This is a genomic window from Bradyrhizobium sp. JR3.5 (assembly GCF_054057015.1).
Map to the genome: position 1 here is coordinate 1,547,377 of NZ_JBSRYV010000002.1, position 112,353 is coordinate 1,659,729.

At 64.7% G+C, this 112,353-nt stretch carries 104 protein-coding genes and 9 pseudogenes; 54 read left to right on the forward strand and 59 right to left on the reverse strand.

Translation table 11 applies throughout. From position 1 onward, the window contains the following. The first annotated feature begins 196 nt into the window (after nucleotides 1-196). From cycA to ACVWW1_RS24195, 3 genes and pseudogenes are all read left to right on the forward strand, one after another. Nucleotides 197-589: a cytochrome c-550 CycA gene (gene cycA, locus ACVWW1_RS24185; RefSeq protein WP_092124037.1), complete on the forward strand. Its 393-nt coding sequence runs from the start codon at nucleotides 197-199 to the stop codon at nucleotides 587-589. 94 nt (nucleotides 590-683) lie between these two features. Further along, a complete protein-coding gene (locus tag ACVWW1_RS24190; RefSeq protein WP_456657668.1) occupies nucleotides 684-980 on the forward strand; it encodes a type II toxin-antitoxin system RelE/ParE family toxin in 297 nt (98 codons plus the stop codon). 15 nt (nucleotides 981-995) lie between these two features. After that, nucleotides 996-1,305 (forward strand): annotated as a pseudogene (locus ACVWW1_RS24195) (HigA family addiction module antitoxin). A 19-nt stretch (nucleotides 1,306-1,324) separates the two neighbouring features. Here the strand turns inward: ACVWW1_RS24195 and poxB are convergent. Together poxB and ACVWW1_RS24205 are read right to left on the reverse strand one after the other, a co-directional pair. Next, nucleotides 1,325-3,061: a ubiquinone-dependent pyruvate dehydrogenase gene (gene poxB / locus ACVWW1_RS24200; protein WP_456657669.1), complete on the reverse strand. Its 1,737-nt coding sequence runs from the start codon at nucleotides 3,059-3,061 to the stop codon at nucleotides 1,325-1,327. Nucleotides 3,062-3,144: 83 nt separating this feature from the next. Continuing rightward, nucleotides 3,145-4,128, reverse strand: coding sequence for an alpha/beta fold hydrolase (locus ACVWW1_RS24205; protein ID WP_456657670.1), 984 nt, complete (start codon nucleotides 4,126-4,128; stop codon nucleotides 3,145-3,147). Between the two features lie 365 nt (nucleotides 4,129-4,493). On the opposite strand from ACVWW1_RS24205, the gene ACVWW1_RS24210 reads away from it, so the two are divergent. Next, entirely contained in the window at nucleotides 4,494-4,670 is a 177-nt protein-coding gene (locus ACVWW1_RS24210) for a hypothetical protein (RefSeq protein WP_167351865.1), read from the forward strand. A gap of 76 nt (nucleotides 4,671-4,746) precedes the next feature. On the opposite strand, the gene ACVWW1_RS24215 is transcribed toward ACVWW1_RS24210, so the two are convergent. Beyond that, nucleotides 4,747-5,418, reverse strand: a complete 672-nt coding sequence (locus tag ACVWW1_RS24215; RefSeq protein ID WP_371821749.1) for a tetratricopeptide repeat protein — start codon at nucleotides 5,416-5,418, stop codon at nucleotides 4,747-4,749. 105 nt (nucleotides 5,419-5,523) lie between these two features. Further along, a complete protein-coding gene (gene ykgO / locus ACVWW1_RS24220; protein WP_002718645.1) occupies nucleotides 5,524-5,649 on the reverse strand; it encodes a type B 50S ribosomal protein L36 in 126 nt (41 codons plus the stop codon). A gap of 459 nt (nucleotides 5,650-6,108) precedes the next feature. Between ykgO and ACVWW1_RS24225 the strand changes: the two genes are divergently transcribed. From ACVWW1_RS24225 to ACVWW1_RS24240, 4 genes and pseudogenes are all read left to right on the forward strand, one after another. Then, a complete protein-coding gene (locus ACVWW1_RS24225) occupies nucleotides 6,109-6,993 on the forward strand; it encodes an amidohydrolase family protein (protein ID WP_207832824.1) in 885 nt (294 codons plus the stop codon). Nucleotides 6,994-7,029: 36 nt separating this feature from the next. After that, entirely contained in the window at nucleotides 7,030-7,872 is an 843-nt protein-coding gene (locus ACVWW1_RS24230; RefSeq protein ID WP_456657671.1) for a dienelactone hydrolase family protein, read from the forward strand. Continuing rightward, nucleotides 7,869-8,614: pseudogene (locus tag ACVWW1_RS24235) on the forward strand (haloacid dehalogenase type II). Before ACVWW1_RS24230 ends, ACVWW1_RS24235 begins: the two are co-directional and overlap by 4 nt. 20 nt (nucleotides 8,615-8,634) lie before the next feature. After that, entirely contained in the window at nucleotides 8,635-9,120 is a 486-nt protein-coding gene (locus ACVWW1_RS24240) for a YbaK/EbsC family protein (protein ID WP_456657672.1), read from the forward strand. Between the two features lie 103 nt (nucleotides 9,121-9,223). Here ACVWW1_RS24240 and ACVWW1_RS24245 read toward each other — a convergent pair whose 3' ends face one another. From ACVWW1_RS24245 to ACVWW1_RS24260, 4 genes are all read right to left on the reverse strand, one after another. Continuing rightward, nucleotides 9,224-9,583 carry a hypothetical protein gene (locus ACVWW1_RS24245; RefSeq protein WP_456657673.1) on the reverse strand — a complete coding sequence of 120 codons (360 nt, stop codon included), beginning with the start codon at nucleotides 9,581-9,583 and terminating at the stop codon, nucleotides 9,224-9,226. A gap of 276 nt (nucleotides 9,584-9,859) precedes the next feature. Beyond that, the gene (locus tag ACVWW1_RS24250) at nucleotides 9,860-11,203 is read right to left on the reverse strand and encodes a hypothetical protein (protein ID WP_456657674.1); all 1,344 of its coding nucleotides are present in this window, start codon (nucleotides 11,201-11,203) and stop codon (nucleotides 9,860-9,862) included. Further along, nucleotides 11,143-12,291, reverse strand: coding sequence for a Nal1-like putative serine protease (locus ACVWW1_RS24255; protein WP_456657675.1), 1,149 nt, complete (start codon nucleotides 12,289-12,291; stop codon nucleotides 11,143-11,145). Before ACVWW1_RS24255 ends, ACVWW1_RS24250 begins: the two co-directional genes overlap by 61 nt. A gap of 189 nt (nucleotides 12,292-12,480) precedes the next feature. Next, the gene (locus tag ACVWW1_RS24260) at nucleotides 12,481-13,395 is read right to left on the reverse strand and encodes a LysR family transcriptional regulator (protein WP_456657676.1); all 915 of its coding nucleotides are present in this window, start codon (nucleotides 13,393-13,395) and stop codon (nucleotides 12,481-12,483) included. A 115-nt stretch (nucleotides 13,396-13,510) separates the two neighbouring features. Between ACVWW1_RS24260 and ACVWW1_RS24265 the strand changes: the two genes are divergently transcribed. The 4 genes from ACVWW1_RS24265 (at nucleotide 13,511) to ACVWW1_RS24280 (ending at nucleotide 16,910) form a co-directional block, all read left to right on the forward strand. Then, entirely contained in the window at nucleotides 13,511-14,263 is a 753-nt protein-coding gene (locus tag ACVWW1_RS24265; RefSeq protein WP_456657677.1) for an SDR family NAD(P)-dependent oxidoreductase, read from the forward strand. Nucleotides 14,264-14,328: 65 nt separating this feature from the next. Continuing rightward, nucleotides 14,329-15,027 carry a pirin family protein gene (locus ACVWW1_RS24270; RefSeq protein ID WP_342709370.1) on the forward strand — a complete coding sequence of 233 codons (699 nt, stop codon included), beginning with the start codon at nucleotides 14,329-14,331 and terminating at the stop codon, nucleotides 15,025-15,027. 176 nt (nucleotides 15,028-15,203) lie between these two features. Then, the gene (gene wrbA, locus ACVWW1_RS24275; protein ID WP_456657678.1) at nucleotides 15,204-15,803 is read left to right on the forward strand and encodes an NAD(P)H:quinone oxidoreductase; all 600 of its coding nucleotides are present in this window, start codon (nucleotides 15,204-15,206) and stop codon (nucleotides 15,801-15,803) included. 159 nt (nucleotides 15,804-15,962) lie between these two features. After that, nucleotides 15,963-16,910 (forward strand): DUF5996 family protein, encoded by a 948-nt coding sequence (locus ACVWW1_RS24280; RefSeq protein ID WP_456657679.1) that lies wholly within the window; start codon nucleotides 15,963-15,965, stop codon nucleotides 16,908-16,910. A gap of 23 nt (nucleotides 16,911-16,933) precedes the next feature. Here the strand turns inward: ACVWW1_RS24280 and ACVWW1_RS24285 are convergent, their stop codons facing one another. Continuing rightward, nucleotides 16,934-17,731, reverse strand: coding sequence for a hypothetical protein (locus ACVWW1_RS24285; protein ID WP_456657680.1), 798 nt, complete (start codon nucleotides 17,729-17,731; stop codon nucleotides 16,934-16,936). Nucleotides 17,732-17,921: 190 nt separating this feature from the next. On the opposite strand from ACVWW1_RS24285, the gene ACVWW1_RS24290 reads away from it, so the two are divergent. Together ACVWW1_RS24290 and ACVWW1_RS24295 are read left to right on the forward strand one after the other, a co-directional pair. Beyond that, nucleotides 17,922-19,472: a glycoside hydrolase family 5 protein gene (locus ACVWW1_RS24290; RefSeq protein ID WP_456657681.1), complete on the forward strand. Its 1,551-nt coding sequence runs from the start codon at nucleotides 17,922-17,924 to the stop codon at nucleotides 19,470-19,472. 92 nt (nucleotides 19,473-19,564) lie between these two features. Then, complete coding sequence (locus ACVWW1_RS24295) at nucleotides 19,565-21,067, forward strand: hypothetical protein (protein ID WP_456657682.1); 1,503 nt, start codon at nucleotides 19,565-19,567, stop codon at nucleotides 21,065-21,067. A 59-nt stretch (nucleotides 21,068-21,126) separates the two neighbouring features. Here the strand turns inward: ACVWW1_RS24295 and ACVWW1_RS24300 are convergent, their stop codons facing one another. After that, a complete protein-coding gene (locus ACVWW1_RS24300; RefSeq protein WP_456657683.1) occupies nucleotides 21,127-21,726 on the reverse strand; it encodes a 3-keto-disaccharide hydrolase in 600 nt (199 codons plus the stop codon). A 164-nt stretch (nucleotides 21,727-21,890) separates the two neighbouring features. Next, nucleotides 21,891-22,034 (reverse strand): hypothetical protein, encoded by a 144-nt coding sequence (locus ACVWW1_RS24305; protein WP_456657684.1) that lies wholly within the window; start codon nucleotides 22,032-22,034, stop codon nucleotides 21,891-21,893. 77 nt (nucleotides 22,035-22,111) lie between these two features. On the opposite strand from ACVWW1_RS24305, the gene ACVWW1_RS24310 reads away from it, so the two are divergent. Together ACVWW1_RS24310 and ACVWW1_RS24315 are read left to right on the forward strand one after the other, a co-directional pair. Next, entirely contained in the window at nucleotides 22,112-22,417 is a 306-nt protein-coding gene (locus ACVWW1_RS24310; RefSeq protein WP_456657685.1) for a cupin domain-containing protein, read from the forward strand. Nucleotides 22,418-22,473: 56 nt separating this feature from the next. After that, entirely contained in the window at nucleotides 22,474-22,815 is a 342-nt protein-coding gene (locus ACVWW1_RS24315; RefSeq protein WP_456657686.1) for a hypothetical protein, read from the forward strand. On the opposite strand, the gene ACVWW1_RS24320 is transcribed toward ACVWW1_RS24315, so the two are convergent. Next, entirely contained in the window at nucleotides 22,789-26,904 is a 4,116-nt protein-coding gene (locus ACVWW1_RS24320; RefSeq protein WP_456657687.1) for a bifunctional diguanylate cyclase/phosphodiesterase, read from the reverse strand. The genes ACVWW1_RS24315 and ACVWW1_RS24320 overlap by 27 nt on opposite strands. A 402-nt stretch (nucleotides 26,905-27,306) precedes the next feature. Here ACVWW1_RS24320 and ACVWW1_RS24325 point away from each other — a divergent pair. The 3 genes and pseudogenes from ACVWW1_RS24325 (at nucleotide 27,307) to ACVWW1_RS24335 (ending at nucleotide 30,547) form a co-directional block, all read left to right on the forward strand. Next, a pseudogene (locus ACVWW1_RS24325) lies at nucleotides 27,307-28,360 on the forward strand (Ldh family oxidoreductase). 24 nt (nucleotides 28,361-28,384) lie between these two features. Then, nucleotides 28,385-29,749, forward strand: a complete 1,365-nt coding sequence (locus ACVWW1_RS24330) for an LLM class flavin-dependent oxidoreductase (protein ID WP_456657688.1) — start codon at nucleotides 28,385-28,387, stop codon at nucleotides 29,747-29,749. A 12-nt stretch (nucleotides 29,750-29,761) separates the two neighbouring features. Beyond that, nucleotides 29,762-30,547 (forward strand): fumarylacetoacetate hydrolase family protein, encoded by a 786-nt coding sequence (locus tag ACVWW1_RS24335; protein ID WP_456657689.1) that lies wholly within the window; start codon nucleotides 29,762-29,764, stop codon nucleotides 30,545-30,547. Between the two features lie 437 nt (nucleotides 30,548-30,984). Here ACVWW1_RS24335 and ACVWW1_RS24340 read toward each other — a convergent pair whose 3' ends face one another. Further along, on the reverse strand, nucleotides 30,985-32,025 hold the full coding sequence (locus ACVWW1_RS24340) for an IS110 family RNA-guided transposase (RefSeq protein WP_456655417.1): 1,041 nt from the start codon (nucleotides 32,023-32,025) through the stop codon (nucleotides 30,985-30,987). A 337-nt stretch (nucleotides 32,026-32,362) separates the two neighbouring features. Between ACVWW1_RS24340 and ACVWW1_RS24345 the strand changes: the two genes are divergently transcribed. Next, nucleotides 32,363-33,547: a serine hydrolase domain-containing protein gene (locus ACVWW1_RS24345; RefSeq protein ID WP_456657690.1), complete on the forward strand. Its 1,185-nt coding sequence runs from the start codon at nucleotides 32,363-32,365 to the stop codon at nucleotides 33,545-33,547. 290 nt (nucleotides 33,548-33,837) lie between these two features. Here ACVWW1_RS24345 and ACVWW1_RS24350 read toward each other — a convergent pair whose 3' ends face one another. Then, nucleotides 33,838-34,758 carry a LysR family transcriptional regulator gene (locus tag ACVWW1_RS24350; RefSeq protein WP_456657691.1) on the reverse strand — a complete coding sequence of 307 codons (921 nt, stop codon included), beginning with the start codon at nucleotides 34,756-34,758 and terminating at the stop codon, nucleotides 33,838-33,840. 132 nt (nucleotides 34,759-34,890) lie between these two features. On the opposite strand from ACVWW1_RS24350, the gene ACVWW1_RS24355 reads away from it, so the two are divergent. Both ACVWW1_RS24355 and ACVWW1_RS24360 read left to right on the forward strand, forming a co-directional pair. Further along, nucleotides 34,891-35,316 carry a hypothetical protein gene (locus ACVWW1_RS24355; protein ID WP_456657692.1) on the forward strand — a complete coding sequence of 142 codons (426 nt, stop codon included), beginning with the start codon at nucleotides 34,891-34,893 and terminating at the stop codon, nucleotides 35,314-35,316. 85 nt (nucleotides 35,317-35,401) lie between these two features. Then, the gene (locus ACVWW1_RS24360; protein ID WP_456657693.1) at nucleotides 35,402-35,905 is read left to right on the forward strand and encodes a hypothetical protein; all 504 of its coding nucleotides are present in this window, start codon (nucleotides 35,402-35,404) and stop codon (nucleotides 35,903-35,905) included. 186 nt (nucleotides 35,906-36,091) lie between these two features. Here the strand turns inward: ACVWW1_RS24360 and ACVWW1_RS24365 are convergent, their stop codons facing one another. Next, complete coding sequence (locus ACVWW1_RS24365) at nucleotides 36,092-36,547, reverse strand: Lrp/AsnC family transcriptional regulator (protein WP_456660664.1); 456 nt, start codon at nucleotides 36,545-36,547, stop codon at nucleotides 36,092-36,094. A gap of 156 nt (nucleotides 36,548-36,703) precedes the next feature. Here ACVWW1_RS24365 and ACVWW1_RS24370 point away from each other — a divergent pair, with 156 nt between their 5' ends. Next, on the forward strand, nucleotides 36,704-40,345 hold the full coding sequence (locus ACVWW1_RS24370) for an indolepyruvate ferredoxin oxidoreductase family protein (protein ID WP_456657694.1): 3,642 nt from the start codon (nucleotides 36,704-36,706) through the stop codon (nucleotides 40,343-40,345). Here ACVWW1_RS24370 and mctP read toward each other — a convergent pair. From mctP to ACVWW1_RS24390, 4 genes and pseudogenes are all read right to left on the reverse strand, one after another. Continuing rightward, nucleotides 40,316-41,806 (reverse strand): monocarboxylate uptake permease MctP, encoded by a 1,491-nt coding sequence (gene mctP / locus ACVWW1_RS24375; protein ID WP_456657695.1) that lies wholly within the window; start codon nucleotides 41,804-41,806, stop codon nucleotides 40,316-40,318. The genes ACVWW1_RS24370 and mctP overlap by 30 nt on opposite strands. A 10-nt stretch (nucleotides 41,807-41,816) precedes the next feature. Continuing rightward, nucleotides 41,817-42,002 carry a DUF3311 domain-containing protein gene (locus ACVWW1_RS24380; protein WP_207832856.1) on the reverse strand — a complete coding sequence of 62 codons (186 nt, stop codon included), beginning with the start codon at nucleotides 42,000-42,002 and terminating at the stop codon, nucleotides 41,817-41,819. 145 nt (nucleotides 42,003-42,147) lie between these two features. Then, a pseudogene (locus tag ACVWW1_RS24385) lies at nucleotides 42,148-43,167 on the reverse strand (tripartite tricarboxylate transporter substrate binding protein). A 195-nt stretch (nucleotides 43,168-43,362) separates the two neighbouring features. After that, a complete protein-coding gene (locus ACVWW1_RS24390) occupies nucleotides 43,363-44,274 on the reverse strand; it encodes a LysR family transcriptional regulator (RefSeq protein WP_176529193.1) in 912 nt (303 codons plus the stop codon). Nucleotides 44,275-44,417: 143 nt separating this feature from the next. Between ACVWW1_RS24390 and ACVWW1_RS24395 the strand changes: the two genes are divergently transcribed. After that, nucleotides 44,418-45,566 carry an HlyD family secretion protein gene (locus ACVWW1_RS24395; protein WP_456657696.1) on the forward strand — a complete coding sequence of 383 codons (1,149 nt, stop codon included), beginning with the start codon at nucleotides 44,418-44,420 and terminating at the stop codon, nucleotides 45,564-45,566. A 550-nt stretch (nucleotides 45,567-46,116) separates the two neighbouring features. Here the strand turns inward: ACVWW1_RS24395 and ACVWW1_RS24400 are convergent. After that, nucleotides 46,117-46,593, reverse strand: a complete 477-nt coding sequence (locus ACVWW1_RS24400; protein ID WP_456657697.1) for a hypothetical protein — start codon at nucleotides 46,591-46,593, stop codon at nucleotides 46,117-46,119. Here ACVWW1_RS24400 and ACVWW1_RS24405 point away from each other — a divergent pair. The 3 genes and pseudogenes from ACVWW1_RS24405 to ACVWW1_RS24415 all read left to right on the forward strand — a co-directional run bounded on the left by ACVWW1_RS24405 (nucleotide 46,577) and on the right by ACVWW1_RS24415 (nucleotide 49,612). Then, entirely contained in the window at nucleotides 46,577-47,299 is a 723-nt protein-coding gene (locus tag ACVWW1_RS24405) for a transposase (RefSeq protein WP_456657698.1), read from the forward strand. The two genes, ACVWW1_RS24400 and ACVWW1_RS24405, sit on opposite strands and share 17 nt — an antisense overlap. A gap of 188 nt (nucleotides 47,300-47,487) precedes the next feature. Beyond that, nucleotides 47,488-49,117 (forward strand): annotated as a pseudogene (locus ACVWW1_RS24410) (MDR family MFS transporter). Between the two features lie 36 nt (nucleotides 49,118-49,153). Further along, complete coding sequence (locus tag ACVWW1_RS24415; protein ID WP_456657699.1) at nucleotides 49,154-49,612, forward strand: carboxymuconolactone decarboxylase family protein; 459 nt, start codon at nucleotides 49,154-49,156, stop codon at nucleotides 49,610-49,612. A gap of 217 nt (nucleotides 49,613-49,829) precedes the next feature. Here ACVWW1_RS24415 and ACVWW1_RS24420 read toward each other — a convergent pair. The 8 genes and pseudogenes from ACVWW1_RS24420 to ACVWW1_RS24455 form a co-directional block, all read right to left on the reverse strand. Continuing rightward, nucleotides 49,830-50,691, reverse strand: a pseudogene (locus tag ACVWW1_RS24420) (D-amino-acid transaminase). Between the two features lie 221 nt (nucleotides 50,692-50,912). Then, nucleotides 50,913-51,644, reverse strand: coding sequence for an amino acid ABC transporter ATP-binding protein (locus ACVWW1_RS24425; protein ID WP_173638638.1), 732 nt, complete (start codon nucleotides 51,642-51,644; stop codon nucleotides 50,913-50,915). 18 nt (nucleotides 51,645-51,662) lie between these two features. Continuing rightward, nucleotides 51,663-52,355 carry an amino acid ABC transporter permease gene (locus ACVWW1_RS24430; protein WP_176529188.1) on the reverse strand — a complete coding sequence of 231 codons (693 nt, stop codon included), beginning with the start codon at nucleotides 52,353-52,355 and terminating at the stop codon, nucleotides 51,663-51,665. 2 nt (nucleotides 52,356-52,357) lie between these two features. Next, nucleotides 52,358-53,089: an amino acid ABC transporter permease gene (locus ACVWW1_RS24435; RefSeq protein ID WP_176529187.1), complete on the reverse strand. Its 732-nt coding sequence runs from the start codon at nucleotides 53,087-53,089 to the stop codon at nucleotides 52,358-52,360. Between the two features lie 184 nt (nucleotides 53,090-53,273). Further along, nucleotides 53,274-54,185, reverse strand: coding sequence for an amino acid ABC transporter substrate-binding protein (locus ACVWW1_RS24440; RefSeq protein ID WP_207832867.1), 912 nt, complete (start codon nucleotides 54,183-54,185; stop codon nucleotides 53,274-53,276). A gap of 28 nt (nucleotides 54,186-54,213) precedes the next feature. Further along, a complete protein-coding gene (locus ACVWW1_RS24445) occupies nucleotides 54,214-55,077 on the reverse strand; it encodes an alpha/beta fold hydrolase (RefSeq protein ID WP_456657700.1) in 864 nt (287 codons plus the stop codon). After that, nucleotides 55,074-55,487 (reverse strand): hypothetical protein, encoded by a 414-nt coding sequence (locus ACVWW1_RS24450; RefSeq protein ID WP_456657701.1) that lies wholly within the window; start codon nucleotides 55,485-55,487, stop codon nucleotides 55,074-55,076. The genes ACVWW1_RS24445 and ACVWW1_RS24450 overlap by 4 nt, the downstream gene beginning before the upstream one ends. Continuing rightward, entirely contained in the window at nucleotides 55,484-55,855 is a 372-nt protein-coding gene (locus ACVWW1_RS24455; protein WP_456657702.1) for a hypothetical protein, read from the reverse strand. The genes ACVWW1_RS24450 and ACVWW1_RS24455 overlap by 4 nt, the downstream gene beginning before the upstream one ends. On the opposite strand from ACVWW1_RS24455, the gene ACVWW1_RS24460 reads away from it, so the two are divergent. Beyond that, complete coding sequence (locus ACVWW1_RS24460) at nucleotides 55,823-56,719, forward strand: glutathione S-transferase family protein (RefSeq protein ID WP_456657703.1); 897 nt, start codon at nucleotides 55,823-55,825, stop codon at nucleotides 56,717-56,719. The genes ACVWW1_RS24455 and ACVWW1_RS24460 overlap by 33 nt on opposite strands. A gap of 259 nt (nucleotides 56,720-56,978) precedes the next feature. Here the strand turns inward: ACVWW1_RS24460 and ACVWW1_RS24465 are convergent, their stop codons facing one another. From ACVWW1_RS24465 to ACVWW1_RS24475, 3 genes are all read right to left on the reverse strand, one after another. Then, nucleotides 56,979-57,824 carry an IclR family transcriptional regulator gene (locus ACVWW1_RS24465; RefSeq protein WP_456657704.1) on the reverse strand — a complete coding sequence of 282 codons (846 nt, stop codon included), beginning with the start codon at nucleotides 57,822-57,824 and terminating at the stop codon, nucleotides 56,979-56,981. 187 nt (nucleotides 57,825-58,011) lie between these two features. After that, a complete protein-coding gene (locus ACVWW1_RS24470) occupies nucleotides 58,012-59,301 on the reverse strand; it encodes an MFS transporter (protein WP_456657705.1) in 1,290 nt (429 codons plus the stop codon). A 233-nt stretch (nucleotides 59,302-59,534) separates the two neighbouring features. Next, nucleotides 59,535-60,914 carry a M20 family metallopeptidase gene (locus tag ACVWW1_RS24475; RefSeq protein ID WP_456657706.1) on the reverse strand — a complete coding sequence of 460 codons (1,380 nt, stop codon included), beginning with the start codon at nucleotides 60,912-60,914 and terminating at the stop codon, nucleotides 59,535-59,537. 239 nt (nucleotides 60,915-61,153) lie between these two features. Here ACVWW1_RS24475 and ACVWW1_RS24480 point away from each other — a divergent pair, with 239 nt between their 5' ends. Further along, nucleotides 61,154-62,542: an LLM class flavin-dependent oxidoreductase gene (locus tag ACVWW1_RS24480; protein WP_456657707.1), complete on the forward strand. Its 1,389-nt coding sequence runs from the start codon at nucleotides 61,154-61,156 to the stop codon at nucleotides 62,540-62,542. A gap of 524 nt (nucleotides 62,543-63,066) precedes the next feature. Here ACVWW1_RS24480 and ACVWW1_RS24485 read toward each other — a convergent pair. After that, a complete protein-coding gene (locus tag ACVWW1_RS24485) occupies nucleotides 63,067-64,224 on the reverse strand; it encodes an IS110 family RNA-guided transposase (RefSeq protein ID WP_456655413.1) in 1,158 nt (385 codons plus the stop codon). Between the two features lie 251 nt (nucleotides 64,225-64,475). After that, nucleotides 64,476-66,140, reverse strand: coding sequence for a thiamine pyrophosphate-binding protein (locus ACVWW1_RS24490; protein WP_456657708.1), 1,665 nt, complete (start codon nucleotides 66,138-66,140; stop codon nucleotides 64,476-64,478). A 329-nt stretch (nucleotides 66,141-66,469) separates the two neighbouring features. Between ACVWW1_RS24490 and ACVWW1_RS24495 the strand changes: the two genes are divergently transcribed. Beyond that, on the forward strand, nucleotides 66,470-67,954 hold the full coding sequence (locus ACVWW1_RS24495) for a hypothetical protein (RefSeq protein WP_456657709.1): 1,485 nt from the start codon (nucleotides 66,470-66,472) through the stop codon (nucleotides 67,952-67,954). A gap of 46 nt (nucleotides 67,955-68,000) precedes the next feature. On the opposite strand, the gene ACVWW1_RS24500 is transcribed toward ACVWW1_RS24495, so the two are convergent. Continuing rightward, nucleotides 68,001-68,516, reverse strand: coding sequence for a GFA family protein (locus tag ACVWW1_RS24500; protein WP_456657710.1), 516 nt, complete (start codon nucleotides 68,514-68,516; stop codon nucleotides 68,001-68,003). Between the two features lie 116 nt (nucleotides 68,517-68,632). Next, nucleotides 68,633-69,760 carry an alkene reductase gene (locus ACVWW1_RS24505; protein WP_456657711.1) on the reverse strand — a complete coding sequence of 376 codons (1,128 nt, stop codon included), beginning with the start codon at nucleotides 69,758-69,760 and terminating at the stop codon, nucleotides 68,633-68,635. Between the two features lie 162 nt (nucleotides 69,761-69,922). On the opposite strand from ACVWW1_RS24505, the gene ACVWW1_RS24510 reads away from it, so the two are divergent. Further along, on the forward strand, nucleotides 69,923-70,306 hold the full coding sequence (locus tag ACVWW1_RS24510; protein ID WP_173638651.1) for a winged helix-turn-helix domain-containing protein: 384 nt from the start codon (nucleotides 69,923-69,925) through the stop codon (nucleotides 70,304-70,306). 260 nt (nucleotides 70,307-70,566) lie between these two features. Here the strand turns inward: ACVWW1_RS24510 and ACVWW1_RS24515 are convergent, their stop codons facing one another. Beyond that, complete coding sequence (locus tag ACVWW1_RS24515) at nucleotides 70,567-71,106, reverse strand: transposase (RefSeq protein WP_456657712.1); 540 nt, start codon at nucleotides 71,104-71,106, stop codon at nucleotides 70,567-70,569. Between the two features lie 46 nt (nucleotides 71,107-71,152). Between ACVWW1_RS24515 and ACVWW1_RS24520 the strand changes: the two genes are divergently transcribed. Then, a complete protein-coding gene (locus tag ACVWW1_RS24520; protein ID WP_456657713.1) occupies nucleotides 71,153-71,749 on the forward strand; it encodes a hypothetical protein in 597 nt (198 codons plus the stop codon). 297 nt (nucleotides 71,750-72,046) lie between these two features. On the opposite strand, the gene ACVWW1_RS24525 is transcribed toward ACVWW1_RS24520, so the two are convergent. Next, complete coding sequence (locus ACVWW1_RS24525) at nucleotides 72,047-73,543, reverse strand: aldehyde dehydrogenase family protein (RefSeq protein WP_456657714.1); 1,497 nt, start codon at nucleotides 73,541-73,543, stop codon at nucleotides 72,047-72,049. A 300-nt stretch (nucleotides 73,544-73,843) separates the two neighbouring features. On the opposite strand from ACVWW1_RS24525, the gene ACVWW1_RS24530 reads away from it, so the two are divergent. The 3 genes from ACVWW1_RS24530 (at nucleotide 73,844) to ACVWW1_RS24540 (ending at nucleotide 75,969) form a co-directional block, all read left to right on the forward strand. After that, nucleotides 73,844-74,695: an SDR family NAD(P)-dependent oxidoreductase gene (locus ACVWW1_RS24530; RefSeq protein WP_456657715.1), complete on the forward strand. Its 852-nt coding sequence runs from the start codon at nucleotides 73,844-73,846 to the stop codon at nucleotides 74,693-74,695. 397 nt (nucleotides 74,696-75,092) lie between these two features. Next, entirely contained in the window at nucleotides 75,093-75,701 is a 609-nt protein-coding gene (locus ACVWW1_RS24535) for an IS110 family transposase (RefSeq protein WP_456657716.1), read from the forward strand. After that, complete coding sequence (locus tag ACVWW1_RS24540; protein ID WP_456660665.1) at nucleotides 75,583-75,969, forward strand: transposase; 387 nt, start codon at nucleotides 75,583-75,585, stop codon at nucleotides 75,967-75,969. Before ACVWW1_RS24535 ends, ACVWW1_RS24540 begins: the two co-directional genes overlap by 119 nt. A 221-nt stretch (nucleotides 75,970-76,190) precedes the next feature. Here ACVWW1_RS24540 and ACVWW1_RS24545 read toward each other — a convergent pair whose 3' ends face one another. Beyond that, entirely contained in the window at nucleotides 76,191-76,571 is a 381-nt protein-coding gene (locus ACVWW1_RS24545) for a hypothetical protein (protein ID WP_456657717.1), read from the reverse strand. Nucleotides 76,572-76,748: 177 nt separating this feature from the next. Between ACVWW1_RS24545 and ACVWW1_RS24550 the strand changes: the two are divergent. Then, nucleotides 76,749-78,160, forward strand: a pseudogene (locus ACVWW1_RS24550) (aldehyde dehydrogenase family protein). A 71-nt stretch (nucleotides 78,161-78,231) separates the two neighbouring features. Continuing rightward, a complete protein-coding gene (locus ACVWW1_RS24555; protein WP_456657718.1) occupies nucleotides 78,232-78,936 on the forward strand; it encodes a DUF2478 domain-containing protein in 705 nt (234 codons plus the stop codon). A 34-nt stretch (nucleotides 78,937-78,970) separates the two neighbouring features. On the opposite strand, the gene ACVWW1_RS24560 is transcribed toward ACVWW1_RS24555, so the two are convergent. The 9 genes and pseudogenes from ACVWW1_RS24560 to ACVWW1_RS24600 all read right to left on the reverse strand — a co-directional run bounded on the left by ACVWW1_RS24560 (nucleotide 78,971) and on the right by ACVWW1_RS24600 (nucleotide 87,762). Further along, the gene (locus ACVWW1_RS24560; protein ID WP_024581255.1) at nucleotides 78,971-79,177 is read right to left on the reverse strand and encodes a hypothetical protein; all 207 of its coding nucleotides are present in this window, start codon (nucleotides 79,175-79,177) and stop codon (nucleotides 78,971-78,973) included. Nucleotides 79,178-79,480: 303 nt separating this feature from the next. Continuing rightward, complete coding sequence (locus tag ACVWW1_RS24565; RefSeq protein ID WP_456657719.1) at nucleotides 79,481-80,476, reverse strand: hypothetical protein; 996 nt, start codon at nucleotides 80,474-80,476, stop codon at nucleotides 79,481-79,483. Then, entirely contained in the window at nucleotides 80,473-81,594 is a 1,122-nt protein-coding gene (locus ACVWW1_RS24570; protein WP_456657720.1) for a GNAT family N-acetyltransferase, read from the reverse strand. Before ACVWW1_RS24570 ends, ACVWW1_RS24565 begins: the two co-directional genes overlap by 4 nt. Then, a complete protein-coding gene (locus tag ACVWW1_RS24575) occupies nucleotides 81,591-82,790 on the reverse strand; it encodes a hypothetical protein (RefSeq protein ID WP_456657721.1) in 1,200 nt (399 codons plus the stop codon). The genes ACVWW1_RS24570 and ACVWW1_RS24575 overlap by 4 nt, the downstream gene beginning before the upstream one ends. Next, nucleotides 82,787-83,662, reverse strand: a complete 876-nt coding sequence (locus ACVWW1_RS24580) for a HesA/MoeB/ThiF family protein (RefSeq protein ID WP_456657722.1) — start codon at nucleotides 83,660-83,662, stop codon at nucleotides 82,787-82,789. Before ACVWW1_RS24580 ends, ACVWW1_RS24575 begins: the two co-directional genes overlap by 4 nt. Next, on the reverse strand, nucleotides 83,659-84,714 hold the full coding sequence (locus tag ACVWW1_RS24585) for a hypothetical protein (RefSeq protein WP_207832903.1): 1,056 nt from the start codon (nucleotides 84,712-84,714) through the stop codon (nucleotides 83,659-83,661). The genes ACVWW1_RS24580 and ACVWW1_RS24585 overlap by 4 nt, the downstream gene beginning before the upstream one ends. A 658-nt stretch (nucleotides 84,715-85,372) precedes the next feature. Next, entirely contained in the window at nucleotides 85,373-86,530 is a 1,158-nt protein-coding gene (locus ACVWW1_RS24590; RefSeq protein ID WP_456655413.1) for an IS110 family RNA-guided transposase, read from the reverse strand. Nucleotides 86,531-86,733: 203 nt separating this feature from the next. Further along, the gene (locus ACVWW1_RS24595; protein WP_456657723.1) at nucleotides 86,734-87,009 is read right to left on the reverse strand and encodes a YiaA/YiaB family inner membrane protein; all 276 of its coding nucleotides are present in this window, start codon (nucleotides 87,007-87,009) and stop codon (nucleotides 86,734-86,736) included. Between the two features lie 56 nt (nucleotides 87,010-87,065). Then, a pseudogene (locus ACVWW1_RS24600) lies at nucleotides 87,066-87,762 on the reverse strand (PspA/IM30 family protein). Nucleotides 87,763-87,874: 112 nt separating this feature from the next. On the opposite strand from ACVWW1_RS24600, the gene ACVWW1_RS24605 reads away from it, so the two are divergent. The 5 genes from ACVWW1_RS24605 to ACVWW1_RS24625 all read left to right on the forward strand — a co-directional run bounded on the left by ACVWW1_RS24605 (nucleotide 87,875) and on the right by ACVWW1_RS24625 (nucleotide 90,823). Next, complete coding sequence (locus ACVWW1_RS24605; RefSeq protein ID WP_456657724.1) at nucleotides 87,875-88,483, forward strand: TetR/AcrR family transcriptional regulator; 609 nt, start codon at nucleotides 87,875-87,877, stop codon at nucleotides 88,481-88,483. Between the two features lie 240 nt (nucleotides 88,484-88,723). Next, nucleotides 88,724-88,933, forward strand: coding sequence for a cold-shock protein (locus ACVWW1_RS24610; protein ID WP_092123914.1), 210 nt, complete (start codon nucleotides 88,724-88,726; stop codon nucleotides 88,931-88,933). Nucleotides 88,934-89,165: 232 nt separating this feature from the next. Further along, a complete protein-coding gene (locus ACVWW1_RS24615; protein ID WP_456660666.1) occupies nucleotides 89,166-90,284 on the forward strand; it encodes an acyl-CoA desaturase in 1,119 nt (372 codons plus the stop codon). Nucleotides 90,285-90,327: 43 nt separating this feature from the next. Then, the gene (locus ACVWW1_RS24620; protein ID WP_456657725.1) at nucleotides 90,328-90,495 is read left to right on the forward strand and encodes a hypothetical protein; all 168 of its coding nucleotides are present in this window, start codon (nucleotides 90,328-90,330) and stop codon (nucleotides 90,493-90,495) included. 91 nt (nucleotides 90,496-90,586) lie between these two features. Beyond that, nucleotides 90,587-90,823: a hypothetical protein gene (locus tag ACVWW1_RS24625; protein ID WP_456657726.1), complete on the forward strand. Its 237-nt coding sequence runs from the start codon at nucleotides 90,587-90,589 to the stop codon at nucleotides 90,821-90,823. Between the two features lie 24 nt (nucleotides 90,824-90,847). Here ACVWW1_RS24625 and ACVWW1_RS24630 read toward each other — a convergent pair whose 3' ends face one another. Then, complete coding sequence (locus ACVWW1_RS24630; RefSeq protein ID WP_456657727.1) at nucleotides 90,848-91,219, reverse strand: cupin domain-containing protein; 372 nt, start codon at nucleotides 91,217-91,219, stop codon at nucleotides 90,848-90,850. A 186-nt stretch (nucleotides 91,220-91,405) separates the two neighbouring features. Between ACVWW1_RS24630 and ACVWW1_RS24635 the strand changes: the two genes are divergently transcribed. Continuing rightward, nucleotides 91,406-91,786: a hypothetical protein gene (locus tag ACVWW1_RS24635; protein ID WP_456657728.1), complete on the forward strand. Its 381-nt coding sequence runs from the start codon at nucleotides 91,406-91,408 to the stop codon at nucleotides 91,784-91,786. Between the two features lie 247 nt (nucleotides 91,787-92,033). On the opposite strand, the gene ACVWW1_RS24640 is transcribed toward ACVWW1_RS24635, so the two are convergent. After that, a complete protein-coding gene (locus tag ACVWW1_RS24640; RefSeq protein ID WP_456657729.1) occupies nucleotides 92,034-93,338 on the reverse strand; it encodes an ATP-binding protein in 1,305 nt (434 codons plus the stop codon). After that, nucleotides 93,335-93,997, reverse strand: coding sequence for a response regulator transcription factor (locus tag ACVWW1_RS24645; protein WP_456657730.1), 663 nt, complete (start codon nucleotides 93,995-93,997; stop codon nucleotides 93,335-93,337). The genes ACVWW1_RS24640 and ACVWW1_RS24645 overlap by 4 nt, the downstream gene beginning before the upstream one ends. Nucleotides 93,998-94,244: 247 nt before the next feature. Here ACVWW1_RS24645 and ACVWW1_RS24650 point away from each other — a divergent pair, with 247 nt between their 5' ends. The 5 genes from ACVWW1_RS24650 to ACVWW1_RS24670 all read left to right on the forward strand — a co-directional run bounded on the left by ACVWW1_RS24650 (nucleotide 94,245) and on the right by ACVWW1_RS24670 (nucleotide 98,703). Next, a complete protein-coding gene (locus ACVWW1_RS24650) occupies nucleotides 94,245-95,021 on the forward strand; it encodes a COG4705 family protein (RefSeq protein ID WP_456660667.1) in 777 nt (258 codons plus the stop codon). A gap of 57 nt (nucleotides 95,022-95,078) precedes the next feature. Further along, nucleotides 95,079-95,477, forward strand: a complete 399-nt coding sequence (locus ACVWW1_RS24655; protein ID WP_456657731.1) for a hypothetical protein — start codon at nucleotides 95,079-95,081, stop codon at nucleotides 95,475-95,477. 77 nt (nucleotides 95,478-95,554) lie between these two features. After that, nucleotides 95,555-96,325 carry a COG4705 family protein gene (locus ACVWW1_RS24660; RefSeq protein ID WP_456657732.1) on the forward strand — a complete coding sequence of 257 codons (771 nt, stop codon included), beginning with the start codon at nucleotides 95,555-95,557 and terminating at the stop codon, nucleotides 96,323-96,325. Nucleotides 96,326-96,945: 620 nt separating this feature from the next. Beyond that, nucleotides 96,946-97,677, forward strand: a complete 732-nt coding sequence (locus ACVWW1_RS24665) for a hypothetical protein (protein WP_456657733.1) — start codon at nucleotides 96,946-96,948, stop codon at nucleotides 97,675-97,677. Nucleotides 97,678-97,740: 63 nt separating this feature from the next. Then, nucleotides 97,741-98,703: a hypothetical protein gene (locus tag ACVWW1_RS24670; RefSeq protein ID WP_456657734.1), complete on the forward strand. Its 963-nt coding sequence runs from the start codon at nucleotides 97,741-97,743 to the stop codon at nucleotides 98,701-98,703. 28 nt (nucleotides 98,704-98,731) lie between these two features. On the opposite strand, the gene ACVWW1_RS24675 is transcribed toward ACVWW1_RS24670, so the two are convergent. Then, nucleotides 98,732-99,709 (reverse strand): zinc-dependent alcohol dehydrogenase family protein, encoded by a 978-nt coding sequence (locus tag ACVWW1_RS24675; protein ID WP_456657735.1) that lies wholly within the window; start codon nucleotides 99,707-99,709, stop codon nucleotides 98,732-98,734. Nucleotides 99,710-99,834: 125 nt separating this feature from the next. Between ACVWW1_RS24675 and ACVWW1_RS24680 the strand changes: the two genes are divergently transcribed. Together ACVWW1_RS24680 and ACVWW1_RS24685 are read left to right on the forward strand one after the other, a co-directional pair. Further along, nucleotides 99,835-100,410: a TetR/AcrR family transcriptional regulator gene (locus ACVWW1_RS24680; RefSeq protein WP_456657736.1), complete on the forward strand. Its 576-nt coding sequence runs from the start codon at nucleotides 99,835-99,837 to the stop codon at nucleotides 100,408-100,410. Nucleotides 100,411-100,540: 130 nt separating this feature from the next. Next, nucleotides 100,541-100,894, forward strand: coding sequence for a hypothetical protein (locus tag ACVWW1_RS24685; protein ID WP_456657737.1), 354 nt, complete (start codon nucleotides 100,541-100,543; stop codon nucleotides 100,892-100,894). Between the two features lie 51 nt (nucleotides 100,895-100,945). On the opposite strand, the gene ACVWW1_RS24690 is transcribed toward ACVWW1_RS24685, so the two are convergent. From ACVWW1_RS24690 to ACVWW1_RS24710, 5 genes and pseudogenes are all read right to left on the reverse strand, one after another. Further along, nucleotides 100,946-103,021 carry an FAD-binding oxidoreductase gene (locus tag ACVWW1_RS24690; RefSeq protein ID WP_456657738.1) on the reverse strand — a complete coding sequence of 692 codons (2,076 nt, stop codon included), beginning with the start codon at nucleotides 103,019-103,021 and terminating at the stop codon, nucleotides 100,946-100,948. 60 nt (nucleotides 103,022-103,081) lie between these two features. Beyond that, the gene (locus tag ACVWW1_RS24695; RefSeq protein WP_456657739.1) at nucleotides 103,082-103,699 is read right to left on the reverse strand and encodes a glutathione S-transferase family protein; all 618 of its coding nucleotides are present in this window, start codon (nucleotides 103,697-103,699) and stop codon (nucleotides 103,082-103,084) included. Nucleotides 103,700-103,873: 174 nt separating this feature from the next. Beyond that, entirely contained in the window at nucleotides 103,874-104,287 is a 414-nt protein-coding gene (locus ACVWW1_RS24700) for a Rieske (2Fe-2S) protein (protein ID WP_456657740.1), read from the reverse strand. A 247-nt stretch (nucleotides 104,288-104,534) separates the two neighbouring features. Next, nucleotides 104,535-105,647 carry an amidohydrolase family protein gene (locus tag ACVWW1_RS24705; protein ID WP_456657741.1) on the reverse strand — a complete coding sequence of 371 codons (1,113 nt, stop codon included), beginning with the start codon at nucleotides 105,645-105,647 and terminating at the stop codon, nucleotides 104,535-104,537. Nucleotides 105,648-105,664: 17 nt separating this feature from the next. Next, nucleotides 105,665-106,730: pseudogene (locus tag ACVWW1_RS24710) on the reverse strand (amidohydrolase family protein). 251 nt (nucleotides 106,731-106,981) lie between these two features. Between ACVWW1_RS24710 and ACVWW1_RS24715 the strand changes: the two are divergent. After that, entirely contained in the window at nucleotides 106,982-107,473 is a 492-nt protein-coding gene (locus ACVWW1_RS24715) for a hypothetical protein (protein WP_456657742.1), read from the forward strand. Nucleotides 107,474-107,494: 21 nt separating this feature from the next. Here ACVWW1_RS24715 and ACVWW1_RS24720 read toward each other — a convergent pair whose 3' ends face one another. Then, a complete protein-coding gene (locus ACVWW1_RS24720; protein WP_456657743.1) occupies nucleotides 107,495-108,208 on the reverse strand; it encodes a DJ-1/PfpI family protein in 714 nt (237 codons plus the stop codon). 64 nt (nucleotides 108,209-108,272) lie between these two features. Here ACVWW1_RS24720 and ACVWW1_RS24725 point away from each other — a divergent pair, with 64 nt between their 5' ends. After that, nucleotides 108,273-109,268: a GlxA family transcriptional regulator gene (locus tag ACVWW1_RS24725; RefSeq protein WP_456657744.1), complete on the forward strand. Its 996-nt coding sequence runs from the start codon at nucleotides 108,273-108,275 to the stop codon at nucleotides 109,266-109,268. A 57-nt stretch (nucleotides 109,269-109,325) separates the two neighbouring features. On the opposite strand, the gene ACVWW1_RS24730 is transcribed toward ACVWW1_RS24725, so the two are convergent. Then, nucleotides 109,326-109,874, reverse strand: a complete 549-nt coding sequence (locus ACVWW1_RS24730; protein ID WP_456657745.1) for a carboxymuconolactone decarboxylase family protein — start codon at nucleotides 109,872-109,874, stop codon at nucleotides 109,326-109,328. Nucleotides 109,875-110,068: 194 nt separating this feature from the next. Beyond that, nucleotides 110,069-110,983, reverse strand: a complete 915-nt coding sequence (locus ACVWW1_RS24735) for a LysR family transcriptional regulator (protein WP_456660668.1) — start codon at nucleotides 110,981-110,983, stop codon at nucleotides 110,069-110,071. A 115-nt stretch (nucleotides 110,984-111,098) separates the two neighbouring features. On the opposite strand from ACVWW1_RS24735, the gene ACVWW1_RS24740 reads away from it, so the two are divergent. Further along, nucleotides 111,099-111,665: a chromate transporter gene (locus ACVWW1_RS24740; protein WP_176529149.1), complete on the forward strand. Its 567-nt coding sequence runs from the start codon at nucleotides 111,099-111,101 to the stop codon at nucleotides 111,663-111,665. Then, on the forward strand, nucleotides 111,662-112,192 hold the full coding sequence (locus tag ACVWW1_RS24745) for a chromate transporter (RefSeq protein WP_456657746.1): 531 nt from the start codon (nucleotides 111,662-111,664) through the stop codon (nucleotides 112,190-112,192). Before ACVWW1_RS24740 ends, ACVWW1_RS24745 begins: the two co-directional genes overlap by 4 nt. The last annotated feature ends 161 nt before the right edge of the window (nucleotides 112,193-112,353 follow it).

Genomic DNA, 112,353 nt, shown 5'->3' on the forward strand with positions numbered 1-112,353 from the left:
TCAGGTCTGCACCTGTTTCAGTCACCCTGTTTCAGCCACCCGGCCGAAGGTCGGATTGCCCCGCCCCGCAATGCCGAGTTCTCTCTCGGACAAGCGGACGGCCATGAAACCTGTCAAAGTTTCGTGGCTTGTCCTGTCCAAGCCGGACATGCCACAAATCAAACGCTACCCCCCGGGACGAAACGAAGAGAACCCCATGAACCTAAAGACCTTGAGCGCGCTGGCGGTCGTCACATCGCTGGCCACCGCATCCTCCGCGCTGGCGCAGGACGCCGCCGCCGGCAAGACCTCGTTCAACAAATGCCTCGCCTGCCACGCGATCGGTGAAGGCGCCAAGAACAAGGTCGGCCCCGAGCTCAACGGCCTCGACGGCCGCCACTCCGGCACCGCGCCGGACTACAGTTATTCCGATGCCAACAAGAATTCCGGCATCACCTGGAACAAGGAAACGTTCCTCGAATACATCAAGGATCCGAAGGCCAAGATCCCTGGCACCAAGATGGCCTTCGCCGGCATCAAGAACGAGACCGAGGCCAACAATCTGTGGGCCTACGTGTCGTCGTTCGACAAGGACGGCAAGCAGAAGTAAAGCCGCTCGACACTCCCTCACAACGCCCGCAATGCGGGCGTTGTGATTTTGTACCACCGTGTGGTACAATGGGTCATCGAGGGGGCTGCGTCCGATGATCCTGAGCTTCCGGGACGAATGGCTGCGTGCTTTCTTCACGGAGGACGCGAAATCGCGAAACATCCCGTCGGATCTTGAAGACCGTTTGTTTCGCAAGCTGCAGATGCTCGATGATGCGACGACTGATCAGGACCTGCGGGTGCCGCCGAGCAATCATTTTGAGAAACTCCGAGGCAATCTTGCGGGGCTTCATTCCTTTCGCGTCAACAAGCAATGGCGCCTTGTCTTTCGGTGGTCGGGCGCGCGAGGCGAAACACAAGGCGTCTACCTCGGCGACCACAGTTACAGATGACGGAGGAGCAGGGTCATGCTGACGACCAAGCGCAAGCCCGCCACGTTGGGCGAGATTCTCAGGGAAGAATTCATGGCACCGTTGGGGCTGACCCAAGGCGCCTTGGGCCGAGGCCATGGGAGTTCAGCGCAAGCATGTCAATGAATTGTGCAATGATCGCCGGAACGTCACCGCGGCAACCGCGCTGATTCTTGCCCGCGTATTCGGCAACAGCCCGGAGTTCTGGCTGAACGTCCAGCGACGCACTGACCTTTGGCAAGCCATGAACTCGCCGAGCGAGCGGAAGCGCATCGAACGCGCGAGGCCGCTTGGAAGGGCCGCTTGATTTTGTGCGTCCGCTGCGATCAGCGCGGCAACAGATTGGTCTTGGCGAGATCGACCACCTCGTCGCCGCGGCCGCTCATCACGGCGCGCAGCACCCACAGGCTGAAGCCCTTGACCTGCTCCAGCGTGATGGTCGGCGGCATCGACAATTCCTGCGTCGCGGTCACGACGTCGAGCACGGCCGGGCCGTCATGCGCGAGCACGCCGCGGATCGCGCCCTCGAGCTCGCCGGGATCCTCCACCCTGACGCCGTGAATGCCCATGGCGCGGGCCATCGCCGCGAAATCGGGATTCTTCAGATCGACGCCGGTCTCGATGAAGCCGGCGGCCTTCATCTCCAGCGCGACGAAGCCGAGTACGCTGTTATTGAAGATCACGACCTTCACCGGCAGCTTGGCCTGCGTCAGCGTGATCAAATCGCCCATCAGCATCGCAAAGCCGCCGTCGCCGGACATCGACACCACCTGACGCCCCGGCTGCGCCGCCTGTGCGCCGATCGCATGCGCCATCGCGTTGGCCATCGAGCCGTGCACCCAGGAGCCGACCAGACGGCGGCGGCCATTAATTTTCAAATAGCGCGCAGCCCAGATCGTCGGCGTGCCGACGTCGGCGGTGAACACCGCATCCTCGGTCGCCTGCTCGCTGAGCAGGCGCGCCAGATATTGCGGATGGATCGGCTTTTGCCCCGGCTTGCCGCGGGCAAGATCGTCGAGTCCGGCGCGGGCGTCCTTGTAGTGCGCAAGGCTGGCGTCGAGAAACTTGCGCTCGGTCTTGACCGTGAGCTTCGGCAACAGCGCGGCGATGGTCTCGCCGACGTCGCCGACGATGCCGAGATCGAGCTTGCAGCGGCGGCCGAGATTTTCCGGGCGGAGATCGACCTGGGCGATGCTGATGCCGGTCGGGAAGAACTGCTTGTAGGGAAAGTCGGTGCCCAGCATCAGCAGCACGTCGCAGCCGTGCATCGCGGCATAGCCCGAGGAGAAGCCGATGAAGCCGGTCATGCCGACATCGTAGGGATTGTCGTACTCGACATATTCCTTGCCGCCGAGCGCATGCACGATCGGGCTCTTCAGCGTCTCGGCGAGCTTGATCAGGCCGTCATGCGCGCCGGCGCAGCCGCGGCCGCAGAACAGCGTGACGCGCTTTGCGCCATTGAGCAGCGCGGCCAGCGCGTTCAATTCGGCCTCGGCCGGACGCACCACCGGCACGGGCGGCAGCAGGCCGGCATTCGGTGCGATGTCGCGCTTCGGCGCCGGCCGCATCGCAACGTCGCCCGGCAGCACCAAGACGGCCACGCCGCGCTTGCCGACCGCGGCGCGGATCGCATTCTCCAGCATGTAGGGCAGCTGCGCCGGATCCGATACCAGCTCGCAATAATGGCTGCATTCGCGGAACAGGTCCTGCGGATGGGTCTCCTGGAAATAGCCGCCGCCGATCTCGGCTGACGGAATCTGTGCTGCGATCGCCAGCACCGGCGTGCGGCTGCGATGCGCGTCGAACAGGCCGTTGATGAGATGGAGATTGCCCGGGCCGCAGGAGCCCGCGCACACCGCAAGGTCGCCCGTGATCTGGGATTCGGCCGCGGCGGCGAAGGCCGCCACCTCCTCGTGGCGCACATGCAGCCAGTCGATCGTGCCGCGCTTGCGCAGCGCCTCGGTCAAGCCGTTGAGACTGTCGCCGACGACACCGTAGATGCGCTTCACGCCGGCCTGGGCGAGGGTTTCAGCGATGAGGTCGGCGATGCTGTCGATCCGCATGGGGCTTGTCCTTTGGATGTTATCTGTCGAGCCACGCAGCCGCATGATGTTCGGCAGGCTGCAACCGCGCAAGCCTCACCGGATCACAGATTCGCGGGCGCAATCTTGTCCGCTGTTGCTGCCGGTTGGACCAACCGGTCGGCCATCGCCTCGATCTCGGACGCCACGAGATCGGACGCCGCATACTGCACCATGTGGCCGACACCCGGCAGCACGATGAGCCTGGCGTTCGGCGCTGACGCTGCAAGCGGCCGCGAATGGATTCCGGTCGAGACCGTCTTGTCGACATCGCCCGAAATGATGGACACCGGCGCCTTGATCTCCGCATAGCGCGGCGCCTGTTCGACCACGGCGGCCTTCAGCGTGACGAGGTCGCGCGCATTGGCGATGAATTCGCGCGGGCGCAGCAAGAGCAATGTCTCGCTGTCGCGGACGAAATCGGCCGGCATCGGCTGCGGCGCAAACACCCCGCGCGCGCCCGAATTGGCGACGAGGCAACCGAGCGGCAGCGTGACTGTGTGCGCCAGCAACGGTCCGATCAAAGGCGTCGAGATCACATCATTGTAGCGGCCGGCGCCGCCGCGCCAGGGATAGGCGACGGGCGCGAGCAGCGCGAGGCCCGCCACGCGATCCGGATGATCTAGTGCCATGCGCAGGGCAAGCGCGCCGGCCCAGGAATGCGCCACAACGATCGCCCGGTCGATAGCGAGCCTGGTCAGCACTTCCGCGAGCATCCGGCCCTGGATCGCCGGCGTCGAATCCGCGACGCGCGCGCGCGTGCTCCAGCCATGGCCCGGCCGGTCGATCAGGATCACCCGGCGCGTTTTGGCAATGCGGTCGCTGAGCGGCTGCATTGCCCGCAGGTTGGAGCTTGCGCCATGTAGCAGCACGACCGGCGCCCCCGCGGCATCGCGCGGGCCGAGCTCGACGACATGCAGCCGCGCGCCGGATACCTCGATCATTCGCCCCTGCGGCGGAAAGGCGCGCTGGATCAGCTGGACGCCGATTTGCGTCGCCAAGGCCAGTGCCAGCCCTGCGGCCGCCAGTGCGATGATCGCGATTAACATCGAGGGGGTCCGAAGGGTCTTGGGTAGTTGAAGCGTCTTGGGCACCCGAAAATTACGACGAAGGCGAAGCCAGGTTTCGCGTGGATTTGCCCGCAGCCCTGGGATGCCCTTGTTCGGAAAGCCAATTTTCGGTTGTCCGGTTCGCGCCTCGGGGCGCAGTTGTCCACAATCCGCCCAGCCTGTGGATAGCGGGTTCATCCCACCGTCATTAGTAATTCCATAGATTGCCGGTGGCAATTTCGCCATCAGAGGCGAGGCTTCATCGAAACCGGGACGCTACCGGGATCCTTCTTGGCTTGTGCACTGTATCCACAGGAACCTGCGTCCGCACGACGAGTTCAACGGGAAGTAATCGGAGGAGTACCATGATTTCCGACCCTAGCGATGCGGCCATCGATCAGATCGTGGCAAGCTGCAATGGTGACCTGCGTGGCGCCCTGAAGGCACTGTTGCTCGTGAATGAGCACCTGGAGGCGGAGCTTCAGCAATTCTATGCTGCTGTCGCCCAGGACAGCGCATCCCGCGGCAAGTTCCTGCACTAGTCTCCTGTACCGGACCGTATCGCGAGCAAGCATCAAGCTCGCGCGCAACGTGTCCCCTCGCGTCAATCGCACGCAATCAGATGTCGCGGCCTTCGACCTTCTCGGTCAGCTGCTTGACGATCTGCGGCACCTTCTCGAGATAGGGATCGACAGCCAGCGCCTTGCGGAAGGCGTCCAGCGCGCGCTTGTCGTCGCCCATGTCCTGCATGATCATGCCGACACCCGCCAGCGCGCCGAAATGGCGGGGCTCACGGGTCAACACCTGCTGCAGGTCTCCCAGCGAACGGACGTAGTCGTTCTTGAGATAATAGATCGTCGCGCGCCGGTTCCAGGCCTCGACATAGTCGGGCCGGAGCTTGATCACCGCGTCCAGAAGCTTCAGCGCCACATCGATATTCTGCGCATCGAGCGCAGCCTTGGCGCGCACCATCAATAGCGCCGCGGTATCGCTCGGGGTTTGCAGCCACAGCGCCCAGATCCGCGCCTCGACGTGGCGGGCGCTGTCCTCATCGGGCGCAGCCTTCAGCGCGCCGAACAGGAAATCCAGCCCGCGGGTACGGTCGGCCGGAACCTTCGGCAGCTTGGTCGGGGCTTCGGGCAGTTTCTTCTGGGCCTTCGGCGGCGGGACCACCCGCGGGTCGTCCTGCGCGGCGGCGGCGACAGGCATGGCCAAGACCGGCACGGCAAGCAGCGCGGCGATCAGGATCGCCAGCCGGCGGTTGCCAGGTCCAAGGAAGTTGAATCCCATGGCCCGAAGTCTAGACGCACAACGCCGCGCTGCAAAGCAGCACGGCGTCAAAGACCTGTGAAAGAGATGTGTTGGGATCGGCGCAATCGGCCGACCCGCGCCGGATCAACCCTGGCGCGCCTTGAAGCGGCGCTGGACCTTGTTGATCACATAGACGCGGCCCTTGCGGCGGACCAGACGGTTGTTGCGATGGCGGCCGCGCAGCGACTTCAGCGAGTTACGGACCTTCATGGGACAATCCTGTTACTTCGAAAGGCCCGTGTTGGAGGCCGTACCTGATTAATGCCAATGGATGGCAAAATGGGATTATCCCGACAAGCGGCCGACCGCGCGGGACGGCCGGGTTCTAAGCCATCGGACCGTTGAATGTCAACCGAGATGGGCCGATTTTCGGCCATACCGCGGCCTGGAACCGGTGTCGGTCACCCTGCCACGCCATTGAGATCACATCAGAAACGGCGACCGTCGCGATATCCGACGCCAAGCCCCGATCCCGTCGCGGCGCCCTGACGGTGGATTCATGGCCAGCGAATCGTGCTCGCACGCCGCGCTCGCGCCCACCCAAGGACCACTCGCGGCCGAACCGAGCCCGCTTCGCCATCGCGTCCCATCAACTCAGACCGCTTGCGGAAATTGTTATATCATATAATTATTTTCCATCACCAACAAACACGCCGCCGGGGAAGCCGAATGTCCAAGCTCAAACTGCCCGACATCGAAAAGGTCACAGCAATCGATATCCACACCCATGCCGAGGAGCCGTGCGGCATGCATGGCGACGACGGCTATGACGATTTCCAGGCGCAGATGGCCGACTATTTCAAGTCGCCGCACAAGCATCCGCCGACCGTGCCGGAGACCGCGGCCTATTACCGCGCCAAGAACATCGCCGCGGTGATCTTCCCGGTGGACGCCGAGCGCGAGACCGGTTTCCGCCGCTACAAGAATGAGGAGATGCTGGAGATCGCCTCCGACCATCTCGACGTTCTGATCCCGTTCGTCTCGATCGACCCGCACAAGGGCAAGCTCGGCGTCCGTGAGGCGCGCAAGCTGATCGAGGACTACGGCGTGCGCGGCTTCAAATTCCATCCGACCATGCAGGGCTTCTACGCCAACGACCGCATGGCCTATCCGCTCTATGAGGCGATCAACGAGGGCGGCGCGATCGCGCTGTTCCATACCGGCCAGACCGGCGTCGGCTCGGGCATGCCGGGCGGCATGGGGATGCGGCTGAAATACTCCAACCCGATGTACATGGACGATGTCGCGGCCGATTTTCCCGACCTCAAGATCATCCTCGCGCATCCCTCCTTCCCCTGGCAGGAAGAGGCGCTGTCGGTCGCGACCCACAAGCCGAATGTCTATATCGACCTGTCCGGCTGGTCGCCGAAATATTTCCCGCCGATCCTGGTGCGCTACATCAACTCGATTTTGCAGGACAAGATGCTGTTCGGCTCGGACTGGCCGGTCATCACGCCGGACCGCTGGCTCGCCGACTTCGCCAAGCTCGATATCCGCGAGGAGATCCGGCCCAAAGTCCTGAAGGCCAACGCGCGCAAGATTTTGGGGATCTAAGGGAGTATCGTCGGCCGCACGCTTGCGGGGCGGCCGATGACGAACCGGGCCGGACTTGCCACCCTCCTCGCCGTGCTCCTGGTCGGGAGCGCGGACGGCAAGCCTGCGGCAGCAGCCGAAGCGCCCTCTGTGCTGGTCGAGTTCGAAAGCCCGCTCAACAACGCGCAGCCACTGCAGGGCCTGTTGCGGCGGCCGGAGCGACCGGGTCTCTTGCCCGCCGTGGTGTTGCTGCATGGCTGCAGCGGGCAGTGGCGAGAACTCGACGAGCGCTGGGGCAAACGGCTCGCGGCCTGGGGCTATGTCACGCTCACCGTGGACCGGTTCGGCCCGCGTGGCATCAGCAACACCTGCACCGGCGATGTCCCTGCCGCAACGGTTCACGACGCCTACCGCGCGCTGAGCTTCCTGAGCCGACAATCCATGGTCGATCCGACACGCATTGCGGTGATCGGCTTTTCGCAAGGCGGATGGCTCGCATTGTTCTCTGTCGAGCATGGCGCGATCGAGGTCAACGCGACGGAAAAGTTTCGCGCCGCCGTCGCCTTCTATCCGCGCTGCCTCGGCATCAAGGGCAACATGACCGTGCCGACCCTGATCATCGTCGGCGAACTCGACGACTGGACGCCGGCGCAAGAGTGCCGGAACCTCGCGGAAGGCCGCGACGATGACGGCATCTCGCGGCAGCAGGGCCTTGGTTATCCGATCGAGCTGATCGTCTATCCCGGCGCCCATCACGATTTTGACGTGCCGCAATATCGCACACCGGGGCGGCTGCTCAGTCATCACCTCGAATTCAACGAGCAGGCTCGGGATCAGTCCATCGACGCACTCAGGAAATTCCTGTATGCGACGATCGGCGGGCAAGAGAGACCACAATGACAATCAAAGCGATCGTCTTCGACGCCTACGGCACGCTCTACGATGTCCAGTCAGTGGCCGAAATCACCGAGGATGCATTCCCCGGTTATGGCGACATCATCACCCAGGTCTGGCGCATCAAGCAGCTCGAATACTCCTGGCTGCGCACGCTGATGCGGCGCTACCAGGATTTCGCCACAGCGACCCGCGATTCCCTCGCCTACACGCTGCGCGCTGCCTTGGCCTGCAATATGACGAAGCGACCTTTGGGCGCATCATCGACAAGTATCAGCATCTTGCGCTGTATCCGGATGCCGTCGCCGCGCTCGAGGCGATGAAAGACAAGAAGCTCGCGATCCTCTCCAACGGCAGCCCTGACATGCTGAACGCGCTGGTGCTCAATTCGGGGCTCGACCGCCTGCTCGATGCGACCATCAGCGTCGATGCCCACAAGGTGTTCAAGCCGGCGCCCGAGGCCTACACGCTGATCGAGGAGGTGCTGAACGTGCCGCCCGCGGAGGTGCTGTTCATCTCCTCCAATCCGTGGGACGCCTGCGGCGCCAAGGCGTTTGGACTCAATGTCGCCTGGATCGAGCGGGTGACGCCGGAGGCGATGGCGCTGGCCTGCATCGAGAGCGAGACGGTCGCCCCATTGACGATGTTTTGGGCGTTGCGTACCCAGATGGACGAACTCGGCATGGTGCCCGATCATCGGATCCACGGCCTCTCCGAACTTCCTGCCCTGGTGTCTGCCAGATCCTGACTAGCAAGGTCCTGAACAGTATGAGCCTCGAGTCCGTCCGCGCCTTCTTCGCCGAGAAGGCGCCAGATATCTCCGTGATCGAATCCGCTGTGAGCTCTGCGACCGTCGCGCTGGCGGCGGAGGCCTATGGCGTCGAGCCGGCACGGATCGCCAAGACGCTGAGCCTGCGGGTCGGCGATCGCGTCGTGCTGATCGTTGCCGCCGGGACGTCGCGGATGGACAACAAGAAGGTGAAGGCGGCCTTCGGCGGCAAGCCGAAGATGCTGGGCCTCGACGAGGTTGCCGACATCACCGGCCACGAGGTCGGCGGCGTCTGCCCGTTCGGCCTGAAGGCGCCGCTGCCGGTGTATTGCGATGTGTCGCTGAAAGCATTCGACGTCGTGGTGCCGGCCGCAGGCTCGACCCACAGCGCGGTGCGCATCACGCCCGACCGGATGGCCGAGCTGACCGCGGCCAAATGGGTCGACGTCTGCGAAGTCAGGTCTCAGACAGAAGTCAGTGCGTAGAGCTTCGGGTCTGATTGAATCAGAACCGAAGCTCGAGAATCTTGTTTTGACGCGTTTTCTTCACGCGAACCGGTGTCCACTTCGCTCGAAAACGCTCTAGACACTAATCCTCATCATCGTCGGGCCGCGGCGGCGCAACCGGGGCCGGCTGCATCTGCTGCGGCGCGTGCGGCCGCTGCATCGTCTGCGGCTGCGGTGCGCGCCCCTGCGTTTGTGCCTGTTGTTGCGCATTCGACTCGAACACCGAACGGCAGGAACTGCCAAGCAGCGCCGTGTTCTGCCGCAGGCAGGCGACGATCCGGTTGGTGTCGGGAATCTGATCGCTGCACAGCCGCATCACGTCAGGCGTGCACGCCATCTGCTGTTCCCAGGTGCCGCGATACTCCTGCGATAACGCAGGCGCCGCGGCGCCAAGGCCGCCGATCGCGATCGCTAAGCTCAGGACAATCCGCTCCGTCTGCATGGCCCAGTGCCTTTATTCAATGAGAGTTCGATTTCATCCGCGCACGCGGGTTCCGCGCGGCGACTTGCTTCAAAAATGGCAAATGAATGCGGCCAAGGATCGTTCGCGCAGACAACAAAATGTGAAGGCCAATAAGCCCAAGTTCCCGTCCGCATGATGCAGGAGCGGGACGCTGAACTTTAGCTCCCGCGTGTCGCAGCCGATGCGCTTCACCTCGCCCCGCGTGCGGAGAGAGGGAGCGCAGTGCCGTCGCGGTCGACCTAATCTCGGTATGCTTTAGTGCTTGCGCCCCGCCTTGCGCGTCTTTCCAACCGACCGCTTCCTGGCCGCACCGCGTTTGGTCGCGGTCTTCTTGCTGGCGGCCGCGCGGCGGACTGGCGCGGCCGCAGCCGGACGCTTGCGCGCCACGGCCTTCTTGACCGCTTTCCTCGCCGAATTCTTGGCCGCTTTCTTGGCTGCCTTCTTCGCGGCTTGCGGGCGCGCGCGCCGTGCCGTCGACGCGCTCCGGCGACGTGCTCCACCTCCCCCGACGGGAACGATGTGGTCGTCCGCATCGAGTGTGAGCTGCTGGAGCGGATATGCAGGAAGGAAGCTCGGATCGTTGTAGAGCTTGCTCAAACTGCCTTGGTCGAACTTGCCGCCCTGCCCGCGGTCCTCGCCGGCACCGGCGCGCCAGGCTGCCTCCCAGACCCGGGCCAGCGTCTTGGCGCCGTCCTGCATGCAGGCCGCCGTCGCATCCTTCAGCTTCGACCACAGCACGTCGACCTGGCCGCTTCCCATATGCGAGTTGAACAAATTGACGATCGTCATCGGCGGCAGCCGCTTCACGGTTCGCTGCATCAGCGCGACCACGGCGACCGCAGCATCGCGCCCGGTCGGCGTGCCGCCTGCAACGATCTCCGCGACGTCGCTGGTCCGGGCGTCGGGGATCATCTTGATGAGATCCTTGCCGTGACGGCCGATCATCGTGGTCTCGTACACGCTGTGCACCTTGGCATGCGCTTTGTCGTTCGGATCGAGGCCATGGTGGAATTGCGAGATGTGCAGCGGCTGGCAGGCATCGCCGATGTAATGCGCGACGATCCCCGCGGCACAGACGAATTCCAGCTTCTTGTTGGCGGCGGCATATTCGACCATCTGGTCGAAGATCTGCCAGACCCGGAACGGCAACGCGCCGCGGCGGTCCTCGCCGATCCCTTCGTAATAGTCGTTCCAGACTTTCGGATCGACGTTGCGCGTCGACTCGGCGCAAAGATCCAGCAGCGTCTTGCCGTCCTTGCCCGGCTTGTCCATGTCGGCGAAATGGTTGCTCTCGTCGGTGTGCCTGGTGAAGCGCCAGACCAGATCGGCGACGTCGGCCAGCGGCGCGAATGCGCCGCGCTGATATGGCTTGAGGTCGGCAAGCAGCTTGTCGTCGAGGCCGATATTGTCGGAATTGGCGTCCATCATGGCCGAGAGCTTGGGAAGCTTCGCATCGATCAGGCCGGTCGCATAGGCGCCGATCTTGACGTGTCCCCATTCGCCCCAATACTCGGTGTGGCCGGCGTTCCAGTCGCCGATCAGCTCGACATCGAGCTCGCGGCACAGCGTCGCCATGCAGATGCCGAGCGCGACCTGCATCGGAATCTTGCCGCCCGATCCGAACAATTCCTGGCCGCCCCATTCCAGCGCCAGGGGACTGAGGATGCGCGCGCCGCCGGCATTCCTCTTCGCGTCCGGATCGTCGAGAAACCAGACCGTGCCGGATCGCCGGGATAGTTGTTGAGCGGCGTGTCGCCGTCGCGCGGACCGATCACGAAATCGCTGACATATTCCATGCCGCCGACGGTCTTGTAGCGATAGAACAGGCCGATGATCTTGCCCTTCATCAATCCGCTGGTCGCACCGAAGGCGATCAACGGCTGGTTGATGATCTCGAGGCGGAAGGTGCCGACATTGAGATCGACGACGTCGCCGACCTGTCCGACGCCGTAGACCTGCGCGGTCCAACCCTTGACGTCGTCGACGCGGATCAATCCGGCATCGAGATTGGCGACCACGCGCGCGCCGGGCCAGCCGGGATAGACGTCGCTGAAGGCGCGCTTGCCGAGTTGCAGCGCATCGCTGACGCCGAGACGGCGCTCCGTGTTCTTGAAGCCGGCGAAGATCTCGCGCCCGGCCGCGCCGACGACGTGGCGGTTGGAGAGTGCAAACACGGTCTCGCCATTGGTGACGAGACAGCCGATCGAACCGCGATGGATCTTGCCCTGGATCATGGTCTGGACCGGAAAGCCGCCGCCAACCAGATCGCTCTTGAACACCGGCGGATCGACGACGCCGGGGCTGCCCTCGTTCGGATCGACCTTGACGACGCAGGTGGGCACGACGCGCCCGTCAGGCAGATACAGGAACGGAGGCACCAGCTGGTCCTGCTTCTCCGGATGGTTCTTCAGCTCGGAGCGCTTCATCCAGTCCCGCACGAAGACGAGGATGCAGGGCCACGACCAGTCCTTGACCGACGAATTGAACAGCGTGCGCGGTCCGAGCGCCTGCGGCTTGGAATGGTGCCGCCGCTCGGTCGCGTTGCGGTCGCTGTCCCGGATCAGATAGCGGCCGATCGCCGTGGCGTAGACCGACTGCAGATGGGCCAGATGCACGTGATAGGCCTCGCGGGCATCGAGCAGATCCTTCACCGACAATGACGTGAAATCGTGCTTGGTCAGATCCATCATCTGGTTCCTCCGAAAATCCGCTTTGCGGCAACAGGTTCAGGACGCAGAAATAGACGATCGCGGAAGCCCACGATCATGGGTTAGCTCACACAACTTATACAATTTAAAAGGGATGACACGAATGTGACGGGTCGCACTGCCGTCGGCCTGCGTGTGGGCCTCTCCTATTTCGGTGAGCGCGGCTCTCTATTTCCGCTGGGCGCGGCCTTTGGCGAAATGGCTGGCGAGGAAATCCGCCAGCACCTCGACGCGGGCGGGGCGCGGGCCGCCGGGCGGGGTGACGAGATGCACGGCGCCTTCGGGCTGCTTCCAGCCTTTCAGGATCACTTCGACCTCGCCGCGCGCGATCGCCTCGCCGACGATGAAGTCGGGCAAATCGGCGATGCCGAGGCCGGCGAGCAGCGCGGGCATCACGGCCTCGCCATTGTTGACCCGCAATTGGCCGGAGGGACGCACGCTCGCCTGTTCGCCCGACGCATTGGTGTAGTGCCAGGCGCCTTGGGTCGAGAGATAGGCGTAGCCGAAGCATTTGTGCTCGGCGAGATGCATTGGATGGGTCGGCCGGCCGTGGCGCTTCAGATAGGACGGCGCCGCCACCGTATAGCGCGGCATGCCGCACAGCCGCCGCGCGATCAGTGAGGAATCCGGCAGCCGCGCGATGCGCAGGCCGGCATCAAAGCCTTCGCCGATCAGATCGACCGTGGCGTCGCTCAGATGCAGATCGATCGCGACCTCCGGATAGGCCTCCATGAATTCCGGCAGCAGCGGCGCCACGGTCTTGATGCCAAAACTCATCGGCACCGCGAGCCGCACCAGGCCGCGCGGCGTGGTCGACTGCGCCAGCGCCTCGTTCTCGGCGGCCTCGCCGTCGGCCAGCAGCCGCGCGGCGCGCTCCGACAATTTCTGACCGGCATCGGTCAGCGCCAGCCGCCGCGAGGTGCGGTTGAACAGCCGCGCGCCGAGCCGCTCCTCCAGCCGGCTGACCGCCTTCGACACCGTCGCCTTGGACAGCGAGAGCTCGGTCGCCGCCGCCGCAAACGACCGTAATTCCACGACTTTTGCGAAGATCGCGAGCGCCTCGAAGTCCGGCAGTTTCGACATGGGCCGTTGTCCTGATCGCTCAATTTGGAAACAATGAGTTTCGATAGTTTCTATTTCTATACCACAGCCGGAGGCATATCCAAGTGCCATCAAATTCAATCGGTGGAGAAATCCAATGACCAAGAAGCTCTCGGGCAAGGTTGCACTCGTCACGGGCGGTTCACGCGGCATCGGCGCGGCCAGCGCCCGCGCACTCGCCGCGGAAGGTGCCAGCGTCGCGATCAGCTACGTCGCGTCTCCCGAAAAGGCGGAAGCCGTCGTCGCCGAGTTGAAGGGCAAGGGCGTCAATGCCCGCGCCTACAAGGCCGATCAGGCCTCGTCATCCGATGTCGATCAGCTGGTGAAGACCGTCGCCAAGGATTTTGGCCGGCTCGACATCCTCGTCAACAACGCCGGTGTCGCATCGGGCGGTGCGGTCGACGATCCGAAGGCCGACACCGCGACACTCGCCCGCCAGGAGGCCATCAACGTCGACGGCGTCATCACCGCGATCCGCACCGCCTCGAAGCTGATGGGTGAAGGCGGCCGCATCGTCACGGTCGGTTCGATGCTCGCCGATCGCGCCTCGTTCCCGGGGCTTGCCGACTACGTCGCCAGCAAGGCGGCCGTCGTCGGCTACACCAAGGGCGCGGCGCGCGACCTCGGACCGCGCGGCATCACCGTCAACGTGGTGCAGCCGGGCTCGATCGACACCGACATGAACCCGAAGGACGGCGGCGAGTTTGCCGAGACGCAACGCTTGCAGCACGCGCTGCAGCGCTTCGGCCGCCCGGAGGAAGTCGCGGCGGGCGTCGTGTTCCTGGCAAGCCCGGAAGCCTCCTTCGTGACCGGCACCGTGCTCAACGTCGACGGCGGCTTCGGCGCCTGATCGCAATCAACGCCGGGCGTAGACGCCCGGCGACCGTGCAACATCTAAATCAAGGGGAAATCACCATGATCGAACTCAGACCATTCGCAGAGCTCGGCGGTGCGGACCATGGCTGGCTGAAGGCCAAGCACCACTTCTCGTTCGCGAGCTACTACGATCCCGCCAATGTCAGCCATGGCGCGCTGCGGGTGTGGAACGACGACGAGATCGCGCCGAACTCCGGCTTCCCGGCGCATCCGCATGCCAACATGGAGATCATCACCTATGTTCGCGAAGGCGCGATCACGCACCAGGACTCGCTCGGCAACAAGGGACGCACCGAAGCCGGCGACGTGCAGGTGATGAGCGCCGGCAGCGGCATCCGTCACTCCGAGTACAATCTGGAGCCGTCCAAGACCAAGATCTTCCAGATCTGGATCGAGCCGACGACGAAGGGCGGTCACCCGACCTGGGGCTCGAAGCCGTTCCCGAAGGCGGACCGCTCGGGCAAGCTCGTCACCATCGCCTCCGGCATCGACGGCGACAACGACGCGCTGCCGATCCGCGCCGATGCGCGGGTGCTCGCCACCACGCTGAGGGCCGGCGAGAGCGCGGAATACGCCGCCGACAAGGCCCGCCACCTCTATCTGGTGCCGGCGGCCGGCAGCATCGAGGTCAACGGTGTGCGCGTCAATGCGCGCGACGGCGCCGCGATCCGCGATGAAGCCAAGCTGAAGATCACCGCGCTCGAGGACGCCGAGCTCGTGCTCGTCGACGCGGCGTAGTCAAAACCTCCACTCGTCATGCCCGGGCAAAAGCGCGAAGCGCGTCTTCAAGCAGAAGCCCGGGCATCCATCGAGCTTCGCAAGGGTTCTTTCGAGGTCGATGGATTGCCGGGTCAAGCCCGGCAATGACGGCCCCAAAACCAACTCCCCTACCTCAACCCCCAAAGGAGGCCATCATGGCCAAGGTTCTCGTCCTCTATTACTCCGCCTACGGTCACATCGAAGCGATGGCCAATGCCGTCGCGGAAGGCGCGCGCGAAGCCGGCGCCACCGTCGATATCAAGCGCGTGCCCGAGCTCGTGCCGGCCGAAGTCGCCAAGGCGTCGTACTACAAGCTTGACCAGCCCGCGCCGATCGCCAAGATCGACGACCTCCCCAATTACGATGCCATCATCGTCGGCACCGGCACCCGCTTCGGCCGCATGGCTTCGCAGATGGCCAACTTCCTCGACCAGGCCGGCGGGCTCTGGGCCCGGGGCGCGCTGAACGGCAAGGTCGGCGGCGCCTTCACCTCGAGCGCGACCCAGCATGGCGGCCAGGAGACCACGCTGTTCTCGATCATCACCAACCTCTTGCATTTCGGCATGACGGTGGTCGGCCTGAACTACGGCTTCGCCGGACAGATGAAGCTCGACGAAGTCACCGGCGGCGCACCGTACGGCGCCACCACGATCACCGGCGGCGACGGCAGCCGCCAGCCCAGCGAGAACGAGCTCGCCGGCGCCCGCTATCAGGGCCGCGCGATCGCGGAAGCCGCCAGGAAACTGCACGGCTAACCTGCGCGGCCGGGTTTCACGTCCGGCTGGATACGTGCGCGACAGGGCGGCGCTCAGTGACGATTGCCGCCCTCTCCCCTGCAACAGTTCCCGAGGTCATCGGGACTATTTTCGTGGTATGCCGCAAGGCTCCTTGTCGGCGCAGCCCTGAGGTTTGCCATGACCAACACACGGAAGACCCGCTGGCCGGAACTGCCGACGGCGGCGTGGCGCGACAGCTGTGCCACGCTCCAGCTCTTCACCCAGATCGCCGGCAAGATCCGGCTGACGAAATCGCCCTGGCTCAACCACTCCTGGCACGTCACGCTCTATGCCACGGCGCGCGGGCTGACGACCTCGCCGATCCCCGATGGCGACCGCACGTTCCAAATCGACTTCGATTTCATCGATCACGTGCTCCGCATCTCGACCAGCGACGGTGCCGAACGGCAATTCGCGCTGGCCAGTCAATCGGTCGCGAGCTTCTACGCGGCGATCATGACCCATCTGAAGGAGCTCGCAATCGACGTCGCCATCGACGAGATACCGAACGAAGTCGCCGACCCGATCCCGTTTTCGCAGGATGCGCAGCATGCCTCGTACGACGCGGATGGCGTGCGCCGGTTTCACCAGATTCTCGTGAACTGCGATCGCGTGTTCAAGCAATTCCGGACCGGCTTTCTCGGCAAGGCGAGCCCGGTGCATTTTTTCTGGGGCAGCTTCGATCTCGCGGTGACGCGCTTCTCAGGCAGGACGGCACCGCGGCACCCCGGCGGCGTGCCCCATTTGCCCGACGAGGTGGCGCACGAGGCCTATTCGCACGAGGTCAGCAGCGCCGGCTTCTGGCCGGGCGGCGGCGCCATCGACTATCCCGCATTCTATTCCTACGCCTATCCGGAACCCGCGGGCTATCGCAGCACGCCGGTGCGACCCGACGCGGCATTCTTCAGCGAGACACTCGGCGAATTCATCCTGCCCTACGACGCGGTGCGGATGGCTGCGGACCCGGATATGGCGCTGCTCGAATTCCTGCAATCGAGCTATGAGGCCGCGGCCATCAACGCCAACTGGGACCGTGCTGCGCTGGAATGCGCACCGGGCCAGCCGGGTGTGGTCAGAGGGGTCTGACGCCGGCGCGCCGTATAAACGGCTCAGTCGTCTTCGCGCGAGGGTGTCGCCTTGCCGAGCAGCCGAAGCGATGACGCAGCATGCCGTTGGCGAGATGCAGGATCTGGGCGCGGCGGATGTCGTCGTTCACATAGGAGATCGTCATCGAGATGTTGACGGTATCGAGGGTTCTCGACGCGGTGCGGCGCATTGAGCGGCCAGTTCAGCATCTGGCCGGGTTCGAGATCGATCACCTGCGCATACCAGTCGTACCAGGGCTCATAGGGGATATCGACCTCGACGTCGAACAGCGCGATGTTCTCGAGATGCTCGGGCCGGATGAACAGCTGCGTGCTGGGATAGATGTAGACCCGCTTGCGGCCGGCGATCTGGACCAAGCCCTGCCCGGGCAGATCGGCGTGGTAATAGACCTGTGCATCGGGCGACGAAATCAGGATGCCGGCCTGATGGGTCGGCGCATCGAAACCGGGAACCTTGGCTGCGATCTCGCCGAACATCCGCTCGATCATGTCGCGGTAGCGGCGATCGATCGCGGTGATGTTGCGCAGGTTCAGCCACAGGCCACCGCGCGAAATCGCCTCGATCACCTGATGGCCGCGCAGCCTGCCGATCTCGCCCTCGCGCCAGACCCGGCTCGATCCCTTGGCGCCGGTCTTGACCAGGCTGTAATGCTCGCGCGGATGGTGCTCGATCAGCTTGGCGAGATCGTCCATCGAGAACGTCGGCTGCTTGTGCATGGTGTGCTCGAGCCGGATCGGCTGATGGCTCCAGAGCCTGGAATGGTTGTCATCCCAATTCGCAAAGGTCTTGCCCGTCGTCATCGTCGCGCTCCCGGCTGCGCCGTTTCGCTTCATCCGATGTCCCGTTCCGGGACGAGCTGGCAACTCTTGGGCAGGGATTGGCAAGAACGGTGCCGTCGCGTATGCGCGCGGGGTTACGCAAAGCTAATGTCTCGCCGATATGGCTAACCGCGACGTATCCGGAGCCGGCCGCCGTGGCCGACAGCACTGAATGACTGAACCACCCCGATATCGCGCGCTGTTTCTCGGCGCCGGGCCGCGGATGCACTGCGGCGTCGGGCAATCCACCCGCCTGCTGCAGGAGACGATCGACAAGCTCGAGCCCGGCGCTGGCGCGGCGTTAACCCTGACCCAGACCGACGGCCGGATCGGCGAGATCTGGCGCGCGGTCGGCAGCGCGGACAGCGTGGTCTGCAACTTCCCGATCGTGGCCTGGAAGCGCGTGATCGCACGCCCGTTGCTCGCGCTGCTGTTTGCCCGGCTGCGGCGTCGCAACGTTATCTTGATTCAACACGAATGGCGTCGTTCTCAACGAACTCCAGCTGACTGTCGCCAGTCGGCAACTCGACAGGCAGTATGCGTGAGCGACGCGCCAGCCGCGCCGCGTTCTGCGTCGCTGCTGCAACACCGATCACGAGTTGATCATCCAATGGCCCGGCTATCGTCGATCCCCGTCATCATCATCGCCGCCGCATCCATTCTGCTGTCCGTCGCCGCGCGGGCCTGCCCTGCCCTGACCGAAGGCGTCCCGGCGGACCGGATCAAGGCCCTGTCGCGCGGTGTCAACGCCGACGGCTGGATTGTCGATCCGCGGTCGGCGCCGCCGCGCGGCCTGCTGCTCGAACTGCGCAAGGCCGGCCTGACCCACATCCGGCTGCCGGTGCCTGCCGACTTCGTCATGCCGCGCTTCGCCACGAAAGCGGAGATCGACAGCCGGCTGCAAACCGTCGATGCCGCACTGAAGACCCTGCTCGCACTCGGCTATGCCGTGTCGATCGACCTGCATTCGGGCCAGCACTTCAACGCGCTTCACAAGGACGATCCGCCCGGCGCGATGGCTGAAATGAGGAGCGCCTGGACCGCGCTCGCGCGGGTCATGCAGCGCTATCCCTCCGATCGGGTCTTTGCGGAACTGCTGAACGAGCCGGAGGTCGACGCCGCGCAGTGGCAAGGCGAGGTTAGGGAGCTGGCCGGTTTCATTCGCCAATTGCTGCCGCAGACCACGCTGATCACGGGTCCGGTCAATTGGCAGCGTGCGGACTCGCTGCCGGGCTTCGCGCCGCTCGACGATCCGAATGTCGTCTATGCCATCCACTTCTACGATCCGATGGTGTTCACCCATCAGGCCCATTGGGATCGGAGCGAGCCGCTTCACGACGTCGTCGGACTGCCCTATCCGATCCGCGCCGACGATCCGAAGGTTCAACAGTTGCGGAAGCAGCTGACCGCGCTGGACAGGCCCAAGGCGCTTGCGATGGTCGACCGCGCCATCCCCGACCGCGGCATCGATAAATGGCTCGAGCCCGCGGCTGCCTGGCAGCGGCAATATTCCCGTCCGATCATCATCAACGAGTTCGGGGTGCTCAAGGCCGGCGCACCGCGCGACAGCCGGTTGCGCTGGCTCGCCGGCGTCACCGCCTACGCCCGGCAGCAGTGCTGGGGCTGGACCCATTGGGAGATGTCGCAGGGCTTCGGCCTGGCCGACGCCGTCACCGGCAAGGCCGACCGCGACGTGTTGAGGGCGCTGCTCGGGACGCGGTGACCGATCTGGTTAACCGGTTCTTACACAATGCGCGGCTAGATCGACGATGCGGGTGTGGCACGCCACCCATCCGGTCATTTAGGTCAGAGCCTGTGCGAGCAGACATAGCCCCGCGGCCGCTGTTGGCCGGCGACCTCGTTCCTGCGCTCGGCATCGCCGTGGCATCGATCGCTTTTGCGCCGATCATGCAGGCGGCCAATGCAGGGCTCGCGATCGTCGTCGAAGGCCTGGTCGGCTGCGCCATCGTGCTCGCGGCGCCCGCCTATGCGCCGTCGATCGCCGTCTTCATCATCTTCTTCCAGAATCTGTTCGTCTCGATCCTGTCGTCCTACATCACGACCGAGCAGGAGATGGATTTCGTCAAGGGCTACAATTTCCTGATCTGCGCGGTCATGTGGCTGGTCACGCTGGCGCTGTACATGCTGCGCGAGCGCAAGCATTCACCCGAGATCGACCGGATCATGAATTGGGGGCTGATGACCCTCGCGGTCGTGGGAGCCTATTTCCTGCTCGGCGCCACGCAGGACGCGCATGCGGCCCTCGTCTATCTGCGCAACATCGCGTTTCCGCTGTTTCTGTTTCAGCTCTCGCTGCTGACGGCCGCGACCTTCGAGATCCGCATCACGCCGTTCCTGGTGACCGTCGCCACGCTGCTGATCGTTTGCGGCTATGTCGAATTGCTGTTTCGCGATTTCTGGCTCGAAATCACCAACGGCTACACGTTCTGGCACTTCGACGAACTCAAGGCGACCCGCTCCGGAGCCTGGGAAGCCGAAATGCGCCAAACCGGCAATGTCCCGGTCGATCTGATCGACCGCTTCCGCTTCAGCTTTCTCAACAGCCCGTTGTTCGAGGATCTCGGACTGTCGTCGATTTTGCGCATCTTCGGACCGAATATGAGCCCGATCAGCTTCGGCTACGGGATCGCCTTCTCCATCCTGTTCCTGTTCGCGGTCGGATATCGCTGGCTGGCGCTGGTCGCGATCCCGCTGCTGATCCTCTGCAGCGTGAAAGGCGCGCTCATCCTGGTCATCTTCGTGGCCCTGGCCTGGACGGCGACCTGGCTGCTCGGCGCCACCATCACCCTTGCCGTCGCACTCGTCGGACTCGTGCTCTATGCCATCGCGGCGATCTACATCGGACTCCAGATCGGCGACTTTCACGTGATCGGCTTCATGGGCGGCTGGGACGGATTCCTGCACAACCCGATCGGTCGTGGCCTCGGCGTCGGTGGCAATCTCTCTGAAGGCTACTTCTCGATCGACTGGAACGCCGCGCAAGCGGCCGGCACGATGGACGGCGCGGTGGAGAGCGCCGTCGGCGTCTTGCTCTACCAAATGGGGATCGGCGCAGTGGTGCCGCTTGGCTTCTTCTTTGCGGTGGCGCTGAAGGCCTGGCGCCTCTACGCCTCGTCCGGAATTCTCATCCAGGGACTCGCTGCGTTCGGCACGATGGTCGTGCTGGTGAACGGCATCTTCCAGGAAGAGGCGCTGTTTGCGCCGCCGGCGCTCGGGCTGTTGCTGTGCCTGACCGGGCTCGTGATCGGTCATCATTTGCGCACGCAAGACGACGATCTAAAGGCCTCCGGCGGATAGCACATGACACGCGATCAAGCCCGGCCGCGGCGCGACCGGGCTCTCCTCGGCCTGCGTTGTCAGAGCGGCTTGATCTGCACCTTGCGGAACTTGACCACGCCGGAACCATACTGGAGCGCGATGTAGCCGCTGGCGTGCTTGGAATCCTGCGCGTCGACGGTTTTCTGGCCGTTCAGCGTCACGACGAAATGCGGTCCCTGCGCCGTGATCTCGTAGACGTTCCACTTGCCGGCCGCCTTCGGCATCGGATCGACCTTGCCGACGTCGACGATCGCGCCGGTGCCGTAGGTCGGATCGGGCCGCTTGTCGAAGATGTTGACCTCGTAGCAGACCTTGGAGTCGATCACCTTGTTGCCTTCGCAGCGGATGAAGACGCCGCTGTTGGCGTCTTCGTCGGTCCAGAACTCCGCCCGGATCTGGAAATCCTTGTATTGGGTCTTGCTGACGAGATAGGAGAGATCCTTGCCGTCGAGCTTGTCGGCGACCAGCGCGCCGTCCTTCATCGCCCAATTGGCCTTGCCGACCTCGTCCCAGTCGCCCTTCCTGGAGCTGTCGAGCAGCGTGACCCAGCCGTCATCGCCCGATGCGGCGGTTGAAAATTGCAGCGCGGCCGCACCGATCACAAGTCCCGCCGCCAAGATCGACAGATGCTTCTTCAAGGTTATCCTCCCGTCTTTTGGTTGGCGCGCAACCTATCATCGTCTGCAGCGGCGTAAATGCGTTTTTCATATTGCAACTGCGTTGTGTCACGGCCCGATGCCGCAATCTTGAGAGCAGACATGCGCGAGCGCGTCTTGTCCGGCGCAAGCGAGAGCGATTAGCATCACGCGACATACGGGCGCGGCAGTCGCCCGAACGAACTGACCTGGGAGAACACGATGACGGCGTCGAACCGGTCTTGGCGATACCTGATGATGCCGCTGGCCCTTGCCGGCACGCTGAGCGTCAGCTCCGCGGCAGAACTCAATCCGGCCGCCGTCACCTACAAGCTGCCGGACCAGATTTCCATGGAGCCCGGTCGACGCGCGCGGCGCGCAGAATGCCGTGGTGGTCGGCGATCCCTCGAAGCCCGGCTTCTACATGGTCTACACCAAGTGGACCAAGGGCAATCACTTCAGCCGTCCGCACTTCCATCCCAACGACCGGTACATCGTGGTGCTGAAGGGCACCTGGTGGGTCGGCTCGGGCCCGAAATTCGATCCCGATCACGGCACCGTGGCGATGCCGGCGGGAAGCTTCGTCACCCATTTCGGCAAGCAGGTGCACTGGGACGGCGCCAAGGACGAAGACGCCGTGCTGCTGATCATGGGCGAAGGCCCGGCCACCGCCACCGAGGTGGAACAGAAGTAGCCGCGTTGCGCGAAGTGGGGGCGATGCTATCATCACGGCCCAACGAAGGGCCTCCGATGCATCCCGCCGCCAAGCTGCAATTTGCCCGCATCGCCGACGAGTTCGCGCGATGGCGCGCCATTGCCGAAGCGGAACGGCCGCCGGCGCCGGCGTGGTGGTGGGGACCGGCATTCGAGATGCGCGATGCCGCCGAACCGCTGCCCTCCACCTTGTCCCGTCGGTTCCGCCTGCCCGACGGGGCGAGCTTTGCGGAGGCGTCGGCGGCGCTGCGCCAGACCTTGGCCGGCCAGGCGATACCGTCCTGGCCGTATGATTTCTCGCGCTTGATCGCATCCACCGATTCCGACGTCCGCGACCTGCCCGTGCAGCCGTCAGACGACAGCGCGTTTCCGCCCTAGATCCGACCCGGCCTCACCGATCGCCTCGTCGTCCAGCGACGGCTGCAACGGCGGCGACGTCAGCACCGGCGACGTCTTCAACAGCTCGGCGAGATCGCGCGGCGGCAACGGCCGGCTGAACAGGAAGCCCTGCATCTCGTCGCAGGCATGCGCGCGCAGGAACTCCTGCTGCTCGGAGGTCTCGACGCCCTCGGCCACGATCGTCATGCCGAGCGCCTTGCCCATGCTGATGATCGCCTGCGCGATCGCGACGTCCTCGGAATCATCGGGCAGGTCGCGCACGAAGGAGCGATCGATCTTGATGGTGTCGATCGGGAACTGCTTCATCAGCGACATCGACGAATAGCCGGTGCCGAAATCGTCGATCGCCAGGCGAATGCCCCGGTTCTGGATCGCGTCGAGCACGCGGACCGCGCGCGTCACGTTGCGCATCACCATGCTCTCGGTGACCTCGAGCTGCAGCAGCGCCGGCGACATGCCGCTCGCCGCCAGCGCCTCGTCGATGTCGTCGAGCAGGTTCGGATCGCCGAACTGCCGCGGCGAGAGGTTGACCGCCATCGTCACCGCCTTGAGGCCGCGGTGCTGCCAAGCCATGTTCTGCGCGCAGGCTTCCTTCAGCACCCAGCGGCCGATCGGCACGATCAGCCCGATCTCCTCGGCGAGCGGAATGAACTGCCCCGGCGAGACCTTGCCGAGCTCGGGATGGGTCCAGCGCAGCAGCGCTTCGACGCCGCTGATCTGGCCGCTCGCCATGTCGACCTTGGGCTGATACTCGAGCGAGAACTGGTCTCGCTCCAGCGCGCGGCGCAGTGCGCTCTCCATCGTCAGGCGCTCGATCGACTGCGCCCTCACCTCGTTGGAGAAGAAGCGGAAGCCGTTCTTGCCGTCCTCCTTGGCGAAATACATCGCCATGTCGGCATTCTTGGTGAGCGTCTGCACGTCGGAGCCGTCGGTCGGATAGGTCGCAATTCCGATCGAGGCCGTGGTGTGGCACTCGTGCCCGCTGAGCTGCATCGGTTGGCTCAGTGCGACCAGGAGGTCGCCGGCGATGCGCTCGACGTCGTGACGTTCGGCGGCGTCCTCCAGGATCACCACGAACTCGTCGCCGCCGAGCCGCGCCACCACGTCGCTCGCGCGCAACGATCCGCGCAGCCGCTCGGCGATCGCCACCAGCAGCATGTCGCCGGCGTCGTGGCCGAGCGAATCGTTGATCACCTTGAAGCGGTCGAGATCGATGAACAGCACCGCGAGCTGCCGGCGATGGCGGTCCGCCGCCGAGATCGCGTGACGCAGCATCTCGTTGAAGGTTTCGCGGTTCGGCAGATTGGTCAGGCTGTCATGCGAGGCGAGATATTCGATCCGCTCGTCCGCCTTGTGCTTCTCGTCGGCGCGATCGAAGCTTTCGAGCGCAAACGCCAGATTGTCGGCGAGCCGCTGCAACAGCTCGGCGAATTCCGGCTTGAACGTATCCTTCTCGATCGCGACGAAGATCATGACGCCGACGACCTCCCCGCTGACGATCAGCGGAAACGAGGCACCGGACTGCGTTCCATCGCGGCGCGCGCGCTCATGGAACGCCGCGGTACCGGTATCGGCGAAATAGTCGTTGATGATGCAGGCCTTGCCCGACCGGAACGCCCTGCCGCAGGCGCCACGTCCCTCGGGGTGCGCCTCGCTGGTCGAGAGCGTCACCTGGCTCGCGCCGTCGGCTGCCGGGCCTGCGATCGCGACAATGCGGAGATAGTCGCTGCCGGGCTGTGCCAGCGCGATGGTGGTCGAGGTGAATTTGCCGCCGGTTGCTGCCGCCTCGCAGACCAGTTGGTAGAGCTCGGCGCGGGACTTCGCCCGCATGATCGCCTCGTTGGTCGCGCTCAGCGCCGCGAACATCCGCGACAGCCGCTCCTTCTGCTCGTCGGCCCGGGCCTTCTCGTCGGCGCGGTCGAAATTAGCCAGCGCGAACGACACGTTCTCGGTAAGCCGCTGCAGCAGCGCCATCATCTCCGGACTGAAAGTGTTGAACTCGCCGGAGAGGAACACCAGCGCGCCGAACGCCTCGCCGTTCTTGAGCAGCGGCAGGGCGGCGCCGGACTTGCTACCGCTGTCGCGCACGGCCGGATAGACATGCGACTCGGGGCCGAAGTCGCTGAGATAATCGTTGCTGATGCAGGGCCTGCGGGTGCGGATCGCAACGCCGGTCAGCGTCTGTCCCTCCGGACGCGTCGCGTCGGCCGACAACTGGACTTCGCGGGCCCGTACCCGGTCGGGGCCGGAAGCAGCCACGTTCTCCAGGAAGGCCTCGCCCGGCCGCACCAGCCTGATGGTGGCCGAGACGAACTGACCGCCGACCGCCGCGGCATCGCAGACCAGATCGAACAGCTCGCCGCGGGACTTCGCCCGCATGATGGCCTCGTTGGTCGCGCTCAGCGCCACGAACATCCGCCTCAGCCGCTCCTTCTGCTCCTCGGTGCGCGCCTTCTCGTCGGCGCGATCGAAACTGCCGAGCGCATAGGCGACATTGTCGGCGAGCCGCTGCAGCAGCTCGGCGAACTCGGCCGAGAAGGTGTTGCGCTTGGCGGAGATGAACAGCATCACGCCGACGGGCTCGTCGTCGACGATCAACGGAAACGCCGCGCCCGATCGCGCATCCTCGCGGTCGATGATATCGCGGAACGGGTTGTTGGCGACGTCGCCGAGAAAATCGTTGTCGATGCAGGCGCGCCGGGAGCGGAACGCCCTGCCGCAAACACCGCGCCCTTCGGGACGCGCCTCGCTGCGCGAGACGTTGAGGCGGCGCGCATTCTCGGCGGTCGGCCCCGCCACCGCCATCATCTCCAGGAAGTAGTCACCGGGCTTTGCGATCAGGATACTGGTGGAGTTGAACCCGCCGCCATGCGCCGCCGCGGCGCAGACCAGCTCGAACATCTCGAGCCGTGACCGCGCGCGCATGATCGCCTCGTTGGTCGCGCTCAGCGCCGCGAACATCCGCGACAGCCGCTCGCGTTCGGCATCGGCCTTGGCCTTCTCGGTGGCGCGTCCGAACGTGTCGAGCGCAACCGAGACGTTCTCGGCGATGCCCGCCAGCAGCGCGATGATCTCTTCGTCGCGGGCCCAGGAATTGCCGATGAAGAAGATCAGGACGCCGATGCTCCTGCCGAACCGGGTGAGCGGCAGCGCGACGCAGGCCATCAGACCGCTCTCACCGGCTTGCGCCTGCGAGGCGCCCGTTGAGATGGGAATGTCGTGCTCGATACACGGCCGTTTGGTCCGGAACGCCTCGCCGCAGATCCCCTTGCCGTAGAGATTGTCCGGGTCGGTCGAAAAGCGCGTCTGGGTGATCAAGTCGAGCGCCTCGCCAGTGCCGGCGACGGGCTCGAGCCAGTGCGTGTCGGGCTCGGCCAGCAGCACCACCGTGGCGAAGGATTTTCCGCTGAACACCGCGGCGTCGCACACCCGCTGATAGAGATCGTGCTCGGTCTTGGCGCGAAGGATCGCCTCATTGGTTGCGCTGATAGCGCCGAACATGCGGTTAAGCCGGCGCATCGCCCGCTCGCCGCTCTTGCGCGACGCCTCATGGTCGAAATTGTCGAGCGCAAAGGACACGTTCGCCGCAATGCGCTGCAGCAGCGACACGATCTCCTCACCGAGCGAGTCGACCTCGCGCCGGGTCACCATGAAGACGCCGACGCTGCGCCCGTTGCAGACCAGCGGCATCGCCGCCGCCGCACCGACGCCGGCCGCCGCGAGGCCGCTGCGCCAGGCCGCTGAACGGGCGTCGTTGACATAGTCGTTGCTGACGCTGGCGCTCTGATCGCGGAACGCCCGCCCGGCGACGCCCTCCCCTTCCGGAATGTTGGCGAGGGTAGAGATGCTGATGCTGCGCAGACGCGCGACATCGTCGCCGCAACCGGCGGCGAATGTCAGCCGACCGGTATCCGGCTCCAGCAAAAAGACGGTCGTAGCCAGGAAGCTCCCGCTCGAGAACGCGGCTTCGCAGACCTTTCCGTACAATTCTTCTGGTGATTTCGCGTACAGGATCGCTTCGTTGGTGGCATTCAACGCCGCGAATGTACGCCCGATGCTCGACTGCACGATCCCTGAAGGCCCCAGGGCCACCCCCTTCAATCTGCCGGGGAACAATGCCCGCGAGAGGCCTAAGTGATGGTTAGTGTATCCGGCAAGTTGTGAGACAAAGTAAACGGCTGACGAATGCCGGAGGCCGTTTTCCGGGATATTACGGACGCCGGTGTGCCAGGCTGAGGCGGAGGGCCGGAGCACCGGATAGCCGCCTGGCTTGCACCGCCGGAGCAGCCAAATTCCGCAGCGCGACCGCGCCCGTTCCATTCAGTGAAATCCTGACCGGGAGCACCCTGCTGGCGGTATGGCGGACCGGATTTTCCGCCCCTTGCTCGGCGGGCTGCGCTTTGAGAGCATGACGCCGACAACAGCAAGCAAGACCCGCGCATCACGCGGGCGGACCGCGAGGAAAATCCGATGCCGATCGTCCAGGCCGACCGTCTCACGCGCATCGGCGCGGCGCTACTCCGGGGCGCCGGCGCATCGGAGGAGGAGGCCAATGCGGTTGCCTCCGGCTGCGTCAACGCCAACCTCGCCGGCCACGACTCCCACGGCGTGATCGCGATCCCGACCTATATCGACCGCATCAAGGCCGGCCATATCGTCCCGGGCGCGAAATGGACCGTGGTGCAGGAGACGCCGACCACGACCGTGATCGACGGTCATTGGGGGTTCGGCTTCCACGTCAACGCCAAGGCGATGGAGATGACCATCAACAAGGCGAAGACCGCCAATGTCGCGGCCTGCACCGTGTTCCGGCAGAGCCATGTCGGCCGGCTGGCGCATTACCCGCTGATGGCGATGCGTGAGGGCATGATCGGGATCGCCGCCGCGGATTCCGGCCGCTCGCCGAAACATGTCGCGCCGTTCGGCGGCCGCGAGGCCAGGCTCGGCACCAATCCGCTCTCGATCGCGGTGCCCTCCGATCTCGAGGCGCCGTTCTATCTGGACATGGCGACCTCGGCGGTCGCGGCTGGCAAGATCCAGCTCGCGGTGGCGCGTGGCGAAAGCATCCCAAAGGGCTGGATCATCGACGCCGAAGGGCGCGACACCACTGACCCTGCGGACTACCGCAAGGGCGGCGCGCTGCTGCCGCTCGGCGGCAGCGAGGGCTACAAGGGCTCGGGCCTTGCCGCGATGGTCGAGGTGCTGTGCGGCCTGCTGACCGGCCTCGGCTTCGGGGGTCGAGCCGACCGGCCGTCACAACGACGGCTGCTTCATGGCGGTGTTCAACGTCGCCGCGTTCCGTCCCTTGCAGGACTTCAGACGCGAAGTCGCCGACTTCGCCCGCTACCTGAAATCGACGCCGCCCTCGGAAGGGAGCCGCGGCGTGTTCTATCCGGGCGAGATCGAATATCTGCGCGAAGTCGAACGGCGCAAGAACGGCATCGAGATCGAGGATGCGACCTGGGACAAGCTCAAGGTGCTCGCCGCCGACTACAAGCTCACCGACGACCTCGATCTTCGCTGACGCATTCAGGTACAGGAGAACGGCATGACACGGCAAATGGCGCTGGTTGGCTTTTTGCAGGCGCAGAACTGCACCAATCTGCCGAGCTCCTGGCGTCACCCGGAGTCGCGCGACGATTCGATGTCGGCGGACTACTATCAGGAGATCGCGCGCATCCTGGAGCGCGGCAAGTTCCACATGGCGTTCTTCGACGATCGCCTCGCGATGCCCGACCGCTACGGCAACGATCACGCCCACACCGTCGAATACGGCATTCGCTGCGTGAAGATGGACCCGATCGTGGTGCTGACCACGATGGGCATGGTCACCACCAGGCTCGGCCTCGCCTCGACCGCGTCCACCACCTATTTCGAGCCGTTCGACGTCGCCCGCCGCTTCGCCACGCTTGACTTGATGACGGGTGGCCGCGCCGCCTGGAACGTGGTGACGTCGGTGAATGACGGCGAGGCGCTCAACATGGGCCGCGCGCAGCATCTCGAGCACGATCTCCGCTACGACCGTGCCGACGAGTTCATGGAGGTGGTGCTCGGCCACTGGGACGCCTGGGAAGACGGCGCGCTGATCATCGACAAGACATCCGGCCGCTTCGCCGATCCGGCCAAGGTGAAACGACTCGATCACAAGGGCGCGTTCTTCACCTCGCGTGGCCCGTTCACGGTGCCGCGTTCGGCGCAGGGCCATCCCGTCGTGATCCAAGCCGGCGCCTCCGGGCGCGGCCAGCGCTTTGCCGGGCGCTGGGGCGAGGTGATCTTCACCGCGGCGCGCAATCTCGCCAATGCCAAGCAGGGCTATGACGCGATCCGGGGCGAAGCCGCCAAGGCCGGACGCGATCCCGACCAGATGTTCCTCTGCAATCTGATCACGCCGGTCACCGGCGCGACCAAGGCCGAGGCCGAGGACCGGATGGCCGTGATCCAGAAGCTGCCGCTCGAGATCGACGCGCTGTCGCTGCTCGCCGAAGGCCTCAACTTCGATTTCGGCGCCAAACCGATCGACGAACCGTTGACCACCGAAGAGCTGCAGGGCATGCAAGGCATGCTCGGCATCCGCGACGGCGTGCTGCGCACCTCCGGCAAGACCAATCCCTCGACCCGCGACTTCATCACCTTCTCCGGCCGCGGCCAGGTGCAGGACGCGATGGTCGGCGGCCCGAAGGAGATCGCCGACCGGCTGGAGGAAATGTTCGAAGGCCGCGGCTGCGACGGCTTCGTCATCGCGGCGAGCTATGTGCCGGGCTCCTACGCCGACTTCGTCGATCACGTGGTGCCCGAGCTGCAGAAGCGCGGCCTGTTCCACAAGGACTACGCCGGCACGACGCTGCGGGAAAATCTCGGACTGAAGCGCCCGGCTGCCGGCGCCTGGAAGACCCGCGCGCAGGCTGCGGAATAGAAGGACATCATCATGCGCTGGCTGAAATTCACCGCCGCGGGTACTACGTCTTGGGGCCTCGTCGAGGGCGACACCGTCACCACCGTGAACGGCGATCCATTCGGTGAATGGAGCAAGACGGCGAAGACCCACGCCTTGAAGGACGTCAAGATCGAGCTGCCGCTGATCCCGCGCACCTTCTACTGCGTCGGGCTGAACTATCTGAAGCATCTCAAGGAAGCCGCCGACAAGGCCGGCACGGTGCCGAACGTGCCTGATCGTCCCGAGATCGGCTACCGCGCGCAGAACGCGCTGATCGCCCATGACGAGAATGTCGTGATCCCGGCGAGTGCGACCGAGAATATCCATTACGAGGGCGAACTGGTCGTCGTGATCGGCAAGAAGGCCAAGCACCTGACCGAAGCCAATGCGCTGGACTGCGTGTTCGGCTACACGATCGGCAACGACGTCTCCGAGCGCAGCTGGCAGAAGGCCGACCGCGGGCTGTGGCGCGCCAAGAACGCCGACACGTTCAAGCCGATGGGCCCGTGGATCGAGACCGATGTCGATCTCGACCGCGTGGAGACCGCAATCCGCGTCAACGGCAAGGAGACCGGCCGCTTCCGCACCAACGAGATGATCTTCGGCATCGTGCCCTTCCTGGTCGAGCTTTCGAAATACTTCACGCTGTCGCCCGGCGACGTGATCTGGATGGGCACCGACGGCGCCTCGCCGGACCTGAAGGACGGTGACGTGGTGGAGATCGACATCACAGGCATCGGGACATTGCGGAACAGGTTCGTGAAGGAGAAGGTGTGAGGGCTGGCACTCCGGTAGACCGTCATCCTGAGGCGCTCGCGAAGCGAGCCTCGAAGGATCGACGGCCGCCAGCCGGGCCGTGCATCCTTCGAGGCTCGCTCCGCTCGCACCTCAGGATGACGGTGATAGAGTTGGTCGCGCGTCCCTCCAATTGTCGTCCCGGCGAAAGCCGGGACCCATATGTGGACGGCCCCCGTGGCACAAGAGCTTTCTGGGATTGATCGGATCGCTTGCATCCATATGTCCGGCCTGTTGAGTGCGATCGAATGGATCGCTGGCCAAGATGGTTTGCGCGATGCGAGTTCCAAACAACCACGCGACCTGTTGACGGCCGATGGGTCCCACGGATTGTCTCGCATCGTTGCTCGATCGATCGCTCCATCTGCTCTTGCAGCTCCGGGTCGGCTGACGAGCGAGCCCGCCAGCCGGCCAATCTGTTAAGCGGTACCCGTCGTCGCGGCATTCAGCCGTGCGGCGTCATAACTCTCACCCGTCACCATCAGCTTCCAGACGATGCGCGCCACCTTGTTGGCGAGCGCTACGGCCGCAAGCTTCGGCGGCTTACGCTTGATCAGCGCCAGCAGCCAGCGCGAGTGATGACCGCGCCCCCGCCTGGCCTGCTGGATCACCGCCGTGGCCCCGACGACCAGCAGACGGCGCAGGTCCTCATCGCCCGCCCGGGTAATCTTGCCGAGCCTGGTCTTGCCTGCGGTGGAATGGTCCTTGGGTGTCAATCCCAGCCAAGCCGCAAAGTGACGACCGGAGCGGAACGCGCCCGGATCAGGTGTCTTCATCACCAGCATCGTTGCAATGATCGGACCGACCGAGGGGATCTGAGCCAGGCGCCGGCCCGTGGCATCGCCGCGGTGCCAGGCCATCAGCCTGGCCTCAACCACCTCCAACTCGCCCTCGAGCCTGACGCACTCCCGGCCCAGCACGACAAACAGCTCGCGCGCCAGAGCGGGAAGCGTCTCGTCCTGCGCGATCCGCGCCAGCAGTGGTTCGATCGCCTCCAGTCCCTTGGGCGCGATCAGGCCATACTCCGCCGCATGGCCGCGGATCGTGTTGGTCAATTGGGTGCGCCGGGCGATCAGTCCGTCGCGGACCCCCATCAGCATCAGCGCAGCCTGCTGCTCGGCCGTCTTCACCGGCACAAAGCGCATGCTCGGCCGGCTCATCGCCTCACACAGGCCTTCTGCATCACGCCCGTCATTCTTGTTCCGCATCACGTAGGGCTTCACCAATTGCGGCGCCATCAGCTTCACCTCATGGCCCAGCCTGGAAAGCTCGCGCGCCCAATATTGCGACGCCCCGCAGGCCTCCATCCCGATCACCGTCGGCGGCAATTTGGCGAAGAACTCCAGCACGAGTTTGCGCGAAAGCTTCTTGCGTAAGACCGGCTGCTCGGACGCATCAACCCCATGCAGCACAAAAATATGCTTCGACGTATCCATCCCAATACGGATAATCTCTCTCACGGACGGTCTCCTTGTCTGAGATTTACAACAACCTCATTCTGGCACACTGATGCCGTAGGGGGCCGTCCACACCATCAACCACCGCCTTGTGTGATGGAATTCGCTGGGGCCACAGCGTCGCACGACAACTGTACCCTGTGGTTATGGGTCCCGAGTCGCACTGCGCTTGCCCGGGACGACAGCGAGTTTGTTGAGCGGGTCGTGAGTCACACGTCCGCACTCTCGCGACATTGCCCGTCGGGCCATGGTGACGTCATCACACCACCACTTTAACGTGACAGAAACAACAGAACCGCAATAACGTGCGCGCCGCTCGCACCCACCAGGCAAGGCAACCATGCCGCTTTCACGCCGAACGTTGCTTCAAGGCTCGCTGCTATCAGCCGCAGGGATCGCCTGCAGGCCGTCGCCGGCGCTTGCCGACCCGCCCGCGGAGCTTCCGACATCGGAGCAACGCAAGCAGATGGCGGGCCTCGCCGCCGACTTCATGAAGGAGTATGACGTCCCCGGTCTTTCCATCGCGGTTTCGATCACGGGAAAGCCGGCTTATGTGGAGGCGTTCGGCGTTGCGGATCGGGAGAGCGGCGAAGCGTTGACGCCGCAGCACCGCTTCCGGATCGCGAGCATATCGAAGCCGGTGACCTCGACCGGGATCTTCACCCTCGTCGAAGCGGGCAAATTGCGGCTCAGCGATTACGTGTTCGGCGCCAACTCCATTCTCGGTCAGGACTATCCGACGACGCCAACCCTGCAAAGCCTGAGGCCGTTGGGCTCATCCCGCTCGCCTGTCGAGCAGATCACGATCGAGCATCTGCTGACCCACACCACCGGGACCTGGGGCAACCAGTATCGCGATCCGATGTTCATGAACCCGGACTTAAAGCATCGCGAGCTGATCAACTGGACGCTGGAGCACATGCCGCTCACCAGTCCGCCGGGTGAGTCCTATGCCTATTCGAACTTCGGCTATTGCATCCTCGGGCGCGTGATCGAGCAGCTCAGCGGCCGGAGCTACGGGCAATACATCAAGGACGCAGTCCTGAAGCGATGCGGCATCACCGACATGCAGATTGCCGGCAATACGCTGCGCGAGCGGGCCAGCAATGAGGTCAAATACTATAGCCAGGCCGGCGGCGATCCGTACCGGATGAACGTCGCCCGGATGGATTCGCACGGCGGCTGGATTGCGACGCCGAGCGATTTGACGACGCTGTTCGTCCATATCGACGGCTTCAAGGACACCGAACAGCTGCTGACCGACGACAGCCTCCGCATCATGAGCACGCCCAGCGCCATCAACCCCCGCTATGCCAAGGGCCTGTTCATCACCGCCAACAACAATTGGTGGCACAGCGGCCTGCTCGACGGAACGACGACGATCTCGGTCCGAACCAACGGAGACTTCTGCTGGTCCGCGTTCACCAATACCAGGTCGCGGGACGGCATGACCCGCGCGCTCGACCTGCTGGTCTGGCACATGGTCAAGACGGTGCCTGACTGGCAGCCGCAGAAGCGGGCGTAGCCCTCGCCGTCATTCCCGGTGCGCAATTGCGCACCTGCGGGCAGCCCGAAGGGCTGAGCCGGAATCCATTGAGCTGCAAGGCAAGTGGTGAAATGGATTCCGGGCTCGCGCTGCGCGCGCCCCGGAATGATGCGCCGGGAGAACGGTGCGCAATCCCGTGGGCATGCCGCCTGATCGAAGGCCGCAAATCCGCGTCAAGTTTAGCGGCGTAGGATGGGTAGAGCGAAGCGAAACCCATCAATTTCGAATCCGCGGCACAATGATGGGTATCGCTTCGTCCTACACTTAGTTCAGCGCGCCGTCGCCGACCTGCTCTTCACATGGTCGATGAAGGCGCGCAGCTTCGGCATGATCTGGCGGTGGCCGGGATAGTAGAGAAATACGCCGGGCGTTGTCGTCGCGAATGGCTCCAGCACGCGCACGAGTTTTTTCTCCTTCACGGCGCCGGCGACCAGCGGCGCGGGCACTTGCGCCAGTCCCACGCCTTCAATGGCGGCGCCGACCAGCGTTGGGAAATCATGGCCTATGAAGGAGCCGGAGACGGCAAGCTCGATCGAACGGCCGTTGTCGTTCAGCGACCACGGCGCGAGCCCGCCATTCGATCGCCGCAACCTCAAGCACGCGTGTTCGCGCAGATCGTCCGGACGTTTGGGCCGGCCGCGGCGCGCGAGATAGTCCGGGCTGCCGACGATAGCGAACGGGAACGGCTTGGTCAGACGCACCGCGATCATATCCGGGTTGATGAACTGGCCCATCCGGATGCCGGCATCGAAACCGCCGGCCGCAAGGTCGACCAGCTCTTCGCTGGCGGCGAGCTCGACCTCGATCTCGGGATAGGCCTTGCAGAATGAGGCGATCAGCGGCTCCAGCAGGATCGGCACCACCGAGCGCGGCACGGTGAGACGCAACAGGCCGGCAGGCTTCTGACCGAGTTCGCGCGCGGCGCCGCTTGCGGCGACCAGCTCCTCGAACGCGGGCCTGGCACGCGCCAGGAATCGTTCGCCGGCCTCGGTGAGGCCGACGCTGCGGGTGGTGCGGATGAACAGCACGGCGCCGAGGCGCGCCTCGAGCGCGCGCACCGCCTGGCTGATCGCCGACGGCGTCACCGCGAGCTCGGTCGCCGCGCGACGAAAGCTGCGGTGCTGGGCGACGCTGAGGAACGCCTCCACGCCGTCGAGTGCGCCCTGCCTGACTGTGAAGTTCTGCTTCATGGCCCGTCAACATTATCGCGAATAGTCGCGCGCGGGAAGCCGCCCTACATCGGAGCCACAGGCAGCAGCACCGCGACGCGCGCTGCTCCACGCGACATCACGACATCAGTCGTGAACGGAGACCTGCGACCGATGAAAACAATCCGTCACACCCTCCTTGCCCTCACCCTCACCTCGACAGGCTTAACCTCCATGACCGCACCCTCTCTTGCCCAGGCTCAAACACAGGGCCAAACACAGGCTCAAGCCCCCTCCACTATCACCACCGGCGTGATGGTCATCCTGACCGTCAAGGCCGGCGTCACCCGCGAACAGGTGATGGCCGTGATGCCGGATGAAATCCGGCAGACCGTGCAGCTCTATCTCAGCGGCAAGGTTCGCGAATGGTATTCGCGGTCCGACGGGCGCGGGGTCGTCTTGCTGCTCGATGCCAAGGATACATCCGAGGCGCACGCGATCATGGAAGGGCTGCCGCTGTCCAAGCTTGATGTCATGGACCACGACTACATCGCGGTCGGCCCGCTGCTGCCGCTGCGCCTGCTGGTCGGCAAGCCTTAAGCGCCAAGCCCTGAGCGCCTTGCCGAGGCCGGACCTGATCGCCGGGTCCGGCCTCCCCGGATCGACAGTCAGACGGGAGCCGACCGTGCCAGTAAGTCTCAACATTCCATTCTTGCTCAGCGTCGCCGGAGCATTTCTGACGAGTGCAGTGGTGGCCGCGACTTATGTCTGGCCGGCGCTCCGCACCTGGCCGCGCCATGAGGCGCTCCGGCTGCTTGCGGCTTTTCATGCCTTCCGGTTTCTCGGGATGAACTTCATGGTCACAGGCTTCGTATCGCCGGAGGTGAACCCGGTGTTTGCCAGCGCGGTCGGCTGGGGCGATCTGACCGCCGCAGCGCTCGCTCTGCTCTCGATGGCGGCACTGTCGTGGCGTTGGCCGGTGGCCATTCCGATCGTCTGGCTCTTCAACATCTGGGGCACGCTGGATCTTCTCAACGCCTACTTCATGGGCGCGACGAAGAACGCGGATCCCGGCCTGTTCGGCGCCGGCATCTATATTCCGGCGCTCTACGTGCCGCTGCTGCTGGTCAGCCATGTCATGGTCTTCATGATCTTGATGCGGGGGAAGTCGGCGGAACAAGCACAATAACCCGTCATCCCCGCGCAAAGGCTTCGCCTTTGTCGCTGGAGGTGCGAGCGGAGCGAGCCTCGAAGGATGCACGGCCCGGCTGGTGGCCGTTCGCCCTTCGAGACGGCCGCTACGCGGCCTCCTCAGGGTGACGGGACAAGAAATTGAGCGCGTGGCTCCGGCGTGGCCTTCGCGGCGACATCTCCATCAAAACGGCAGCGCCACGCCGGTCTTGATCTCCTTCAGGATCACGTTGGTGCGGACATGGCGGATGCCGGGGATGTGGAACATGAACTCGTCGAGGAATCGGTTGTAGGCGTCCATGTCGCGCACGACGACGCGCAGATGATAATCGGCGTCGCCCGTCGTCGCGAAGCACTCCAGCACCTCGCGGCGCTGCATCACCCGCGCAACGAACTCGTCGACGAATTTCGTGTCGTGCCGCTCCAGGGAGACGTGCAGGATCGCCGAGGTCGCAAAGCCTGCGCGCTCGCGCGCGACCAGCGCCGAATAACCCGAAATGACGCCGGACTCCTCCAGCGCGCGGACCCGCCGCCAGCATGCCGAGGTCGACATGCCGACGGTTTCCGCCAGCTGCTGGTTGGTGGCGCGGCCGTCCTTCTGCAGCTCGGCGAGGATTTTTTCGTCCTGCTCTTCGATCACCGCAGAGCCTCCCGTCTGGTAGACTATACCAATATACTTGGAAAATCGCAAAAGTATACCGAAATTGAGGTCGCCGGAGAACAGATAGGTAGGACCTACCAGAAACTCAGGCATAGCCTTGCCCATTAGACATTGCGATTCCCGGAGGGGTCAGTCATGGGCCAGATGCCGCAACTCGACGCCTACCAGCTGTCCGAGCGTTACAGCCGCGAACGCGGCCGCGTCTTCCTCACCGGCACGCAGGCGATCGTGCGCATCGCGCTCGACCAGATCAGGCGCGACCGTGCCGCCGGGCTCAACACCGCTGGCTTCATCTCCGGCTATCGCGGCTCGCCGCTCGGCGGCGTCGACCTCGAATTGTGGAAGATCGGCGAGCGGCTGAAGCAGAGCCACATCGAATTCTTGCCCGCGGTGAACGAGGACCTCGCAGCCACCGCCGTGCTCGGCTCGCAGCAGGTCGAGACGCAGAGGGATCGAAAGGTCGATGGCGTGTTCGGGCTGTGGTACGGCAAGGGCCCCGGCGTCGATCGCTCCGGCGATGCGCTGAAGCACGGCAATGCCTATGGCTCCTCGCCGCATGGCGGCGTGCTGGTCGTCGCCGGCGACGATCATGGCTGCGTGTCGTCCTCGATGCCGCATCAATCCGATGTCGCCTTCATGAGCTGGTTCATGCCGACGCTGCATCCGGCCGATGTCAGCGAATATCTCGCGTTCGGCGAATATGGCTACGCGCTCAGTCGATTTTCCGGCATGTGGGTCGGCTTCAAGGCGATCTCGGAGATCGTCGAATCCGGCGCCTCGGTCGAGCTTGCGCCGCCGCGCGCGTTCGTGCGGCCGGATTTCGTACCGCCGCCCGGCGGCCTGCATTATCGCTGGCCGGATCTGCCGGGCCCGCAGATCGAGGAGCGGCTGGAGGCGAAGAAGCACGCGGTCTACGCTTTTGCCAAAGCCAATCCGATCGACCGCCGCATCTACGACATCAAGGACGCGACCTACGGCATCGTCACCACAGGCAAGGCGCATCTCGATCTGATGGAGGCGCTGCGGCTGGTCGGGCTGGACGAAGCCGCATGCCGCCGCTTCGGCATCGACATCTACAAGGTCGGCATGGTGTGGCCGCTCGCGCTGCATGATGCGATGGAGTTCGTGAAGGGCAAGCGCGAGATCCTCGTGGTCGAGGAGAAGCGCGGCATCATCGAGAGCCAGTTCAAGGAATACTTTTACGACTATCCCGGCTCCAAGCCGGAGCGGATGGTCGGCAAGCACGACGAAACTGGCGCGCGGCTGATCTCCTGGACCGGCGAATTGTCGCCGCTGATGCTGGCCGATGTGCTGGCGCGGCGGCTCGATCCGATGTTTCCCGAATTGCAGCTCGCCCGCCGCGTCACTGCGCTCAGGCCCGAGCAGGACCGCACGATCGCCGTCCTCGGCGCGACGCGCACGCCATATTTCTGCTCGGGCTGCCCGCACAACACGTCGACGAAGGTGCCCGACGGATCCAAGGCGCTGGCCGGCATCGGTTGCCACTTCATGGCGAGTTGGATGGACCGCGAGACCTCGTCGCTGATCCAGATGGGCGGCGAAGGCGTCAACTGGGCAGCCTCGTCGAAATTCACCGGCAACAGCCACGTGTTCCAGAATCTCGGCGAAGGCACCTACTATCACTCGGGCTCGATGGCGATCCGCCAGGCGATCGCCGCCAACGCCAACATCACCTACAAGATCCTGTTCAATGACGCGGTGGCGATGACCGGCGGCCAGCCGGTCGACGGCCCGGTCAGCGTGCAGGCGATCGCGCACTCTGTCCGCGCCGAGGGCGTCGCGCGGATCGCGCTGGTGTCGGACGATCCCGGGCAGTTCTCGTCGGCGGATTTGCCCGCCGGCGTCACCATCCATCCGCGCGAGGAGATGGACGCCGTGCAGCGCGAGCTGCGCGAAATTCCCGGCGTCACCGTGCTGATCTACCAGCAGACCTGCGCCACCGAGAAACGGCGGCGGCGCAAGCGCGGGACGATCGAGGATCCCGCGCGTTTTGCTTACATCAACGACCTCGTCTGCGAGGGCTGCGGCGATTGCTCGGTGGAATCGAACTGCCTCAGCGTTGAGCCGAAGGAGACGCCGTTCGGCCGCAAGCGCAAGATCAACCTCTCGACCTGCAACAAGGATTTTTCCTGTCTCAACGGCTTCTGCCCGAGTTTTGTGACCATCGAGGGCGGCAAGCGGCGGGCGAAGAGCGCAAGCGCGATCGATCCGCTGGCACGCGCCGCCGCGCTGCCAGCGCCGGGGCTTGCAGCCCTCGACAAGCCCTATGATCTGCTGGTGACCGGCGTCGGCGGCACGGGCGTCATCACGGTCGGTGCGCTGATCGCGATGGCTGCGCATCTGGAGCGCCGCGGCGTCTCGGTGCTCGACTTCACCGGCTTCGCCCAGAAATTCGGCCCGGTGCTGAGCTATCTGCGGCTGGCGGCAGCACCCGAGGCGCTACATCAGGTCCGGATCGACCAGGGCGCGGCGGACGCGCTGATCGGCTGCGACCTCGTGGTGAGCTCGTCGGCCAAGGCCTCCGGCACCTATCGCAAGGGCATGCGCGCCGCAGTGAACATTGCGGAAATGCCGACCGGCGACGTGGTCCGCTTCCGCGACGCCGATCTCGCCTCGCCGGCTCGCTTGCGCGCCATCGAGCGGGTGATCGGGTCCGGCAACCTCACCACGATCGACGCCAACGCGCTGGCCGAGCGGCTGCTCGGCGACAGCGTTTATGCCAACATCATGATGCTCGGCTTTGCCTGGCAGCAGGGCCTGGTGCCGGTGTCGCTGGACGCACTGACCCGCGCGATCGAGTTGAACGGCGTCGCGGTCGAGCGCAACAAGCAGGCGCTGGCCTGGGGCCGGATTGCCTTTGCAGATCCGGATTTCTTGCCGAAAGCGGACGGTCCTGCGGCCAATGAGCCCGAGACCCTGGAGCAGATGATCGCGCGGCGCGCAGACTTCCTTCGTGACTATCAGGACGAGGCCTATGCCACGCGCTACCGCGCGACGGTCGATCGCGTCCGCCGCGCCGAGGCCGCGCTCGGCAGCCGCCGCGACGAAGGTGCGCCCCCTCTCCCGCTTGCGGGGGGTTGGGGTGGGGGTATCTCCACGAGTTCCATCGCGGAGAGAGCCCCCACGCGTAACGCATCTGGCGATGCGTTACGGCCTCCCCCGCAAGCGGGAGAGGCGAACCGAGTCCGTGGCGAGGCCGAACTCCTCCTCACCGACGCCGTTGCCCGCTCACTGTTCAAGCTGATGGCCTACAAGGATGAGTATGAGGTGGCGCGGCTGCACATGCAGTCCGGCTTCCTCGAGACCCTGAAGCGCGAGTTCGACGGCGACTTCACGGTGCAGTACCATCTCGCGCCGCCGCTGTTGCCGGCACGGCTGGATGCACGGGGCCGGCCACGCAAGCGCGCGTTCGGCCAGTGGATCCAGACGCCACTCCGCTTGCTGGCGCAGCTCAAGGGACTGCGCGGCACGCCGTTCGACGTGTTCGGCTACACCGCGGAGCGCCGCGCCGAGCGCGAGCTGATCACCTGGTACGAGGCGCTGATCGAGACCATGCTCGGCAAGCTCGACGCCGCGCGACTGCCCGATCTCGTCGCGCTGGCAAAGGCCCCGATGGAAATCCGCGGCTATGGGCCGGTGAAGGACACTGCGATCGAGAAGACCAAAGCGGAGGTGGCGCGGCTGACCGCGCTTCTCACCTCCGCCCCGTCAGATACCAACGACGGCTCAGGCCGCCGCGCCGCGCTTGGCGGGTGAGATCAAGCCGACCACGACGGTCGCGATCACCGCTACCACGATGTTGAGCAAGAGCGCGCCGAGGCCGACATAGAAGGTGAAGCTGGAATCGCCGAGCGAGAAGCTGGCGAGCGGCTTCAGCCCGTTGCTCCACGCCGTGTAGGTGCCCCAGCCGATGCCGACCGCCCAGCCGAGCAACAGCGCTTCGGCGCGGAACCAGACGGTGAACAGGCCGAACACCAGCGCCGGCAGCGTCTGCACGATCCAGAGGCCGCCGAGCAGTTGCAGGTCGAGCGCATATTGCGTCGGCAGGAACAGGATGAAGGCAAGCGCGCCGACCTTCACCACCAGCGAGGTGATCTTCGCCACCGACGCCTCACCGGCATGCGAGATATCCGGATTGACATAGGACTTCCAGACATTGCGGGTGAACAGATTGGCGGCGCCGATGCTCATCACCGCGGCCGGCACCAGCGCGCCGATCGCGATCGCCGAGAATGCGAAGCCCGCGAACCATTCCGGGAACAAGGTCTTGAACAGCATCGGCACCACATCGTTCGGCGACGTCGCCTTGATGCCGGCGGCATAGGCCATGTAGCCAAGCAGCGCGATCAGGCCGAGCAAGAGCGTATAGGCCGGCAGCAGGATCGCATTCTTGCGGATGGTATCCGCCGACTTCGAGGCGAAGATGCCGGTCAGCGTGTGCGGATACATGAACGCGGCGAGCGCCGAGCCGAGCGCCAGCGTCGCATAGGGCAGATACTGCGCGGGCTTCAGCGTCAGTCCGGTGGCGCCGCCCTTCGCCGTGAAGGCATCGTTGGCCGCCGAGAACACCGCGCCATAGCCACCGAGCTTCGAGGGCACCACGACCACGGCCGTCAGCACCACGATGTAGATCATGATGTCCTTGACGAAGGCGATCAGCGCCGGCGCGCGCAGGCCGGAGCTATAGGTATAGAGCGCGAGGATCACGAAGGCCGCGATGATCGGCAGTTCGCCGGTCAGGCCCATCGCCTTGATCACGACCTCCATGCCGATCAGCTGCAAGGCGATGTATGGCATGGTCGCGACCAGGCCGGTCAGCGCCACCGCGAGTTCGAGACCGCGCGAGCCATAAGCGCCATGGACGACATCTGCGGCGGTGACGTAGCCGTTGGCATGCGCCTTCTTCCACAGCACCGGCATCACGGCGAATACGAAGGGATAGACGATGATGGTGTAGGGCAGTGCGAAGAAGCCGTAGGCGCCGACCGCGTAGACCAGCGCCGGCACCGCGATCACCGTGTAGGCGGTGTAGAAATCGCCGCCGACCAGGAACCAGGTGATCCAGGTGCCGAACTGACGGCCGCCGAGACCCCATTCGTCGAGATGCTCGCTGACCGGGCCGGACTTCCAGCGCGCGGCGAAGAAGCCCATCACGGTGACGAGGGCGAAGAAGAAGATGAAGACGGAGAGCGCCACCCAGGCGATGTGATCGGTCATGGCTACCCCCTCAACGCTGCTCGTCGGCGTCAGGCCGCTGGCTGCGATAGACCAGCCAGATCAGCAGCGAGGAGATCGGCACCCAGGCGAGCTGGTACCAGTAGAAGAAAGGAAAGCCGAACAGCGAGGGTTCGGCGAAATTATAGAACGGTACCCACAGCAAGCCGATGAACGGCAGCAGCAACAGAATCCACATGGCCCACTCCCAGCCCAAGGCCTGACCCACCGGCGGGGTTGCCGGCGTCCCGTCATCAACGACCCTGGAACCCGTTTGTTGCGTCTAGAATCACGGTTGCGGCATGGCGATGCAAAAAGATGTGATCGCCGTGCGCCGCGGCGTCCTATTCGGCCTTGATGCCGGCATCCTGGATCACCCGGCGCCAGCGCGCCTCCTCTCCGGCAAAGTAGCGGTCGAGCTCGGCCGGAGGCTGTGCCACCATCACGAGACCCTCATTGACGCCGAGCTTCTTGAAGGCCTCCGCCTGCACGGCCTTGGCGGCCGATTTGTTGAGGCGGTCGATGATCTCGGGCGGCGTGTTCGCAGGCGCGTAAAGGCCGTACCATGATTCGGCGACGTAGCCGGATACACCGGCTTCCGACACCGTCGGCAATTGCGGCAACGCGGGCGAGCGTTCCGCCGAGGTCACCGCGATGGCGCGCAGCTGTCCGGCTTCGACCAGCGACGCGCAGCTTGCCACCGTCGTGAACATCACCTGGATCTGGCCGCCCAAGAGGTCGGTGATCGCGGTTGCCGCGCCCTTGTAGGGCACGGTGGTCAGATTGACGCCCGCCATGTGCTTGAACAATTCGCCGGCGAGATGCGCCGAGGTGCCGGTGCCATAGGTCCCCTAGGACAGTTTTTCCGGATCGGCCTTCGCAGCCGCGATCAGATCGGTGATCGACTTGATCGGCGAAGCAGGATTGACCACGACGACATTGAACGACCGCGCCACCAGCGCCACCGGGGCGAAGTGCTTATGCGCATCGTAGGGCAGCTTGCTGTAGAGGCTCGGATTGACCGCGTTGGCGAAGGTCGCGATCAGCAGCGTGTAGCCGTCGGCCGGACTGGTGGCGACACTCTGCGTGCCGATGATGGTGCCTGCCCCCGGCTTGTTCTCGACGATCACGGCGACGCCGAGATCCTTCTGCATCTCCTGCGCCAGCGTGCGCGCGACGACATCGGTGCCGCCGCCCGGCGCGAACGGCACCACGATTTTCACGATATGGTCGGGATAGAAGGCGCGCGCCGGCACCTGCAGCAGCACATTTGCTGCGATCGCGAACAGGACGGAGGTCAGAACGCGAAGCGGCATGGCAGGCCCCGGCGGCGGATGAGGCACCTTCATACACGGGAGCGCCATGCAAGGGATGCCGGATGGTCATGACGCGCTATTGGTCCCGTCATCCTGAGGAGCCGCGTAGCGGCGTCTCGAAGGATGCACGGCCCGTTCTCTGGCCGATTCATCCTTCGAGGCTCGCTCCGCTCGCGCCTCCAGCGACAAAGGCGAAGCCTTTGCGCGGGGATGACGGAGATAGAGTGCTGCGCACACCGTCCCTCACGAATACGGATTGATCAGCTTCTGCTGCTCGGTGGCGTGATGCACCAGGAGATCGATGAAGACGCGCACCTTCGCCGAGAGGTGATGGCGGTGCGGGTAGATCGCGTTCATGGTGAGCTCGACCGGCCGGTATTCGGGCAGCAGCCGAACCAGCTTCCCCGATTCGAGTTCGTCCCGGACCAGGAAGCCCGCCGCGAGGAACACGCCGACGCCGGCGAGCGCCGCGAGTTTCAGCGTCTCGCCGCTGTTCGAGACGAGATTGCCCGCCACTTTCACCGCTGCCGGCGCGCCCTTGCGGTCGACGAAGTGCCACTCGTCCCCGAAAGGGTAGTTGACGTGGCGAACGCAGTTGAGGGCCACGAGGTCATCGAGCCGCTCCGGCTTGCCGTGCGCCTCGACGTAGTCGTGCGAGCAGCACAGCACGTGCCGCCAGGTGGCGATGCGACGCACGATCAGCGCGGAATCGCGCGGCTGGATCATCTGCACGGCGAGATCGAAATTCTCGTCGAGCAGGTCGGCCGAGCGTTCACCGATCATCAGATCAATCTTGACCTCGGGATAGGTGGCGAGGAACTCGGTCACCGTCGACGACAGGAACTGGACCAGATGGGTGTTGGTGAAGATCCGCAGCGTGCCGCGCGGCACCGATTGCTGCGCGCCGGCCACCTCATCGGCCTGCTCGATGTCGGCGAGGATCTGGACGCAACGCTCGTAATAGGCCTGGCCGACCTCGGTGAGGCTGACCTTGCGCGTGGTGCGGTTGAGCAGCCGGGCACCGAGCCGGTCTTCCAGCGACTGGACGTGGTTGCTCACCATGGTCGTGGACATGTTGAGCTTGCGGCCGGCGGCGGAAAAGCCGCCGGAATCCACGACCCGGACGAAGGCGGTCAAACTGGTCAGGCGATCCATGTAACAAGGTCCGGATTATCAGCGCTGGCTTGATAATGCTTCCAGTTTTATCGGGATTATCACAGCGGACAGGACATTGCATCTAAGGGGCCGTATCCGGCGCCCTTTCTGGAAGGACGCGAATGTTCGGCCAGGAGACAATCATGTCGACCACGACCTATATCCCTGAAGAATCTGCCAAAATCGGCCTGCGTCCGTCACGGCGGACGGTCAAGCGGGTGGCACTCGGGCTCGCCGCCCTGCTCGGCATCGCCGTGGCCAGCGACCTTGGCTACGACTATCTCACCACCGGCCGCTATCTCGAATCCACCGACGACGCCTATGTGAAGGCGGACTCCACGATCATCGCCCCGAAGGTGTCGGGCTACATCGCCCGCGTGCTGGTGACCGACAACCAGCCGGTGAAGGCCGGCCAGCTGCTGGCCGAGATCGACGACCGCGACTACCGCACGGCGCTTGGTCAGGCCAAGGCTGACGTCGACGCCGCCGACGCCTCGGTGCGCAACCTCGATGCCCAGCTCGAGCTGCAGCAGCCGATCATCGACCAGAGCACCGCCGATGTCGAAGCCGCCGAAGCCAATCTGAAATTCGCCCAGGAAGAGCAGAGCCGCTACGACGGCCTGATGAAGTCCGGCTCCGGCACTATCCAACGCGCGCAGCAGACCGACGCCGCGCTGCGCAGCAATACCGCGCAGTTGCAGCACGCCAAGTCGGCGCTGTCGGCAGCGCAGCGCAAGGTCGATGTGCTGACCACGCAGCGCGCCCAGGCTGTCGCGCAGGCTGACCGCGCCCGCGCGGTCGAGCAGCAGGCCGAGCTGAACCTGTCCTACGTACGGATCACCGCGCCGGTCGACGGCACCGTCGGCGCCCGCACGCTCCGCGTCGGCCAATACGTGCAGGCCGGCACCCAGCTGATGGCGGTGGTGCCGCTCGATGCGGTCTATGTGGTCGCCAATTTCAAGGAGACCCAGCTGACCCATGTGCGTAACGGCCAGCCGGTCGAGCTCACCGTCGACAGCTTCCACGGCACCACGCTGAAAGGCCATGTCGACAGCCTGTCGCCGGCCAGCGGCCTCGAATTCGCGCTGCTGCCGCCCGACAACGCCACCGGCAATTTCACCAAGATCGTGCAGCGCGTGCCGGTGAAGATCGTGCTCGACGATCACAGCCTCACCGGCCTCTTGCGGCCGGGCATGTCGGCGATCCCGACCGTCAACACCAAGGCAACGGTGCTGGCCGAGCGTGAGGAGAAGCGCCGGCTGGCGTCGGCGACGCGGGCGAGCGGCGGTTAGCACCAAAGCCTTCTTCGACCAGCAAAGCGCGATCGATCACCGCATCGGTGGTCGATCGCATTTTGCTGTGCCCTCCCCGCTGCGTCCCTCTTTAGTGCCGCGCACGCCGGTGGAAGGGCTCCCTCCCCCCTTGCGGGGGAGGGTTGGGGAGAGGGGTGCCGCTTGCGCTGACATCGGACGGATCGCGATTCGCACTTGCGGCAAGTGACACGTCGGCAGGATTGAAGCAGTTCGGGCAATTGACGTCAGCGCCCGGGGCCACCCCTCTCCCCACCCTCTCCCGCAACTATCGCATTCACACATCTGGGTTGCGATTAGCGGTAAAGCGGGATTCTCTATCGGTAGGCAAGCCGGTGGAGGTTTTGATGGCCGGGGTGGCATATGGACTGGGACGATTTGGCGATCGTCGCCTGGAAAAAGGGGGGCGCGGCTGCATGCGGCGCTGGTGGCCCGACCTGGCTCGTGCATCCGCCGCCTCGGTGAGGACCGTGCGGGCGAGATGCAGTTTCGCCGGCTTCTTCACAATCCGTCGGTGACGGCCGCAGAGATGTCACGGCATGCCGGAGACCTCACCGGGCAGCGAGCGGCTGGTCGGCATGTTGTTGTCGCACAGGACACGTCGGAATTGATCTTGGGCGGCCGGCGGTCGCGACAATGCTACGGACCGGTCGCCAAAGGCAATGCCGCGGGTTTGTTGCTGCATGTGGCACTGGCGGTAGAGGCCGAGACGCAAGGGTTGCTCGGTCTGGTCTCGATGCAGGTTTGGAACCGTAACCGAGAGGAGTTGGCACCACGGCGCAAGCGGGCGACGGCGGCTAAGGAATCGCAACGATGGATCGAGAGCAGCGAACGGGCGGGTGAGGTACTGGCTGCGGCGGCCAGCGTCACGATGGTATCGGACCGCGAAAGCGACTTTTACGAACTGTTCGTGAAGCGTCCGCAAAACGTCGAATTGGTTGTGAGGGCCTGCCAGAATCGGCGGATCGAGGGGGCCGAAGAAGAACCCGGATTTGCTGTTCACCTTCATCGACGCCCAGGCCGAACAAGGGCGCGTTGCCATGACGGTCCCCGCCGCACCAGGACGGCGCGCGCGCGATACCGAGTTCGCAGTGCGCTTCGCGCCGGTGGCCGTATGCCGGCCGCTCCATGGAGCCGATCCGACGTTGCCCGAGACGGCTCACCTGACGCTGGTCGATGTCCGCGAGGTATCGGAGCCGAAAGACGGTAGCGCACCTGTGCATTGGCGGCTTTTGACTACCCACGCTGTCGCTACATTGAACGACGCGCGTCAAGTGGTCGGCTTCTACCGGACGCGTTGGGTGATCGAGGAGTTCTTCCGTACGCTCAAGACGGCAGGCTTCGATATAGAGGAAGCCGATATCGGCGACCCGCAGGCCATGATCAACTTCGTCGCTGCTGCAGCCGTTGCGGCCATCACCATCAAGCAACTCGTCCAGGCCCGCGACGGCAACACGGATCAGCTCCTGAGCGATGCCTTCGAGCCAGACGACCAACCCATCCTCGAAGCCGTCTCCGCCCGGCTCGAAGGCAAGACCGAGCGGCAACGCAATCCGCACCCGAAGGGATCCCTGGCCTTTGTCGCTTGGGTCATCGCACGCCTCGGCGGCTGGACCGGCTACTACGGCAAGCCGGGTCCCAAAGTCATCCGCATCGGCCTTGCCAAGTTCCACGCCATCAAATACGGCGCCAATCTAAGGCTTCAGAATGTGTGAATCTGATAGCTCTCCCGCAAGGGGAGAGGGAGCCTGAGAGAAGTGCTCACCTCACTCGTCGACACCACGGGGCCGCAGTGGCAGCGGTGTCGATTATCAATCTCTGCCGGACAATCCTTCCAGTCTTTCCCGGATTATCGAAACTGGCCGCCTAATCCATGTTGTGCGGGCAAGCAAGGACCACTCCAATGACCGCGCTCCAGCCCACCGCCAATGCAGCCGACGCTGCAAACTTCGCTGCCCCGGCAGCCCCCGCAGCGCCTGCCGCGCCCCGCGATCCCGACCAAGACCTGGATCGCGGTGATCGGCGCCACGCTCGGCGCGTTCATGGCGGTGCTCAACATCCAGATCGTCAATGCCTCGCTTGCCGACATTCAAGGCGGCATCGGCGCGGGCATCGATGACGGCGGCTGGATCTCGACCTCCTATTTGATCGCCGAGATCGTGGTGATCCCGCTGTCCGGCTGGCTCGCGCAGGTGTTCTCGGTGCGCATCTATCTGCTCACCAACGCGTTCCTGTTCCTGGTGTTCTCTGGCGCCTGCGCGCTGGCGCAGGACCTGCCGCAGATGATCGCGCTGCGCGCCGTGCAGGGCTTCACCGGCGGCGTGCTGATCCCGATGGCATTCACGCTGATCATCACGCTGCTGCCGAAGGCGAAGCAGCCGATCGGGCTGGCGCTGTTCGCGCTGTCGGCGACGTTCGCGCCGGCGATCGGCCCGACCATCGGCGGCTATCTCACCGAGAACTGGGGCTGGCAGTACATCTTCTACGTTAATTTGGTGCCTGGCGCCGTGATGATCGCGATGCTGTACGTCTCGCTCGATCCGAGCCCGATGAAGCTGTCGCTGATCCGCCAGGGCGACTGGCTCGGCATCGTCACCATGGCGATCGGCCTCGCCGCGCTGCAGACCGTGCTGGAAGAAGGCAACAAGGACGACTGGTTCGGCTCGCCCTTCATCGTCCGCCTGTCGGTGATCGCAGCCGTGGCGCTGGTCGCCTTCCTCATCGTCGAGTTCACCGTCGAGAAGCCGCTGCTCAATCTGCGCCTGCTCGCCCGCCGCAATTTCGGCTTCGGCATGCTGGCCAACTTCCTGCTCGGTATCGCGCTGTACGGCTCGGTGTTCATCCTGCCGCAATATCTGTCGCGCATCCAGGGCTACAACGCCGAGCAGATCGGCATGGTGCTGGCCTGGACCGGCCTGCCGCAGCTCGTGCTGATCCCGCTGGTGCCGCGGCTGATGCAGCGCTTCGACCCCCGCATCGTCATCGGCGTCGGATTTGCGTTGTTCGCCGGTTCCAACTTCATGAACATCTACATGACCAACGACTATGCGGCCGATCAGCTGCTCTGGCCCAATGTCGTCCGGGCCGTCGGTCAGGCGCTTGCATTCGCTCCGCTGTCGGCGGTTGCGACGGCCGGAATTGAGGCGGAGAATGCCGGATCGGCGTCAGCATTGTTCAACATGATGCGCAACCTCGGCGGCGCCATCGGCATTGCCGCGCTGCAGACACTGCTGACCAAACGCGAGCAATATCACTCCAACGTGCTGATGCAGTCGGTCTCCATGCTGGAACAGGCGACCCGAACGCGGATTGAGGGATTGACCCAGTATTTCCTGAACCACGGCGTTGCCGATCACGCCGACGCCACCCACCGCGCGATCGCGGCGGTCGGCAAGGTCGTGCAGAAGCAGGCCTATATCCTCGCCTTCAGCGACACCTTCTATTTGCTCGGTGTGGCGCTGATTGTGGCGCTGGTGGCGACACTCTTCCTGAAGAAGCCGGGCCAGCTCGCTGGCGGCGGCGGTGCACACTAGCTCTTTTCACTGAACCCATAACCAAGGAGAACGATCATGAAAGCCCGCATGAATTTCTACCAGGCCGCCCCCGAGACGATCAAAGCGCTGGTTGCGGTCGAGAGCCAGATCACGGCGAGCGGCCTCGAGCAGTCGCTGATCGAACTGGTCAAGACCCGCGCCTCTCAGATCAACGGCTGCGCCTACTGCATCAACATGCACACCGAGGACGCCCGCAAGCATGGCGAGACCGAGCAGCGGCTCTATCTGCTCAACGCCTGGCGGGAGTCGCCGCTCTACAGCGAGCGCGAGCGCGCGGCACTGGCCTGGACCGAAGCACTGACGTTGATTTCAGAGACGCACGCGCCCGACGCCGACTACGAGGCGGTGCGCGCGCAGTTCACGGACAGCGAGCTGGTCAACCTGACCACGCTGATCGGCGCCATCAACGCCTGGAACCGGATCGCGATCGGCTTCCGCGCGGTACACCCGGTGAAGGTGAAGGTCGCGGCGTGAGGGCGGTACTGTCCGCGATATATTCCACTGTCATGCCCCGCTTCATGCGGGGCATCCAGTACGCCGCGGCCTCTCGGCTCAAGCGCCACGGTCTTTGGAATACTGGATCGCCCGGTCCCGTCTACGCCAAGGCTTCGACGAGGCCTCAGCGCATGCACGCGCCGAAGCTTTTTGCGGAGACGGCAAGCCTTGCGATGACAGCACGAATGGGGATGGATCAAACCGCCGTCGCGCGGGCGAACTCGACATAGATCTCGCGCAGGCGATCGGTGATCGGGCCGACCTTGCCGGTGCCGACGGTCTTGCCGTCGATCGCGACCACGCCCTGCACGAACACCGAGGCGCTGGTGATGAAGGCTTCCTTGGCGGCGAGCGCTTCCTCGACCGTGAAGGCGCGCTCCTCGATGCGCAGCTGACGCTCCTCGGCAAGCTTGACCACCGCCTTGCGGGTGCAGCCCGGGCAGGATCTCGTTGCCGTTATGCCGGGTCACGATGACATCGTCCTGGGTGACGATGAAGGACGAGGACGAGCCGCCCTCGGTGACCTTGCCGTCCTCGATCATCCAGGCCTCGCCGGCGCCGGCCGCGGCCGCGGCCTGCTTGGCGAGCACCTGCGCCAGCAGCGCCACGCTCTTGATGTCGCGCCGCTCCCAGCGGATGTCGGGCACCGTGATCACGTTGATGCCGGTCTTGGCCGACGGCGCGTTGATGATGTCCTTTTCCGAGGTGAACATCACAAGGGTCGGCTTGACGTCGGCCTTCGGGAAGGCGAAGTCGCGCCCCTTGTCGGCGCCGCGGGTGACCTCGAGATAGACCATGCCGTTGACGAGGTCGTTGCGCTTGACCAGCTCCTTCTGGATCTCCTCGATCCGCTCCAGCGTCTCGGGAAGCGCCAGCTGGATCTCGCCGACCGAACGCTTGAGCCGCGCCAGATGCGAGGCGTTGTCGATTAGCTTGCCCTCGAGCACCGCCGCCACCTCGTAGATGCCGTCGGCGAACAGGAATCCGCGGTCGAACACCGAGACCTTGGCCTCCGAATGCGGCACGAACGAGCCGTTGACGTAAGCGATCTTTTCCACGCGAGTTCTCCTGCGGACGAAGGACGAAGTTTCAGCCTTCGTATACGCAAATTGTTAACGGGGGAAAACCCTCCACACCGTCATTCCGGGATGCGCCCGCTAGGGCGCAGGCCGGGAATCCATAACCATAATCGTGAGTATGGATTCCGGGCTCGCGCTGCGCGCGCCCTCAGGTGCGCAATTGCGCACCGGGGAATGACAGGCCGAGAGAAGCCCCAGCCTCAGTGCTGCAAGATCTTCGACAGGAACTTCTGCGCGCGGTCGCTGCGCGGCGTGCCGAAGAAGTCGGCCTTCTTGGCGTCCTCGACGATCTCGCCGCGGTCCATGAAGATCACGCGGTCGGCGACCTTGTTGGCAAAGCCCATTTCATGGGTCACGACCATCATCGTCATGCCCTCGCGGGCGAGGTCGACCATCACGTCGAGCACCTCGCTGATCATCTCGGGGTCGAGCGCCGAGGTCGGCTCGTCGAACAGCATCGCGATAGGGTTCATCGCGAGCGCGCGGGCGATCGCGACGCGCTGCTGCTGGCCGCCCGACAATTCGGCCGGGTATTTCTTGGCGTGATCCTTCAGCCCGACGCGATCGAGCAGCTTCGTGGCCGTGGCCACGGCGTCATCATGCTTGCGTCCCAAGACCTTCTCCTGCGCAAGGCAGAGATTGTCGATGATCCGCAGATGCGGAAACAGCTCGAAGTGCTGGAACACCATGCCGACGCGCGAGCGCAGCTTCGGCAGGTCGGTCTTGGGATCGTTGACCTTGATGCCGTCGAGGATGATGTCGCCGCCCTGGATCGGCTCCAGCGCGTTGACGCATTTGATCAGGGTCGACTTGCCCGAACCCGACGGGCCGCAGACCACAACCACCTCGCCCTTGGCGACGCTGGTGGTGCAGTCCTTCAGCGCCTGGAAGCTCGGCCCGTACCATTTGTTGACGTGATTGATCTCGATCATGATGGCTCAGCTTGTTGTTCAGCGAACAATGGCGATTCGCGCCTGCAGGCGGCGCACGCCAAAGGACGCGACACAGGAAATGACGAAGTAGACCAGCGCGGCGAACAGGTACATTTCGACCAGGCGGCCGTCGCGCTGTGCGACCTTGCTGGCGGCGCCGAGGAAATCCGGGATCGACAGCACGTAGACCAGCGAGGTGTCCTGGAACAGCACGATGGTCTGCGTCAGCAGCACCGGCAGCATGTTGCGGAACGCCTGCGGCAGCACGACGTAGCGCATCGACTGCGCGTAGGTCAGGCCGAGCGCGCTGGCCGCGGCCGGCTGGCCGCGCGAGATCGACTGGATGCCGGCGCGCATGATCTCGGAGAAATAGGCCGCCTCGAATGCGACGAAGGTGATCAGCGAGGAGGCGAACGCGCCGACCGAGATCGGCCGCGACGCGCCGGTCAGCCATTGCCCGATGTAAGGCACCAGGAAGTAGAACCAGAAGATCACCAGAACCAGCGGCAGCGAGCGGATGAAGTCGACATATAAGCCGGCGATGCGCCCGAGCACCTTGTAGCTCGACAGCCGCATCAGGGCGATCAGGGTGCCGAACACGAGGCCGCCGAACGCCGCGAGCGCCGTCAGGGTCAGCGTGAAGCGCATACCCTCGAAGAACAGATAGGGCAGCGAGCGGCGGATGACGTCGAAATCGAGATTGCCGAGCATCGTCATTTGCCCGTGATGTAGCCGGGGATCGCGACATAGCGCTCGAGCAGGCGCATCGCGGTGACCACGACGAAATTGAGGAGAAGATAGAGCACGGTTGCCGCGGTGAACGCCTCGAACACCTGGAACGAGAACTCCTGCATCGAGCGCGCCTCGCCGGTCAATTCGATCAGGCCGATGGTGATGGCGACCGCGCTGTTCTTGATGGTGTTGAGGAATTCGGAGGTCAGCGGCGGCAGGATGATGCGGAACGCCATCGGCAGCAGCACGTAGCGATAGGTCTGCACCGTGGTGAGGCCGAGCGCGGTTGAAGCCTGCTTCTGCCCGCGCGGCAGCGAGCCGATACCGGCCTGCAATTGCACGGCGACGCGCGCCGACATGAAGAGGCCGACGCCGATCGCAGCCGTCCAGAACGGCGCGTTCGGCAACTGCTTCATCCACAGCCCGGCGGATTTCGGCAGCAGCTCGGGCAGCACGAAGAACCACAGGAAAAGCTGCACCAAGAGCGGCATGTTGCGGAAGAACTCGACCCAGCAGAAGCCGATCCACGATGCCGTCCGCGACGGCAGCGTGCGCAGCACGCCGATCACCGTGCCGGAAACCAGCGCGATGATCCAGGCGAGCACCGACACCTTGACGGTGACCACCAGTCCCGCCAGCAACAGGTCGAGATAGGTGCCGGTCCCCATCGGGTTCGGCTCGAGAAAGATGTGCCAGTTCCAATTATAGTTCACGGGTCCCCCGCGCTATCGCGCCGATCAGGCTTGACGGCAACGTATGCGCATCCAAACGCGATGCGCCGACTATATGCAAATGTCCGGCCATTTTCCTCCAAAAATGGCCGGACACGCTTAGTTCTCCGGTCCCTCATGGTGGGGAGGCGCATTGCGCCGTCTCGAACCATGAGGCCCCGGCAGCTTACTTGTAACTATCCGGATCCGGCGAGTCCGACGGCTTGGCGAATTCGTTCTTCAGCTCCGGTCCGAGCGGCACGTTGAGGTTCAGGCCTTTCGGCGGAATCTTCTGCATGAACCACTTGTCGTAGATCTTTTCGCCCTCGCCGCTGGTGTAGAGCGCGGCCGTGGCGGCGTCGACGACCTTCTTGAACGGCGCATCATCCTTGCGCAGCATGATGCCGTACGGCTCCGGCTTGGAGAACGCGTCCTTGGAGATCACGTAGTCGCCCGGCGACTTCGAGCCGGCGACGAGGCTCGCGAGCAGGATGTCGTCCATCACGAAGGCGACCGCGCGGTCTGTCTCGACCATCAGGAAGGCTTCGGCGTGATCCTTGGCCGGGATGATGTTGGCGCCGAGGCCGCGCGCGACATTGGCTTCGGTGAGCTGCTTGATGTTGGTGGTGCCGGCGGTCGAGACCACCGTCTTGCCCTTGAGGTCGTCGATCGACTTCAGCCCGCTCGACTTCTTGAAAACGTAGCGGCTGGCAGTCAGGAAGTGGGTGTTGGTGAACCAGACCTGCTTCTGCCGCTCGGCATTGTTGGTGGTCGAGCCGCATTCCAGGTCGACGGTGCCGTTGGCCATCAGCGGAATACGCGTCGCCGAGGTCACCGGGTTGAGCTTGACCTCGAGCTTGTCGAGCTTCAGCTCCTTCTTGATGGCATCGACGATCTTGTAGCAGATGTCCATCGCATAGCCGACGGGCTTCTGGTTGTCGTCGAGATAGGAGAACGGGATCGAGGAATCGCGGAAGCCGAGCGTGATCGCGCCGGTGTCCTTGATGTTCTTCAGCGTCCCGGTCAGCTCCTCGGCCTGCGCCTGGCTCGCGCCGAGGGCGGCGGCGAGCGCGAAGCCGATGAGATATTTGGATGTCATACGTCTACTCCTTCGTGGAAACGTCAATTTACTGCGTGAGAATGTCGGCGAGGACGGGTGCGATATAGCGGCGAAACTGCTCCGGATTCTCGCTCATCGGAAAATGACCGAGCTTTTCCATGATCGTAACGCTGGCGCCCCCTATAGCCGTTGCCGTCCGCCTCGTGTCCTCGGGCGTGCAGGAGAAATCATACTCGCCCGTGAGGAGATAGAGCTTGCATACTTTAGTATCGATTGACGCGACCCGGCCGCGCAGGTCGCCGTCGACACGGTAGAAATGAAGGTCGCCCTTGAACACGCCTGGACCGCCCTGCTTGTAGGCCCACAGCGTTTCCATACGTGCAGGCGCCGGGCTCTGCGGTGCAATCAGCCCCGACACCAGTGCGGCGCAGACCTCGCCGCCGTGAACGTCCGCCCGATTGAGCCAGTCGGTGTCGTACCACGGCTCCTGGAAATCGGCAGCCTCGAGCCCGATCAGCGCGCGAAACTCGGCGGCATGTTCGATCGCAAGGTTGAGCACGATGCGGCCGCCGATCGAGCAGCCCATCACGACAGGCTTCTCCAGCCCCAATGCACAGCAGAAGGCGCGGATGGTCTCGGCGTAGCTGTTGGTGGTGAGTTGGTATTCATCGCCGGTCCAGCTTTTCGGCGGATTCGACTTGCCATGCCAGGGCATATCGAAGGCAATGACGCGGAAATTTTCGGCAAATTGCGCGTCCGCGAGCAGGTGCCGCCATTGCCGCGCGTCTGATCCCGCGGTGTGCAGGCAGACCAGCGGAATGCCCTTGCCGTTCTCCTCGAAATAGATCCGGTGCAGCTCGCCGCCGATCTCGACGTGAACGTAGCGGCCGACCATCGGCTCGATATGACCGTTCATGATCGCGCCGCTCATGATACGGCCGCCAAATGCTGCCGCGGCAGCGCCAGCAGGTCCTTGAAGTATTGCAGGTGCGTCATGAAGGGATGCAGATCGCCCTCCAGCACCGCCTCGCCGCGCTTGGTCAGCGCCAGCAGATCGTGCCAGCCGGGTTTCGGCTCGGCCTGCCAATAGGCGGCCCAAGCCTGCGGCGTCGCACGATAGGCGAAGCGCCATGAGCGCATCAGGACCGGCGAGGGCACGAGCTCGACGATGCGGCCGGCCCGGATCGCGGCGTGAAACGGCCGCGCCATCGGGCCGAGCAGGCAGTCGCAATCGAGCAGCCGCCCGCGCGAGACCAAGAGCGGCGCCTGGTCGAGCAATGCGGGAATGCCGGCAAACGCCGTCGTCACAGCGTCGTCGGCGGCGTCGGGCGATAACGTCATCTGTCGGGGAAGTTTTCCTGCGGTGGACGCCCCATGATGACCGGAAGGGCACGATCCCGCAAGCCGCCGATGCCCTTGGGTTTCCCTGGATTATACGCTTGACCAAACGCCGCTTGCGAGTCCATGGCGCGGACCTCCGCGCCGTCCCCGCACGCCTTGTTCGCCGCGACCTCGGCAGCGTAGAATGCCTGCGCCCCGAGTGGCCCCGCAAGATGATCCTGGAATCCGCTTTCACCGTTCACACAGACGAGCAGGATCGCGCTCCGCGAGAGGGACGCGCGCTTCGAGACCGCGCGCTTCGCCCAGGCCGCAACCAGGCCGAAAGAGAGCAAGTCATGACGGTAGATCAAAACGCCCTGATTCTTCACCAATACGACATCTCGCCGTACTCCGAAAAAGTCCGCGGCGCGCTCGGCCTCAAGGGCCTCACCTGGTGGGCCTGCAACCAGCCGTCGATCATGCCCAAGCCGGACCTGATCGCGCTGACCGGAGGTTACCGCCGCATCCCGGTGCTGCAGATCGGCGGTGACGTCTATTGTGACAGCGAGCTCATTCTGGACGAGATCGAGCGCCGCTTTCCCGCTCCGTCGATCTTTGCATGCGGTCGGGCCACCGCGGAGACCTATCGTCTATGGGCAGACGAGAAGCTGTTTCCGACTGTCGTGGGACTGCTGTTCTCCGGAGATTGGGATGTCAACGAGGCCTTCATCGCCGACCGCTCGGCGCTGCGAGGCCGGCCGTTCGATCCCGAAGCGTTCCGCGCGGCCATTCCGAGCTTGACCGACGCGCTGCATCGGCACCTGCGGCTACTGGAGATGCAGCTCGAGAACGGCAACGCCTTTCTGGCAGGCGAGCAGCCGAGTGCGGCCGATCTTCAGGTCTTCCACAACCTCGTCTTCATCCGCTGGGGTAAGGGACGGACGACAGCGTTGCTCGACCAGCATCCGGGCCTGCGCGCCTGGGAGGCGAGAATGCGCGCGATCGGACACGGCATACGTCATGACATCGGCAAGGACGACGCGCTCAGAGTAGCCCGCGAAGCGCCGATCTCTGCGGCGGTTGGCGGCGCGCGCGTGAGCTACCAGATCAATGACGCCAATTCGTCGCCGATCGCGGGCAGATTGGTCGCAGAGGACGCGCAGCGGGTGTCGATCCTTCTGGAAAATCCGTGTGTCGGCACCGTCGTGGTCCATCTGCCGGCGACCAGTGGTCGGCTGCATCGCCTCGATTGAACCGCTTGGTTCCTGAGAGGATGTGAAGTTTTGTCCTCATCCACTGTTGTCGTCGCCCGGCTCGACCGGGCGACCCAGTACGCCGCGGCCTATCGGCTCAAGCACGACCGTCTCTGGAATACTGGATCACCCGCATGCGCGGTTGATGACACTGAGCAAGCTGAGTAAACCAACTCCGTCATCCTGAGAGGGCGCGACGTCGACCGTGCGCGGGTTTGCTTGACGCGCGGGGAGAGGCAAAGCAGAGCGCGGCACCATTTCACCCCGCCTTGACGCTACGCCCGTTCTTCGGCGCCTGGGCCATCGCGCGGGCGAGCACCTGGGCTTCCTTCTTCAGCATGTCGGCGAGCTCGCTTTCGCGGCGGCGAATGCGGTCGGATGCCGCGCCGATCGAGAGCGCGGCGACCACCTCGCCGGCATCGTCGCGAACGGGAACGCCGACGCCGCCCATGCCGGGGAATGCGGCGTCGATCAGCACGGTGTGGCCGGCCTTGCGCGCCACGGCGATCCGCTCGCGCAGGAATTTTGGCGTGATGCGCGGCGATTTCGCCAGCCGCGGCACGATCACCTCGATCACGGCCTCGATCTCGGCGTCCGGCAGCCAGACCAGAAGCGCCAGTGCGCCGGCGCCGACGCCGAGCGGACGGCGGCTGCCGATCTGCAGATAGTTCGGCTGCAGCGGATGGCTGCCGACCGAGCGCGCCAGATACAGCGCCTCGACACCGGAGCGCACCGACAACAATGCCGTATCGGCGGAGCGCTCCGACAGCCGCAGCAGGCTCGGCTGCGCCAGTTCGGCGATGTCGACCGAGCGGCGCGCGCCGACCGCCATCACCCGCGCCTCCTGGCCGAGCTCATATGTCTTGGCGCCGGCGACCCGGCTGACGAAACCTTCCTCGATCAGCGAGTTGAGGATGCGCAGCGCGGTCGCCTTGTTCAGCGAGGTGGTGTCGGCGATGTCCGTCAGCCGCAGCGGCGAGCGCTGCGCCAGCACGCGCAGGATCGCGCAGACCTTCTGGATCGCGTTGAACTTGTCGGGTTGGCCCGGCTCCGGCGGTGGCCTCTTGCGGCTGGTCCGTGCGGTCGCAGTCGTGGAGGCGTTCATGCCTTGGTCTTCCTTGCCTCGATTCCGGATCCTGGACCGGGCACGACAAAGGGCCGCGCCCGGCGGACATCATCCTAAGACGGATGACGTGCGCCGGACATCGTATACTTTCGTCAGATGAAACTTTGATTGCGACTATCTACGCTGCTTTGCAGCAACGAAGACATTCGAATTTCGCTTCACGAAATCATGCCAGCCGCAGCCGGCGGATCGTGAACAGCGCCCACAGGCTGAGCAAGCAGACGCCGGTGAGATAGTAGCCCGGTGCGAGCTCACCGATCGGCGCGAAGCCGCCCATCCAGGTCATGATCGCCGGGCCCATCCCGCCGAACAATGTGACGCCGATATTGTAGCTGAGGCCGAGCCCGGTCGCACGCGTCGCCGCCGGAAACAGCTCCGACATCAGCGCGGCGAGCGGCCCGTAATACAGCGACTTGAGGACGCCGAGCCACAGCACGCCGATCAGGATGATGGTTGGCGTCGGTCTACCGGTGAGCAGCAGGAAGGCCGGGAAGATCGAGACCAGCAGCAGCAGCGCAAACAGGATCATGTGCGTGGTGCGTCCGATCTTGTCGGAGACGAGGCCTGCGATCGGCGCCAGCAGCGCGACCGCCGTCTGCGCGGCGAATGCGGCGATGAATCCGACCGACGGCGCGAGGTTCAGCGTCTTCACCACATAGGTCGGCATGTAGACGATCAGATAGTTGACCGCGGTCGATACCGCGAGCGCACCGATCGCCAGCATCGTGGCGAGCTTCTGCCGCGCGAACACTTCCCTCACCGGCGAGTCCTGCTTCCCGGCCGCCGGCGGCGGCGTCGCATCGTCGACATGGTTGCGGATGTAGATGCCGACCGGGCCGATCAGCACGCCGAACAGGAACGGCAGCCGCCAGCCCCAGGATTGCAAATCCTCGGGACTCATCAGCGAGGTCAGCAGCGCGCCGAAGCCGGCCCCGAGCAGGCCACTGACGCCCTGGCTCGCGAACTGCCAGCTCGCCACGAAGCCGCGGCGCTCCGGCATGTGCTCGACCAGGAACGCGGTCGAGGAGCCGAACTCGCCGCCGGCCGAGAAGCCCTGCACCAGCCGCGCCAGCATCACCGCGATCGGCGCCAGGATGCCGATCGTCTGATAGGTCGGCATCAATGCCAGCACCAGCGTGCCCAACGTCATCAGCACGATCGACAGCATCAGGGAAGCCTTGCGGCCGTGACGGTCGGCATAGGCGCCGAGCACGATGCCGCCGATCGGGCGGATCAGGAACGACAGGCCGAAGCTGCCGAAGGTCAGCAGCAGCGAGGTGGTCGGATCATTGGCCGGGAAGAACGCCTTGGAGAGATAGACCGCGAAATAGGCGTAGACCGAGATGTCGTACCATTCGAGCGCATTGCCGACCGAGGTTGCGACGATCAGGCGGGTGATGTTTTTCTTGGTGGTGGCGGCCGTGTGCTGCGCGTCAGCCGGCGTTGATAAAGTCATTCCGTTTTCCTTGCTGGCGTCGGGCGCCAGTTCTCCGCTCGTCATGCCCGGCCTTGCCGGGCATCCATGTATCCCCGTCATCCCCGCGCAAAGGCTTTGCCTTTGTCGCTGGAGGTGCGAGCTCTTGCGAGCCTCGAAGGATGCACGGCCCCGCTGGTGCCCGATTCATTCTTCGAGGCTCGCTCCGCTCGCACCTCAGGATGACGGGGAAAAAGCGAGCCCGTCCTTCAACCTTAAAGCTGCGCCTCGCCGAGATCCCAGAACAGGCCGGCCATGATGGTCAGCGCCTCCTCGGTCACCGGCAGCAGGATGTGCTCGTCGGGCGCATGCTGCGAGCAGCCCGGATAGGAATGCGGCACCCAGATCGTCGGCAGGCCCAGCCCTTCCGAGAACACGTCGTTCGGCAGCGAGCCGCCGAAGTTCGGCAGCACTGCCGGCGCCTTGCCGGTGGTCGTGCGGATCGAGTTCGCCGCCCACTCGATCCACGGGCTGTCCATGTCGGTGCGCGAGGCGCCGAAGCGCTGCGCGCCCGAAACCTCGACCATCGGGAAGCCGTTCTTGTGCAGATAATCGCGCACCCCATCGATCACTTCGAGATATCTCGTGCCGACGACGAAGCGGAGTTGCAGCACCGCGTTCGCCTTGCCCGGAATCGCATTGGCGGGCTTGTCGATATTGCCTGACGACATCGCCAGCACTTCCAGCGTGTTCCAGGCGTAGAGCCGCTCGGCCGCGGTCAGGCCCTCCTCGCCCCAGTCTTCCGCCAGCGCCGGTTCGTCCGCCGTCGGCTTGATCTCGACGTCGGCGAGCGCGGCGCGGACGCGGTTCGAAATCGGCGGCGGCTTCAGGATATCGAGCTTCATGCGGCCCTTGCCGTCGACCAGGCTCGCGATCGCGTTCACCAGAATCGTCGCCGGATTGGCCAGCACGCCGCCCCAATTGCCGGAATGGTTGCCGCCCTCGCGCAGATTGACGTCGAGGTGGATGCGGTTGCCGCCGCGGCAGCCGAGGAAGATGGTCGGCCGCTCCGCCGACAGCCGCGGCCCGTCGGAAGCAATGAACAGGTCGGCCTTCAGCTCCTCGCGATGCGCCTCGCAGACCTCGCGCAGATCCGGCGAGCCGATCTCCTCGCCGGTCTCGATGATGAACTTGGCGTTGAAGCCGAGCTTGCCGCCGCGCGCCTGCTTCACCGCGCGCAGCGCGGCCATGTTGATCGAATGCTGGCCCTTGTTGTCGGCGGTGCCGCGGCCGTAGACGCGGTCGCCCTTGACCGTGGTCTGCCACGGATTGAGCCCGTCGCGCCATTCGCCGACCATGCCGTCGACGACGTCACCATGGCCGTAGGTCAGTACGGTCGGCCGCGCGGCATCTTCCTGGTAGTCGGCGAGCAGATAGGGCCCGCGGCCGGTCGGCGATTCGATCAGCCGGGTCTTGAAATCGAGCTCGGCGAAGGCGGGCTGCAAATTCTCGACCAGATAGGCGCGCAGCGCATCGGCCTTGTCGGCGTTCAGGCTCTCGGTCTGGTAGCCGACCCTGCGGTCCAGCTCCTGCAAGAACTGTCCCGATTGAAAATGCTCTCGCACCTTTGCGATTGCGTCGGCCCGTGTCGCCATGATTGTTCCTTCGTCCGGTCGCGTCTTGGCATGATCCCACCGGAACGCGACGCTTTGCGCCCCGATCATGCTTCTGGAGGCCGGCAACCTATCGGGATCGGCGCCCCACCGGAAGGGTGTGAATCGCGAAGGGGGCCTTGCCAAAACGTGGGAAGTCGCAACAAAGTTGATGCGGGACGCCCGGCATCCGACCGGGCAGCATTCGAAGCGGCGCTCAAGGTTCGACCAAGGTTTCGACAATGACAAAACAAATTCGGCTCAACGCCTTTGCCATGAACTGCGTGGCGCATCAGTCGCCGGGGCTGTGGACCCATCCGCGCGACCGCACCAAGGACTACAACAGACTGTCCTACTGGACCGATCTGGCGAAGACGCTGGAGCGCGGCCGGTTCGACGGCCTGTTCCTCGCCGACGTGCTCGGCGTCTACGATGTGTATGCGGGCAATCCGGATGCGGCGCTGCGCAACGCGGCGCAGACCCCGGCCAACGAGCCGTTGATGCTGATCCCGGCGATGGCCGCGGTGACCGAAAATCTCGGCTTCGGCGTCACCAGCAATCTCTCCTTCGAACCGCCCTACCCGTTCGCGCGGCGGATGTCGACGCTCGACCATCTTACGAACGGCCGGGTCGGCTGGAACGTGGTGACCGGCTATCTGGATTCCGCGGCACGCGGTGCCGGCAAGGACAAGCAGACCGCGCATGACGACCGCTACGAACTCGCCGACGAGTATATGGAGCTGGTCTACAAGCTCTGGGAAGGCAGCTGGGAGGACGACGCCGCGATCCGCGACGTCGCGCGCGGCATCTTCACTGACCCTGCGAAAGTGCATCGCGTGCAGCACGAGGGAGCCAACTACCGCCTCAACGCGATTCATCTGTCAGAGCCGTCGCCGCAACGCACGCCGGTGCTGTACCAGGCCGGCACCTCGCCACGCGGCCGGCAGTTCGCCGCCGAGCACGCCGAATGCGTGTTCATGTCCGGCCCGTCAGCCAAGGTGATCGGCCCGCGGGTGTCGGCGATCCGCGAACTCGCCGCGGAGAAGGGCCGCAACGCAGCCGAGATCCTGATGTTCTCGATGATGTGCGTCGTGGTCGCCCCGACCGAAGCCGAGGCGAAAGCGAAATACGCCTGTTATCGCAGCCATATCAGCCATGAGGGCGCGCTGGCGCTGATGTCGGGGTGGACCGGCGTCGACTTCTCGACCTATTCGCTCGATCAGGAGGTGCGTCACGTGCAGAACGACGCCGGCCGCTCCGCGATGGACAACGTCACCCGCGCCGACCCCGATCGGGTCTGGACGGTGCGCGAGGTCGCCGAGCATGTCGGCATCGGCGGCGCCGGCCCCGTGGTGGTCGGCTCGCCCGAGCAGGTCGCCGACAAGATCGAGCAATGGTTCGAGGACACCGACGTCGACGGCCTCAATGTCGCGTTTGCGATCTCGCCCGGCGATTTCGAGGATATCGCCGACATGCTGGTGCCGGAGCTCGTCAAGCGCGGCCGCTACAAGCGGGAGTATGCCAAGGGCACGCTGCGCGAGAAGCTGTTCGGCGCGGGGCGCGCCAGGCTCGATGCGACGCATCCGGCGGGGCGATATCGGGTGAAGTCGCAGACAGACCCAGCGGAGTGATTGCCTCTGCTATTGCGAGCGAAGCGAAGCAATCCATCGTTCCGCATATGCGGGCCAATGGATTGCTCACATGGGGATTTGGTGTGTCAAGATTTATGGTCAGCTCTTTGTTCGATTTTCGGGCCAGCTCTTCGTCCCGACCATGGGCCGGTTTGGAAGGCGCGCGCAGATCAGGTCAAGACCGGCCCGGCAGGGCCGCCGCGAAGCGGCTTGGTCTTGAGCTGAGCGAGCACGCCTTCAGGCTCGTCGGGTCGGGAAGTGCGGCGTGAACTCCTCCTATGTTCGGCGATCCAAGGGTCGAGCCAGTTCGGGCAATCTGGTTTGCATGCCAGATCAAACTCACATTCGGTCGTCGCTCGGTGGCGACTGCACCAACATTCCGCTTGCGGCGGGCAGGCTCGAGAGGACGGGACCATTCTTCGTTGCGGCGTTTGAAGCCATGCAATCCATCGGTTCGTCCGCCCGGATCGGCCGAGGCTGATCAACCTCGGCAGATTGGTTTTAAGCTTGCAGGAAGCCACGCATCAGGCGGCCTTCATCTCGGCCCCCTCGATCACGACGCCGGCGGTCACGTATTTCCACAGTGCCACGAGCAGCTTGCGGGCCAGCGCCACGATCGCGCGCTTGCGGCCGCACTGCGCCTTGAACCATTGGGTCAGCGCCGATTGCGGCTGGTGGCGCACCCAGAGCCAAGCGAGCTGGATCATCGTGGTTCTCAGGCGCGGATTGCCGGCTTTCGACACGCCTTGCTCGCGCTCGATCCCACCACTGCGCCAGGGCGTCGGCGCAAGTCCGACATAAGATGCGACCTGACGGCGGTTGGCGAACTGCCGCCAGAAGGCTTCCGACCACAGAACGGCAGCGAAGTTCGAGCCCAAACTCTTCAGACCGAGCAGCATCGCAACCGGGGTCGATGCAGCCTTCCCGCCCGACGGCTTGCTCGCGGCCAGCAACGCATCCTGCTCGCGCTCCACCGCCGCAATCTGCTCCAGCAGCAGTTCGAGCCGGTCGAGCTCACGGTCGATCTGCGCCTTCAGATGCGGCAGTAATGCGCGCCCGTCTCCAGTCCGCAAGGCCTCCAGCCGCTTCCGTCGATCCCGCCGCAACGGCGCATAACCCGATATCCCTTGCGCGAACAGAAGACCCTTGATCCGGTTCACATGCTCGACCCGCTCCGCGATCAATGTCCTCCGTTCGCGGCACAGCCGGCGGCGATCCTCCTCTTCGGGAGAGGGAGCAACAACCATGGCGCAGACCCGAGGCTCGCCGCGCTTGTAGGCCAGAAGCGTCCGCAACAGTGTCTCCCCATCCAGCCTGTCCGTCTTGGCTCGCTGGCGCCGGCGCGGCGTCGCAATCGAGGCCGGATCCACCACATGGCTCTCAATGCCTTCCTGCTGCAGGGCCCGGTGAAGCCAGAACCCATCCAGCCCCGCCTCCTGGATGGTGATGATCGGATAACTCTCGCCCGTGCGCGCCTGCGCCTTGCGCTTCAGCTCCGCGAACAGCTTCAGCAGTTCCGCAAGATCGCCGGCCACCACGCTGTGTTTGGACATCTTCTCGCCTTTGCCCGGCGAAAGCGAGGTGACCAGCCAAGTCGAACGGCTCAGTTCCAATGACGCGAAAATTGCGCCAAACTGAGTGCGGATAGCGGCCAGTTTGTCGGAAGGATGATCGAGCAACATCGTCGTCTCCAGGTTGAATGGGTGCAACCTCAGTCTGGCCTCAGACTTGGTCGCTATCCACTCCCCATGGAATCTTCGTCGCTTCGCTCCTCGCAATGACGGGGTTACGCACAGCTCACCATCCCGTCATCCTGAGGAGCGCGCTCTTGCGCGCGTCGCGAAGGATCGACGGCCACCAGCCGGGCCGCGCATCCTTCGAGGCTCGCTCCGCTCGCACCTCAGGATGACGGGACGGAGCGCGCATCGCGTGATCAATTCACCGAATTGCTGACCATCACCTCGATCAGCTTCGCACCGGGGCGGCTGAACGCCGACTTCATCACACCCTTCAGCTCCTGCGGGTCGGTGACCTTGATCGCCTCGAGCCCGAGCGAGCGCGCGACGCCGGTGAAATCGACCGGCGGGTCAATGAAATCCATGCCGACATAATTGTCGTCGCCATGGAAGGCGAGCAGGCGTTGCTTGATGATGCGATAGCCGCCATTGTTGACGATGACGAAGTTGAGCGGCAGCTTGTGATTGGCCGCGGTCCAGAGCGACTGGATCGAATACATCGACGAGCCGTCGCCGGAATAGCACACCACCGGGCGCTGCGGATTGGCGAGGCTGACGCCGACCGCGGCCGGCAGGCCCCAGCCGATGCCGCCGGAGGCGAGCGCGTGATAGCCGTAGCGGTCGCGATGCGGGCGTAAGCCGAGGATCTGCCGCGACGAGGTCAGGCCTTCGTCGACCAGAATCGCGTTGTCCGGCATCGCCTCCACGACCTGCAGCGCCAGCCAGTCCGGATCGATCGGCGACTTCAGGCTCGCCTTCGAGATCTGCTCGACCAGCGCCTTGCGCTTCGCCGCCCAGTTTTTCGTCGAGAGCGCCGCGAGCCCCTGCTTTGCACGCGTCGCCAGCGCGCCGCCGCCGAGCTCCTTCAATGCCGGGACCAGCGCGCGCAGCGTTTCCTTGACGTCGGCCTTGACCGCGATCTCGGCGCCGTAGTTCCTGGCGAGATCATTGTCGACCAGGCCGACCTGCACGATCGAGAGTCCGTCCGGCAGCGGATCGACCTCGCTATAGACCGACATCCGCAACGGATCGCCGCCGAGCGCAATCAGGAGGTCATACGGCGCCAGCACATCGCGGGCGACCTTCTGCAGCCGCGCGATCGCGCCCATGAAGCTCGGGCTTTCGGAGAGGAAATGCGAACCATAGGGCGTCGGCGATTGCCAGGCCGGGCAGCCCAGCGTCTCGGCGAGATCGGCCGCCTCGCGCAGCGCGTCGCTTTTGACGATCTCGTCGCCGACGACGATCACCGGACGCTCGGCTTTCAGGATGCGCGCGGCCAGCGCCTTCAACGAATCCTCCGACGGCCGGACCCTTGTGTCGATTCGGGTGGAGCGGCCGAGCTTGATGCCGGCCTCAGCGTTGAGAATATCGCCGGGCAGCGAGATGAACACCGGTCCCGTCGGCGGCGTGGTCGCGATCTTGGCGGCGCGGCGCACGATGCGCGGCAGGTCCTCCAGCCGCGTGACCTCGACGGCCCATTTCACCAAGGGCGTGGCCATCTGCACCAGCGGACCATAGAGCACCGGCTCGGTCAGGCCGTGGCCTTGTTCCTGCTGGCCGGCGGTGAGGATCAGCGGCGTGCCGGTGAAGCTCGCATTGTAGAGCGAGCCCATCGCATTGCCGAGACCGGGCGCGACATGGACGTTGCAGGCAACCAGCTTGCCGGAGGCGCGGCTGAAACCATCGGCCATCGCGACGACCAGGCTCTCCTGCATCGCCATCACATAGGTGAGGTCAGGATGATCCTTCAGCGCATGCATGATCGGCAATTCGGTGGTGCCGGGATTGCCGAACAGATGCGTGATGCCCTCATCCTTCAGCAGCGCCAGGAATGCGGAGCGGCCGGTAATGCGATTCTTCATGTTCCCTCCAGGCCTGCCAGCGCGTTGGCCGACGGCACCGGCGGAGATGACCAAACTTGCGCTTGGGGAGCAATCGAGCGGCCGGTCATGGCCGCATTCCGCTGGCGCGCGCCTGGCTCTCCGGGCTCATCATTTCACTCCGCCGGCCAGTCCCTCGAAAGCCGACGTTGGGCAGACGTGAACCTCAACGGCAGCCATCGAATTGCGCGGCCGACTTTAACGCTACTTTAGCGAGAGTGTCCTAAAGCGACGATGGTTTGCCTTCATCAAGCACACAGAAAAGCATGCAGGGCCCGCAGACGGCTCGCTTCGATCGCGGGGGATCAGTCATGGACGCGCTGGCGGCCTGGAACGGAACCAGGCTCGATAGAGGACCGGGAACGATCGGGCTCGAGAAGCCGGGTCTCTATGTCTTCCTGATCGCAGTCACGTCTCTGTACTACCTGTCGAACGGGCCGCTCCTGCTGGGCCACCTTGATCTCGGATGGCACCTCGCCGCCGGAGACCTGATCAGGGAGCGCGGCAATGTCCCCTTTCAGGATCCATGGTCATTCACCCTCGGCGACAGGCAATGGTACAATCTGTCCTGGCTCTGGGACGTGATCGCCAGCGTGGTGTTTCAATACACGGGATATATCGGTCTCACACTGTCTGTCGTTGCATGTGGCGCCGTCATCACCGGATATCTTGCATCGATCTGCCTGCGCAGCGGCGCCTCGACACTTGCGGTTGGCATTTCCGTTCTCGCCGCGTGCCTGCTGTACCCGGCGTTCGTGACCGCGCCGAATTCCTATCTCGCCGCTTCGCCGAACACCCCGACCATGTTGTTCTGCGTCGTTTTCTACGCAGAGTGCCTGAAGCGAACCAGATGGTTCCTGCTGCCGGTGATGATGGTGCTTTGGGCCAATCTGCACGGCGGCTTTGTGCTCGGGCTCTTCATCATCGGCATTTTTGGCGCCGCGTCCGTGCTCAGGCGGGACTGGGCAGGTCTTGGAATCTATGGTTTCGCAACCGCCGGTTGCCTTGTCGCAATCCTGATCAATCCGCTTGGCTGGCACATCTACCACGGCGTCACGACCACGCTGGGCCACTTTGCGCAGGCGCACATCACCGAGTGGTGGTCCTATTCCGCGAACTTCACCGTGCCCGGGAGTATCCCCGGCATCGTCTACATCGCGATATTTGCCGCGTTCGAGCTGCGCCACCCGGCCGCTTCGCCCGCTCCTTTGGAGTCGCGGCTGCTGTCCTGGCTGTTCCTGCTGCTGGGATTCTATCAATACCGGTACATGTCGTTCTTCTTCATGTTCGCGACGGTGCCGCTGGCGCTTCATATCGACCGGCTGCTGCCCAAACGACTGAACGATCTCAAGGTCCAAGGCTCGTTGCTGGTTGCCGGCATTGTTGCAACGTGCGCGCTGCCGCTGACGCTGATGGTCGTCAAACCGGGTCTCGCACTTCCGCAGCTGCTCTCGGAGCAGGATGCGCGCTATCTTCAAAGCCATTTTCCGCATGCACGGCTGCTGAACCACTGGAACGTCGGCGGACTCCTGATCTTCTACACACGCGGTGCGGTGCCGGTGTTCGTCGACGGCCGGTCGGCCACCGCCTATCCCGACGAGTTGCTGCGCGACTATTTCAGCCTGATCAAATGGGAGATCGATGAGACTGCGTGGGACGCCGTCCTCGCCAAGTACAAGATCGATACGGTGCTCTGGGTGAAGGCGCACGAACCGCTGAAGCGGTTCCTCGTGGACAAGAGAGGGTGGACCGAGGAATACGCAGGGTCGGATGAGGTCATCTACGTGAAGCACTGACGCCGCGAGAGCTTCTGTCCTGATTCAAATCAGAACCGAACGTGCTCTAGAACATCCCCTCGCGCTCGCTGCGCTTCTTCTTTTTCGAACGCTGCCAGACCACGCCGGGATAACCCTTCAGCGGCACCAGCGGCTCGCCGGTGTAGGCCCATTCCTGCAATTCCTCGATCGCGATGTGATAGAGCGGCTGCCGGCCGGTGCGCCCCGAAAACAGCGCGCGCGGGATGTTCACCATGTGCGGCGACCGCGCACGCTCGTAGGCGATGGGCGTGCCGCAATTGGCGCAGAAGCTGCGCACCGTCTTGCTTTTAGCGTCCTCATAGCGCGAGAGCTCGCTCTCGCCTTGCGTGATGCGGAAGCGCTTCTTCCAGCTGCCGACATAGGTCGCATAAACCGCGCCATGCGCGCGGCGGCTCGCGGCGGTGTGATCGTGCCAGGCCCAGCGCGCCGGCACGTCGATCTCGAACCGCACCTTGCCGCACAGGCATTGACCGGCCGCGGGCTTCGCCAGCGCCACGGGTTTTGATTTCTTTGTCGGCTCGAACTCGTCGTCCGGAAACATCGGGGATCACCGTCATTGCGAGCGAAGCGAAGCAATCCATCGACCCGCATGCGCGGAGCGATGGATTGCTTCGTCGCTTCGCTCCTCGCAATGACGGCGCGTAAAGACCGCGTCGCCTACGCCTGCGCCATCTCATCGTGAACGGGATAATCCGTGTAGCCCTTCTCCTCGCCGGCATAGAAGGTGGCGCGGTTGTACCTGGTCAGCGGATAGCCGCGCTGCAGGCGGCGCGGCAGGTCCGGGTTGGAGATGAAATAGCGGCCGAACGCGATCGCATCGGCATGACCTTCCGCGACCGCGCTCTGCGCGCTGTCGCCGACGAAGTTGCCGGCGGTGATCAGGACACCGCTCCACATCGGGCGATACAGCACCATCGCGGACGGCACGTTCTGCCAGTCGACCTCTGCGCGGCCGGTGCCCGAGGCACGCGGCTCGATGAAATGCAAATAGGCGAGCCCGAACTTGTCCAGCGCCTTGATGGCATGGCCGTAGAGCGGCATCGGGTCGGCCTCGCCGCTGCCATTGGCGATGCCGTAGGGCGAGAGCCGCACGCCGACACGATTGGCGCCCCAGACGTCGGTCACCGCCTGCGTCACTTCCAGCAGGAAGCGGACGCGGTTCTCGATCGAGCCGCCATACTGGTCGGTGCGCAGATTGCTGCGCGATTGCAGGAACTGCTCGATCAGATAGCCATTGGCGCCGTGGATCTCGACACCGTCGAAGCCGGCGGCGAGCGCATTCTTCGCGCCCTGCCGATAGGCCTCGACCATCAGGGCGACCTCGCCGGTCTCGAGCGCACGCGGCGTCTCGTAGTCGACCACCTTGCCGTCCGCCGTCATGCACTTGAACTCGGGTGGGATCGCGACCGCCGACGGCGCCATCGGCAGCGCACCACAGGGCTGGAACGAGGAATGCGAGACGCGGCCGACGTGCCAGAGCTGCAGGAAGATCAAGCCGCCCTTGGCGTGCACCGCATCCACCACCTCGCGCCAGCCCGCGATCTGGGCCTCGCTGTAGATGCCGGGGACGCCGGGATTGCCGAAGCCGGTGGCGACCACCGGCGAGGCTTCCGCGATCAGCAAGCCGCCGGGCGTGGCGCGCTGCGCGTAATATTCCGCGTTCATCGGCCGCGGCGCGAGGCTCGGCCGCTCCGCCCGCATCCGCGTCAGCGGCGCCATCACGACGCGATGCTTGAGCTCATAGGGACCGACCTTGAGCGGCGAAAACAGCGATGGAGAACTCATGCCTACCCCAAATATTCTTGTGTGGTTTCCGTTATGGTGTGGGCATGATCCGCCCCGGAAAGCCGGTTACCACTTTTCCGGACCATGCTCGTTATGTCACGGGTTCATCTTGTTCGCAAAAGCAGGTAGTGGCAATCTAGCGAACAGACAAGCAGGCTTGCCATGTCGAAAACGAGCGCCACGTCGCTCCCCTCGTTGAGCGTCCGCATCGATCTCGATGCCGAAGACCGCATCGGACCGGGCAAGATCCTGCTGCTCGAGCGGATCAAGGAATGCGGCTCGATCTCCGCCGCCGGCCGCGCCATGGACATGAGCTACAAGCGCGCCTGGGACCTGGTCGACGAGATCAACCGCATCTGCCGCCAGGCGGCGGTGGAACGGCAGACCGGCGGCAAGAATGGCGGCGGCGCGGTGCTGACCCCGTTCGGCCTCTCCCTGGTGGCGCGCTACCGCAAGATCGAGCGCGATGCGGCCACCGCCGTGCGCAAGGATCTCGAAGCGCTACGCAGCGACATCGGCAAGCCGAGGAAGGCCGCGGGGCGGTAAACGCGGGAACCGGCGGCCGCAGCAAGCGACGCGTTGCGAAAATATCGAAAACAACCCCATGCACAGTAGCCGGCGGCGGCCGGCGCCCGACAAGATAGCTTGACGCGTCGGGCAAATCAGGGGTATATTTCTAATATTCCGAAACAGTGCGGGCGTTGGCTGAAGGCTTCCCTCTACGAGCGAGCCGAGAGTTGAGACCTGTACCCCCTCACCCGCCGCGCAAGAGCGCGGCGACCTCTCCCCGCAAGCGGCTATCAGATTCACACATTCTGAAGCCTTAGATTGGCGCCGTATTTGATGGCGTGGAACTTGGCAAGGCCGATGCGGATGACTTTGGGACCCGGCTTGCCGTAGTAGCCGGTCCAGCCGCCGAGGCGTGCGATGACCCAAGCGACAAAGGCCAGGGATCCCTTCGGGTGCGGATTGCGTTGCCGCTCGGTCTTGCCTTCGAGCCGGGCGGAGACGGCTTCGAGGATGGGTTGGTCGTCTGGCTCGAAGGCATCGCTCAGGAGCTGATCCGTGTTGCCGTCGCGGGCCTGGACGAGTTGCTTGATGGTGATGGCCGCAACGGCTGCAGCAGCGACGAAGTTGATCATGGCCTGCGGGTCGCCGATATCGGCTTCCTCTATATCGAAGCCTGCCGTCTTGAGCGTACGGAAGAACTCCTCGATCACCCAACGCGTCCGGTAGAAGCCGACCACTTGACGCGCGTCGTTCAATGTAGCGACAGCGTGGGTAGTCAAAAGCCGCCAATGCACGAGGTGCGCTACCGTCTTTCGGCTCCGATACCTCGCGGACATCGACCAGCGTCAGGTGAGCCGTCTCGGGCAACGTCGGATCGGCTCCATGGAGCGGCCGGCATACGGCCACCGGCGCGAAGCGCACTGCGAACTCGGTATCGCGCGCGCGCCGTCCTGGTGCGGCGGGGACCGTCATGGCAACGCGCCCTTGTTCGGCCTGGGCGTCGATGAAGGTGAACAGCAAATCCGGGTCTTCTTCGGCCCCCTCGATCCGCCGATTCTGGCAGGCCCTCACAACCAATTCGACGTTTTGCGGACGCTTCACGAACAGTTCGTAAAAGTCGCTTTCGCGGTCCGATACCATCGTGACGCTGGCCGCCGCAGCCAGTACCTCACCCGCCCGTTCGCTGCTCTCGATCCATCGTTGCGATTCCTTAGCCGCCGTCGCCCGCTTGCGCCGTGGTGCCAACTCCTCTCGGTTACGGTTCCAAACCTGCATCGAGACCAGACCGAGCAACCCTTGCGTCTCGGCCTCTACCGCCAGTGCCACATGCAGCAACAAACCCGCGGCATTGCCTTTGGCGACCGGTCCGTAGCATTGTCGCGACCGCCGGCCGCCCAAGATCAATTCCGACGTGTCCTGTGCGACAACAACATGCCGACCAGCCGCTCGCTGCCCGGTGAGGTCTCCGGCATGCCGTGACATCTCTGCGGCCGTCACCGACGGATTGTGAAGAAGCCGGCGAAACTGCATCTCGCCCGCACGGTCCTCACCGAGGCGGCGGATGCACGAGCCAGGTCGGGCCACCAGCGCCGCATGCAGCCGCGCCCCCCTTTTTCCAGGCGACGATCGCCAAATCGTCCCAGTCCATATGCCACCCCGGCCATCAAAACCTCCACCGGCTTGCCTACCGATAGAGAATCCCGCTTTACCGCTAATCGCAACCCAGATGTGTGAATGCGATAGCCGCAAGCGGGGAGAGGTAAGAAGAAGTACCGCCTAGCCCGTCTTGATCCAGACCGCCTTGACGTTGAGATATTCCTCGACGTGCTGCTTACCGGACTCGCGGCCGTAGCCGCTCATCTTGTAGCCACCGAACGGCACGGCCGGATCCATCGCCTGGTAGCAATTGACCCAGACCGAGCCCGCGCGCAGCGCCTTCGCGACCTGGTGCGCCTTGCTGACATTCGTGGTCCACACGCCCGAGCCGAGGCCGAAGGTGGTGGCGTTGGCGCGCTTGATCAGCTCGTCCGGATCCTTGAACGAGATCGCCGAGATCACCGGGCCGAAGATCTCCTCCTGCGCAATGCGCATGTTGTCCTGCACATTGGCAAACACGGTCGGCTGCACGAAATAGCCCTTCGACAGCGCGCCCTCGGTGAGGCGGCCGCCGCCGGCCAGCGCCTTGGCGCCTTCCTTCTGGCCGATGTCGAGATAGCCGGAGACCCGGTCCATCTGCTGCTGCGACACCAGCGGCCCGATCTGGGTGTTGGGATCGAGGCCGTTGCCGACCTGAAGCTTCTTGCCGAACTCGGCGACGCGGCCGACGAATTCGTCATAGACCTTTTGCTCGACGAACAGCCGCGTGCCGGCGCTGCAGATCTGGCCGGAATTGGCGAACACCGCCATCGCAGCTCCCGGCACCGCGGCATCGAGATCGGCGTCGGCGAACACGATGTCCGGCGACTTGCCGCCGAGCTCGAGCGAGACGCGCTTGAGGTTGCCGGCCGACGCACGGATGATCGATTGTCCCGTGACGTGCGAGCCGGTGAAGGCGACCTTGTCGACATCCGGGTGCGACGCCAGCGCGGCGCCCGCGGTCTCGCCGTAGCCTGGCACGACGTTGACGACGCCGGGCGGAATGCCGGCTTCCATGCAGAGTTCGCCGATGCGCAGCGAGGTCAGCGGCGATTCCTCGGCCGGCTTCAGCACCACGGTGCAGCCGGTCGCAATCGCGGGGCCGATCTTCCAGATCGAGGCGGTCAGCGGGCCGTTCCAGGGGATGATGGCGCCGACCACGCCGATCGGCTCCTTCAGCGTGTAGGAGAAGATCTCGCCGGGCAGCGAGTTCTCGATGGTCTCGCCGTGGATCGCGGTGGCCTGACCGGCATAGTAACGCAGCATGCCGAGCGCGCGCAGCTTGTTGCCGCGGGTGCGGCTGATCGGCGCGCCCATGTCGAGCGTGTCGAGCTGGGACAGCTCCTCGAAATTGGCTTCGACGAGCTCGGCGAGCTTGAGCAGCATGTTCTGCCGCTCGAACGGCTTCACCTTGCTCCAGGGCCCTTCGAACGCGCGGCGCGCCGCTGCAACGGCACGGTTGATGTCCTCGGCATCGCCCTCGGCGACGGAGGCGAGCAATTCACCGGTTGCGGGGTTATGGGTTTCGAATGTCTTGCCGGAGGCGGCGTCGACCCATTTGCCGTCGATCAGCATCTTCTTGTAGGAGCCATCGGCATAAGGATGGCGCGTGATCGGAACAGCCTGCGAGACAGCCATGTTTGCACTCCCTGTAAAATGTCGGCTGAGGTGTTTTGGAAGCGTTATATCGAGGATTCTACAGCGCGGACGCGAAACCGTAAAGCGAGGCAAGCGTTGTCGAGGGTGGCGCGCATGAAAACCTCCCATGCACCTGCGTGCATGGTGGATGCGATATGCTAGAATGGAGTTCGGTTCTGATCGAAATCAGAACCAAACTCCAGCCTTGTTGTTTGACGCGTTTTCTTCACGCGAACCGGGAACCACTTCGCTTGAAAACGCTATGGAAACCTCAGCCACAGATGTGTCCGGAGACCGACGATGCCCCACCCCGTGATATCAGCCAATCATGTTGCCGTGATCACCGGAGGCGCATCCGGCATCGGGCTTGCCGCGGCGACGCGGTTTGCCGAAGCCGGCATGAAGGTCTGCATCGCCGATCTCGGCGATGACAGGCTGAAGGCGGCGGCGGCAAGACTGTCATCTGCCGCACCCGGCGGCGCCGCCGACATCATGACGGCTGCGGTCGACGTCAGCCGCGCCGACGAGGTCGCAAGCCTCGAGGCCGCCGTCGCGAAAAAGTTTGGCGGCACCGACATCCTGATGAACAATGCCGGCATCCAGCCCGGCAGCGCGATGTTCGGGCCCGCGGACAATTGGCAGCGCATCCTTGGCGTCAATCTGTGGGGCGTCATCAACGGCACTCAGGCGTTTGCGCCCAACATGATCAAGCGCGGCCGGCCCGGGCTGATCATCAACACCGGCTCCAAGCAAGGCATCACCACGCCGCCGGGCGATCCCGCCTACAACGTCTCCAAGGCCGGCGTGAAGGCGTTCACCGAGGCTCTGCAGCACGAGCTGCGCAACACCGACGGCTGCGAGATCACGGCGCATCTCCTGATCCCGGGTTTTGTCTTTACCGGGCTGACCGCGCGCGGCCGCACCGAAAAGCCCGCCGGCGCCTGGACTGCGGAGCAGACCGTCGACTTCATGATCGAGCACCTCGCCGCCGGCGATTTCTATATCCTGTGCCCCGATAACGACGTGCCGCGCGCACTCGACGAACGCCGCATCCTGTGGGCCGCCGGCGATATCGTCGAGAACCGCCCGCCGCTGTCGCGCTGGCATCCGGATTTCGGCGACGCGTTCGCGGCGTTTGTGAAGGGGAAGTAGGATGCAGGGAATCGTTGGATAGGTAGAGCGAAGCGAAACCCATCATCTCTCCTGCGGTCCGCTGTTTGATGGGTGTCGCTTCGCTCCACCCATCCTTGTATTAGCGCGCTGGATTAGACTGGCCTCGTTCCGAGAGGAATGGCCCAGCTCGGGTGGCCGCCCGGGCTGGGCCGCTGATCGATCGGATCGATACCCATCGAAGCCTTGAGGGCTGTCGTTCGTAGCAAGATCGCGATCGGCACTTCATCGGGACCCGCATGGTTGAACGAACTCTAGGTTCGCATCACAAGGGAGGGTCGAGGAAGATGGCCAAGCGTATCACAATCTGTGCCGGAATCGATATCGGCAAACGGAAGCTCGACGTGGCGCTCTCGCCGACGGCTCGGACCAGCTGCAGGTGGAGAACACGGCGGATGGTTACAAGACGCTGTTGGAGTGGCTTGGGCGCCACAAGGTCAGGCGGGTTGGGATCGAGGCGAGTGGTGGCTATGAGCAGCCGGTCGTCGTCGAGCTGCGGCGCAAGCGGTTTGTCGTCGTGGTGTTCCAGCCGGCGCAGGTGCGTGCCTATGCCAAATACCGCGGGCAGCGCGCCAAGAACGATCGGATCGATGCCGCGCTGATCGCCGCCTGCACCGCTGCGGTCAAGAAGATCCACCCGGCACCCGACGCCAGATTACCGCCCTTGGCCGGACATCTGACGCTGATTGATCAGATCGGAGAAGATATCGCGCGATTCAAGAACCGGCTCGAGAGCTGTCGCGACGCGCGTATCCAAAAGCTATGGAAAGACGACATCGCTCGTCTGGCCAAGCGCGAACGGGTTGAGTTCAAGGCTCTGGTGGCGGCGATCCGCGAGCAACACGATCTCGCCCGCCCGGCTCGACCTGATCCACAGCGTCGGTGGGGCCGGGCTGCCGACTGCGGTCGCCGTCCTGGTCCGGATGCCCGAGATCGGCCAGGTCAGCCGCGAGCAGGCTGCAGCACTTGCGGGCCTTGCGCCGTATGACGACGACAGCGGCGAACACATCGGCGCTCGTCACATCGACGGTGGACGCAAGCGTCTGCGCCAGGCGCTCTACGCTGCGGCGCTGGCGGCGTCCTTTCGCTGGAATCCGCAGCTCATCGCCCTGTACAAACGATTGATCGCCGCCGGCAAAGGCCACAAGCGTGCCCTGATCGCCTGCGCCAGGAAGCTGCTCATCTTCATCAACACCGTGGTGGCTCGAGCGATCCCTTGGCAAGCTCACTTGCCAGTCGTCGCTCCGGCAAGCTGAAGCGTTTCTTTGTTCGATCGGGGCACCGTTTCTTCGTCCCGACCTGCCGTCACGAGGACGCCGCGCACAGCGGCCGTCAAGGATGGCCGTCGCTCAAATGCCGCCACATCCCCACTCTCGCCAGGCCACGCCTTGATGGCCGCGAGCACGGCGTCAGTCTCAACGGCGATCGGGCAATTCAATCGCACACAATCGGAAACGCTAATGGTTGCTACGAACTCTCAATTCGCCCGCACGCGCACCGGCGTCGCCGGCTGCGCCGCCAGCGCCTCGCCGAGCTCGCTCTGCTGCGCACGCGGGATCGAGAAGCAGACGCTGAAGCCGTCCGACGTCTTGAGCGTCATCATGCCATGGGCCGGATCGGTCGACTGCTCGATCACCCATGAATCCAGCGGATAGGCGTAGCGCAAGCTCTGGTCGCCGAAACGGGTCTGCAGCGCCTTGCTGATCAGCCCGGGCAGCGTCATGACCAGCGCGCCGACTTGGTTGATCGACAGGCGGATGGTTGCGGGCTCACCCTTGCCGTCGACAAATCCCAGCGAAATCGCGCAGCCGTCGGCCGCGACTTCGCAGGTGGTGAGCTCCTGGGTTTCGATCTGCATACCGGCACTCCAGATCATTTCTTCGTTATATTCGCAAAGATATATCGCTCGGCCGGCCACCGTCCAGCCGTTATTCGGGGGCCCGCTTTGGCCGTGGCCCGCCCGCCGCGATCGTGATATATGATAGGATATAGCGAAGCCTGCGAAGGGCCCGTTTGACCAGGGAGAGCAAAGCCTATGAGTGATTACAAGCTTCTCATCGACGGCAAGATGGTACCCGGCGACCAGACCATGCCGGTGCTCAATCCGGCGACCGAAGAGGTGGTGGCGCAATGCCCACGCGCCTCCAAGGACCAGCTCGACAAGGCCGTCGCCGCCGCGAAGGCCGCCTACCCGGCATGGGCCGCCACGCCGATGGAGGAGCGGCGCAAGCTCATCATCAAGATGGCCGAAGCGATCGAGGCCGACACCAACGAGCTCGCGCATGTCCTGACCAGCGAACAGGGCAAGCCGCTCGCGGATGCCACCGGCGAGGTCATGGGCATGGCGGGCTTCTTCCGCTACCTCGGCTCGCTCGATCTGCCGATGCGCGTGGTCGAGAATTCCGGCGACCGCAAGGTCGAGGCCTATCGCCGCCCGCTCGGCGTGGTCGGCGCGATCATTCCCTGGAACTATCCGCTCTTGATCCTGGCGTTCAAGCTGCCGTCAGCGCTGCTCGCCGGCAACACCCTGGTGGTGAAGCCTGCGCCGACCACGCCGCTGGCCTCGCTGCGCTTTGCCGAGCTGGTCAAGGACATCCTGCCGAAGGGCGTGCTCAACTTCATCACCGATGCCAACGATCTCGGCGACCACATGACCAAGCACCCTGACATCCGCAAGATCTCCTTCACCGGTTCGACGGCAACCGGCCAGAAGGTGATGGCGAGCGCATCGCAGACCCTGAAACGGATCACGCTCGAACTCGGCGGCAACGACGCCGGCATCGTGCTCGACGACGTCGATCCGAAGAAGGTGGCGCCCGGCATCTTCGAAGGCGCGTTCCAGAATTCCGGCCCCAGGTCTGCCTCGCCATCAAGCGGCTCTATGTGCATGAGTCGGTGTATGACGAAATCTGCAACGAGCTGGTCGCCATTGCGAAGAACACCGTCGTCGATGACGGCTCCAAGCAGGGCACCAAGCTCGGCCCGCTGCAGAACAAGATGCAGTACGAGAAAGTGAAGGCGTTCCTCGACGACGCCCGCAAGAACGGCAATGTGATTGCCGGCGGCGCCGCGATGGATCGTCCCGGCTATTTCATCGAGCCGACCATCGTGCGCGACATCAAGGAAGGCTCCAAGCTGGTCGACGAGGAGCAGTTCGGCCCCGTGCTGCCTGTCATCAAGTACTTCGACAAGGATGACGTGATCCGCCGCGCCAACGCCACCACCTACGGCCTCGGCGCTTCGGTCTGGTCGTCGGATATCAAGCGGGCGCACGAGATCGCGACCCAGATCGAGGCCGGCACGGTGTGGATCAACAAGCACCTCGACATGGCCCCGAACATTCCGTTCGGCGGCGCCAAGCAGTCGGGCATCGGCACCGAATTCGCCGAGGAAGGTCTCGCCGAATTCACCCAGCTGCAGATCATCAACGGCCCGCCGGCCGCCTGATCCGAAAACATGCGGCCGCGACGCCCAGGCGCCGCGGCCGCCTCTCTCCTCCACAACGAACAGAGCCCGTCATGTTCGACGCCCAATGCGACCTTGCCGCCCTGGTCTATGACGACGATGACGATCCCGGCGCCATCCTGCGCGACTTCGCCGGCGACCTGAAGGCGCACGGCTCGCGTGTCGTCGGCATGGTACAGACCGGCCAATGTGCGGATTCCAGCCTTTCGGCAGTACTGGTCCATAGCGGCGAGACGCTGCTGCTGGCGCAGCCGCCGATTCCGGGTGCGAGCGGCTGCAAGCTCGATCTGTCGCGGCTGCAGGACGCAGGCGTCCGCGTCGCCGATGCGCTCGCTGAAGGCGCCGATCTCGTCATCGTCAACCGCTTCGGCAAGCGGGAGCGCGATGGCAAGGGCCTTGGCTTTGTGATCGAGCGCGCGCTCGACGCCGACGTTCCCGTCGTGATCGCGATGTCATGCCAAAGCTTTGCCGACTGGATCAAGTTCGCCGGCGGCATGAGCGTGAAGCTCGCCTGCGACCGCCACGCGCTGGACGCCTGGTGGCGCAGCGTCTCGCTGCGGACCACGGCCCGGATCGCACCACGGTCTGTGAGGCGTTCAAGTAGAGGGGCTTTGTGGGGTGGGTACGCTCTGCCATCCCACCTGCGGGCTATCACCGTCATCCTGAGGAGCGCGCTCTTGCGCGCGTCTCGAAGGATGCACGGCCCGGCCGGTGGCCGTCGATCCTTCGAGACGCCGCTTCGCGGCTCCTCAGGATGACGGGACAATAGAACAGGATGCGTTAGGGGCTTGCCTACAGCGTTTCCTGCTTGTGGTCGCAATTCTTGCAGGTGAACTTGACGCGGGACTGGCCCTTTTCCGCCTGCACCCGGTTCGGCGCGCCGCATTTACCGCAAACGGCCTCGATCCGGGTCGTGCCCTGCTTGATGACCAGGTTCCGCTTTTCCATGGTCTCGCGGATCAGGCGCTCGGCCTCCTCGCGCAGCGATTGCTTCGACATCATCTCCACCGGTCTTTGGTTAGCGGGCGGCGTCATAGCACGACCGCATGAAGCTTTGACAGCGGATATCGCACCTTATCCGTAGGCGCCTAAAGCGTTATGAGATCAAGTCGAGTTGGAACGGCATCGGAGGTCCACCTCTCCTTTGGGAGAGGTCGGCGCGAAGCGCCGGGTGAGGGGTTGCGGTCTCTCATTGGAACTGCGGCCCCTCACCCGATTTGCTGCGCAAATCGACCTCTCCCCGGTGGGGAGAGGTGACCCGAATCCGGGGCCAAACACGATTCAACCTAACTCCATCCCGCTCTAGACAATGAGCCGGTCGACCGGCAGCCGGAAATGCCGCGGTTTCAGCGGTTTGGAGGGCCAGCCGATGCGGAACACGTTGACGAGGCACAGATCGGTGCCGATCTTGCCGAGCTTGCGCAGCCGGTCGTTGAAGTCAGGGTGATCGGCCAGCGCCGAGATCGGGCACGCCGCGAGCCCGGCGCGATCGACCTCCAGCCAGCTGCGGTAGAAATGCCGCCCCGTCGTGAGTGGATCCTCACCGACCGGACGACAGAACAGGACGATCGCCGCGGCCGATGCGGTCTTGGCGCTGTCTGACAGCAGCGATGCGGCGAGGCCGAGACGATCGAGCGGCTTGAACAGACCGCCGAGCACGTAGCGCGCGGCGGTGGCCTCGACCGCATTCATGGCAAGCGCATCGCGATTGAGACCATCCAGCAGATAGTGCGGATGGCTGGGCGACAGCCGCATCCATTCGAGCAGTTCGGCCCGATAGTCGTCGCCGCGGACAAAGGAGAACTCGGCCTGGTCGGCCCAGCCGGCGATATCGGCAATCGTCTGGCGGTCACCAATGCAGATCAAATCTTCACGCGTGACGGCAAGCTGCACCAGCGGCGCGGCCTGATCCGGCGACGCCGCGAACTTGCCGCGCCACGACATCCGGTGCGCCACATGGCCGGCCAACGGATCGGGCGCGACACCTTGCCTGATCGCAAAGCTGCAGAGTGCGGCAAATTGCGGCGACAGCGGCTGCTCGATCGTGGTCATGGCCGTGATTGCGAAGCCGCGGCGGTTGAGCGCGAGGCTCATGCCCTCCAGCGCCGCGCCGTGCGACACAAGCACGTCGTGTCCGGCTGGGTCAGCGACCGGCGCGCGGACCCAGGTCGCGTCGACGAGCGCCAGCCGCCCGTCGCCAAGCAGGCGCCAGCGGGTCGGCTGGATGTTGTGGACGCTCGGCGCCAGCCGCGCCTCCGCGACCAGCTCGCGCAGCAAATCCGGCGTCAGCTCGCTCATGGCGCGGCCAGCCGCTTGGTGAACAGATGCAGCCGGTGCAGCGGCGTGGCGCCGGCCTTTTCGATCTGGCGCAGCGACGGCGCGTTGATGTCGGCGATCCAGGTGCCGCCGAGCGTACGATAGCCGGCCTCCTGCAACGCCAGCGCGGTGCGGTAGAGCATGGCGCCGTTGAGGCCGCGATTGTGCAGGTCGCGGCAAACCGACTGATAGATCAGCACCGCGCGGGTGTTCATCATGCGGTGCTGCACGAATCTGAACGGTGCTGATAACCCGACCCGGCCGCCGATCGCCTTGATCAGCGGGTTGAGATCGGGGATCGCGATGATCGCGCCTGCTGGGCGGCCGCGGTGATAGACCACGGTCGAAATCCGCTTGTCGATGATCCACATCATGTCGCCGGCCTGGAACAGATATTCGGCCGCGGTCGACGGCACGAACATCGGGTTGTCGGCGAAGCCGTCGTTCAGGATCAGCCGCGCATCCTCCAGCCGCAGCATGAAGGCGGAGCGCTTGATGGGCTGCCAGACGAACTCCGGATCGGCGAGCACCGCGCGCTGCTTGTCGCCGAGCAATTGCTCCGGCTTGCCGCCGTCGAGCGCGATCTCGAACGTCGTCATCGGGAAAGTCGCCGCATAGCCGGCGCGTTCGAGGTGGCGTGCGATATACGGCGGCGACCACATCATGTCGGTGAACGGCGCATGGTCGAACCCGTCGGTCATCACGCCGATCTGCTGCATCGCCGTGAGATTGAAATTGCCGGCGATGCGGCTCATGCCGCGCGCGGCCAGCCACTGCTCGGCGGTGCCGAGCAGCGCATCGGCGACATCGGGCTCGTCGACACAGTCGAAGAAGCCGAACGCGCCGTGGCGCGTGCCGTGCTTGCGGTTGGAGGCATCGTGGATCGAGGCGGCGATGCGGCCGACCGGGCGGCCGTCGCGATGCGCCGAGAACAGCGCATAGCGGCCGTGGCCTTCGGTGATGAACGGGTTCTTCGCGGCATCGAACATCCGGTCGAAATCGCTCCACAGCGGCGGCACGTAGAGGCTGTCGGGCCCATAGGCATTGAGCGCGGCGTCGAAGGCCGCCCTGCGGTCGCCCTCCCGGATATCGAGCGTCATTTGGCCTCCGGGGTCAGCGCCAAGAGCCGCCGCACCAGCGCCAGCGCGGTTTCGGTGGCGGGATCGGCCGCGGTCACAGGCACGGCGAGCACGATCAGGTCGAGCGGATCGTGCGCGAGCACGATGACATGGGAGGCGCTGTTGGCTGATATCAGCGAGGCCATGCGCTCGGCGGCGGGGTCGGTCGGCGCCAGTCCCCACGGCGCCTCGGAGCGGCGCAGCACTCGCCTCGCCGACAGGAAGTCGCGGAGCAGCGGCGGATCGTAAGGTCCGAGCTCGTCTTCGCGGAAGCGGCGCGCACTCTCGAAGATCGGATGCCGTGCGAGTTCGGCGATCAACTGCTCCCGTGTCTGCGCCGGCGACGCCGCGACCGAATTGAGCACGCCGGGTTCCTGCGATTCGAACAGCGCCCGCAGCGCATCCGTCATCAGCCCGATGGTCAGCACGCCGGCGATGGCGACCGCGACGAACCGAATCATCTGGGCGGCGTCGACATCGGGCGCCATGAAGGCGGCGGCAAGTCCGAGCAGCCCCGAAGAGATCAGCCGCAGCGCCATCATCGCGAGCCCATGCCGCCGCGTCTCGGCGCCGCCGCCGGCGATCAGCATCACGGTCACCGTGAGCAGCGCACCCAGCGCGCCGAGCCGGACCGGAATATCGGGAAACAGCGTGCGGAAATCGGTGAGGATGAACGGGATCACCACCAGCGCCCCGACCGCCATGCGACCGATGCTGCGGTTTTCCGAAGCCATCAGCGAGGCGCGGTCGCGCGTCGCCAGCAGCAGCGCGCAGGTCGCAAAGCCCATGAGCTGGAACAGCGCCAGTGTGATCGCATAGGGCATCACCAGGCGCTGCAGCCCGAACGTGCCGCCGAGGCCGAGCAGGATGCCGCCGGCAAGCGCTGCGATCTTGACCGCGCGCGGCGCGTGGCGGCGCAGGATGCCTTCGGTGACGATCAGCGCGCCGAGCGGAATCAGCGAGGCCGGGATCACCGAGAGGCGGTCGAGCAGCCAGCTTCCGCTCCACCACGCCAGGCCACGGTCGAGGAACAGGAGCGCGATCACACCGAGCGCGAGCAGCAGGCGACGCGTCAACGGGCTCCTGGGATCGCGCCGGTAGAACGTCATCATCGCGACCGCGACGCCGATGGCACCGCAGAGATTGACGATGGAATCGGCGATCACCCCCGAGGTCATGCGACGCCCGTCAATTGATCGATCGCCCGCCGCACCAGCGGGCGCATCAGGGCGGCGATCAGCGCATTGCGCGGCTTCTCGATCGCCGGCCGGTGCGGGTTGAGGAACCAGCCGCGGCAATCGGTGCCGGAGGTGCGGCCCAGAATCAGCGCGACCGCCTCATAGGCCATCAGCATGCCGGTCGAGATCACCATCGGCGCGAACGACATCCGGCTGCGGCGGCCGGCCGCGACTTCACCGGCGATCGCGAGGTCGACATAGTTGCGCGACGAGGAATGCAGCATGACGTGCTCGATCTCGCCACGCATCGCGGCGCGGCGGTCGTCCTCGGTGATCTCGGTCCAGTCCTTGGCCAGCGTGGGAAAGCCGAGGCGCTCCTCGGGTCTGGGATCGTGCGGGCGCACCACGATTACCGACGGCAGCGGCGACATGTAGGCGTCGATCACGGTTGCATCGGCGCGCTTGGCGGTCCGGTACAGATGCACGCCGGCGGCGATATCGTCCATGCCGTTGACGATGACCGGGCAGCGTTCGGCAATCCCGGCGAGCGCACTGGTCCAGTTCTCGCCGAGCACCTCGACCTCGATGGTCGGGTTGATGCGTCTGGCGGCTTCGGCCGCCACCGCCGCCTTCTCGCGGCCGACCTCGTCGGCGAAGGCGAACACCTGGCGATTAAGATTGGAGACCTCGAAGCGATCGATGTCGGCGATCACGAACTTGCCGACGCCGGCGCGCGCCAGCGCCATGAAGGCCGCGCCGCCCATGCCGCCGACGCCGCACACGAACACCCGCGCCTGGCGCAAGAGCTGCTGCTCTTGCTCGTCGATGAAGCCGATGTTGCGGCCGGTGAAGGAGTAGTAATCGAAGTTCATCGCGCGGCCCCGCTCTCCTGCCTGCGCGGCCGCAGCGTGCCGAAGGCGCGGGTGTCGTCCATCCAGTAGACCACCGGCAGCACCAGCCGCTGCAATGCCAGCATTGCGGACGTCGCGAGCAGCGCCGGCAGCGAGCCTGAAGGCACCTCGCTCATCAGGTAGCGGCGCGCGCCGGCAAGATCGACGCGGCCGATCTGCAGCACATCGTCGCCGCGGCCGTAATCGAGCTCGCGCTCGCAAAATTCGTTGTAGACGGCGTCGCGATGCTTCGGCGCGATCTCGAAGGTCTTCTTCAGCGCATCCGAGCCGCCGGTATAGGCATTGGTGATCACCGAGCGCGCCTCGTCGAAGCCGGCCTCCTCGCCGACGCCGAACACCGCGCGATGCCTTGCCATGATGCCGCGGGCGAGTTGCAGATGCGCAAAGCTCTGCCGGGCGCCGGGCAACGGTGACGGGAATACGTCCGAGAAGGTGTCGCTGACCATGCCGACCACCGCCGGCACCTGGGTGACATTGGAGATCCATTTCGGCCGCAGCCCGTCGCGGGCAAACAGCACCAGCGCGGTCAGGCCATAGAGCACCCAGGACAGCCCCTGCCCGCGCACATCGGGATCGACCATGACGAGGCCGAGATGGGTGACTTCAGTGGGCTCGCCGTCGAGCGGCACGTCCATCACCGACAGGGCGTTGAACGCGATCGGCCGCCCGGTGTCTTCCTCTGAGATCAGCGTGATGATGGCGCGCGACAGCCGCTCCGGCTCGCCGGAGAAGATGCCGTAGCTCAGACTCTCCTCGGGCAGCGTCTTGGCGGCAACGACGCGGAGCTGCTCGACCAGCGCGTCGAGCTCGTCCTTCGGCAGCGACAGGCCGGGCGATTCGACGATACGGGTGCGCTGGCCGGCCTGGGTGCGCAAGGTGAGATCGATGGTCGGCTGCGACAGCGCCTTCAGCCAGAAGCCGCCATGGCTGCGCAGGCCGTCAAAGGCCGCGCGCGCCTTGGCAAGGCTCCTGCTGCCGCGCGAAGCGGGGGTGCGATTGTCCGTGGACGCCATTTCTCTGTCCCTGGGGCGCGATCTCTGCACTTTGGCCTGTTAAGGAGCCATGAGCGCAACCTGGCGCGGTTTGCCGCAGGGTAAACAAGGCCTTCCGGAAACGGAACAAGTTGGTCGTAAGAGGCCTGCGACCTATCCACCCGTCATTGCGAGCGAACCGAAGCAATCCATCCTTCCGCGCACGCGGCACGATGGATTGCTCACATGGGGATTTGGTGTGTCAAGATTTATGGTCAGCTCTTTGTTCGATTTTCGGGCCAGCTCTTCGTCCCGACCATGGGCCGGTTTGGAAGGCGCGCGCAGATCAGGTCAAGACCGGCCCGGCAGGGCCGCCGCGAAGCGGCTTGGTCTTGAGCTGAGCGAGCACGCCTTCAGGCTCGTCGGGTCGGGAAGTGCGGCGTGAACTCCTCCTATGTTCGGCGATCCAAGGGTCGAGCCAGTTCGGGCAATCTGGTTTGCATGCCAGATCAAACTCACATTCGGTCGTCGCTCGGTGGCGACTGCACCAACATTCCGCTTGCGGCGGGCAGGCTCGAGAGGACGGGACCATTCTTCGTTGCGGCGTTTGAAGCCATGCAATCCATCGGTTCGTCCGCCCGGATCGGCCGAGGCTGATCAACCTCGGCAGATTGGTTTTAAGCTTGCAGGAAGCCACGCATCAGGCGGCCTTCATCTCGGCCCCCTCGATCACGACGCCGGCGGTCACGTATTTCCACAGTGCCACGAGCAGCTTGCGGGCCAGCGCCACGATCGCGCGCTTGCGGCCGCACTGCGCCTTGAACCATTGGGTCAGCGCCGATTGCGGCTGGTGGCGCACCCAGAGCCAAGCGAGCTGGATCATCGTGGTTCTCAGGCGCGGATTGCCGGCTTTCGACACGCCTTGCTCGCGCTCGATCCCACCACTGCGCCAGGGCGTCGGCGCAAGTCCGACATAAGATGCGACCTGACGGCGGTTGGCGAACTGCCGCCAGAAGGCTTCCGACCACAGAACGGCAGCGAAGTTCGAGCCCAAACTCTTCAGACCGAGCAGCATCGCAACCGGGGTCGATGCAGCCTTCCCGCCCGACGGCTTGCTCGCGGCCAGCAACGCATCCTGCTCGCGCTCCACCGCCGCAATCTGCTCCAGCAGCAGTTCGAGCCGGTCGAGCTCACGGTCGATCTGCGCCTTCAGATGCGGCAGTAATGCGCGCCCGTCTCCAGTCCGCAAGGCCTCCAGCCGCTTCCGTCGATCCCGCCGCAACGGCGCATAACCCGATATCCCTTGCGCGAACAGAAGACCCTTGATCCGGTTCACATGCTCGACCCGCTCCGCGATCAATGTCCTCCGTTCGCGGCACAGCCGGCGGCGATCCTCCTCTTCGGGAGAGGGAGCAACAACCATGGCGCAGACCCGAGGCTCGCCGCGCTTGTAGGCCAGAAGCGTCCGCAACAGTGTCTCCCCATCCAGCCTGTCCGTCTTGGCTCGCTGGCGCCGGCGCGGCGTCGCAATCGAGGCCGGATCCACCACATGGCTCTCAATGCCTTCCTGCTGCAGGGCCCGGTGAAGCCAGAACCCATCCAGCCCCGCCTCCTGGATGGTGATGATCGGATAACTCTCGCCCGTGCGCGCCTGCGCCTTGCGCTTCAGCTCCGCGAACAGCTTCAGCAGTTCCGCAAGATCGCCGGCCACCACGCTGTGTTTGGACATCTTCTCGCCTTTGCCCGGCGAAAGCGAGGTGACCAGCCAAGTCGAACGGCTCAGTTCCAATGACGCGAAAATTGCGCCAAACTGAGTGCGGATAGCGGCCAGTTTGTCGGAAGGATGATCGAGCAACATCGTCGTCTCCAGGTTGAATGGGTGCAACCTCAGTCTGGCCTCAGACTTGGTCGCTATCCACTCCCCATGGAATCTTCGTCGCTTCAGCGCAAAATTGCTTTGCAATTTTGTCGCGAGCTCCTCGCAATGATGCGGGAGGATCTCGCCCCGCAACAAAAGCGGCGGGTGAAAACCACCCGCCGCTTCGTCCTGGCTAGGGCCTCTTACGCCGCCTTGGAGACTTCCATCAGCAGGCGCTCGGCCTTGGCGTCCTCGATGCGGTTCACGAACTTGCTGCTCTCGTAATTGTCGCGCACCGTTTTGGTCAGCGTGACGCAGGTCTGGACCAGCATCACGATGCCCATCGTGAGATAGCCCTTCATCCAGAGGTCGATCGGCAGAAAGAACACGCCGACGGCGACGAGGAAAGCGGAGGCTGCGAAGGACGCGTAGGTGAAGGTGACCCAGCTGCCGCTGTGGGGTTGGATGCTCTGGTTCATGGTCGTCTCCTTGATGATAGGTGATTTGAAGTTGGCTTGGTTTCAGGCTCGAGTTCTCAGGCGGCCGGCGAGCGCCTGGCTCTCAGGCGGGCCAGCACGTCGTCGGCCGTCGATTTCATCCGCGGGCCAAAGCCCTGCTCGGCGAGCTTCTCGGCGGTGGCGAGCGGACCCGAGGCGGTGTCGATCTCGAACAGCGCGTCATCGGCCGCCTGGATCTCCATCTGCCGCTCGCGCAGCCGCTTCAGCGTCGCTTCGGCTTCCGGCAGCGTCGACTCGTAGGGCCGCGCCGCCTCGATGCCGCTCCGGCGCAGCGAACGCACGGCTTCCGAGGCACGGGCGAGGCGCCGACCACGGTCGAGCTCGGCAATGCGCGCCTCGGCATTGGCGACGTGGCGCTTCAGCCGGGTGATCTCGGTGGCGAACAGCGTGCGCGCGGTCATCGCGGCGTCGCGTTCGGCTTCGAGGTTGGCGATCGCCTGCGCGGCTTCGCGGGCGAGGTCGTCCCGGCCGCCCTCGAGCGCCGCCGACGCGCGCACCTCGAGATCGGCGATCCGGGGCATTGGTCGCCTCAAGCCGCCGGCCCTCCTGCGCGTCGCCGGCAATGGCGAGCGCCAGGGTCCGTTTCGAGCGGTCGACCGCGGCGGCGGCATCGCGCATCTGCTGGTCGAGGACGACCAGCGCGGTCCGATCTTGCAGTTCCTCCTCGGCTGCCGCCACGCTGCCGCGGAAAATCGTCAAAACAGTTTTGAACATTTGGCCACTCCCTGTTATGAGCATCGCTCATGAATCTCTTGTACCACATAATGAACGCCGCTCAAGATTTATTTGAGCAACGCTCACGAATGTGATTAACGACGGGTGAAACATGTCCAAAGCATTGGAACGACGTGCAAAACTGCGCGAAGCGCTGATCGAGGCGGCGGAACGGGCCATTGCGGCGAAGGGTCTAGGCGGCCTGAAAACCCGCGAACTGGCCCAGGAAATCGGTATCGCCAATGGCGGCGTCTACAATCTGGTCGAGGATGTCGACGAGCTGATCCTGCGCGTCGGCTCGCGTACGCTGGCCCGGCTCGATGCTTCGCTGTCGCTGGCCGAGATCCGCGGCGCGGCCGCGCCGCGCGAGATGCTGGTACGGATCGCGGTCGCCTATTGCGACTTCGCGGCCGACAATCTCGAACTGTGGCGCGCGCTGTTCGAGCACCGCATGCAGCCCGGCAAGCCGGTGCCGGAATGGGCGATCACCGAGCAGATGGAACTGTTCCGCCACATCTACAAGCCGCTCGCCACGCTGCTTCCGCAGCGCTCGCCGGCGCAGCTCGGCGTCACCGCGCGCAGCCTGTTCTCCGCCGTGCACGGCATGGTCGCGCTCGGGCTGGAGCACAAGCTGATCGCGGTGCCGATCGGCGCGCTGCGTAGCGAGATCTCGATCTTGACGCGGGCGATGGTCGACGGCCTGACGGCGAAGAAGGATTAGCGCAGGTGCCCGTAATCGCACGGTATCCCCGCCGTGCGGTCAGGCAGAGAAAGGAGGAAGGCCCCTTGCGGAACGATCGAACTGTAGTTACTTACCTCGGATCGAGTTTCGGCCGAACGACTTGGCCTCGCCGCTGATAGCGTGCCTGACTGACGACCCTCACCCCCTGAACTTCGAATTAGCCTGCTGCGCCCTCGGGTGCGGCTCCAAACACGCATCTTTACTAAAGGACGATGTTCCATGAGCTTGGGAACTGTGAAGTGGTTTAACGGCCAGAAGGGTTTCGGCTTCATTCAGCCGGACGACGGCGGCCAGGACGTTTTCGTTCATATCAGCGCCGTCGAACGCGCCGGCATGAGCTCCCTCAACGAGGGTCAGAAGGTTTCTTTTGAAATCGTTGCGGACCGCCGGACCGGCAAATCTGCTGCGGACAATCTCCGCGCGGTGTAAGCTGCCACAATCGGCCATGCTGCTTTGACCACGGATGAACTGGCAAAGCCTCTGGTTACGCGACCCCGCGACTGGTCACCCGGCCGCGGGGTTCTCTTTATCAACACCGCGCGCCATGCCCGCCAGGACCAGGACTTGAACCGTCTGCCGGCGAACCGGCCTGCGCATCGAAGCAGCTGAGGTCGCGAGCGTGTCCACCAGTATCGATCCAGCTCCGCAGCACGACGACATCATGTACCCGCAGGTCCTGCCGTTCGTGCTGGTCCACGTCGGGTGTCTTGCAGCGATCTGGTCGGGCATCTCGTGGCCAGCGATTGCAATTTGCGTCGCGCTGTATTGGCTGCGCATGTTTGCGATCACGGCCGGATATCATCGCTACTTCTCGCATCGAGCTTATTCGACAAGCCGGGCGTTTCAATTCATCCTTGCATTCCTTGCCCAAAGCAGCGCCCAGAAAAGCATCCTTTGGTGGGCCGCGAAACATCGACATCACCATCTTCATTCCGACACCGAGCAGGATGTGCATTCGCCGCTGCACAAGGGCCTCGTGTACAGTCATCTCGGCTGGATCTTCTATCGACAGCACGATGCAACTGATCTGACGAAAGTTTCGGATTTTGCCTCATATCCGGAGTTGATGTGGCTGCACAAATTCGAGGTTTTGCCGGCGGTCGTGGTCGCGTGTCTGTGCTTCCTCGTTGCCGGATGGCCGGGGCTCCTGGTCGGTTTCTTCTGGAGCACCGTGCTGCTGTATCACGCAACGTTTTGCATCAACTCCCTCGCACATGTTCACGGACGCAAGCGGTATGTGACGGGCGATGACTCCCGCAACAATTGGCTGCTGGCGCTGGTTACGATGGGTGAGGGTTGGCACAACAATCACCACGCCTATCAAAGCAGCGCGCGGCAGGGCTTCCGCTGGTGGGAGATCGATGCGACCTATTATGTCCTGGTGGCCTTGTCCTGGCTCGGTATCGTCTGGGATCTCAAGGCGCCGCCCACGCAGGTTCTCCGTAACGAGCAGCGCCTGGGATCGCGTGTGATCAAGCGGACGGCCGAGCAGCTCGCCGGCCGTTTCAACCCCGAACACATTGCGCAGGCGATCAAATCCTCAATCCATGAAACCGGATTGTCGGTGCGGGACGCGCTTTTTCTGTTGCAGCATCGTGCCGATTTGCATCTGCCCAGCATGCCGACGCGCGAGCAGTTGTTGGCTGAAGCCCAGGCCATGTTCGCGAAGACGCCATCGCTGGACGACATCGTCGACCGTGCACATGAGCTGCTGGTGGAATCGGTCTGCTTCCTTCTGGCCGTTCCGCCGCCGGTGGCCGGGGTAAACCCGAAAGCTTGAGAGAGCGGTAGCATTTTGCCTCGGGCATCCCCATATAGACTCAATGACCAACTGGCAAAAACCGAGCAAGCGCGAAGCACCCAAGACCAAGGCCGAATTGCGCGAGATGCTGACCGAGGCCGTGCGTAACACGCAGAGCCCGGACCAGTCGTCGAAGCCGCGCCCGGCAAAGGCCAAGAAGACCGCGGCTGGAGCCGCCGACGTCGATTAAGCCTCGCGGCGCCACGCGACCGGATCGCCCGGCTCTGGATGCGACCGAATTCCATTCGCAACGGGCGCGAGAATCTTCGTGAAGGAGCAGCATGCGCAAGCTTCCCAAGCCCACCGAACAAGAGATCAATGAGGGGCCCCAAGCGGTGTCCTTTCAGATTGCGAACGGAAACGCGCGGCAGGACTGCATCCTGCAAACCACATTCCCGACGAAGATGCAGGCGCACAAATATCTTCTCGCGAATTGGCCGGCCTTCGAAAAGATGGCTCGCGATGCCCTTGCGGCGGGAACCATTGAAGGCGGCCGGATCAAGCTCGCGATGATCTGAACAGCCGACGGAAGCGCCCAGACTTTACGGCTCCATCGTGTAGGCGCGGCCGGGTTCGAGCGCATAGATCGTCAGAAAGCGCAGCGGCCGTTCCGGGTCGCAATTGCGAAACAGCGTGTGCGGAACATCGGCCCGATCCTGCAGGGTCTCGCCTGCCCGATATTGCCGTGGCGCCTCGTCGCCATAGGCGGACTCGGCAACGCCCTCGACGATGAAGATCACGCCGCCGACCGGATGCCGGTGCAGCGGAGCAACCCCGCCGGGCGGATAAGTCACCTCGGCAACGACAGGCTCGCGCTGATCGCCGGGTAGAGCAAGTCGCTCAAGGGTCTTGCGCGTGACGCCGGCAAAGCCGGTTTGCTGAGCGTTGGCCTGACCGTTGTTGCTTTCAGTCATTGGAACCCTTTCTTGTCACGCGAGCCCTTGTCCCGATCGGATCGGGCGCGACTATGGTGGCGCTCCAACGACGCAACAAGCGCCAAGCATTTCAACCCATGTCACACAGCTGAGGCGAGGCCCTTGCCACCCCTGCTTCCACGTTGCAGGATTCCGACGCCGAACATCTTCAGCAGTGGGCCTTGCATGAAAACGGGTATCGTCGTCGCCGCCCTGGCGTTCATCTTTGCGGCATCAGATGTCACGCCGGCGTCGTCGGCGCAGGCCGTGCCGGACTGCTCGATGTCGGTGACGTTGGCGGATTGGGGCGAGAATTCGACCGGCGATATCGACGTCGCCTCGGGCGAAAGTTGCCAGATCCCGATCGGAATCCGCGGCACGGTGACGGACTCGTCGATCTCGCAAAAGCCGACCTATGGCAAATTGAAGAAGATCAACGCATCGACCTTCGAGTACAGGGCGAAGGCCAAATACAAGGGTAACGATACGTTTGCCATCAAGGCAACAGGTCAGGGACCGAAGGCCTCCGGCACCTCGGTCATCACCGTGCACGCCACGATCAAGTAGTCGCCGATCCAGTTAGATTGCCGCGCGCCGGGCAGGCACGCTTCAAGCTCCGCCGTCGTGTTTGCCATGAGAAACGTCCTTGCTCCAATGCCTGGCATTGCTGTCGTCGGCCCGCGACATCCGAACCGGTCTCGACCGGCGGCGCGCGGGGCCCGCATCCGAACTGCACTGGTAGCGACAAGCCGGGCGGCTCTCAAGACGCCATGGCAATAATGTCGCGCGGCTGCATTTTGCCGGCCGCCAGGCCTCACCCACCGGTCGCCGGCAGCTTGACGGTCACGCGCAGGCCTGAACGTCCGGCACCGGTCACATTTTCGAACAGGACCGAACCGGCGGCACGATCGACGATGCGCTTCACGATCGAGAGCCCGAGCCCGGCGCCCTCTCCGCTCGGCTGGCCACCGCGAAAGAACGGCTCGCCGATCCGCGCCAGATCCTGCGGCGGAATCCCCGGCCCGGTGTCCTCGATCTGGATGACGGCCATTCCGTCCTCCCGACCGACGGCAAGATCGACAGCCCCACCATTTGGCGTGAACTTGATTGCGTTCTCCACCAGGTTCCGGATCGCCGAGATCAGCGACAGCTCATCACCGTTCACCGCGACCACCTCGACCGTCGTGAAACCGAGATCGATATTGTGCGCCGCCGCCTCAGGCAGCAGATCGGCGACGACGCCTTTTGCGATCTTGTCCAGCTGCACGGGTGCGCTCACGATGGCCGGCGCAGCGTCCTGACGCGCCAGCGCCAGGAGTTGCTCGAGCAGATGCTTGGTGCGCCGCATCCCGCTCTTCAGCGCATCGAGCCGGTCGCGCGTCTCCGCCGGCATGTCGAGCGAGGCGAGATTTTCCGCCTGCAGGCTGAGCGCGGTGACCGGCGTTCGAAGTTCATGGGCCGCGTCGGCGATGAAACGCCGTTGCTGGTCCATCAAGACGCGCACCCGCCCCAGCAACCCGTTGATCGAGCCAAGGAACGGCTGCAGCTCGCTCGGCGCGCCCGTCGCCGGCAATGCACCGACGTCATCCACCCTGCTCGCATCGAGATCGCCGGCAAGGCGCAACATCGGCCGGATCGATCGGGCGATCACGAATGCCGTCATCAGCAGCAGGCACGGCACCAGCGCGGCGATCGGCAACAGCGTGCGCACGGCCATATCGCCCGCGATCTCGGTGCGGATCTCGGTCTGCTGCGTCACCGCAAAGCGGCTGCCATCCGGCCGGGTCCGAAGCAGCACGCGGACCGGCTGCCCGCGATAGACATCATTGTGCAGCCCATCCGTCAGTCCCCAAAGCCGGCGATCGTCTGCGGAGCCGCGCGGCGCCTCGCCGAGTTCGACGACGGCGACCTCGGCTTCCGCGTCGACACCGGTGACCGGGCGGCTTTGCCGGATCGGAGCGCTGAGCGCGAAGCTGCCGATCTGGATCAGGACGGAGTCCTGCATCTCGATCGCTTCGCTGTAGGCCCATCTGTACGCCAGAATTCCGCCGACGGCACCCGTCAACAGGATGATCGCGGTGAGTCCAACGAACAGGCGTCCGCGCAGCGATCTCATCATCTCGAATGATCCACCATCCATCCGACGCCGCGCACGTTCCTGATCGCCGCGGCGCCGAGTTTTCTGCGCACGGCGTGAATCAGAAACTCGACCGCGTTGCTCTCGACCTCCTCGCGCCAGCCGTAGATCTGCCGTTCGAGCTCGGCACGGGACAGGATCGTTCCCGGCCGCGCCAGCAGCGCCTGTAGCAGGGCGAACTCGCGAGCGCTGAGCACGGCCTTCTCTTCGCTGAACGTGGCTTCCCGCGTCGCCGGATCGAGGTGAAGCTCGCCGTTCGTCAGCACCGGCGGCGCTCCGCTGCCCTCGCGCCGCAGCACCGCGCGCATGCGCGCCAGCAACTCGGCGATCTCGAACGGCTTGACCAGGTAATCGTCGGCGCCGAGATCGAGCCCCCGGATGCGATCGTTCAGCGCATCGCGTGCGGTGAGAATGATCACGGGAAGGCGAGAGGCGCGCTCCCGGATCGCCTTGAGAACGTCAAGACCGTCAGTCAATGGCAGGCCGAGATCGAGCAGCGCAATGTCGTAGGTCTCGCTGCGGCTGGCTTCGATGGCGAGATCGCCATTGCGCACCCAGTCGACCGCATAGGCGGCATCCCTCAGCGCCTCGACGACGGCGGCGCCGATCATCCTGTCGTCCTCCACCACGAGCACCCGCATCGCCTGGCAAATCCATCCCGATCAGCACCGGGAGTAGGCCCGGCGAAACTGCGTCGCACCGAACAAACCCGCGACGCCTGCGCGATCATATCAGTTTCGACTTAGCCGCGGCTTAGGGGCTTTCGGCGCCCAAATGGCGGCCCGCTGCGCCCACCTAAGCCGCGGCTAAGTCTCGCAGTGCACGCTCGCTGTCGAACTCGGCGGAACCGCCGACCCTGTCAAAGCGGAGCTTCACACCGTGCTGGATATCAGACCCATCGGCCGCAGCATGCTGAACAAGGTCCCCGAAGTCACCCTCGTCTTCTGGCTCATCAAGATCATGTCGACCACGGTCGGCGAGACCGGCGCCGATTATCTGGCCGTCCATGTCGGCCTCGGACCAAGTGTAACCGGGCTGCTGATGATGACGCTGCTTGCCGCAGTGCTGGCCATCCAGCTGCGGATGGACCGTTACGTGCCATGGGTCTACTGGCTGACGGTCGTGCTCGTCAGCATCGTCGGGACGCAGATCACCGATGCACTGACCGACAAGCTCGAGATCAGCCTCTACGTCAGTACGGCCGCCTTCGCGATCGCCCTGGCCGCGACCTTCGCGATCTGGTTTTCGGTCGAGCGGACGCTGTCGATCCACAGCATCGTGACCAAACGGCGCGAACTGTTCTACTGGGCCGCGATCCTCTTCACATTCGCGCTCGGCACGGCTGCGGGCGATCTTGCGACCGAAACACTGGGCCTTGGCTTCAACGTCGGGGTGGTCGCGTTCACGGCACTCATCGCGGCGATCGCGGCGGCCTACGCGCTCGGCACCAATGCGGTGCTGACCTTCTGGCTCGCCTACATCCTGACGCGTCCGCTCGGAGCATCGTTCGGCGACCTGCTGTCCCAGGCCCGTGAGTACGGCGGGCTCGGCTTCGGCACGATCTACACCAGCCTCGCCTTCCTGACGGTGATCGTCGCGCTGGTCGCCTGGCTGTCGTTCGAAGGCGACGCCGGCGGAAAGCCCGAGGCGTCGCGCGGCGCGTGAATTCGACATGCGCCCCGACGGACACCAATCGAAGCCCCTCACACAGGAGAACCACCCATGAACAAGACGACACGCGGCCTTGCGACGGCAATCGTTGCGCTCGCAGTCATCCAGCCGCTCCCCGATGCCAACGCAGGCCTCGGGCTGCTGCCGCACACGCAGACGGCCGCCGCCAGGCTCGGCGACCTGGCGCCATTTCGCAGCATCGCCGCCGATGTCGCGGCACTGGTCGACAAGGGCGACCTGGCCGGCGCCAAGACGCGGATCAAGGATCTCGAGACCAAATGGGACGAAGCGGAAGCCGGATTGAAGCCGCGCGCGGCCACAGACTGGCACACGGTCGACAAGGCGATCGATCGTGCGCTCGAGGCGGTGCGTGAGACCAATCCGGATGCCGCCAAGTGCAAGGCGGCGCTCGCCGAGCTGCTGTCGATCATGGACTCGATGAAGGCCTGATCTCTCCGTCCGTCATTTCGACCGCCCGCCGGCGGCATCGTCCGCCGGCGACCCGGCCTCCCGGAGCGAGGAACCCCATGGAATTATTGTTGCGCGACACCGCCACGGACGACCGCGCGGGAAAAGTCCCCGCCGTCACGCTCGGCTTCTGGCTCATCAAGATTCTCGCCACGACGCTCGGCGAGACCGGCGGCGACGCCGTCACGATGTCGATGAATCTCGGCTATCTCGTCGGCACTGCGATCTTCGCGGTCATCTTCGCTGCTGCCGTCGCAGCGCAGATGGCGGCGAAGCGCTTTCATCCGCTGCTCTACTGGACCGTGATCATCGCGACGACGACCGTCGGCACGACCTTTGCCGATTTCGTCGACCGTTCGCTGGGAATCGGATATCTCGGCGGCTCATCGCTGCTGGCCGGACTGCTCGTTGTGTCCCTTGCCGCGTGGCATCGTACCATGGGAACGGTCTCGATCGCGTCGATCGACAACAAGGCGTCCGAAACCTTCTACTGGATCACGATCCTGTTCTCGCAGACGCTGGGCACCGCGCTCGGCGACTGGATGGCCGACTCCACCGGCCTCGGCTATGGCGGCGGCGCCATCGTGTTCGCCGCCGGCATCGCCATCGTCGCCGCCGCCTATCTCTGGGCGCGGGTGTCGCACACGGTGCTGTTCTGGATCGCGTTCGTCCTGACCAGGCCACTCGGCGCGACCGTCGGCGATTTCCTCGACAAGCCGCTCGATCACGGCGGCCTTGCGCTCAGCCGCTACACGGCATCGATAGCCCTTGCCGTTGCGATCGCGGCACTGGTCTTCATCCTGCCGCAGCGGGCGGGGGAGCACGCGTGAACGCCAGGCCTCCGCCCGCCCCCGACATCGTTCTCGTGCGGGTAGGTTGGCGCGTCGCGATCATCGTCTCGCGATCGATCGGTTCGCGGTCGATGGTCTGTCGCGAACTGCATGAACGGAGCCCCTCTGTGTGACGTGGTTCCGAAGCGAGGGTCTAGGACGTTTTGCCGCAGTTCGCTCGGCAGGGGGGGTGACGCCCGTCATAGATGCCGCGCGCGAGTTCTGCGATCCTGATCTTGATACTGCCTGCTTTTTTGATGCGCTGCTCTCGGCCCAATGACGCTGGTTCAGCACCAGCCGGCTTCGCGAGCACAAAATTGATTGCCTTGCACCTTGGACATTAGCCGGCTTCGACCGGCGCACCACGAGGACGCAAACCATGGCCAATACCGCACCGGTCGTCACGATTGGTAACCACAGCCTGTTGTACAATCAGTGGCAGAAGATGCAGCCATGGCTGACTTATTTCGACGCTGACGGCAATCCCGCGCAGAGCTTTCAGTTCTTTGACAGCGGCACCGCCGCGACCAGCGGCTATTTCTGGACTCCCAGCAATAGCCATTGGGATGCCGGCACCGTCATCGATGTTGCCGCGTCTGACCTCTCCGATGTGTGGCTGCGTGCCGGCTCGGTCGGCGGCAGCGAGACACTCTGGGCACGCCTTCGACGGGACGGACTGGAGCACCTGGACCGCGTTCACCTTCACGACGATTCCAAACACGCCTCCGGTCGCCACGATCAACGACCAGCAACTGCACACTAACACATGGGCGCAAGTCACGAACTGGCTGAACTACTCCGACGCCAACGGCGATGCTGCGACCAAGTACCAGTTCTGGGACAGCGGATCGTCCGCCACCAGCGCGTATTTCTGGACTCCGACCAATTCCCACTGGGCTGCCAACACGACGATCGACGTTTCGGCCGCTGACCTCGCCAATGTCTGGATCCAGGGCGGCTCCACGACCGGCTCCGAGACCATGTGGGTCAGAGCGTTCGACGGAACGGACTGGAGCAACTGGGATACCTTCACGTTGACGTCGACGAATTCGGCCCCCGTCGTGACGATCGGCGACCATTCCGTGCACATGGGCCAGTGGGTGACCGTCGGCAACTGGTTGGCGACGTCGGATGCCGACAACGATGCGATCACGAAGTATCAGTTCTGGGACAGCGGCACGGCCGCAACCAGCGCCTATTTCTGGACTCCGACCAATTCCCACTGGGACGCCAACACCGTGATCGACGTTTCGGCCGCTGATCTCGCCAATGTCTGGATCCAGGGCGGCTCCGCGACCGGTTCGGAGACGATGTGGGTCAGGGGGTTCGACGGCACCACGTGGAGCAATTGAGATACTTTCACGCTGACGTCGACGGTCAACACGCCACCGGTCGCGACCATCAACGACCAGTCGGTGCACGTCAATCAATGGGTCAAGCCGGAGGCCTGGCTCAGCGCCAGCGATGCCGAGGGCGATGCGATCACGAAGTATCAGTTCTGGGACAGCGGCACCGCCGCGACCAGCGCCTACTTCTGGACGCCAACCAATGAGCACTGGGCAGCCAACACGGTGATCGACGTTTCGGCATCCGATCTGGACAATCTCTGGATTCAGGGTGGCTCGACGACCGGCTCCGAGACCATGTGGGTCAGGGCGTTCGACGGCACCGCCTGGGGCAATTGGGACAACTTTACCCTGACCTCCACGAACACCGCCCCGACGGTTGCGATCAGCGATCATTCGCTGAACGCCACGCAGTGGGCACAGCTCGTCAACTGGACGACGGCATCCGACGCCGACGGCGATGCGATCACCAAATACCAGTTCTGGGACGGCGGCTCGGCCGCCAACAGCGCCTATTTCTGGACGCCCGCCAATTCACACTGGGCAGCCAACACGGTGATCGACGTTGCCGCCTCCGACCTGGCCAGTGTCTGGGTGCAGGGCGGCACCGCCGGCGGTTCCGAGACCATGTGGGTCAGGGCGTTCGACGGCACCGCCTGGAGCAATTGGGACAGCTTTACCCTGACGTCGCTGCCAAACCACGCGCCCGTCGCCTCGATCAACGATCAGACCTTGCACATCAATGAGTGGAGCCAGGTCAGCAATTTGTTGTCCTATTCCGACCTCGACGGAAATCCCGCGTCCGAATATCAGTTCTGGGATGGCGGCAGCGGCGCCAACAGCGGCTATTTCTGGACCTCCGCGAATTCGCACTGGCCGGCCTCAACCGCAATCGACGTCAGCGCCGCGGCCGTCGACGACGTCTGGGTCCGCGGTGGCGCCACCACCGGCACCGAGACGATGTATGTGCGTGCGTTCGACGGCATCGACTGGGGCGCGTGGCACGCTTTCGCGCTCACGACCATCGTCTAGCGGCGCTGCCGCTTCGCTCGATGACGCTCTAGTTCGGCGTGAAGATGACCTTGCCCTTGAATGCTGCCGCCTTGGCGATGGCTTCCGGGAATCCTTCGAGGCCATAGCTCCCGACCACCGGCGCGCTGATCGCGCCGGATGCGACCATCGGCACGAGATGGTCGTACATCCTGGCCAGGGTCTCGTCGGTTGCGGTCTTGCCCCAATGGCCGAGCCAGAAGCCGCGCACAGACACTTCATTGAAGATCACGCTCAAGGCCGAGCCGGAGAACGGCTGTCCGCTCATCGCGCTGTAGATGACGAGCACCGCCTTCGGCGCCAGGCAATTCATCAGGTTCAAGGCGGACGTGCCGCCGACGACGTCGAGCGCCAGCAGGATCGGCGCCCCGCCGGTCTCCTTGGCCACCCGCTTGGCGAGATCAGGCCCGTCGACCAGCACGACATCACCGCCGACCGACTTGACCTCGTCGACGACCTCCTCGCGCCGGACGACGTTGACGGTCTTGAGCCCGAGCGACTTGGCGACGGCGATCACCGCCCGCGCCGTCGCTGAATTGGCGCCGTTCTGGATCACCCAGCCGCCGTGCGGAATCTTCACGAAATCGGTCAGCAGCAGATAGGCGGTCGCCGGGTTGACCCCGATCATCGAGAGTTGCTGGATATCCGCATTCTCAGGCAACGGCCGCTGCCAGGACGCCGTGAACTTGACGCGTTCGGTCCAGGTCGGGACCGTGAACGGGATCAACGTGCGATCGCCGACCTTCAGGTTCCTGACCTGCGATCCCGCGGCGACCACCCGCCCGACGCCTTCGATCCCGAGCGTCGCCGGCGGCGTCGGCAAATAGCCGTAGCGCCCGGCGATGATCATGAAATCCGAATTGTTGATCGGCGCGGCCTCCACCGCAACCACGACCTCGTTGGGACCGGGGCTGCCGACGTCGGGCACCTCGTTGAGCTTGACCACATCCTGGGCACGTCCGAACGCAACGACCTGAACAGCCTTCATGGCACGATCTCCCGATTTCGTTATGTACTTGTAAGTACAGAATTTGGATAACGTCAATGGCGCCAACCGACTTCACAGCAAGGTGAAGGCTTCACATCCGACGCGGGAGTACATAAAAGGGCGATATGGCAAGGCCGCGCAGCTTCGATCCGGACGATGTCCTGGAAATCGCCCGTCAGGTATTCTGGCAGAAGGGTTTTCAGGCGACCTCGCTCGACGAGATCACGGCGGCGAGCGGCGTCGCGAAGCCCAGCCTCTATGCGGCGTTCGGCGACAAGAACGCGTTGTTCCTCAAGGTGCTGGACCGCTATCACGACGGCATTCTGGGCTGGGCCGAGCGCGTGCTGGCACAGCCTGTGCCGGCCCGTGAGGCGATCAGGCAGTGGCTGACCGGCTTCATCCCCTACTGCTCGGGCGAGAAAGGACAGCGCGGCTGCCTGTCGATCAATTCCGCGACCGACGGCTCGCTCGATCAGGCCGAACTCCGCAAGAGCATCGAACGCTACAACCGGCGGCTCGAAGAGCTGTTGCGCGCGCGGCTGCGCGCCGACCGCGCCGAATTCGGAAAGGGCTTTGACCCCGACGTCACCGCGCACACCATCATGGTCGTGCATGCCGGGCTGCTGGCGCTCGCGCACCAAAGGCCGGATCCGAAACGGGTGAAGGCCGTGATCGACCAGGTGATGAGCCTGCTCGCCTGAGTTTGCTGCCCCGGCGGTACACTGCGCCCTCGCATGAATGTGAATATATGATATACATCATCTTATTGATGTCGCGCGCGTGATGACCATGTCCGGATTGGCTGCTGGGCCTTTCCGGATCTGGGATCAGATGAACAAACCGTTTTGGCGTGCGATGCTTTTTGCCACCTGCTTGCTGGCGCTGCCGGCGCTCGGCCCAGTGCGAGCCCATGATCACCAGCATCCCGAGTTGAACGGCTGGTACGAGAGCCTGCATAGCGGCAAGGGACCCTGCTGCGACGGCAGCGACGCGCAGCGCGTCGACGATGCCGATTGGGACACCAAGGACGGCCACTATCGCGTCCGCCTCGAGGGTGAATGGGTCGACGTTCCCGACGAGGCCGTCGTTGCCGGCCCGAACCGCGCCGGCCGCACCATGGTCTGGCCGTATTACCTCGATGGCCACCCACGGCCGCGCTGCTTCATGCCGGGCAGCATGGGCTGAGCAGCCGCGACGGCGCGCCGCGCGGATTGCGTGGTCGGCGAACTCGGCTGATCAAAGATCCAGCTGGACCCGATCCACGCCGTCGCCATCCGGCTTCGCCGGGACAGCACAGCAGATCAGCACCTCGTCGTCAGCCACCTCGGCAGTCGGCTCCTTCAGATAGGTGACGGCGCCTGCCAGCAACCTGGTTCGACAGCTTCCGCAATTGCCTTCCCGGCAACTGAAGGCCGGGCTGAGAGCGCGCTCCTCCGCCAGTTCGAGCAGCGTTCCGGATTCCGGCGTCCAGCGCGCTTCCTTCATCGATGCGGTGAACACCACCGGAACCGGCGTAGTCGCAGCCGGCCGGCGCGGCGGCGCCGTGGTGGCCACGTCCGTCTTCCGCACCAGCGACGACGGACCAAATGCCTCGGCGTGAATCCTGCCGTCGGCAATGTTGTAGCCGCGCAGGGCGTCATAGAGCGATTGGGTGAACTGCGGCGGCCCGCACAGATAGAAATCGTAATCGTTGAACGGCAGGACGCGCGACAGCAGCGCCATGTCGATCCGTCCCGCAGCGTCGTAATCGACACCCTGCTCGGCGCCATCGACGTCACTGAGGACGCGGATGATCCGGACTGCGCCGCCGGCGGCCTCAGCCAGCTGCTGCAACTCGTCGCCGAACGCGCGCTCGGCCCTGGCATGCGCAGCCTGGAACAGGAATGTCGGCCGGATGCCGCGGGTGCGCAGCCCTTCATAGACCACGTGGCGCAGCATCGCGAGCATCGGCGTGATGCCGACGCCGCCGGCCAGCAGCACCGCCGGCCGCTTCTCGCGCGCATCGATCGTGAAGCCGCCGCTCGGTGCCCGCGCCTCGATGATATCGCCGACATGGATCGTGTCGTGGAGATGCTGCGACACCAGGCCCTCGCGCTTCACGCTGATGCGGTACATGCCGTCCGACGGCGCGACCGACAGCGTGTAGGTGCGAATGACCGGCTTGTCGGATCCGGGCAATGCGAGGCGGATCGGCAGATGCTGTCCGGCCTGATGCGGCAGCAGCCCTGCGCCATCGTCCGGCTGCAGATGAAACGAGCGGATCGAACGGCTCTCGTCGACGATCCCAGTGACCTTGAACGGGCGCCACTGCGTGGCGCGCTCCGTCGCGCGGAGCCGGTCGGCGGCCTGCGCCCAGTCGCCGGTCATCAAGGCATTCGGCGACCAGCCTTCGGCCCGGAAAGCCCAGCGCAGCGGCAGCGCACCGCGCCTGCGCACCACGCGGCGGGCGTGGAAGCTCCAGAGCCGTTCGGCGCCCTGGAACGCCGCGATCTCGGGCGAGTCCAGGATCACCTCGGCATCGCCCGTCAGTTGCAGCATGTCACCGGTTTCGAAATCGACGAACACCAGCCCGGCCTTGCCGTTGACGAGGATGTTGCCGAGCGTGTTGAAGAACAGGTTGCCGGCGAAATCCGGGACAGTCAGCGTGCCGTCGGCGGCGACGCGGACGAAACCCGCTCTGCCGCCGCGATGCGAGACGTCGACCTGGCGACGATCCTCGCGCTCGGCATAGGACGCCACGAAGAACGTATCCGCCGCCGCGATCGTGTCGCGCGCGGCCTGATCGAGCATCGTGCCCTGCTCGACCTCTCCGGTGAAAGCTGCGTCCGGCTCGCGCACAAATCTGAAATCGCGCAGCTGGATATATTGCGGACAATTGCCGAAGCTCTGGTCGAGTTCGAAGCTGAGCGCCTTGTCCGACGACGCACGGAGCAGCCCGTTCGCACGGTTGCGACGGCGCGTGTGCAATTCGATTCCCAATAGTCCGATCGCATCGCCCTCGCGCATGCCTTCGCTTGCGGGATCGCTAGGCTCCGGCCGCGCATCGATCTCGAGGTGGCGCGGCGTCGGCGAGGCGATGAAGCCGGGCCGGCCAGCCAGCAACGAGGCCCACACGTCACCGCTCCGGTCGACGCTGCCGACCACGACGAAGGGAATCTGCGCGAAGAAATCGCGATGCTGGTCGGGCATGAAATCGCGCACCGCGCGCTGGCCGACCGCCGCCATCTTCTCGGCGACACCGACCTTCTGCTGGATCGCCATCTCGCCGGCGTGCCAGGTCGCGAGCTTGCTCTTGGTTCGCCTGTCGCTCATTGCGTCGCCCTCCCTTTCGGGGTTGGACGGGCGCGCCCGCGGGCACGCCCGGTCGACCTATCACGCAGCCGCTGCCAGACCGGCGGCAGTTTTCGCAAAAGGCACGAAGCCCGGCAGCGCCTCGATCCGGCGCAGGAACGCGTTGACGCGCGCGTAGGCGGAGAGATCGACATTGCCTTCGGGCGCGCTCGACAGATAGCTGTAGAGCGCGACGTCCGCGATGGTCGGTTGCGCGCCGACCAACCAGTCACGATCGGCGAGATGGGCTTCGAGCCGCTTCAGCAGCACATGGGCGCGCGCGATCACGTCGTCCGGATTGTGCTTCGCGCCGAAGACGGTGATGAGCCGCGCCGCGGCAGGCCCGAATGCGAGATCGCCGGCGGCAACCGACAGCCAGCGCTGCACCATGGCGGCGCCCTTCGCATCCTGTGGCAGCCAGTCGGTGCGGCCGAGCTTGGTCGCGAGATAGACCAGGATCGCGTTGGAGTCGGCAATGATGGTGCCGTCATCGTCGAGCACCGGCACCTGGCCGAATGGATTGAGCGCGAGGAATTCCGGCGTCTTCTGCGCTCCGGACCTGAGGTCGACGTCGACCACCTCGTGCGGAATGCCCAGCAGGGACATGAACAGGCGCGCGCGGTGCGCATGGCCGGAGAGAGCAAAGTGATAAAGCTTCATGGTGCCGTTCCTGATGTCGTGGGCGGGGTCATCCCGACCGCGACCTCAAGGTGGCCTATTGCATTCGATATTATAATTACCGCCGCTGGAACTTCATTATTGCGGATATTGCAATAACACCTGTACCGTCATGGCCGGGCTTGTCCCAGCAAGACGGGTTTTACGACGCAGCCCTTACACCTCAACGATCACGTAATCATCTTCGATGTGCACCGGAAACGTCTCGGCGACATACGGCCCCTTCTGCAATTCCGCGCCGCTTTCGACCGCGACCGGATAGGAGCGGATCCTGAACCGCTTGGGATCGAACCAGGACTGGCCGTTGCGGATGTCGAATTCCCAGCCGTGCCACGGACAGCGCAGCATCTCGCCGACACGGTCGCGCTGATAGATGCCGGGCTCCGGCGAAGTCAGGCGCGCCACGCAGGCCGCCTTCTCCAGCGGCGCGCCCTCATGCGGACAGCGATTGAGCAGTGCGAAGAACTCGCCATTAACGTGGAACACGACGATGTCGCGGCCCTCGAGGCCGAACACCTTGTTGCCGCCGGCAGGAATCTCACTGGTGCGCGCGACGATGTGACGGGCCATCGGTGTCCTAGGGCACAATGAGATTGGGTCGGATAGGGGCCGCGACGGCAGTGCGCTCCCTCGCCCCGTTCTTACGGGGAGAGGGTTGGGGTGAGGGGCCCTCTCCGCATAAATGGTGATAGCTGTACTCGCGGAGACTCCCCCTCACCCGGAATGCATCTAGCGATGCATTCCGACCTCTCCCCGCACGCGGGGCGAGGTGATGCGGAGTCCGCGGCGCGATCGGAAGCAAGACCATATCGATCTCTCAGAACTTATAGACCGCGCGGGCGTTGCTGTTGAAGATCTTGCGCCGCTCGGCGTCCGTCAGCGGTGTCTTGAAGGCGTAGCGCGCGTCGTCATAGTCCCAGTGCGGATAGTCCGACGAGAACAGCAGCCGGTCGATGCCGACCCATTCGATCAACTGACGCAGGTGTTTCGCTTCATCCGGTTCGTCGATCGGCTGGGTCGTGAACCAGAAATGCTCCTTCACATATTCGCTCGGCTTGCGCTTCAGATGCGGCACCTCGCTGCGGAAGCGCTCGAAATGCTGGTCCATCCGCCACGTCGTCGCGGGGATCCAGCCGAAGCCGCCCTCGATGAACACGATCTTCAGTTTCGGGAAGCGCTCGGGAACGCCTTCCAGCACGAGGCTCGTGAGGTTCGAGGCCACCGTATGCGCGTTCGACTGATGCTCCTCGCAGTAGTAGGACGGCCAGCCGCCGCCGGTCGGCGCGTGCCCGCCATAGCCGCCGACATGGATGCCGAGCGGCAGATCGAGCTCTTGCGCGCGCTCGTAGATCGGCCAGTAGCGCCGGCGGCCGAGCGGCTCGTTGGCGCGCGGCGACACGTTGATCTGGATATACTCACCGGTTTTGGCGCAACGGTCGATCTCGGCGAGGCCGAGGTCGGAGCCGTCCTGCCCGACCAGGATCGAGGCCCTCAGGCGCGGATCGCGGTGCGCCCAGAAGGCGAGCTGCCAGTCGTTGATGGCGCGCTGGATCGCGGCGCCGAATTCCAGATTCTGCTGCGAGAAGATGAAGAGGTCGAGCACCTGCAGGATGCCGAACTCGACGTCGAACGGGTCGAGATGCTGCTTGCGCATGAAATCGAGGTCGGAGCCCGGCACGCCGCCGGTCGGCGGCCAGGCATCGCGCCGCGCGATCAGCGGCGAGGAGCGCGGATACGGCGTGGTGCCGATATAGGGCGTGCGCAGATGACTGCCATATTCCTTCAGATGCTGCTGCCAGCGCTTCGGCAGGAACTCGTTCAGGTCGCTGTGCGCATGAATGCTCGGATGGATGTCGCAATCGATGATCTTGAGCCGCGTCGCGGCGGCGGTCTCCTGGTCGAGCATCGGGCGGTCGATGACGTCACTCATGCGATCCTCCTTTGAATCTAGGAATCGAGCTTCAGGCGCGGAAACGTTTCCAGCGGATTATCCTGGCACATCCGCCTGACGATGCTGTCAGGCAGATATCGCGGGACCGGATCGTCGCCGTCAAACTGCCAGTGCGGATAGTCGGACGCGAACAGGAACATCTTGTCGGAGCCGATCTGGTCGATGATGTCGGCGACGCCGGTCGCATCCATCGGCGCGTCGAACGGCTGCATGGTGACGCGGAAATGGTCGCGGATGATCGCGGCCGGCTCGCGCTCGACCCACGGCACCTCGACGCGGACGCCGCGCCAGGTCTTGTTGGCGCGCCACATGAAGGCCGGCAACCAGCTGACGCCCGACTCCATCAGCACGACCGTCAAGCGCGGATACTTCCCGAACACGCCCTCATAGATCAGGGCTCAGCGTCTGCGCCTGGAACGCCTGCGCTTCGGCGAGATAATATTCGTAGCGATAGGACGGCCAGCCGATCGAGCTCGGCGCGCCGCGATAGGCGCTGCCGGCGTGGATTGCGATCGGCAGTCTGTGTTTCTCCGCGGCCTGATAGATCGGCCAGTAGTGCCGCCGCCCGAGCAGCATCTCGCCTTGCGAGGGCACCAGCACGGAGACGAAGCGGTTGTCACCGGCGCGGCGCTCGATCTCCTCGACCGCGAGGTCCGGTGCCTGGATCGGCACCACGATCGAGGCGCGCAGCCGCGTGTCCCTGGCAAGCCACTCCGCCGCGATCCAGTCATTGATTGCCTTGCAGAAGTCCGCCGCCATGTAGGGATCGAACACCGCCTGCGCGCCGTAGACGACGTTGCAGATGGCGTGACTGGCGCCGAGCTGGTCGAACGCGCCGCGCTGCACCATGGCGAGATCGCTGCCGGGCTTGCGGCCGTCGGCCGGCCGCCAGTCGGCGCGGCCGGACAGCGGCATCGACGGCGGATAGGAATTGAGGTCCAGCCCGTCGATGGCACGGCTGACCACCTGTTCCTTCCAGTGATCGCTGAGATAAGGCAGCAGCGTGGTGCGCGTTCCCCCCACCGCGGGATGGATGTCGCAGTCGATGCGCATGGCCGCCATGATGCTCCCTAGATGTTCCGTTCCTCGGACTGAACTTCTTGTCTTGGTTGTTGGCGGCATCGCTGCCGCGGAGCGGACTGTGACGCCGATGGCGCGATCGCGCAAGCCGATCCGCGCGGGGCCGCCCTGCCCTATGCGCGCACCGGCCTCACGTGAAGTTGCGGGATCGCGTGTGAACGGCATCACCCATTCAGGTCACAAGGCGTGCTAGCGATTCCGCGCCGCGGAAAGCGCAGATACAGGAGACGGGAATGAGACTTGGAATGAGACTTGGCCGATTGACGATCCTCGCATGTTCATTGTCGCTGGCCTCAACCGCCGTGTGGGCCGCGCCCGCGACCACGTCCGGCTCGGTCGCGCTGGCACTCGCAGGCGTGGTGGCGCCCTATTCGCCCCTGCCGGCCAAGGAGAAGAAGGCGGTCGCCGCGTTCTTTGGCGGCAACAGCAATGTTCGCTATGCCAGGAAGATCACCGTCACCGCCGACAAGGTCGTCTGCCGCGCCAGCAATGTCGACATCACCTCGCGCTCCTGCGCGCTGACCTTCGGCAGCAGGACCCACACCGTGAAGGGCAGCGAGGCCAACGCGATCTACGCGACCGTGGCGCTGGCCGGCGTGCCGCCCGACGGTGCCGCAGGCACGATCTACGAGGCGCTGTCGAAACTGTCCTGCACGCTCGATCCAAAGGTGATCAAGGACAAGGCCGGCGGCGGCGCCGACTGCACTTTCGAGCCGGGAAATTAGAGCGCACCTGAAGCGCGGCTCTCAATCTCCCTGCACCACGACACCCAGCCTGGCGGCCACGCGGCGTGCGGTCTCCTCCCGCTGCGCCGTGATCGCGCGCACGGCCTCGCGCGACTGCTGCAGGATCTCGGGTGGCGCGGTCTCCGGCGTGCCGCAGTCGAACGGCGGCTCCGGCGCATACACCATATAGAGCTGGATCGCGCGCGCGGCATCGTCGCCGCGCAATTCGGCGGCGAGCCGCAAGGCCCCATCGATGCCTGCCGTGATTCCGGCAGCGAAGACAAAGCTTCCGTCCACCACCACGCGTTGGTTCACGGGCGTAGCGCCGAAGAACGGCAGCAGATGAAACGACGCCCAATGCGTCGTCGCCCTGCGCCCCTTCAGAAGGCCGGCCGCGCCGCAGATCAGCGCACCCGTGCAAACCGAGAAGATGCGGCATGCCCCCGCCGCCTGCCGGCTGATCCAGCCGAGCACTTCGGCGTCCTCCATCAAGGCTTGCTGACCGAAGCCGCCCGGCACATGCAGCACATCGAGCGGCGGTGCATCGGCCAGCGTCGCATCTGGTGTCAGCCGCAATCCCTTGATGTCGCGGACGGGCTCGGCGGTCTTGCCGTAGATGCGGTAGGTCGAATTCGGAATCCGCGACAGCACCTCGAACGGCCCGGTCAAGTCGATTTGATCGACGCCTTCGAACAGCAGTGATCCGATCCGCAAGTGGACATCATGAGCAATCATCGAACTTCCCTCAAACTTCGCTTGAACTATGGACAAAGCGAATCTAGCGCGGCACGTTTCGGCGATGACGCCAACCAGCCCACGTTTCTCGCCAAAAGATCGCCGCCTGATCGAAGTGCTGGCCTATCCGGCGGTGCAATTGCTCGATGTCACCGGGCCATTGCAGGTGTTCGCATCCGCCAACGCGCTGGCGGCCAGGGCAGGCAATGCCGAGCCTTATGAGGTCCGCGTCGTCGCCAAGGATGGGCCCACGATCGAAGCATCGGCCGGCGTCGGGCTCGCGGTGCACCCGCTGCCCGCCATCAGCACTGCGGTCGACACGCTGGTGATTCCGGGCGGCGACGGCGTCAACGCAGCGGCGGCCGATCGCGTCCTGGTGGACTGGGTGCGCGGACGCGCCGGGCAAGCACGCCGCACCGCATCGGTCTGCACCGGTGCGTTCCTGCTCGCCGCGTCGGGCGTTCTCGATGGCCGTCGAGCCGCGACCCACTGGCAATTCTGTTCGGAACTCGCAGAGCGCTTTCCCGATGTTCGTGTCGAGTCCGATCCGATCTTCGTTCGCGACGGATCGTTCTGGACGTCGGCCGGCGTCACGTCCGGCATCGATCTCGCGCTCGCACTGCTGGAGGAAGACCTCGGCCGCGCGGCGGCGCTTGCCGTCGCCCGCTATCTCGTGGTGTTCTTCAAGCGGCCGGGCGGACAGGCGCAGTTCAGCGAAATCCTGTCGCTGCAAACGACCGACGACAGGTTCGGCGCGCTGCATGACTGGATCAGCGGCCATCTGGCCGACGACCTCTCGCTTTCGACATTGGCGAAACAGGCCGGCATGAGCGAGCGCAGCTTCAGCCGGCACTACGCTGATGCAACCGGGTTGACGCCGGCCCGCGCGATCGAGCGGTTGCGGGTCGAGGGCGCCCGGCACCTGCTCTCGGAGACGCGCTTGCCGGTCAAGCGAATCTCGCAGCGCTGCGGCTTCGGATCCGAGGAGACGATGCGCCGCAGCTTCCTGCGCGTGCTGTCGACCACACCGCAGGATTACCGCGCCAGATTTGCGCGCTGAAGCGCACGCCGGCCACGCGGCCGGCGTGCAAGCGATTAGCGCCCTGGCGAGAACCCGTCAGCCATTCCAGGCATGCGCCTGCAATCCCGGCTCCAGCGGCGGATTGGTCACGCTGCCGGTGTAGTTGGTGATGGTCGATGCCGCCACGATGGTGATCACCTCGAGCACGAGGTCCTTGTAGAACCCGGCCGCCAGGAATCGTTCGATCTCCTCGTCGTCGAGCCGCCCGCGCTTTTCGATCAGCGATCTCGCCAACGTCGAGAGCGCGCCGAGGGTCTTGTCGGCGGGCGAGCGGCCGGCACGCATCGCGTCGACGTCAGCCGGATCGAGACCGGCCTGCAGGCCGAGCGCGGAATGCAGTGCGACCGCCCAGGTGCAGCCATTGGTCACCGCATCGGTGAGCAGCACGGTCTGGATCTGCTGCTCGGTGAAGCTGCCGCTGTGAACCTTGTCGAAGACGCCGATGAAGCTCTGGATCAGCACCGGTGACGTCGCCATCGTCGCGGCGAGGTTAGGGATCATGCCAAACCGCGCCTCGACGTCACGCAGGCCCGCCTTCGAGGCTTCGGGGGCGGAGTCAAGCGTATGGACGGGGAAACGTGCCATTGAACTGCCTTTCGCTGTCGTGATTGAACCCGAGGCCGCCGGACACAACTGAGCTGTTGCGATCGACGCACCGGCATCAGAGTTCGATGGGAGCTATCTAGCCGCGCCCGGACGCGCGCGTTCGCCAAACTCCCCACATTCCACGCCATCCGCGGGGCCTGCGCTGACGCTCGGCTACGTCGCGCGACACTGCCTCAAACGGCGGCCCGGTCCTTCACCCGCCGCGTCACGATCCCGAGCAAGCGGCCGAGCGTGCCGGCGGCGGGGCCCTTCTTGCGGGCCAGCGCGAGCGGCGCGACCAGGCCGGTGGCGCGGTCGAGCCGGAGATAGGACACGCCTGCGGTCTCCAGCCGCGCCATCGATTCCGGCACGATCGAAATGCCGAGCCCGGCCGCCACGAGGCTCAGCGTCGACACCATCCGCGTCGCCTCCTGCGCCACTTTCGGGCTGAAGCCCGCCGCGCGGCAGGCGGCGATGATGCTGTCGTAGAGGCCGGGCCCGGTCGGACGGCGATAGAGGATCAGCGGCTCGTCGGCGAGCGCGGCCAGCGAAATCCGCCGGCGCGTGTCCTTGCGGGCGCGCGGATGATGGTCGGGCAACGCGACCAGCATCTCCTCGTCGAGCAGATGCGTGATCGTGAGGTTCTCCAGCCGCTCGCTCGGCGAACGCACGAATGCGGCATCGAGCCGGTCGGCCTCGACCGCCTCGATCAGCTCGCCGGTCGAGGCCTCTTCCAGAGACAGCGTGATCGCCGGCGCGCGCTCGCGCATTTCGCGCATCACGCCGGTGACGAAGGGATGGAAGGCGGCCGACGAGGTGAAGCCGATCGCGAGTTGGCCCTCCTGGCCTCGGCTCGCGCGGCGCGCGGCTTCCACCGCGAGCTCGGTGTCGCGCAGGATCGCGCGCGCCTTGCCGACGAAGGCGCGGCCGGCGGCGGTCAGCTCGACCCCGCGCGGCTGCCGGCGAAACAGCGGCGCGCCGATCGCGGCTTCCAGCGCGCGGATCTGCTGGCTCAGCGGCGGCTGCTGGATGCCAAGGCGCGCGGCGGCGCGGGTGATGTGACCCTCGTCGGCGACCGCGACGGCATAGCGGAGATGGCGCAGCTCGATCATCAGGCGATCCATATGCAATAGATATGCAAATTCCCTTATCCATATATTGGATATTTGGCACGCGGCCAACTAGAGTCGGTTCAACAACGAACGAACCGGAGCCGCCCCGCCGATGGACGCCATACCCGCCGCACAGACCGCCAAGCATGACGCACCTGATGTCGGCGAGTTGTTCATGGGCTTCTTCATTCTCGGACTGACCGGTTTCGGCGGCGTGCTGCCGCTGGCGCGCCACATGATGGTGGAGAAGCGCGGCTGGCTGACCGGCGCTGAGTTCACCGACCTGCTCGGGCTCTGCCAGTTCCTGCCCGGCGGCAACATCATCAACATGTCGGTGGCGGTCGGGCTGAAGTTTCGCGGCATTCCCGGTGCGTTCGCTTCGATCCTCGGCCTGATCGCGGTGCCGACCGCGGTCGTGATCGGGCTCGGCGTGATCTATGGCCGCTTCGCCGACGACCCGGTGGTGCGTCATCTGTTCGGCGGCCTCGCCGCCGCGGCAGCCGGGCTCCTGATCTCCACCGCGATCAAGATCGCCTGGCCGTTGCGCCGCGATGTGCTCGGCCTCGTCATCGGCGCGCTCTGCGTGCTGGCGATCGCGGTGTTCAGATTGCCGCTGCTGCCGACGCTATTGACGCTCGCGCCGCTGAGCATTCTCCTCAGATCGAGGCAGGCGTCATGACCGGAACCCTGATCACGCTCGCACTGATCTTCGCCGAGCTCTCGCTGCTCGCCTTCGGCGGCGGCAACACCATCCTGCCTGAGATGCAGCGCCAGGTGGTCGATATCCATCACTGGATGACGGCGCAGGATTTCGGCGCGCTGTTCGCGCTGGCGCAGGCCGCACCGGGACCGAACATGATGGTGGTCCCGCTGGTCGGCTGGCACGTCGCCGGCTTCCCGGGCGTACTGGTGACCTCGCTCGCCAAGTTCGGGCCGTCGTCGCTCGTCACCGGCTTCGCGCTTCGGCTCTGGGAACGCTTCAAGGACCGGCCGTGGCGCCGCACAGTGCAGGCCGGGCTCGTTCCGGTCACCGCCGGCCTCGTCACCGCCAGCGCCATCGTCATCACCCATGCTTCCGCCTCGAGCTGGGGTACTGTCCTGATCGCGGCAATGGTCGCGATCGCCACCACCACGACCCGCATCCATCCGCTGCTCGCGCTCGCCGCCGGTGCGGTGCTCGGCCTCACCGGCATCGGCCAGCCCTGACGCCAGGCTGTTGCTGCGATGGCGCGACGTTCCACCCGGCGCGTGCGCGCTTTCGCCGCAATGGATGCGACGTCGCGAGCGGCTATGTTGATGATGCCATGATCGACATGTTGAGCATCGACACTCGCATTGCGCGCCTCGGTTTGCGCGCTGGACGTCTG

Bases quoted from the DNA above. Each gene is read 5' to 3' on its own strand.
- ACVWW1_RS24450 (WP_456657701.1), bottom strand. From the start codon at position 55,487: ATGACGTTATCGCCCGACGCCGCCGACGACGCTGTGACGACGGCGTTT.
- ACVWW1_RS24445 (WP_456657700.1), bottom strand. From the start codon at position 55,077: ATGAGCGGCGCGATCATGAACGGTCATATCGAGCCGATGGTCGGCCGC.
- ACVWW1_RS24255 (WP_456657675.1), bottom strand. From the start codon at position 12,291: ATGGATCTGACCAAGCACGATTTCACGTCATTGTCGGTGAAGGATCTG.
- ACVWW1_RS24690 (WP_456657738.1), bottom strand. From the start codon at position 103,021: ATGAGCGACAGGCGAACCAAGAGCAAGCTCGCGACCTGGCACGCCGGC.
- ACVWW1_RS24430 (WP_176529188.1), bottom strand. From the start codon at position 52,355: ATGCTCGGCAATCTCGATTTCGACGTCATCCGCCGCTCGCTGCCCTAT.
- ACVWW1_RS24240 (WP_456657672.1), top strand. From the start codon at position 8,635: ATGAGCCTCGAGTCCGTCCGCGCCTTCTTCGCCGAGAAGGCGCCAGAT.
- ACVWW1_RS24335 (WP_456657689.1), top strand. From the start codon at position 29,762: ATGCGCTGGCTGAAATTCACCGCCGCGGGTACTACGTCTTGGGGCCTC.
- ACVWW1_RS24605 (WP_456657724.1), top strand. From the start codon at position 87,875: ATGTCCAAAGCATTGGAACGACGTGCAAAACTGCGCGAAGCGCTGATC.
- ACVWW1_RS24625 (WP_456657726.1), top strand. From the start codon at position 90,587: ATGCGCAAGCTTCCCAAGCCCACCGAACAAGAGATCAATGAGGGGCCC.
- ACVWW1_RS24415 (WP_456657699.1), top strand. From the start codon at position 49,154: ATGAAAGCCCGCATGAATTTCTACCAGGCCGCCCCCGAGACGATCAAA.
- ACVWW1_RS24205 (WP_456657670.1), bottom strand. From the start codon at position 4,128: ATGTTAATCGCGATCATCGCACTGGCGGCCGCAGGGCTGGCACTGGCC.
- ACVWW1_RS24635 (WP_456657728.1), top strand. From the start codon at position 91,406: ATGAAAACGGGTATCGTCGTCGCCGCCCTGGCGTTCATCTTTGCGGCA.
- ACVWW1_RS24580 (WP_456657722.1), bottom strand. From the start codon at position 83,662: ATGAACTTCGATTACTACTCCTTCACCGGCCGCAACATCGGCTTCATC.
- ykgO (WP_002718645.1), bottom strand. From the start codon at position 5,649: ATGAAGGTCCGTAACTCGCTGAAGTCGCTGCGCGGCCGCCATCGCAAC.
- mctP (WP_456657695.1), bottom strand. From the start codon at position 41,806: ATGACCGATCACATCGCCTGGGTGGCGCTCTCCGTCTTCATCTTCTTC.
- ACVWW1_RS24245 (WP_456657673.1), bottom strand. From the start codon at position 9,583: ATGCAGACGGAGCGGATTGTCCTGAGCTTAGCGATCGCGATCGGCGGC.
- ACVWW1_RS24725 (WP_456657744.1), top strand. From the start codon at position 108,273: ATGACGCCAACCAGCCCACGTTTCTCGCCAAAAGATCGCCGCCTGATC.
- ACVWW1_RS24620 (WP_456657725.1), top strand. From the start codon at position 90,328: ATGACCAACTGGCAAAAACCGAGCAAGCGCGAAGCACCCAAGACCAAG.
- ACVWW1_RS24390 (WP_176529193.1), bottom strand. From the start codon at position 44,274: ATGGATCGCCTGACCAGTTTGACCGCCTTCGTCCGGGTCGTGGATTCC.
- ACVWW1_RS24370 (WP_456657694.1), top strand. From the start codon at position 36,704: ATGGGCCAGATGCCGCAACTCGACGCCTACCAGCTGTCCGAGCGTTAC.
- ACVWW1_RS24250 (WP_456657674.1), bottom strand. From the start codon at position 11,203: ATGCAGGTCGCGCTCGGCATCTGCATGGCGACGCTGTGCCGCGAGCTC.
- ACVWW1_RS24695 (WP_456657739.1), bottom strand. From the start codon at position 103,699: ATGAAGCTTTATCACTTTGCTCTCTCCGGCCATGCGCACCGCGCGCGC.
- ACVWW1_RS24575 (WP_456657721.1), bottom strand. From the start codon at position 82,790: ATGACCTCGGGGGTGATCGCCGATTCCATCGTCAATCTCTGCGGTGCC.
- ACVWW1_RS24230 (WP_456657671.1), top strand. From the start codon at position 7,030: ATGACGAACCGGGCCGGACTTGCCACCCTCCTCGCCGTGCTCCTGGTC.
- ACVWW1_RS24560 (WP_024581255.1), bottom strand. From the start codon at position 79,177: ATGTCGAAGCAATCGCTGCGCGAGGAGGCCGAGCGCCTGATCCGCGAG.
- ACVWW1_RS24215 (WP_371821749.1), bottom strand. From the start codon at position 5,418: ATGGGATTCAACTTCCTTGGACCTGGCAACCGCCGGCTGGCGATCCTG.
- wrbA (WP_456657678.1), top strand. From the start codon at position 15,204: ATGGCCAAGGTTCTCGTCCTCTATTACTCCGCCTACGGTCACATCGAA.
- ACVWW1_RS24355 (WP_456657692.1), top strand. From the start codon at position 34,891: ATGAAAACAATCCGTCACACCCTCCTTGCCCTCACCCTCACCTCGACA.
- ACVWW1_RS24225 (WP_207832824.1), top strand. From the start codon at position 6,109: ATGTCCAAGCTCAAACTGCCCGACATCGAAAAGGTCACAGCAATCGAT.
- ACVWW1_RS24715 (WP_456657742.1), top strand. From the start codon at position 106,982: ATGAGACTTGGAATGAGACTTGGCCGATTGACGATCCTCGCATGTTCA.
- ACVWW1_RS24440 (WP_207832867.1), bottom strand. From the start codon at position 54,185: ATGACATCCAAATATCTCATCGGCTTCGCGCTCGCCGCCGCCCTCGGC.
- ACVWW1_RS24590 (WP_456655413.1), bottom strand. From the start codon at position 86,530: ATGTTGCTCGATCATCCTTCCGACAAACTGGCCGCTATCCGCACTCAG.
- ACVWW1_RS24660 (WP_456657732.1), top strand. From the start codon at position 95,555: ATGGAATTATTGTTGCGCGACACCGCCACGGACGACCGCGCGGGAAAA.
- ACVWW1_RS24345 (WP_456657690.1), top strand. From the start codon at position 32,363: ATGCCGCTTTCACGCCGAACGTTGCTTCAAGGCTCGCTGCTATCAGCC.
- ACVWW1_RS24210 (WP_167351865.1), top strand. From the start codon at position 4,494: ATGATTTCCGACCCTAGCGATGCGGCCATCGATCAGATCGTGGCAAGC.
- ACVWW1_RS24465 (WP_456657704.1), bottom strand. From the start codon at position 57,824: ATGAACGCCTCCACGACTGCGACCGCACGGACCAGCCGCAAGAGGCCA.
- ACVWW1_RS24260 (WP_456657676.1), bottom strand. From the start codon at position 13,395: ATGTCGAAACTGCCGGACTTCGAGGCGCTCGCGATCTTCGCAAAAGTC.
- ACVWW1_RS24745 (WP_456657746.1), top strand. From the start codon at position 111,662: ATGACCGGAACCCTGATCACGCTCGCACTGATCTTCGCCGAGCTCTCG.
- cycA (WP_092124037.1), top strand. From the start codon at position 197: ATGAACCTAAAGACCTTGAGCGCGCTGGCGGTCGTCACATCGCTGGCC.
- ACVWW1_RS24380 (WP_207832856.1), bottom strand. From the start codon at position 42,002: ATGTGGATTCTGTTGCTGCTGCCGTTCATCGGCTTGCTGTGGGTACCG.
- ACVWW1_RS24720 (WP_456657743.1), bottom strand. From the start codon at position 108,208: ATGATTGCTCATGATGTCCACTTGCGGATCGGATCACTGCTGTTCGAA.
- ACVWW1_RS24705 (WP_456657741.1), bottom strand. From the start codon at position 105,647: ATGAGTGACGTCATCGACCGCCCGATGCTCGACCAGGAGACCGCCGCC.
- ACVWW1_RS24290 (WP_456657681.1), top strand. From the start codon at position 17,922: ATGACTGAACCACCCCGATATCGCGCGCTGTTTCTCGGCGCCGGGCCG.
- ACVWW1_RS24395 (WP_456657696.1), top strand. From the start codon at position 44,418: ATGTCGACCACGACCTATATCCCTGAAGAATCTGCCAAAATCGGCCTG.
- ACVWW1_RS24585 (WP_207832903.1), bottom strand. From the start codon at position 84,714: ATGGCGTCCACGGACAATCGCACCCCCGCTTCGCGCGGCAGCAGGAGC.
- ACVWW1_RS24490 (WP_456657708.1), bottom strand. From the start codon at position 66,140: ATGAAGAATCGCATTACCGGCCGCTCCGCATTCCTGGCGCTGCTGAAG.
- ACVWW1_RS24265 (WP_456657677.1), top strand. From the start codon at position 13,511: ATGACCAAGAAGCTCTCGGGCAAGGTTGCACTCGTCACGGGCGGTTCA.
- ACVWW1_RS24555 (WP_456657718.1), top strand. From the start codon at position 78,232: ATGTTCGACGCCCAATGCGACCTTGCCGCCCTGGTCTATGACGACGAT.
- ACVWW1_RS24485 (WP_456655413.1), bottom strand. From the start codon at position 64,224: ATGTTGCTCGATCATCCTTCCGACAAACTGGCCGCTATCCGCACTCAG.
- ACVWW1_RS24480 (WP_456657707.1), top strand. From the start codon at position 61,154: ATGACAAAACAAATTCGGCTCAACGCCTTTGCCATGAACTGCGTGGCG.
- ACVWW1_RS24530 (WP_456657715.1), top strand. From the start codon at position 73,844: ATGCCCCACCCCGTGATATCAGCCAATCATGTTGCCGTGATCACCGGA.
- ACVWW1_RS24495 (WP_456657709.1), top strand. From the start codon at position 66,470: ATGGACGCGCTGGCGGCCTGGAACGGAACCAGGCTCGATAGAGGACCG.
- ACVWW1_RS24520 (WP_456657713.1), top strand. From the start codon at position 71,153: ATGGAGCGGCCGGCATACGGCCACCGGCGCGAAGCGCACTGCGAACTC.
- ACVWW1_RS24425 (WP_173638638.1), bottom strand. From the start codon at position 51,644: ATGATCGAGATCAATCACGTCAACAAATGGTACGGGCCGAGCTTCCAG.
- ACVWW1_RS24500 (WP_456657710.1), bottom strand. From the start codon at position 68,516: ATGTTTCCGGACGACGAGTTCGAGCCGACAAAGAAATCAAAACCCGTG.
- ACVWW1_RS24285 (WP_456657680.1), bottom strand. From the start codon at position 17,731: ATGACGACGGGCAAGACCTTTGCGAATTGGGATGACAACCATTCCAGG.
- ACVWW1_RS24190 (WP_456657668.1), top strand. From the start codon at position 684: ATGATCCTGAGCTTCCGGGACGAATGGCTGCGTGCTTTCTTCACGGAG.
- ACVWW1_RS24700 (WP_456657740.1), bottom strand. From the start codon at position 104,287: ATGGCCCGTCACATCGTCGCGCGCACCAGTGAGATTCCTGCCGGCGGC.
- ACVWW1_RS24475 (WP_456657706.1), bottom strand. From the start codon at position 60,914: ATGGCGACACGGGCCGACGCAATCGCAAAGGTGCGAGAGCATTTTCAA.
- ACVWW1_RS24675 (WP_456657735.1), bottom strand. From the start codon at position 99,709: ATGAAGGCTGTTCAGGTCGTTGCGTTCGGACGTGCCCAGGATGTGGTC.
- ACVWW1_RS24685 (WP_456657737.1), top strand. From the start codon at position 100,541: ATGAACAAACCGTTTTGGCGTGCGATGCTTTTTGCCACCTGCTTGCTG.
- ACVWW1_RS24595 (WP_456657723.1), bottom strand. From the start codon at position 87,009: ATGAACCAGAGCATCCAACCCCACAGCGGCAGCTGGGTCACCTTCACC.
- ACVWW1_RS24350 (WP_456657691.1), bottom strand. From the start codon at position 34,758: ATGAAGCAGAACTTCACAGTCAGGCAGGGCGCACTCGACGGCGTGGAG.
- ACVWW1_RS24545 (WP_456657717.1), bottom strand. From the start codon at position 76,571: ATGCAGATCGAAACCCAGGAGCTCACCACCTGCGAAGTCGCGGCCGAC.
- ACVWW1_RS24460 (WP_456657703.1), top strand. From the start codon at position 55,823: ATGACGGTAGATCAAAACGCCCTGATTCTTCACCAATACGACATCTCG.
- ACVWW1_RS24730 (WP_456657745.1), bottom strand. From the start codon at position 109,874: ATGGCACGTTTCCCCGTCCATACGCTTGACTCCGCCCCCGAAGCCTCG.
- ACVWW1_RS24655 (WP_456657731.1), top strand. From the start codon at position 95,079: ATGAACAAGACGACACGCGGCCTTGCGACGGCAATCGTTGCGCTCGCA.
- ACVWW1_RS24515 (WP_456657712.1), bottom strand. From the start codon at position 71,106: ATGTCCGCGAGGTATCGGAGCCGAAAGACGGTAGCGCACCTCGTGCAT.
- ACVWW1_RS24315 (WP_456657686.1), top strand. From the start codon at position 22,474: ATGCATCCCGCCGCCAAGCTGCAATTTGCCCGCATCGCCGACGAGTTC.
- ACVWW1_RS24565 (WP_456657719.1), bottom strand. From the start codon at position 80,476: ATGAGCGAGCTGACGCCGGATTTGCTGCGCGAGCTGGTCGCGGAGGCG.
- ACVWW1_RS24570 (WP_456657720.1), bottom strand. From the start codon at position 81,594: ATGACGCTCGATATCCGGGAGGGCGACCGCAGGGCGGCCTTCGACGCC.
- ACVWW1_RS24615 (WP_456660666.1), top strand. From the start codon at position 89,166: ATGTACCCGCAGGTCCTGCCGTTCGTGCTGGTCCACGTCGGGTGTCTT.
- ACVWW1_RS24645 (WP_456657730.1), bottom strand. From the start codon at position 93,997: ATGCGGGTGCTCGTGGTGGAGGACGACAGGATGATCGGCGCCGCCGTC.
- ACVWW1_RS24270 (WP_342709370.1), top strand. From the start codon at position 14,329: ATGATCGAACTCAGACCATTCGCAGAGCTCGGCGGTGCGGACCATGGC.
- ACVWW1_RS24505 (WP_456657711.1), bottom strand. From the start codon at position 69,760: ATGAGTTCTCCATCGCTGTTTTCGCCGCTCAAGGTCGGTCCCTATGAG.
- ACVWW1_RS24740 (WP_176529149.1), top strand. From the start codon at position 111,099: ATGGACGCCATACCCGCCGCACAGACCGCCAAGCATGACGCACCTGAT.
- ACVWW1_RS24280 (WP_456657679.1), top strand. From the start codon at position 15,963: ATGACCAACACACGGAAGACCCGCTGGCCGGAACTGCCGACGGCGGCG.
- ACVWW1_RS24400 (WP_456657697.1), bottom strand. From the start codon at position 46,593: ATGAAGGTGAACAGCAAATCCGGGTTCTTCTTCGGCCCCCTCGATCCG.
- ACVWW1_RS24640 (WP_456657729.1), bottom strand. From the start codon at position 93,338: ATGATGAGATCGCTGCGCGGACGCCTGTTCGTTGGACTCACCGCGATC.
- ACVWW1_RS24610 (WP_092123914.1), top strand. From the start codon at position 88,724: ATGAGCTTGGGAACTGTGAAGTGGTTTAACGGCCAGAAGGGTTTCGGC.
- ACVWW1_RS24510 (WP_173638651.1), top strand. From the start codon at position 69,923: ATGTCGAAAACGAGCGCCACGTCGCTCCCCTCGTTGAGCGTCCGCATC.
- ACVWW1_RS24330 (WP_456657688.1), top strand. From the start codon at position 28,385: ATGACACGGCAAATGGCGCTGGTTGGCTTTTTGCAGGCGCAGAACTGC.
- ACVWW1_RS24630 (WP_456657727.1), bottom strand. From the start codon at position 91,219: ATGACTGAAAGCAACAACGGTCAGGCCAACGCTCAGCAAACCGGCTTT.
- ACVWW1_RS24470 (WP_456657705.1), bottom strand. From the start codon at position 59,301: ATGACTTTATCAACGCCGGCTGACGCGCAGCACACGGCCGCCACCACC.
- ACVWW1_RS24525 (WP_456657714.1), bottom strand. From the start codon at position 73,543: ATGGCTGTCTCGCAGGCTGTTCCGATCACGCGCCATCCTTATGCCGAT.
- ACVWW1_RS24680 (WP_456657736.1), top strand. From the start codon at position 99,835: ATGGCAAGGCCGCGCAGCTTCGATCCGGACGATGTCCTGGAAATCGCC.
- poxB (WP_456657669.1), bottom strand. From the start codon at position 3,061: ATGCGGATCGACAGCATCGCCGACCTCATCGCTGAAACCCTCGCCCAG.